Origin of the sequence: Maribacter aquivivus (genome assembly GCF_900142175.1) — a bacterium.
Classification (GTDB): domain Bacteria; phylum Bacteroidota; class Bacteroidia; order Flavobacteriales; family Flavobacteriaceae; genus Maribacter; species Maribacter aquivivus.
On record NZ_FQZX01000001.1, the window covers coordinates 1441784 to 1557126 of the forward strand.

Consider the following 115343-nt stretch of genomic DNA (forward strand, 5'->3'; position numbering starts at 1 on the left):
GGCTTTTTTAGCGAATTACTAGGGATTCTTCTAGCAGTTTTGAAACGATTTGATCTGTAGTATCTGGATAATCTACTGGTACAACAGTATCAGTATTCAACCAATCTTTCAGTTTGGCTAAGTGCTTTTTTTTAAGTGATTTAATTACAGGAACTCCCATTTCTGATAATGCTGCGGCATTGCATTGCTGTTCGTATTGTCCTTTCATGGGTATTACTAGTAATTTCTTTTGCATGAAAAGACTTTCTGCTGGGGTTTCAAAACCCGCTCCGCAAAATACACCTTTGCTAGAAGCCATGCTCTTTACAAAGGCTTCATTTGTAATGGGTTTTATATGAATGTTATTGCTGAAATATTCATAGTTATTGTGCTTTGAAAATACCTCCCATTTTGTGTTTTTCATCTTGCTTAAAAAGCGCAACAATTTTTCATCACTATATGACGGTAAATACACCGTATAATGTTCACCATTTGAAACTGCAGCAGAACGAACATCGTTTCTTATTATAGGTGTGTAGATATTTGCTTCGTAAGGTTTGAAATGAAGTCCGAATTGATGGCTTGTAGGGGCGTAATTATTCAAAATCCAATTGCCCATTCTGTCTTTCTTCTTAGGCTTTGGAGCTAAATTAGATAGTACTGCAGCTTGGTGACTAAAACTATAACAAGGTTTGTTTTTTAACTTACATGCCCATGCCGTTACGGGTTCAAAATCATTTATGATGAGGTCATATTCTTCTACAGGTATGCTTTTGATTTCTTTCTGTAACCGAAGGGAGTTTGCCCTGTAATAGGTCTTCCAAACATCTATGCCTCCTTTTTTTCCAAAGATGAAACTTAGCCCTTTTAATTGATATTTAATAGGGTAGGGCAGCTTAATATCTGCTTGTATACCGCTCACCAAAATGTCTAAAGAAATGTTGTGTTTTAAAAGAGCGGGTATAACGTCTCGTGCTCTGCTTAAATGTCCGTTGCCGGTACCTTGTATTGCGTATAATACTTTCATTTGGTCTGTTGGGTCATTCCACTAATTCTAAACTCTTCTAATAGACTTTCAAAAAGCTCTGCCTTTTCTAAGACAAAAGTTTCCTCTTTGCTATCTTCTTTGTGGTCAATTACAAGTTGGTCTTCTAGGTAAGAGTATAGCTTCCATTTTCCTTTATGGTATTCAAGGGCTGTTAAATTCTCGATCCAATCTCCCGAATTTAAATAGGTGACCTCACCTTTGTCCGTCTTTATTTTACGAATTTCTGGTTGGTGAATATGTCCGCATATCACATAGTCATAACCATTCTCTATAGCTATATCTGCAGCAATCTCTTCAAAGTCGTTAATAAACTTAACGGCAGATTTTACACTGTTCTTTATTTTTTTAGACATAGAGATCGGACCTCTACCCATTTTCTTGCTAACGAAGTTTATGCCTCTATTTAATAGAATTAAGGAGTCGTACCCTTTAGCGCCAAGTTTGGCAACCCATTTACTATGTTGCATGGTAACATCAAAGACATCACCATGAAAAATCCATGCTTTTTTATCTGCAAGCGGAATCACCATTTTATTAACGATGCTTAAAGACCCCATGTTATTACCAGAGAATTTACGCAACAGTTCATCGTGGTTACCGGTAATATAATGTACAGGTACGCCTTTGGCAACCCACTCTAGTAAAAGCTTAATTACCTTCATGTGAGATTTTGGAAAATAGCGTTTACTAAATTGCCAAATGTCAACAATATCACCATTAAGAATTACTTCTTTTGGCTTTATGGATTTCATGTATTTTAAAAGCTCTTTAGCGTGGCACCCGTATGTTCCTAAATGAACATCAGAAATGACTACAATGTCAACTGGTCTTTTTTTCATAAAATAAGTGGAGGTTTACCTGAAGATTTTGAAATATTAAAAAGGAGTAGATTGACCTCCAACTTGGCATTATATGCAAGAAGGACATTTGAGAAAACGGTCAATTCAATAGATTTCATGTACTGAAACATATGACCGTAAAGATTCGAATAATAAGAGGATAGATGAGTTACTACTAACTTATTTTTGAGTTACTAGATTGTTAAATAATTGAATTTCAATGTGAGATTGGTTAACTATTTCTTTACCAATCTCACTTTAACAGACTTGCTAATAGGTGTTTTGCTTCGGTCGGCAAAATGATTGTAGGGTACCAATACATTAGTTTCTGGAAAATAAGATGCCAAATTACCTGAAGGTATATTGTACGGTACTACTTTAAAGTTGTGAGCAGTTCTAATTTGGTCATCATAAGTACTGGTAATATCGACCACATCTAATTTTTTGAGTCCGACCGCTTTCATGTCATCAATATTCATGAAAATTACCCGTCTTGCATTATATACTCCTCTATAACGATCATCAAGACCATAAATAGTGGTATTGAATTGATCGTGAGAACGAATGGTCATTAACATGTACTCATCTTTAGCCAATTTGTGCTCGGGTAATTTATTGACCGAAAATTGTGCTTTTCCATTTGGTAGCATGCTAAAATCTAACTCACGTACATTGTTTGGTAAGTAGTAACCTGCACCTACAGAACGTTCTTCTGTTTTGCTGAATCCTTTGGCAACTTGATCTATCTGCGTTCTGATTAATTCATAATCATTACCAAGAGCCTTCCAATTCATAGAATGACCTTCACCGAAATATGCATGTCCCATATTCGCGATAATCTCTGGCTCGCTCATTATGGTGTCCGCGGCAGGTTTTAGAATCCCTTTAGAACGTTTTACACGTCCCATACTGTTTTCTACCGTAAAATGACGTGGTTTGCCATCTTTCATGTCTTTCTCTGATCTACCTATAGTAGGGAGAATTAGGGCTGTTTTGCCGGTAATTAAGTGTGTTCTGTTCAATTTGGTACTTACCTGTATTGTAAGGTCGCAATTTTGAATACCCTTGGCAGTATATTCAGTATCAGAAGCCGCCATTAAAAAGTTTCCTCCCAAACACATAAATACTTTAGCATTGCCTTCATACATAGCTTTTAGCGTACCTACAACATCTAAACCTTCGTGATCTGGCGGGGTAAAACCTAAATGTTCTTTAATACGTTTATTCATTGCCGTGTCAACAAAATGCTGAATTCCAACACTACGATCACCTTGTACATTACTATGACCACGTACTGGGCATGTGCCCGTATTTGGTTTGCCTATGGCCCCTTTTAATAATAGAAGATTTATATATTCTCTTATATTTTCTACTCCATTTTTATGCTGTGTAAGACCCATAGCCCAACATACAATAATTTTAGATTTGCTAGCTAATAACGCTACAGTTTCATTGATTTTTTCTTCGGATACGCCTGTTTTTGCTAATAGTTCTTCTGATGTATAATTCTTAAGGTCAGCAATTAATGACTCATAACCATCTGTATATTTTTCAATAAAGGCGTGGTCAAATACATCATTTGATTGTTCTTCTAAAGCAACTAATTTCTTTAGGATCAATTTCACCAAAGGGATGTCTTGATTGATGTTGACCGGTAAATGAATATCTGCCATGTCTTCGCCGCCGCCTATCCAACCGCCAAGATGTTGCGGATTTTTAAAATTCACTAATCCAGATTCCTCAAGCGGATTTATACTAATCACCTTGCCGCCATTTTTCTTGCATTTTTCTAGGGCAGATAACATTCTTGGGTGATTGGTGCCTGGGTTCTGACCGGCTATTAAAATGACCTCAGCTTCGTAAAGATCTTCTAAAGTTGTTGATCCTTTACCAATACCTAAAGTTTCACCTAAAGCAACACCGCTACTTTCATGGCACATGTTAGAGCAGTCTGGTAAGTTATTGGTGCCTAAAGCACGGGCAAACATACCATATATGAAAGCGGCTTCGTTACTTGATCTTCCTGAGGTGTAAAAAATAGCCTCGTTTGGGTTATTTAGTTTTTTTAATTCTGATGCGATTAAATCAAAAGCAGCTTGCCAAGAGATAGGTTCGTAGTAAACACTACCAGGTTTTAAAATCAATGGTTCTACTAAACGCCCAAATTTGTTTAGTTCATAGTCAGTTAATTGAGACAATTCTTCAACCGAGTTCTTTTGAAAGAAACTTGCGCCAATTTTTTCAGTAGTAGCTTCATCGCCTAAGGCTTTAGCCCCATTTTCGCAATATTCAGCTACAGGAGATGGATGTTCTGGGTCTGGCCATGCGCAACTTGGGCAATCGAAACCGTCTTTCTGATTCATGCTCAGTAAAGTACGCATGGATCGTAAAACGCCCATTTCTTTAAAAGTATGTTTTAAAGCTTCACGAACACCGAGATAGCCTGCGGCATGTGTAATGGGGTCTTTTAATTCAATATCAAAAAAATCTTCTGACCCTCTAAATGAGACGTTGCGTTCGGTTTTTGCATCCATACACTAAACTTAGTAAATGTATAAGAAACCACAGCAATCAAATGCATTAAAACTACCTTAAAAATGATAAGATTTACTAGATTTTAACTCAACTTAGGGTTTGGGTAGTTATCAGATTGATCTTCTATTGTGTTATCTAAACAAGTAAAATCTTTTTCTAAAAGTAAGTAGAGTTCGTTGCCAGATGTTGTTTTTATAGTATGGTCATAGGTGATAATATCATTTTCAAACCAAACCTTACCGGTAGTTTCTGGCATTTCTAAAGTAACCCGATTGTTTTCAAAGCTAATTCGTAATTGATTGGCATCACGCGTAAGAATAACTCCGTAACTGAATACCTGACTTCCAAAATTAGTGCTGTCGTAAATCTCGCCATTTGTAGAGAGCGATTTAACTTCTGATTGGGTTAGTCGAAACCTAACAGAATCACCTTTTATTCTAATTTTCATAGCTATAAATTGAGTTCACAACAAAAATAGACCATCTGACAACAAAAAATAAGCAGTTGACATCAATTTGTTTCTAATATTTAACCTTACCTGTACATTTACAATGTAATAAAAAACGAATTAAAATTTTTTCATTTTCATATAGTGTTCTCGTAAAAGAGTCCGGTCTGTTAAGATCGGACTCTTTTTAGTTTAGGTCATTTTTGAGCATAAAAAAACCCATTAAATGTATATCTAATGGGTCTTATTTTATAATAATGAATTTCTTATTTCCAAATAGGAGCAGGGTATTTACCTGAATCAGATTTTTCTTTTAAGCTACTCATTGCTTTTTCTTTATCACTTGCATACGTAACACCAAACCAGTCTCCGCCAGAAGGTATACATTTTACTTCAATCTCTTTTGCTTGAAGCATTTCTTGTATCATTAAAGGAATGTACAATTCGCTGTTAGCAATACGGTCATCGTCTTTCAAGAAAGTTCTGAATTCAGATTCTATTTTATCAAAGATAGAAGGTCTACATACCCAAAAATTCATACTAGCTTGTTCATCACCAGTAAACTCTAGGTTAGTATCCTCATCAAGAATATTATTCTCTTTTTGAACCAATTTTAAACGCTCTTGAACAGAAACTAAATTATCTCCGTTTACTTCACAAACGCCTCTAGAAACTGAACCGTGTTCAGATAAAGTATCTTTTAAAGTGTATCCTAAAAGTGCATATGCTTCATCATTAGATTTCATGAAATCAGCAGCTTTTTTGTAAGCAGATTGTCCGTAAAAATCATCGGCATTGATAACTACAAATGGTCCGTCGATTACTTTTCTTGCGGTCCAAACTGCATGTGCCGTACCCCATGGTTTCTTACGCTCACCAGTGAAGGTAACTCCATCAGGTAAATCTGTAAGTTCTTGGGCAAGAACATTTAATTTTATAGTACTTGGTATTCTTTTAGAAAGATGCTCTTCTAAAAAAGAAACGTTCTCTTTTTTGGTAATAACTACAATTTGCTCAAAATTATTCTGGATGGCGTCATAAATGGCAAACTCCATTAAAAACTCACCATTAGGACCTAAATCATCAAATTGTTTTAGCTTTCCATATCTACTACCGCTACCGGCAGCCATTAAAAGTAATGTCATAATTTTCTGTATTTACAGCGCAAAAGTAGCGAATGTGATTAAAATTCGTACAAATTATCGGGTGTAACCTCATTATAATTGATGATAAGTTAATATGGGTCGGTAACTTTTTATAAATTCAGAGTTCATAAAATTTACATCGTATGGCATCAAGAAGAAATTTTATTAAGAATACATCAATAGCTGGTATGGGACTATTTGCAGTACCTGGTTTTGCTCATAATAGTTTTAGTGCTGCAGATAAATTAAATGTCGGTTTAATAGGTGTAGGCTTAAGAGGAACTAATCATTTACAGAATCTGTTGCTTAGAAAAGATGTAAATGTTACCGCTATTTGTGATGTTGATGCCGATAGAATAACTATTGCTAAAAAGTACATTTCTGATGCTAAGGGTAAAACCCCAAAAGTTTTTGGAGCGAATGAGTTAGATTATAAGAATCTTTTAGCATTAGCAGATGTTGATGCCGTTATTATTGCCACTCCTTGGTTATGGCATACACGTATGACGGTAGACGCTATGGAAGCCGGTAAATATGCAGGGGTAGAAGTATCTGCTTCTAATACTTTAGAAGAATGTTGGGATTTGGTGAATACCCATGAGCGTACAGGGACACATATGATGATTTTAGAAAACGTGAATTATCGTAGAGATGTTTTGGCGGTTTTGAATATGGTAAAGCAAAATGTATTTGGCGAAATGGTGCATTATAGATGTGGCTATCAGCATGATTTACGACATGTAAAATTCAATGATGGTAAAACGGCTTATGGAAAAGGGGTGGAATTTGGTAAGAAAGGAATATCGGAGTCTAAATGGCGTACCGAGCATTCGGTTAAACGTAATGCAGATGTATACCCAACCCATGGATTGGGACCTATTGCAGTGATGGCAGATGTTAACCGTGGTAATCGTTTTATGTCAATGACATCACATGCATCAAAAGGTATTGGCTTACATAATTATATTGTGAAGGAAGGCGGGGAACAGCACCCTAATGCAAAAGTGAAATTTAAGCAGGGCGATGTTATTACCTCTACTATTGATACTGCTAACGGAGAAACTATTATTATTACCCATGATTGTAATTTGCCAAGACCTTATTCCTTAGGATTTCGTGCGCAAGGTGCTAACGGACTCTGGGAGGTAGACGGTAGTCGAATTTATGTGGAAGGAAAATCTGAGCCACATCAATGGGATGAAGCTCAGCCTTGGTTAGATACCTATGATCACCCACTATGGAAAAAATATGGTGAATATGCCTTAAATGCCGGTCATGGCGGAATGGACTTTTTTGTGCTGAATTCTTTCGTAGAATCTGCAAAGCAAAACATTGCTCCGCCATTAGATGCTTATGATGCTGCGGCTTGGAGTGCGGTTACACCTCTTTCAGAGTTTTCAATTGCCAATAACGGTGAGCCCCAAGATTTCCCTGATTTTACTCGAGGCCTTTGGATGAAAAGAACACCTTATCAATGGATGAAAGAAACCTATTAATTATTACGCCTAACTAGCTTTTGCTTCATTTAAGTTTTTTTTGTCTTCGCGGTTGAAAGTGTTATTTGCAATAGTCATTTGAGCATCGTCATCAATTACTTTTCGACTACTATTTGAACTAAGAGATTTTAGAAGGTCTGGAGCAAAAGTAATAGCTAGAATGACTACGCCAAGACCAATTAAAGTCAGTGGATTGATAAAGTAATCGCTAAACGAGAAAATACCAATAATCAACAATGTAGAAAAGGGTAGCGAACATGCTAGTATGTTCAAACCAAAGTTTACATCAAAAGTTGGATTTGGGTGCTCGTCTTTATCTTCCATAGATTGTATGGCGCTCATATGAGCAAATGGCCAAAAACTACAGGCACTTTGTGGAAATACGACCAATAGTAAAATCATTGCAGGTGTTAAAGCTGGTAGAATGAAAGCAAAAACGCCACTAATTAAAAATGCTATACCACTTCTACGTAATAACATGGATAATATTAGTTTAAATTCTCCCGAATTTATTCTAACGGCCATGCCTATAAATAACAGAACTAATGGGGTCATCAAGCCTTTTATACTCAACGCAGTGTTTTGAAAAAAGGTAGGAAGAGAAGAAAGGTTCAATCCAAAACTTAGCATTACTAAACCTACTACTATAACTATATTTATAGGTTCGTTGATTAATGAAATAAAGAGTCCTTTTAATTTAGCTGAAGATGACTCTTGTTTTTCTATGACCGCGTTTTTTCTATACCAATGCATGGCTAACATGTATAATAATATTAACACAAATATTTTATTTCCAATATCTGCAAGTGCAGCTAGTGCTAAGGTGTCGTCACCTAAGTAAGCTACAATAAATGGAAAACATGAAAGACCAGGTGCAGTAGATGGTAATAACATCATCAAGGTCCGTTTTTTACTATTCTCTTCGTTAGGTAAAGATGCTGCTAAAAAATATTTACTAGCAAGCAACATTAATAGGTTGAAGGTCAGGGCCATTAAAGGGTAGGCCAGTAAGGTACCATTAAGCTCTATTTTGAGAAGGGCCACAAAGATTGTAGCGGGTAGAGCGACACTTAATATTAAGACTTTAACTCCTTTCAAATCTTGCTTGGCTACCTTCTTTTGTAGAAGTACACCAAGACCTATAATAAGTATTAATTCGAGGGTTTTTTGTAGTGCAAAATTCATTTTTCGAGTGTTTTGGTTTGAGTAGATAGATGAATTATGAATAGTCCGAAGGAGTTGAATTCAGGATTTTTGTGTCAAGGCAATTATCCAATCTTCCAACTCCTGGACTAATTCAAACTTAAACTAGCACTTTTTCAAGGGCAGCTGTAAACAACTTCATTTCATCCATAGTACCCATGCTCACACGGCACCAGTTTTTTCCGTAGATTTCAAAAGCTCTTACACCAACACCTTCGGCGGTCATTTTTTCTAAGAAAGGTTTACCGTCCATTTCTATTGGGAATATGATAAAACTTGTAGATGAAGGCACATACTCGAAGCCTAATTTATCAAGATTTTCATACACATATTCTCTACATTCTTTATTCAGTTTTCTAGATTTATTTTTAAAAGCAACATCTTCCATACTTGCCATAGCAGCATAAACAGACGGTAATGAAATACCCATACCGCCACGTGTTATTTTCTGAATAATATCCAATGTTTCTGGTTGTGCAACTACATAACCTACACGTAAACCTGCCATACCTTGAATTTTGGAAAAAGTACGAGCTATGATTACATTTTTACCTTCATTAATTAAGGATACCATACTTTTTTCTGCAGCATCATCTAAGAAACCTAAGTAAGCTTCGTCAATAAAAATCGGAGTTTTTTCAGATACGCGAGAACAGAAATCTATCAGTTCTGCATGGTCTGTCATACTACCCGTTGGGTTATTTGGGTTACAGATGTATACCAATTTTGTATCATTATCTACGGCAGCTTCCATTGCCGCTAAATCGTGAGACCAATCTTTTTTAAGCGGAATTGGTTTCCATGTTGCACCTGTAGCTTCCGCTACTTTAATAAGTGACATGTAAGCAGGATCTGCAGAAACAATATTTCCTCCGTTTTGGAAGAATACCATCGCCGTTTTTTCCAATAAATCAGATGATCCCGGACCCATCATAATATTCTCTTGCTTGACACCTTCTTCTGCAGCAAGTTTATCCATTAACTGATATAGCTCTTTCCAAGCATATCGGTTTCCTTTTGGTGCATATTCCTGCATTGCAGAAACAGCCATTGGTGATGGACCATAAGGATTTTCGTTTGCATTCAATTTTGCTGCAAGCGCTAAAGGTTCTGTTGGTGCATATGGTAAATACTCTTTGAAAAACGGAGTGTACGGTATGTTTCCTTTTGCATCTAATGCAATAGGTTGTGATGGGAAAGCCCCATAGGTCAAATAAGGTGCTGCCATTACACCTGCTGCTGTGAGAACGCCTTTTTTAAGCCAATCTCTTCTGTTTACATTTGTTTTCATACTGTGCTATATTTAAGTTAAAAAATTTCTAGTTTGAATCTACCGGCGTAGCATTGGCACCTATATTTCCTTCGGCAACAACAGTGTCATCGTCTGTGCTCAATGCAATGCTTACATGTGCGTCTAGTGTTTCTAAACTATCGTAGAACGATGTGTCCGTAATGAGAAAGAACTTGTTTTCAGTAAGTTCTCCAGTAGTTCCGTCTACATCATCTAACGTTGTTAAAACCGAAGTACCAACGCCAACTGCTCCATCAATAATCACTGCTGGGTGAAAGGTGTCCTCTATGGTATTGTACATTGATATCTGTACCAATGTTTGCTCTAAATCGGTCTTCCAGAATACGATTCTTCCAAAAACATTGGATCCCATTGGGTCTGTAGAATCTATGGTATAGGCTGTAAAAGTATCTAAGGTGCCACCACCTTCGGCTGCCTCTTGAGCTGAATCTAGCCGCTCTAAATCGCACGACCCGAATGTTATTAAGATTACAGTTAATACACTTAACTTTTTTATATATGTCTTTATCATTTTCTTAATTTTTAATATTAAACATCAATTAGAAGCTTAGTGTAGCCCTTACTGAATAAAAAGCCCCTAGAGATCCTTGTTGTGCATTACCATATAGGTAAAAACCTCTTTCTTCTGATCGATATAAATCGGGATAATTATTGAAAATATTTTGTCCGGTTAGGGTAAAGGCCAAGTTCTCAGAAGCCTTATATGTAATCCCTAAATCAGAGGTAACCTGAGCCGAAAATGTTTGATCAGAATAACCTTGTTCTCCAACATTTGGAAAGTTAGCATCGGTCAAGGTGCCAATACCATCATCTATTCTGGCGATTTCCCCAAAATAGTTACCTCTTAGCATTCCAGACCATTTTCCTATGCTATATGTTGCGGAAGCAATGAATTGTGTATTTGGAACACCTTGCTCATAGGCACCTATTACGGCGCGGTCAATATAAAGGTCTTCAAGTTCTTGATCGGTCAAAACCGTATTCAAGTCAGGAACGTTTGCACCTTCAAAAGTTCTGTCTGATAGTAATCCGGATACGTTTAGATTCAACATTCCTTCACCAACTCTTTCACTATAGTTAGCTACTATTTCTATACCTTTTGTGCTGATATCACCACCGTTAATTCTAAAACTTGCCAAACCAGCACCTATAAGTGGTTCTAAAGCTGGGGCGTCATCTGCGCTAAAGTTACCAGTACTGAACAAGCGGTCTTTAATATCGATTTGAAATGCATCAATACTAAGGTCTAATTTATTAAAAAGTTTTGCGGTAATTCCTAAACCAATGTTGGTAGATCTTTCTTCCTGTAACTGTTGAATACCAATAGTTTTTGCGACTTGACTGCTATTTGGATACAGTGTTCCGTCAAACGGTTCTAGATCAACGAAAAAGGTAAACGTATGTGAGTAATTCAATTCTTGTAATGATGGTGCTCTAAAGCCATTACTGATCGATCCTCTAACTGATAAATTATCTGTAATAGAATAACGAGTAGCAAATTTTCCGGTAAAAACTCCGCCAAAATCCGAGTATTGTTCTGTACGTAACGCACCACTTACAAACCATTTGTCTGTAACATCTAATTCAAGGTCTAGATAAAGTCCAGTAACAGAGCGAAACTCATTTGCCTCGTTCTCAGGGGCAAAACCTCTAAAACATTGACAATTTGGACTGTATTGTAGTACAGGGTAGGAGCTTACACCGGCATAAGGTAGTACAAGAGCATCTCCATTAGCATCAACAATTGGACTCCCGTCCAAACCTTCTAAAGGAAAACCATCTGGTCCAATAAGTTGTTGATTGTCTTCTGTTGCGGTAATAACACCTGCATCACCTGCGGCGTAACTTTCTTCTTGTCCTCTTTCTATAATATAGTTCTCAATTCTAAATTCTCCTCCAATAGCTATGTTAAGGCCAGATAAGAAATCTGGATAGTATCTAGAAAGGTCAAAATTGGTTGTGTTCTGTGTAAATTTGTGCGTACCTAAATCTATTTCTGTTGGTGAAGCGGATTGTAAACTGGCGTTAAACGTATTAAATTGTCCAAGTCTTTGGGTATTAGTGCCAAAGGTGTTGCTAAAATCAAAATCCCATTCACCAACTTTTCCTTTAATACCACCTGTAAAAGCCAAATTGGTTTGATCATTGGTCATTTGTGGTCTAAAACCGTTAGGATATAGGTCATAATTGAAACGATCGGTTTGTGCTGATCTTCTAAAAAAACATCCAAATAGTTGACCGGATTTATACCCAAAATCACCAAAGGAATAAAAGCTGCTTTCAGATGTTTCAGAAAGCGGTATTTCTAGATCATAAGAAACTACACCCAATATACTTGGTGATAAACCTGCAAAGGTGGATATGTCTCTCGCGGTAAGGCCACGAGCGGCAAGTAGACCCGCATCTGTCTGTAATTCTGCGGCAAGTGCAGCATCTCCGGCTGTTTGTGCGGCCAATAATTCAGGATTGGTTATTATAGGGTTACCCTGTGCATCTGTTCGTTCGTTATTTAAATAAGAGTCACCATAAGGTGTAGCGCCGCTAATGTTTGGGCGTATAGCTGCTTCATTTTGACGATAGGTTCCAGCAACGTTAAGATATCCTCCGTTTTCGAAAGAGGTTCCATAATTGATTCCAAGTTGATGTGTTATACCGTCTACTCCGTCCGTATCGTTAAGCAAATCTTGGTCAGATTCACTGATATTGGAATCACTGATATCTGGATTGGAATTGGTATAAAAACCGGCAGTGTAGTTTGCTGTAAATTTGTCTGTACCTTTTCTAGTAACTATATTGATTACCCCTGCAATAGCGTCAGAACCATATTGTGCTGAGGCACCGTCCCTTAAAACTTCCACGCGGTCTATAGCATCCAAGGAAATGAAATCCATATCAACTGAATTTGCAGACCCACCTGTTGCGGAACTAATTAATTGTGCTCCACTATGGCGTCTTTTGCCATTCACTAGAACCAATAATTGATTGGGACCCAAACCTCTTAAAGAAGGCGGTGTAACCGAAGCACTAAGGTCACCCCCTTGCGATCTAACAGCCGTAAATGATGGTGCGGAAGCAACAAGTAATTGACCAACATCCAATTGTGGCATGTTAATGGCCTGTTTACTTACGCTTATAACATCTACAGGACTTGCCGTCTGTAATTTTGTTCTTGCTTGTCCTCTTGAACCTACTACTATGGTCTCTGTCAATTGTTGAGCAGATTCTACCAGTGTAGCGTTTACTGTTGTTTTACTATTAACTGGAATTTCTAATTTGGCATATCCTATAAAGGAGTACACTAAAATGGCGTCACTATCTGCAGTAATGGAATAAAGACCGTCAAAATCTGTAATGACACCTTTTGTGGTTCCTTTGACCAAAACGTTAACACCGGGCAATGGGCCTTGAGCATCTGATACTTTACCGTTAATTGTAATTTCCTGTGCTTGTGCTACGAATAGTGAACATAGTAACAAGAAGGATAATGTTAGAATTTTCTTCATAATCATGTGAGTTTAGTTGTTGCTCAATAGTATGCCTACCTAAAAAGCCCTTCTGTGGTTAGCAGAAATACTAATGGGGGAATACCTTATGCGTAAAAGAAAAGTTCCGGATACTTTACAAGTCAAAAAATCATGTTATTAGGTGATTAAATGACATCTACAATATTATAAATTGTTATAGAAATATAAAAATGACAGTATGTAGTAAGTATTTGTTTTATAGTGTGTTATAATGTGATAATTAGAAAAATAATTAGTATTAATTAAAAAAACTATCAATTATGCAGTTTTGTAAATCAGAATTATAATAAATGTGCTTTAGTGATAATATTGCCCAAAAAGGTGCTTTTTATACAATTATCAATTTGAATAGAGGAAAATAAATAATACCTCATTTATTGGTTCTTTTATTGCCGTATTAATACTAAAAATTACATAACTATAAATTAAATTTGTTAAAAAGGGTTAAAAGCGTATAATAGTTCAATGAAAATTCAGATTTATTGATAATAGTTATTTAAACGATTAGGACAGATGAGGAATAAATTAGACCAAGTAGATTTTAGCATTTTAAACATTTTGGCTGAAAATGCACAGACACCATATACAGATGTTGCCAAGAAATTAATTGTATCTCCAGGTACGGTACATATGCGAATGCGAAAGATGCGAGAAATGGGTTTAATTACAGGAGCGACCTTAAGTTTAGATTATGCTAAAATGGGTTGGAAAATGACCATATTCTTAGGAATCTTTTTGAGTGAAATAAGTCTGTTCAAAAAAGTGATGAAGCGGTTAAATGAAATTGAAGAGGTGGTTAAAATACACCACGTTACCGGTAAGTATGACATCTTTATAAAAATGCATGCTAGAGATAGCTTTCACTACAAGCAAGTGTATCAAGATGAAATTCTGAGTATTTCAGGTATACGTGGTATAGAATCTTTTATATCAATTGAAGAGAATTTAGAACGTCATATTCAATTCGTAGAAGTAGAAGAAGATTAATTATAGTAATTTCATTTCGGTCGGATTCCAGCTTACGGGTTGTTTTCTTAAATAACTCTCATTTGCCAAAAGTGCAGCACCTGCTGCTCTTAACCCAAATTTAGGATCTTGAATTACCTTTCCGTTAGTTCTAATACTTGTAAAGAAATTAAAAAAATGATCATAATGAGCTCCTTTATAATCTCTGGGTGCTTGCCAAGTAGTTGTACCTGTAGCTAAGCTACTTGCTCTAGTATCTAATTTTTTAGCAGCATATTCATCTCTTATTTTAGCTTGCATATCTTCTGTAAATGATATCATTGAATATCCGCTAGGCTCCATACCCAATTTAGAGCGATTTACGGTAACTGAATTCTGACCTATTTCCATTTCGCCTTCGGTACCAATTAATTTGAATCCGCCACCACCGCCACTGCCTGCGATGAAATTAATGCGAAATGCAGCATTAAAAGGAGCATGGGTTTCCGTTTTTGGGTAATCATAAAGTGTAATGGAAACATCAGGTACATCTCTACCATCTTTCCAATAGCGGAGTCCGCCTGTTGCCAAAGCCCTGTTTGGTCCGTCTGAACTTATGACATAGTTTAATGTAGAGAATGCATGTACAAATAAATCACCGGCAACACCGGTTCCGTAATCTTGATAGTTTCTCCATCTAAAAAATCGATTGTTATCAAAAGGTACTTTTGGTGCGCTACCCAAAAAGGTGTCAAAATCAACGGTTTTCAAACTGGCATCTGTAGGAATTGGATATTGCCAGGCTCCTTCCGCAGAATATCGATCATTATACATATCTAACATTACAATATCACCAATGGCGCCATCTTCATATAATTCTTTTGCCTTTTCATTACCTAAAGAAGACATTCCTTGACTTCCTATTTGACAAATTTTGCCAGAATCTTTTTGGGCTTTAATAATCTCTTGACCTTCATTGAAATTTTGAACCATTGGCTTTTCGCAATACACATGCTTGCCTGCTTTTAATGCGGCTACGGTTATTGTTTGGTGCCAATGATCGGGTGTAGCAATTAATACGGCATCTATATCTTTTCTATTTAAAATTTCACGGTAATCTCTTGTTACAAAAATATCTTGCCCCCAAAGTTCTTTAGCTCGATCAAGTCTGCCTGTATATAAATCACATGCCGCTACTATTTTTATGCCATCAACCTGTAAAGCTGCCTGTGTGTCATAAATACCTTGAATACCTGTGCCTATAAGAGCAATGTTAATTTGGTCATTTATACCAAAGTCTTTAAAAGAATAATTTCTATGTAAGAGCTGAGGATCATTTTTTGATGCTGCAAGAAGAAATGGAGTTGTACTTAAAGCAGCAGAGGTTATTGAAGCTCGTTTTATAAACGACCTTCTAGAATTATTTTTTGTCATGATGGGTAAGCGTTGAAATTAGTTGTTGTTGTAAGCTATTAAAAATACCAAATAATTATGGTCTTAGGTATATGCTGTTGAAGCATAATCTTGGAATCTTTTAATTCTTAAAGCCGATGCTACTTAGTTTATGGTCATTCACCTGTATAATTGACCAATTGGCAACATTTATGATTTAAATGGCATAGAATTTTTCGAGAACAACGTAATTTTGCATTCGCTTAAAAAAAACAAATTTGTTGAAAGATATACTTATAGCAGCACTTTGGAGTATCTCCCCATTAGGAGAGGCAAAAGTTGGTATACCCTACGGTCTTCTACAGGGTGGTAATATTTATGTGATTTTTATAGTTTGTTTTTTAGCAAATGTTATGGTATTTCCTATTATGATGTTTTTCTTAAATACCGTAAATAGGTACTTATTGAGGTGGCATTTTTATAAAAAGAATGCATTGTTCGTTGCAAGAAGAGCAAAAACAGGTTCTGGAAATCAGATTAAAAAATACGGATTTTATGGACTTATATTTTTCGTAATGTTACCCGTTCCAGGCACTGGTGTTTATGCAGGTAGTATTGCCAGTTATCTTTTTAAAATTGAAAGAAAAAAAGCCTTTTTGGCAAATACCATTGGTATATTTTTATCTTCTTTAATTGTTTGGGCAACTACTTTATTGACCATGAAGGGTATGGCGTAATATCTGAACGCAATTTTTTTTATCCTTTTATTTTGTGAATAACTATCCCCGTTAAAAATTTCATTAACAAGCTTTGCCTTTTAAATTTGCAGCTTTTTCAAGCTATGGATACTCTTAATATTGGTGATAAATTATATAATGTTGAGCAGAATGGTTTTAACGATTTTGCCAGATATTCTTTCTCTGAAGTTGTTCGACTTACCGAAACCCTAGCGGTTTTGAAAAACGGAGTACGACTTATTAATAGACCAAAACAATCATACATTATAGAAGATGTAGGCTATTCGGTTTCACGAAACAAAGGATCGCATTGGCATATCGTTTCTTTAAAAGCGATTAGAAATGCCCAGATAGAAAATGAAAAAATAAGAATTCATGACTGGTTTGAAGAGAAACAATTTACGCTGAAAGAAAAGCAACATATCTATAAGATGTTCAAAACTGAAGAAGGTCAGTAATATTCAGAAAGACTATAGTTGTTACAAGAAATGAACAGACCGTTTTTTTATTTAAAAAGCTTTATTACCTTTACAGTGTTGTGTTGTGTCTCAAAGAGATTTGAGGCAATTGTGTTTATCGAATTTAATCGATAGAACCCAATGAAAGGCTTTCCATTAAGGGAGGCTTTTTTTGTTTTACCCTATAGCTTATGAATAACGTAATGAACCAACGAGGCCGCTAGTTTTGCAGTTTGGTCATCTATATCGTAAGTAGGGTTCAACTCTACTACATCTAAACCAAGTAGTTTACCCGACTCAACTATCAATTTCAAACTTTCTAAAACAACATCTGGATAGAATCCCATTGGCGATGCAGCACTTACACCAGGTGCAAAAGCGGATGAAAATCCATCTAAGTCTATTGTTGTGTATATATAATCTACATCTTCCATGAATTGAATAAGCCGTAGTTGCACATGCTCTAAATAATTTATACTAAAATGTTCTTGAAGTAGGTAGTTTACTTTTTTTGATTCGGCAAAGTCAAACAATTCTGTGGTATTCGCATCTTTGCGAATACCTAAAGCCATATATTTTATTTCCTCATTTTGGGCTTCTTGTTCTACTGCAATTTGGTAAAAAGGTGTGCCTGAATTATTCCCATTGGTATTTGCTCTTAGATCGAAATGGGCATCGAAATTTATGATGCCTAATTTTTCTCCGCTTTTTAAATGGGTAACTAGTCCGTTATAATGGCCGTAGGCAAGATCATGACTTCCGCCCAAGATAATAGGGATGATTTTATTTTGTATTAAAGTGGTTACGCTGGAAGATACATCTGCTTGTAATTTTTCTAGATTTTCGTCTAGACATTCTAGATTTCCGAAATCTACTAATTGGGTGTTAGGTATAAGGTGGTTGGCCATTTTGGCCAATTGCTTACGAATAGCATTAGGTCCCATAGCTGCACCAACCCTGCCTAAATTTCTCTTTACACCTTCATCACTGCTATAGCCTAATAAAGCAATGGTCTTCGTATTTGTAGCAGTAAAAGGCTCTTTAATGCTTGAAAATTCTACTTTCTCGTGCAGATAGAGTTGCTGATTAGAAGAACGTCCTTTCCAATTTTCTTTATTCGCTAACTTATAGTTTGACATATAATCCTTAAAATTTAATGGAATTATAAAATCTTGAATTTCTTAAAATTCGGGGGAACCTTAAGATTTTATATTTTTTTTGATAACAGAACGGAAAAGTAATACTAATCTTACATTTTTAAAATGTTAAAAATTGATTAAGCTAATTTTTAAATCTATAAAGCAATCACAACCACCTTAAAATAAATTATCTAAAAGCTTATTCTCAACTAATGTTGGTATGGTAACTTTTAGTGTTTTTGTTCTGTCCATTTCGCGTTGTAAAGCAAACATTGCTTCTTTATTCCTCGCCCAGCTACGTCTTGCAATTCCGTTGTTTACGTCATAAAAGAGCATGTTTTTTAGCTTTCGTTCCGCATCTTTCGATCCATCCAATACCATTCCGAAACCTCCATTGGTGACTTCTCCCCAGCCAACTCCGCCGCCGTTGTGTATAGAAACCCACGTTGCGCCTCTAAAACTATCACCAATAACATTGTGTATTGCCATATCTGCCGTGAATTTGCTGCCATCGTAAATGTTACTTGTTTCTCTATAGGGAGAATCTGTACCACTAACATCATGGTGATCTCTCCCCAAAATTATTGGAGCACTTAATTCTCCATTATCGATAGCTTCGTTAAATGCCAATGCTATTTTAGCCCTTCCTTCGGCATCGGCATATAAAATTCTGGCTTTTGAGCCAACGACCAATTTATTTTGTTCGGCTTCAGCTATCCATTTGATATTATCAGATAATTGTTGCTGAATTTCTGTCGGAGCATTTTTCTTAATTTCCTTTAGTACGCGCAGTGCAATCGCATCTGTCTTTTGTAAATCTTCTATTTTTCCTGAAGAGCATACCCAGCGAAATGGTCCAAAGCCATAATCAAAACACATAGGACCTAAAATGTCTTGTACGTAAGACGGATATTTAAAATCAATATTATTTTCTGCCATAACATCTGCACCTGCTCTTGATGCTTCTAATAAAAAGGCATTTCCGTAATCGAAGAAATAGGTACCTTTTTTGGTATGTTGGTTAACAGCATCCATATGTCTTTGTAAAGATTCTTGGACTTTATCTTTAAACTCTTTAGGATTTTTATTCATCATCACGTTGGACTCTTCAAATGAGAGTCCGGCAGGATAATAGCCGCCTGCCCATGGGTTATGTAACGATGTTTGATCAGAACCGAGATGTATGAAGATGTCCTCCTTAAAAAAACGCTCCCAAACATCTACCACGTTGCCAATAAATGCTAATGAAACTATTTCATTTTTAGATTTGGCAATTTTGGTTCTAGTAACTAAAGTGTCTAAATCTTCAATTAACTCATCTACCCAACCTTGCTCATGTCTTTTCTTTGCCGCAAGCGGATTCACTTCTGCGCAGATTGTGATGCATCCGGCTATGTTGCCAGCTTTTGGTTGTGCACCGCTCATTCCGCCTAAACCAGCGGTTAAGAATATTTTTCCATTAGGATTTTCATCCGCCTTCAACACCTTTCTAAAAGCATTCATAACCGTAATTGCAGTGCCATGAACAATGCCTTGCGGACCTATATACATATAGGAACCCGCAGTCATTTGACCGTATTGGGTTACGCCAAGTGCATTATATTTTTCCCAATCATCTTGTTTGGAGTAATTCGGAATCATCATTCCGTTGGTGACCACAACTCTTGGAGCTTCTTTTGATGAGGGAAATAAACCCATTGGGTGACCAGAGTAGATATGTAAAGTCTGCTCATTCGTCATTTCAGACAAATACTGCATCGTCAAAAGATATTGTGCCCAATTTTGAAAAACGGCACCGTTACCACCATAAGTAATCAATTCTTGTGGATGTTGTGCTACCGCTGGATCTAGATTATTCTGTATCATGAGCATGATAGATGCAGCATGACTTGTTTTTGCCGGATAATCTGAAATAGCTCGGGCATGCATATCATATGATGGTTGAAAGCGATACATATAAATTCTGCCATACGTCTGTAACTCTTCAGCAAATTCAGGAGCCAAAACAGCATGCCAGTCCGCCGGAAAATAGCGTAGCGCATTTCTAATTGCCAATTGCTTTTCTTCTTTAGAAAGTATTTGCTTTCGGTTAGGCGCGTGACTTACCGCTGAAGAACGCTCCTTTTTTGAAGGTAATTCAGTAGGTATACCAATCTGTATTTGTGCTTTAAAATCCATCTTTAATATTTAAATAAATTAATTTGGTTTTGGATTTAGAGGTTTATTTTCCAACAACCAACAACTACTTATGTCTGTCAAAAACCAACGCTCCATTTTTCCAAACCATACATGGTTTTAGATTTCCTTGATTGTATAGAATATCTTGGTAATTATCTGAGTGGAATACGGCTAGATCAGCTAAAAGTCCCGCTTCCAGTTTACCACGGTCCTCTAATTTCAAAGCGGCGGCAGCTCTAAAAGTGATTCCTGCCAAGACCTCGGCATTTGTTAATTTTTGAAATGTTCCAAGAATACTGGCTTGGGTCAGTAAATCGCCCATTGGTGCTGAACCGGGGTTGTGGTCACTTGCAATGGCAAGGGCTGCACCAGCATCTAATAATTTACGAGCTGGCGTAAAATCACACCCTAAGCCTATTGAAGCGCCTGGTAGTGCAACAGAAATAGTATCGCTTTGTGCTAACAATCCTATTTCTGTATCTCCGCTTGCTTCTAAATGATCTGCACTTACGGCATTAAACTCAATCGCCACTTTACTGCCACCTGCAGAAAATTGGTCTGCATGCACGGTAATGTCAAAATTCATTTCACTGGCTTTTGAAAAATATGCCTGTATATCATCTTCAGAAAAAGCACTTTGTTCTATAAAAGCATCAATACGGTGTGTTAGATTTTCTTCTTTAAGAATGGGAAATAACTCCTCTGAAATCATTTTTAAATATTCGGTCTCTGAGCCATCAAAATCTTTGGGTAGCATATGTGCTGCAAGGCAAGTAGAAATTAATTCTGGCAATGCTTGCTCATTGGCTCCTTTAATAGCACGTAGCATTTTCAGCTCTTCTGCAACTGTTAGTCCGTAGCCGCTTTTGACCTCAATGGTAGTCGTTCCATTTTTAAGATGACGATTGGCTCTTTTTATAGTTTTTTTCGTTAATTCTTCTATACTTGCTTTTCTGGTTTGGGTAACGGTATCCCAAATTCCGCCACCCGCATGTGCAATTTCTAAATATGATTTTCCGGCATTTCGCATGGCATAGTCTTTAGCACGAGATCCGCCAAAACAAATATGGGTATGCGCATCAACAAAACCAGGTACACAGACGTGGTTACCATTTAAAACCGTAGTGCTTACTTCTGGATACTCAGCCGCTAATGCTTTATAATTGCCAATTGCCATAATTAAATGGTCTTCAATTAAAATTCCACCATCTTCAATAATCTCAAGTTCATGGTCAGAAATGGCTCCTTTGAGATTTATACCTGTCATGGGTAAGATCTGTTTAAACGGACCTATTAGTGTTCTCTTTTTCATACAACTAGTAGTTTTCGAACTCTTCTGAGTGTTTTGTTTTTAAAGATATGTTATGTTCTGCTTGAACACGATCTATAACTTTAAGTATTGTTTGGTCTTTGATCATAGCTATACCCTTCTCAATATCATCTGCAAAAACACGGTCTTTATCTGCAAAAGCAACATGTTCACGTACCGCATTATGTACTTCGTCTAGGTAAATACCCGATTTTAAAGGTTTTCTAAATTCAAATGCTTGTGCTGCCGTTAATAATTCAATTGCTAAAATTTTCTCTACATTACCAATAACCTGCAATGCTTTTCTGCCACCAATAGACCCCATACTTACATGGTCTTCTTGACCTAAAGATGTAGGAATACTATCTGCGCTTGAAGGGAAACAAAGGCCTTTGTTTTCACTTGCCAATGCTGCGGTGGTATATTGTAAAATCATGTATCCGGAATTGATGCCGGTATCGTTCATCAATAATTTTGGCACTCCAGGACTGTTTCCTTCTAAAGATAAATAAATACGTCTGTCCGAAATGTTCCCAATTTCTGATGCGGCTAAACAGGCATAATCCAGTGCCATAGCTAACGGTTGTCCATGAAAATTACCACCGCTAATGGTCAGTTCTTCATCAATGATTACTGGATTGTCTGTCACTGAGTTTAATTCAACTTCTAATAATTCTTTAAGGTGTAGCCACGCGGTACGCGAAGCACCATGAACTTGTGGAATACAACGAATGGAGTAGGGGTCTTGTACTTTTTCGCAATCTACATGCGCTTCCATAATTTCAGAACCCTTCAATAATTTCTTAACACGTTTGGCTACATGTACGTTGCCTTTAAATGGACGAAGGGCATGCAGTTCATTGTAAAAGGGTTTTACAGAACCTTGCAAACCTTCTATCATCATAGCACCAATAACATCTGCCTGTGCCAAAATTGAATGAAGTTGGGTAACTACTTTTACAGCATGTGCAGCTATAAATTGAGTTCCGTTAATAAGTGCTAGACCTTCTTTTGGACCAAGTGCAATTGGTTCTAGTCCTGTCCGTTCAAAAAGTGTTTTCGTTGTTATGGTTTCATTTTTATATTCCACTTTACCTAAACCAATAAGCGGTAGGAATAAATGGGAAAGCGGAGCTAAATCTCCCGATGCACCAACTGATCCTTGCGATGGAACAACAGGTATAGCATCATTATCGATATGCCAAATAATTCTATTTAAGGTTTTTAATGCGATACCCGAATAACCTTTTGCCAATGATTGCGCTTTAAGAATCAGCATCAATTTTGCAATGTCTTTTGCTATTGGGTCACCAACACCTACACTATGACTTTGAAGTATGTTGGTCTGTAGAATATTGGTTTCCGATTTTGAAATCTTAGTCGTACATAATGGTCCAAAGCCAGTATTTATGCCGTAAACAGGGTGCCCCTTGTCTACTATGTTCTGCACAATTTTCCAGCTTTTGGTTATTTTTTGTTCTGTAGTTTCAGACAGTACAGTAGATAAATTACCATTAACAATCTGCATGGCCTTACCTGCGGTTAGCCAATCTTCACCTAATTTAAAAGACTGTACGTTCATAGCTTTCTGCTTTCATTATTTAAATTAAAATTAATGACTATTTTTAATACCTGGTAATATCAATTTTGTCATCAATCCATAACTATGAGTAATCAAATAGAATTACGTCATCTTACTTATTTTCTAGCGGTAGCGCAAGAATTACACTTTAGAAAGGCTGCAGAAAAGTTGTTTATATCACAACCCGGACTAAGTAGACAGATTAAGCAAATGGAAGATATTCTCGAAACCCAATTGTTTGAACGAAATAAGAAAAAAGTGGCGTTAACACCCGCCGGACATTATTTAAAAACTGAGGTGGAATATATATTCAACCATCTTGAAAAGGTAGAACGGCAATTGAAATTGGTGGGTGATGGTAATAGTGGAGAATTACGAATCGGATTTTTAGGCTCGGCTATGCAACAAGTAATACCTAAACTATTATTGGGGATAAAAGAAAAATACCCGAAGGTGAAAACGTCTTTAGAGGAGCTATCTAATTTTGCCCAAGTGGATGGGGTTTTAAATGATCAGTTAGATATGGGTTTTGTACGGGTATCAAGAGTGCCTAGTACTTTAGAAATGAAAACGGTATTTACCGATACCTTTTCATTGGTTTTACCAGAAAGATATCCAATACTTACTAGGGAATTTGAAGGAATGCATCAATTCGCAAATGATGATTTTATATTGTTCAGTCAGGCATATAGTCCGTTGTACTATGAAACCATTATGAGTATTTGTAAGGATGCAGGTTTTGCTCCTAAAATATCACATAAATCTGTTCATGCCCATACTATCTTTAAATTGGTTGAGAACCATATGGGAATAGCCATTGTACCTACATCTTTGCAAAACGGATTTCAAATGCGGGTGAAATTTATTGAGCTTAAGAATATACCTCAGCGCGCAGAATTATCTGTTATTTGGAAAAAAGAACATACAAATCCTGTTCTAAAGAACTGCATGGAGCTACTTTTAGATGAAAAGAACAGTTATTTATAATAGATTATTTTAATAATTACCTAACACCATTTTAGATGGTTAAGGTTTAATTTTACATTAATCGAGAAAAAGAAAACAAATGATATTTGATATAATAAAGAAGAGACGTTCCGTGTTTCCGGTACAATATAATGATAGCCCTATTGCAAAAGAGGATATTGAAAAAGTATTGGAAGCAGGTAATTGGGCACCCAACCATAAGTGTACAGAACCATGGCGTTTTAAGGTAATACAAGGTGATGCTAAAAAAAGATTAGGTATTTTCCTATCTAAGAAGTATGAGGAATTGGACCCAAAGCCAAAGGCTATGAAGGTTAAAAAACTTCAAGAGAATCCGCAAATGGCAAGTGCTATAATTGCAATTTGCATGCAAAGAGACCCTAAAGAATCTCTACCAGAATGGGAAGAAGTAGCTGCGGTAGCTATGGCAGTACAGAATATGTGGTTGCAATGTACCGATATGGGTATTGGATCGTATTGGTCTTCACCGGGACTCATAAAATATATGGATGAATTTTTGAGTCTTAACGAAGGCGAAAAATGCCTTGGTTTTTTCTACATGGGCAATTTTGATGGCGAATTAAACGAGGGTAAACGAGAGCCAATTGCATCTAAAACAGAATGGATAACCGAGTAAGTTTAATTAAAGTAAGGAAATAAGGCATTACTATGCTCCCAAGCTTTTGAAATGAATAAGCCTAGAAAAACTATGGCTACCATAAATTTCAAAAATGTACCCGTTAAGAATCCTAAAAAAGAACCAAAAGCCGCTTTCGTAGCGGTTTTTTTGTCCGCCTTATTTAGTAATTCTCCCACTAAAGCACCCACAAAAGGCCATATAATAATTCCGAATGGTCCTAGTACAGGAAATATTAAGGCAACCAACAATCCTACGGTGGTGCCAATAACTCCCGCCTTTGTACCTCCAAATTTCTTGGTTCCTATAGCGGGTATTACGTAATCTAGTCCAAAGACTATTAAAGCAATGGCAAGGGTAATGCCTAAGAATGTCCAATTCATGGTAATTGCACTGGTAGAGTACAACAAAAGTAAACCAACCCAACTAATTGGTGGCCCAGGTAACACTGGTAAGAAGCTTCCTAAAATGCCTACGAGCATTAAAATGAATCCTAGAACTAATAAAAATATATCCATTGTAAAATTTAACTATTGCCTATAAGACTAATATAGGTTGCATTTGTTACATAGACATCAATCAAACATAACTTTTTCAACTATAAAATTAGTTTAAACTAAATATTTAGTTATATTTGAACATCAAACTAAAAGATTAGTTGAATGAAACAGTTGACAAAAGCAGAGGAAGAAGTGATGATTGTGTTATGGGAATTACAGAAATGTAATGTAGCATCGATCATTGAAAAATTACCGGAGCCAAAACCCGCCTATAATACAGTATCTACTATTGTTCGGATTTTGGAGAGCAAGGGTTTTGTGGATCATGAACAGATAGGGAAAGGGTATTTGTATTTCCCCTTAGTAATGAAATCAGATTACAGTAATCAGTCTATAAATAAACTGGTAGATGGCTATTTTCAAGGCTCTTTTAAGAGTATGGTTTCTTTTTTTATGAAGAAAAATGATATGAGCCTTTCTGAATTGGAGTCGGTATTGAATGAAATTAAAAAGGAAAAACCATGATACAATACATTTTGGAGTGCATCGCCTTTCAGCTTCTTTTCTTAGTTATTTATGACTTTTTTCTAAAGAAGGAAACCTTTTTTCAATGGAACAGAGTGTATTTGATTGGAACCTTTGTGTTGTCTTTAATTTTACCATGGGTAAAAATAGAAGCTTTTAAGCAGCAAGTACCTCAGAGGTTTTCCGCATATCCTGAGTATTTATGGGGATTACAAAACGAAGCAGTTGTGGTTCAAGTTGAAGAATCAATGGGATTCAATTTAACCTGGCAAGAAGGAATTCTTTATGGGGGAATGTTAGTGGCATTATTGTTATTTGGTTTAAAAATTAGACAATTATATCTCTTGAGAAAAAGTGGGGAGAAAGTTACATATCCATTATTTACCCAAATAGTAATAACAAACAGTAACATTGCTTTTTCATTTTTTAAATCCATTTTCATTGGAGATAAAGTATTGAAGATGAAACATGATACCATAATCGCCCATGAATTGGTACATATAAAACAAAGGCATACGTACGACTTGTTATTCTTTGAGTTGATGCGAATTATCGGTTGGTTTAATCCGTTAGTGTACGTTTATCAAAATCGTATTTCAGAATTACATGAGTTCATAGCTGATGCTCAGGTATCAAAAGAGCATAAAACGAATCATTATGAGCAGTTATTGGCTCAGGTTTTTCAGACCGAACATATATCATTCATCAATCAATTTTTTACACAATCATTAATCAAAAAACGAATAATCATGTTACAAAAATCAAAATCAAAAAAAGTATGGCAGTTGAAGTATTTACTGCTAGTGCCAATGGTGTTAGGGATGTTGTTGTATACTAGTTGTAAAATGAATAAGACTACAACTGATGGTCAAGAATTAACGAAAAGCGATGAGCTTTTGATTGCAGAAATAAAGACTAAAATTAAAGATAATAATTTAGATATTGGATATTTATATAATTCTGGTTTGTCAGAAAAACGAAAGGGTATAAATCAATTACTTACCAAAGATGAGTTTTTTCTATATGAAATTCTGCAACGTGAAGTAATGGAGGAAGCAATGGTAGATTTTATTAAAGAAAATCCAGAAGAAGAACCTTTCAGTTTAACATTTAGTCAACCTTCTACAGAACGATATAATAGTTTTGTAAATCAAAAAGAAGCGTATAGATTAATTGATAATAAATTGAAATCGTCTGTAATAACCTTCGGAAATCAATTTGCTTATTATGATTTTAGTTTGGGAGCTTATCCATCGGATTTTATAGAGTATAAAGTCGATAATACTGAAGAGTTAAGTTCAATTGAATTACAAAAATTTAATGAGTTGTTGGTCAGTTTGGAAAATGAACCATATCATAAAACCAATATTGTACTTGTTGATGACACCAATTCATTTTTAATAAAGACCAATATAAAAGACCTAGTAGGTAGCAAAGAAACTTATGATGTTCAGTTTGTAACAGAAAAAGGGTATAGCGAACTAGATAATGTTGATGTTCCTTTTGCCTTAGTTGATGAAGTTCCGGTTTTTCCTGGTTGTGAAGATGCAGAAGATAAACGAGCTTGCTTTAATGAGAAAATGCAACAACATATTGGCAAACATTTTAATTACCCACAGGCAGCTCAAAATGCGGATATAGAGGGTAGAGTTAGTGCTATGTTTTTAATTACTTCAGAAGGCACTATTGAAAATATTAAAATGCGTGGACCGGATAAATTGTTAGAAGATGAGGTAGAACGCATAATAAAAAGGTTGCCAAAGATGATTCCTGGTAAACAATCTGGTAAAGCAGTAAATGTTCCTTTTTCCATTCCTGTTAATTTTAAGTTGAAAAGTGAAAGTACTAATGAAAAGGCTATTGATTTAAATAGTAATGATAGTAAGGGACCTATTTATTTAATTAACGGAGAAGTGGTGGAAAAGCATGAATATGACAAAATGGATGCTGATAAAAATTCAATTGAAAGGATTTTACATTTGGGACCCGAAGCTTCCATTAAAAAATATGGTAAAGGTGCCGAAAATGGATCTCATGAAATTATAACTAAAAACAATAATAGTACAGCCAACATGGTTTCTGAAATTTCGAAAGAAAGTGAGTTAGAACCTATGTATTATGTTGATGATATAAAAATAACTAAACTAGAAATGGAAGCTATTGATCCAAATACAATAGAAAGTATTTTTATTTTAAAAGATGAAAAAGCTATTGAAAAGTATGGTGAAGAGGGTGAAAATGGAGTAGTTGAAATTAGAATTAAAAAAGAATAATTGAAACTATTTTTTATTTCAATACTACTATTAGTACTGTTCAAAGCCGAAGCGCAATCTTCGGCTTTGGCTGTTGCAGATAGTTTGTATGTTGTCGGTAATTATTCAAAAGCGATTAATGCCTATTCAGAAGTTGGCGGACTTTCTGCTGCGCTTCAGATTGCAAGAAGTTACAATGCCGTTGGCAATTATGAGAAGGCAATTACTCAATATCAATACGTTGTCGATGAAGATGTTGAAAATCAACTCGCGCAATTTGAACTTGGGAAATTATTACTGAAAGTAAAAAGGTTTGAAGAGGCAAAATCTGTGTTTAAAAATTTGTCTAATCTGAATACGACTAATCCTGAGTTTCAGTTTTATTTGGGGGAAGTCAATCGTCATCTAGATATAACAGATGAAAGTATAAAGCAATACAAAAAAGTAATTAAATTAGATAGTACCCATCTTAGAAGTCTGTTTCAACTTGCAAAACATTACACTATTAAACGAGAGCGAGACAAGGCCTTAAAGTACATAATGCAGGGTTTAGATTATTATGAGAATGATGTATCCCTCATAAATTTGCATGCATTGGTGCTATTTAACGATGCTCAATATGAGAAGGCGATTCCACTATTTGAACGGGTTTTAGCGCTAGGGGAAGATAAAAGTTACGTATTTGAAAAATTAGGAATTTCTTATAACAAGAATTGGGAGTTTAAAAAAGCTAAAGAAGCTTATGCTATTTTATTGAAAAGAGATGATACTAATTCACAAACCTATTTTGACCTAGCAAGCGTTTATCAAAAAGAAAGTAAATTAGATAGCGCCAAGATTTTCATTAACAAAGCAATGGCAGTTCAAAAACCCATTTTCGCGAATGGTTATAATCAATTGGCATATATCGCCCGTGAGCAAAAAGATTTTAAAACAGCATTCAAATTCTTCGAAATGGCACATCAAGAAGATAAATCTGACGCGCGTATTTATTACAATATAGCCACTACATATGATCAGTTTGGTTCTAATCTGCAGAAGAAATTAGGCTATTATGAGAATTTCTTAAAGCACTACCCGAACGAGCATCCATTCTATTACGAAACTGCTAGAAAACGAATCTCAGAGTTAAAGGAGGAAATCCATTTTGCTAAAGAATAAACTCCTTAAAAAAATCGTAATTTCACCTGTAGAATAGGTGTAATGAAACGAGTTGTATTTTTTCTTTTAATCATACTGATAAGTTCATGTTCGTTCTTTGACTCAAAACAAAAAAGAACGCAAGAGCTTATAGATGAGGAATTGCGCCATATGGATTGGAACAGTGTAGATTCTTATCCTTTTTTCTATACTTGTGATGAAGCGGTTACCAAAGAACAGCAGCGAATTTGCTTTGAAGAAACCTTAATCTCCCATTTTCAAGAAACCTTAAATGATTTTGAATTCACCTTGACCGATAAGGAAAGTGAAACCGTTGAGGTTATTTTTGTTATTGATACCCTAGGTAAAATAAGAGTTGCCGATATTTATAAAAATGAGCTAGTATTAAATCAGATGCCAGAATTTGATGGTGTTATTACGCAAAGCTTAAAGAATCTTCCTAAACTTGCACCCGCTTTAAAAAGAGGAATTCCGGTGAATACTAAATATCGAATTCCAGTTCAATTAAATACAAACTAAGCATTTTGGCGAACGAGAAAATAATATTGGGTATTGACCCAGGTACTACTATTATGGGTTTCGGACTCATAAAAGTGGTCGGTAAAAAGATGGAGTTTATTCAAATGAACGAACTACTACTTCAAAAATATAGCGATCCATATACCAAACTAAAGCTCATATTTGAGCGTACCATAGAGTTAATTGACACCTATCACCCAGATGAGATTGCAATAGAAGCACCTTTCTTTGGTAAGAACGTACAATCGATGCTCAAACTAGGTAGAGCACAAGGCGTAGCCATGGCAGCGGGGCTATCGCGTCAAATACCTATTACTGAATACTTGCCCAAAAAAATTAAAATGGCAGTTACCGGAAATGGTAATGCCAGTAAAGAACAAGTAGCGAAAATGCTACAAAGCGTATTGGGACTAAAAACACTTCCAAAAAACCTTGATAGCACCGATGGTTTGGCTGCTGCTGTATGCCATTTTTATAATCAAGGTAGAATTGATGTGGTCGGTAAAAGCTACTCTGGTTGGGATGCTTTTGTAAAACAAAATGAGAAAAGAGTTAAAAAATAGTTTTCAGTGGGCAGTAACAGTATTCAGTAAACAGTTGACAGTATGAGTTATCAGCAATAGCGTTAAGTAATTGATATACATATTTAGAAGTAGTACGCGGTAACCATTAAAAACAATTTATGCAGTTTCAAGATTTATTGGCTTATAAAAAGTCTTTTGCATTAGCAATGAAGATTTTTAATATTTCAAAATCCTTTCCTAAAGAAGAGAAATATTCCTTGACTGACCAAATTAGACGTTCCTCTAGAAGTGTAAGTGCTAATATTGCAGAAGCATATCGTAAAAGAAGTTATCCTAAGCATTTTGTAAGTAAGTTGACAGATAGTGACGCGGAAAATTCAGAAACTCAAACCTGGCTAGAGTTTGCATTTAAATGTGACTATATTGACCAAATAACATTTAATGATTTTATAAAAGATAGTGAAGAAGTTGGTAAGCTGTTAAACTATATGATTAATAACCCAAGTAAATTTGGTTCAAACTAATAACTGTAAACTGTTTACTGAATACTGGTACTGCCTACTGAATACTGGTACTGCCCACTGAAAACTGAAAATATGTCCGGTATCTACATCCACATTCCATTTTGCAAACAAGCATGTCACTATTGTGATTTTCATTTTTCTACCACTATGGGGAAGAAAGAGGCGATGGTGAGTGCATTATGCAGAGAATTGGAACTACGAAAAGAGGAGTTCTCTAATGTCGTTGTAGAGACAATCTATTTTGGTGGAGGAACGCCGTCTGTTTTAGAGACTGAGGAAATTGAGCAGTTGATATATGCGGTTCGTGAGCATTATGATATTGTAGACAATCCGGAAATTACGTTAGAGGCGAATCCTGATGATTTATCCGAAGAGAAAATACTGCAGCTGGCAGCTAGCCCTATAAACAGGTTGAGTATCGGAATTCAATCATTTTTTGAGGAAGATTTAAAGCTGATGAACAGGGCGCATAATGCCTTAGAGGCAGAAAAAAGTCTTCAACTGGCTAGTGAGCATTTTGATAACATTTCCATTGACCTTATTTACGGAATGCCCAATATGACTTTAGATCGTTGGAAACAGAATATTGATAAAGCACTCGTTTTCGGGATTCCGCATATCTCAAGTTATGCCCTTACGGTAGAGCCCAAAACCGCACTGGCGAAGTTTGTGGAGGATGGATTGATTACCCCCACCACCGATGAAGAAACCCAAGAGCATTTTAACTTATTGAACGATACTTTATTGGCAGCAGGATTTGATTGTTATGAGATTTCCAATTTTGGAAAACCTGGGTATTACTCTAAAAATAATTCCGCCTATTGGCAGCAAAAAAAGTATATAGGTATTGGTCCGTCTGCACATTCTTTTGACGGTGTACGTAGAGGGTGGAATATTAATAATAATCCAAAATACATAAAATCGATAGGACAAGGTATAGTACCTATGGAGGTTGAGGTGCTTTCTGCTACCGATAAATATAATGAATATGTAATGACAGGTTTACGTACTATTTGGGGAGTATCTTTAAGTAGAATTTCCGCCGAATTCGGACCTAAATTTAAAGAGTACGCCTTAATGCAAGCAGATAAATATATAGAAGAGCATTTACTTTTTGTTGATGGCGACGACATCCTCAAAACTACCAAAAAAGGTATGTTTTTAGCTGATGGTATTGCCGCAGATTTATTTATGGTGAATTTGAAATAACATATAACGCACTGTCAGTTCGAGTGGTTTTTTATTGGAGTGAAACGGAAATAATAAATAGTATCGAGAACAGGGCTAGGAACATACGAGTTCTCGATACAAATTTTCTCGTTCCTCGTAAATTCACTCGAAGTGACATGAGTACTAGAAACAATCATTTTGCTAGGGTTAATGTTAAACGTTTTGTCAGTTCGAGTGTTTTCTGCAAGAAAATGTATCGAGAACAGGTTCGGAACACGAATACCCCTCGTTCTTACTAAAACTTCTTTTTTGCGAGGTTTGGTAAATCATCATACTCCCCATTAATAAGTGCTTGTTTCTTCACTTTTGACCATTTTTTTATCCGTTTTTCTGTTTCTATAGCCATATTTGGGTCAGTTAATTCACAATAATAAACAAGATTTACAGGTCTTCTTTTGCTTGTGTAACTATCCTTATACTTTCCAGATTGATGAGATTCTAACCTTTGAGTTAGGTTAGAAGTTATTCCAGTATAAAAGCTGTTGTCAGCACATTCCAATATATAAACATAGTAAGTAATCACCTTTTCAATTTACGATTTAGATTGTTCATACGAGTTCTCGATACAAATTTTATCGTACCTCAAAAATTCACTCGAAGTGACATGAGTGCTAGAAACAATCATTTTGTTAGGGTTAATATTATACGTTTTGTCTTTTCGAGTGATTTTTTATTGAAGTGGAACGGAAATATAAAATTGTATCGCGAACAGGTTTGGTGTACGCGAGCTTCTCGATACAAATTTACTCGTACCTCGAAAATTCACTCGAAGTGACATTGGAGCAATAGATTAAAAAATAAATGTTTTGTCAGTTCGAGTGTTTTCTGCAAGAAAATGTATCGAGAACAGGTATGGAACACGAATACTTATCTCTTCTATATTCTTTAATTATAACCGCGCAAAAAGTTGTAATTTTCTTATCTCAAAGCTATCATGTAAATTGAGGTTAAATACAATGAAAACTACCATAACCCATAATGCTAAAGAGTACGAAATAGACTTGTCTAAACCCTTGGACATTTCCATATCTATTACTAATAAAGACAATAATGTAAACGCTTGGTATGTTGATGCTCCAACAATAGAGCCTCATAGAGAAGCTAATTTTACGGGCAGTATTGTGGCAGGATCTAGTACTAATTTTTATGACATTTCTTTCAATCCGCATTCTCATGGTACACATACGGAGTGTGTAGGGCATATATCTGCTGAGCATCAATCTGTAAATCAAAATTTACAGCAGTTCTTCTTTTTGGCTGAGGTGATTACTGTACATCCATCCGAAGAAAATGGAGATTTAGTAATTACGAAAAAACAACTTAAAAATGCATTGGGTAATCATACTCCAACAGCATTAGTTATACGAACGTTACCTAATACCGTATCAAAACGAAATAGGCAGTATTCGCATACTAACCCGCCTTACATATTAGAAGATGCGATGGTGTTTATAAGAGAATTGGGTGTGGAGCATTTGTTGATAGACCTACCATCTGTCGATAAAGAAAAAGATGATGGCAAGCTTTTGGCCCATAAAGCCTTTTGGGACTTCAACGGTGAGGTAAGGCTAGAGGCTACTATAACCGAATTTATTTTTGTGCCAGATAAAATTGTTGATGGTCCGTACTTTTTAAACTTGCAGGTAGCACCCTTTGAAAATGATGCTAGCCCAAGTAGACCGGTACTTTATAAAGTAGAATAATCATGAAAAACGTATTGAAATTAGAAGAGTTTGCCTTATTGATTCTGGGTATTTTTATGTTCGGCTTATTAGGGTATCAATGGTGGTGGTTGCCAGTTTTAATATTGACCCCAGATATATCTATGTTGGGTTATTTACTAGGTTCAAAAATGGGCGCAGTTTGCTATAACGTTTTTCATCACAGAGGTGTAGCCATACTTTTATACTTTGTAGGTATCTATTTTATGTTGCCCATAATGCAATTAATAGGTACAATTCTTTTTATACATATAGCCATGGACCGTATCTTTGGCTACGGACTCAAATATGATAAAGGGTTCAAGTTTACTCATTTAGGAGAAATAGGAAGTAAAAATGGATAATATTTTTGATACCATTCTTGGTTTAGTTTTAGGTGCAATTGGCATGTATTGGCTTTTTAATTTTTTTAAAGGCAAGAAAAGTAAAGAGATAACAACGCACCAGTCTACAGTGTTATTAGAGAAAATGAAAAGTGTTTGCAAGTTGATATCTGTAGAAGGTGAGTTTGCCGAAATATACAAATATGAAAATGTAAAAGATTTTTTAAGTCTAGTAAGTAGCAAAAAGAAAGCATTGGTGGTTATAAAGGCGAAAGCGCATATAGGTTATGATTTAAGCAAGCTTTTAATGCATACCGATGAAAGTAAGAAAATAATTATACTAGATAATTTTCCGCAGCCAGAAGTATTGAGTATTGAACCTGAGCTAGAGTTTTACGATGTAAAAAGCGGATTTTTCAATTTTTTTGCCCCAGATGATCTTACTAAACTTAATGCAGAGGCGAAAGCACATATACGCGAAAAAATTCCGGAAAGTGGCTTGATGGATACTGCTAGAAAAGAGGCTTTGCAGACAGTTTTGATTATGGAAAAAATAGTAGAAACTATTGGGTGGACATTAGATTATTCTGCGCTTGAAATTCCGCAAAAGCAAATTGACTTACTCGCAAAATAACAATAAACAACTAAAATTGATAATGAAAAACGTAATTTGTATCCTTGTATTAACACTAATGACTACAGTAACTTTTGGTCAAAATGATAAAGAAATGACAGAATTCGATTCTAATTTTTCCCATACCGTATTTTTCTGGTTGAAAAACCCTGATAATCAGGCAGACCGTACCGCTTTTGAGACTTCATTACGTAAGTTTTTAGATAATTCCGGTTATGCTAAAACAAAATTTATTGGTACACCTCCAAGAGCTAGTAGAGATGTAGTAGATGGTTCATTTACCTATTCTTTAATTGTAAGTTTTGATTCTGCAGAGTCTCAACAAGCTTACCAAGATGAAGCTCCGCATAAACTGTTTATTGCAGAGTCGGAAAAGCTGTGGTCTAAAGTAATCGTTTACGATTCAACAGGAATCTAAAATCAAACTATGACTTTTAGAAAGGCTGCCGAAGTAGATGTTGAGAAAATAGCAACCTTACATTCGGTAAGCTGGCAGCAAAATTATAGAGAATCTTTTAGTGACCATTTTTTAGATAATCTGGCATTCGAGAATAGATTGATTGAATGGAAAAAGCGCTTTGAGCATCCGTCAGATAATCAGTTTGTTTTTATAGCAGAGGAAGATGGCGAGTTCTTGGGTTTTATGTGTGCCTATTTCAATCATGATATTCAATATGGAACATTGCTAGATAATTTACACGTAAGTCTTAATACTCAAGGAAAAGGTATAGGTACAAAGTTAATAGCAGCTTTAGCGGAAGAAATTGTACAACGAAATGGAGAGAATGGCTTCTATTTATGGGTGTTAAATACCAACATTGCTGCAATTAAATATTATCAAAAGATAGGCGGCGTCGCAATTGAAACTGTTGAATCTAACGATATAGGTGATAAGACATTTTTAAAGATTAGATACTATTGGCAGAATGCCTCAGAGTTTTTAGAAAACGTAAGAGTCAAAAGATCATAAAATGAATGTTGAAGAATACCGAGAATACTGCATTTCTAAAAAAGGAGTAACAGAATCTTTTCCTTTTGATGAGACAACGTTGGTATTTAAGGTAATGGGCAAAATGTTCGCCTTATGTGGATTAGAGCATGTGCCCTTACGTGTAAACCTAAAATGTGACCCAGAAAGAGCCATAGAACTTCGCGAACAACATGAAGGCATTATTGAAGGTTGGCATATGAGTAAAAAACATTGGAATACTGTTTACCTAAATCAAATATCTAAAGAACTTACGCTAGACCTTATTGATCACTCGTATGATTTGGTGGTTTCTAAGTTGACCAAGAAGTTAAAAGCAGAACTAGAAGCACTATAGTATTTAGTGTACAAAACTTTGTACAATTAGTAAAGCGGTCTGTTCCCTCACTCAAAAGCATCATTCACTCATTCTAACTTTTCTTTAGCACTCAATTTTCAGTACTTAATAGTGTATAAAACCACTATTCATGAAAAACCACAGATCTCCTCAAGAAGTAAATGCCGGTTCTATGGCAGATATCGCTTTTCTATTATTGATTTTTTTCTTGGTCACTACATCTATAGAAAATGATGCTGGACTTAACCGTCTAATGCCTCCGAATGATAATGAAGCTATTGTTGATATCAGAGAGCGAAACCTTTTTGAAATTAGTATTAATAATAGTGATCAAATAATGGCAGAAGAGGAAATCATAAATTCAAAAATCCTTAGAAAGAAAGTAATCGCCTTTATAGATAACGGTGGTTATACATTGGGTATGGATGGATATTGTGATTATTGTAAAGGCGACCGTTTACTAGATTTATCTGAAAATCCTGATAAGGCTATTATTTCTATAAAAACACAACGCAATACGAGCTATCCGGTTTATGTAGCTGTACAAAATGAAGTGATTGCAGCTTATAACGCCTTGCGTAATAGAGAAAGTTTACGATTGTTCAATACCCCTTATGAAACCATTTATTCTGATTATTACAATGAAGAGATTAATGATGACCAAAAGGGACAATTAAAAGAACGCCTTGAAATTATAAGAGCACTTTATCCGCAGAAAATTCTAGAACCAGAAACCGTAAATAACTAATACCATGATAAAATTCAACAAGTATAGATCTAGTAAAAGCTTGCCGCCTATATCAACAGCATCATTACCTGATATTGTTTTTATACTTCTCTTTTTCTTTATGACGGTTACCGTTATGAAGAATCAGAATTTATTGGTGGAGAATACCTTGCCAACTGCAACTGAAACTGAAAAATTGGACAAGAAAGACCGAGTTATAGAAATTTATGTGGGTAAGCCTACTGCAGAAGCCAAGGCCAATTTAGGAGATGAGCCTAGAATTCAAATGGACAATAAGTTTATAACTGTAGGTGAAGTTGGCGATTATGCATTACAAGCTTTGTCGTCAATGCCAGAGCATTTAAAAAGTGTAGCAACAGTATCTATTAAAGCAGATATTGGAGTGAAAATGGGTATTATAGAAGACCTTAAAAGTGAACTTCGTATGGTGAATTTGTTGAAAATAAACTATACCACTTATGAAGGTACCGCTGTAGATAATTTATAAAATGAAATGAGTGTTTTTAAAACTGCTTTCCATTTATAGAAACCAGTTTCGAAGGTTATCTTTGCCTTTTCTATAATAGGTTGATATTCATGAATAATTTAGAGGAATTTTACACCCAACGCGTACAAAAGTTTGATGAGCTTATAGAAGCCTTAAATAAGAAACTATTTTTATTTAGCACGTTGCGGTTACTGATCTTTTTGGGTACTATCGCTGCACTTTATTTCGCTTCGGTAAATGCAAAATATGTAGTTGCCGTGTTATTTGTAGGTATACCATTGTTCTTATTTTTAGTAAGTAAGTACACAAATCTAAAACTTCAAAAAGCTAAAATTGAAGAGTTGCGAAATATCAACTTGGTAGAATTGCAAGTGCTAAAAAGAGACTTTTCTAAATTACCTAACGGAAAAGAATTTGCCGATGACATTCATTTTTTCAGTCAAGATATAGACTTGTTTGGTGAAGGTTCTTTTTATCAAATTTCTAATAGAACAAAACTTGCTGAGGGTAGCCTTTTATTAGCAGATATTTATAAAGAGAATTCTATTGCCGACATTACTGAAAAGCAAGAAGCTATTGCTGAAATTGGCGAAAAAGTAGATTGGCGACAAGAGTTTTCTGCAATGGCAGCATTGACGAAAACAGAGACTTCTACACATACCATTGCCAAATGGTTAAAGAATTATGAGCCTTTTGTGCCAAAGGCAATGAATTTTATTCCTCTTATATTTTCAATTATTTCAGCAGCTATTTTTGTCGCTTACTTTTTAGATTACTTGCCTGAATCTGTTTTAATAACATGGTTGGTTTTAGGTATGATTATCGTCGGACTTTTTACTAAAAAAGTGACTAATTTAGGGCAGAGCGCTACCAAAATGAAATCTACTTTTGACCAGTACAATCAGTTATTGGCAATGATAGAAACGACAGATTTTACATCAGATTTATTAAAAAAACAAAAGGCAAACATTTTAAGTAATGGCGAACATAATTCTAAAGTTCTAAAGAAATTCGCATCACTTTTAAGCAACTTGGATCGTAATAATAATCTACTCTATTTAATTTTTGCGAACGGATTTTTCCTTCGCTCATTAACTGATTGCTTAGCCATTGAAAAATGGATTGAGGCACATGGTAAAAGTGTAGAAATATGGTTCAATACCATTGCATTTTTTGATGCCTATAGTAGTTTAGGGAATTTTGCTTTTAATCATCCGAATTTTACATATCCGACGATTACTAATGACGGAGTGGTATTGAAATCTAAAAATGCAGGTCACCCGTTATTAGACCCAGCAAAAAGTATATTGAATGATATTACTATTGATGGCGGACAGTTTTTTATCATTACCGGTGCAAATATGGCTGGTAAAAGTACGTTCTTGAGAACAGTATCACTGCAGATTATGATGGCAAATGTAGGTTTGCCAGTTTGTGCGGAGTCAGTAACCTACTCACCTATAAAATTAATTACCAGTATGCGTACTACAGATTCATTGACTGATGATGAATCGTACTTCTTTTCAGAATTAAAACGACTTAGGTATATCGTAGATGAAATTCAGACCGATCGCTATTTCATTGTTTTAGATGAAATCTTGAAAGGAACAAATAGTACCGATAAGGCTTTAGGTTCAAGAAAATTTGTAGAACGCCTAGTGAAAAGTAAATCCACCGGAATAATTGCTACCCACGATCTTAGTCTTTGTGAAGTTGCCGATGAATACGAAGCCGTAAAAAATCATTATTTTGATGCTGAGATAATAGATAACGAATTACATTTTGATTATACGTTCAAAGATGGTATTTGTCAGAATATGAATGCTTCTTTTCTCTTAAAAAAAATGGGGATTATTGAATAGAAGGTTTTTATTCTTAGATTTAATGTTGTAATCATTTTCCGTCTTTTTTCATGCATAGAATTTCGTTTTTATTCCTCATACTATTTTCAAACATTCTTCTGTCTCAAAACGATATTGGCAATAATTTGGTCAAGGAAAAATTCTTGAAATATTTTGAGTTACCTAGAGAGTCTGTATTTCTACATACTAACAAAACAACCTATATAGCCAATGAAGAGGTATGGTTAAAAGGTTATGTCTTTGATAGGCATAATAGTAAACCTTTCAGTCAAACTTCAACAGTTCACGTTGGGTTGTATAATGTTGATGGTAAGAAATTTAACGACTATCATTTTAAAGCTGAAAATGGTTATTTTAAAGGTAATATCGCAGTTGATTCAATGCTTGCTAGTGGTGAATACTATCTTCGTACAAGTACAAATTGGATGAAGAATTTTAAAGAGGATGATTCATTTGTTCAGAAGATCACCATCTTAAATGAGAAGCCAATTGAAAAGGCTAAATCTGTTAAAGAATATGATATTCAGTTTCTGCCAGAAGGCGGTAATTTAATAGGAGATACACCTGGGGTAATGGGGGTGAAAGTAACAGATATTAACGGCTATGGCGTAAGAATAGTAGAAGGCTCTGTATTTGATTCTGATAATACTCAGGTAGCTAGATTCTATACTTCAATTTTTGGCTTAGGGAAATTCAACTTTAATCCGAAAGCGGGTACTACCTATGTTGCAAAAATAGAATTTAGCGATGGTAGTGTGCAAACGACCACCATACAAAAACCTTCAGCAATAGGTATTTCTTTTAGCGTAAAAAATGTCGATGATGATCGGTTAATTATTAGTTTAACTACCAATGCCGCAACAAAAGAGGCGATTAAAGAACAACAGTTCTATTTATTGATACATAAAGACGGTCATGCAAATAGAATACCGATCACTTTTTCAAAGAACAAACTATTTGTATCGAGGGTTTTAAATAAAGAAGTGCTTAACAAAGGGATGAATATTTTAACCCTGTTTAATCCAGATGGTAAGCCTATAGCAGAGCGATTAATATTTAATTATTCTAACCTTTTAGATTCACAATTAGAAGTAAGCAAATTGTCTACTGAAGAAGATTCGTTGAGTATTCAATTGAAACTTCTTGATACTAGTAAAGGGATACAAAACTTGAGTGTATCTGTTTTGCCAGAAAAAACAATATCGAACAATAATCAAAACTCTATTTATAGTGCATTCTATTTAAAACCTTATATAAGAGGATTCATTGAAAACCCTAGATATTATTTTATAGATGTTACCGAAAAAAAAGAGAATGACTTAGACTTATTGTTAATGACCCAAGGTTGGTCTAAATATGACTGGAACGATATTTTTAAAGGACCTCCTGGTCAATTTTATGAATTTGAAAACGGAATAGATTTAGAAGGAACCATTTATAGTAAAGGGGTTACATCTGAAGATAAGCTCTTAGTTAGTTTTCCAGATGGTCGAAGTAGGTATTTAGACATTTTAGACAATAGATTTTTAATTCAGAAAAATTTTCCTGTAAAGGGTGAAACCTTAGATTTTACGCTCATTGTTAAGAATGGAAAATTGGCTAAACCGAATATTGGTTTGAATATGAAGTTAGGGGCAATACCTGATGAAATTGATACTATTTGGAAAGAAAAAGTAGAATTTGAAGATGAAAATAGTTCTAGCGAAATAAAAGTACCAGATTTAATTTCTTCTAATAATACTATCAGTTTAAATGAGGTTACTGTAGTTGAAGATAAGATAATGGCAACGGTAGAAAGCAATGTGTTTATCCCTAAGTATTTAAAAGGAAAAATGACCGAAGTTACTGAAGATATTGAGTTTAGTTTTCCGCTAATAACTGAGATAATAGCTTCAAGAGGGTATTACGTAAGAGAAGAGTTAAGTTTTGGTAGTACAGATCGCCTTATCATTAGAGCAAGAACAGTACAATCTTTCCTCTCAGGTAACGCGCTGCCAGTTCCTGTAATTTATTTAGATAATGTAAGATTGACCACACTCGATATTTTATATCGAATGCCTACAAAAGAGGTAGAAAGTTTTTTAATAGATAAAACAGGAGCAGGCGAAGGAGCAAGAGGTGCTGGTGGCGTAATTCGTATTTACACCAGAAGGTTGCCTAGAGATTATAATGAAAATTACAGTAAAGATGAGAATGTTTTTAAGTACCAACTTAAAGAAGGATTTGAGCCTGTTAAGAAATTCTATACCCCTAAATACACCTCATACCTTTCTAATGAATTTGAGAATTTTGGCACTATTCATTGGGTTCCTGAATTAAAGACTGATGAAAATGGAATAGGCACATTTAAAATTTTAAATACACTGCAGAACAATGTGACCTTTTTCGTTGAAGGCATGAGTGCAGAGGGCGATTTAATTTCAGCAGAGCAAAGTCTTATAATTGAATGATATTTTAAATGGATTCATTAACACAAATAGTTCTCGGAGCAGCAGTTGGCGAAGCTGTACTGGGTAAGAAAGTTGGGAACAAGGCAATGCTTTATGGTGCCATTGCAGGTACTATACCCGATTTAGATGTTATAACCCGTTTCTTCTTAGATACCGTTACTGCTACTGAATGGCATAGAGGTTTTAGTCACTCCATTTTCTTTTCTGTATTATTTGCACCTGTTTTTGGATGGCTTGTTTGGAAAATAAACAAGAAAGAATCGGCTACTTGGAAAGAGTGGTCATGGTTGATGTTTTGGGGATTATTTACTCACCCATTATTAGATGCTTTTACTACGTGGGGCACACAATTGTTTTGGCCCTTTGAAACCAGATTGGCGTTTCAGAGTGTTTTTGTGATTGACCCGTTATACACGGTTCCGTTTATTATTTTCTTGATATTAGTTTTGTTTCAAAAGCGAACTTCTATGAAACGTAGAAAATATGTGAAGCTCGGACTTATAATTAGTTCTGCTTATTTGGTGTTGACCTTGGTTTTAAAAGGCATCGCTTTTTATAAATTTGAGAAAGCCCTTAATGAGCAAGGTATTTCGTATACTGAAATGAATACAAGGCCTGCACCTTTGAATACAGTTTTATGGATGGCAAATGTGGATACTAAAGATGCTTATTTAATGGCAGATTATTCTTTTTTTGATAGCCAACCAATTTCATTTATATCATATCCTAAAAATCATGAATTGCTGGGTAAATGGGAAGGTAATGATAAAATAATGCGACTTATAAAAATAACCGAAGGCTGGTATACGATTACTGAAAAGGATGGACAATTGTATTTTAATGACCTAAGATTCGGACTCATTAGTTTAAACGAAAATGAAAGTCAATTTGCATTCAGTTATAAATTAATACCTGAGGGAGATGATTTAATTGTAGAAGAAAGACCGAAGTTTAAAAGAGATGCTAAACGGTTAATGGCTGCACTGTGGCAACGAATGTGGGGGAATTAATAAAAGAAGGTTTCGACTGCGCTCAACCAGACATTCAAACTTTATTAAAGTGTAAATTAAGTAGCTACTCAACTCAAGCGGAGTTTCTTAAAATGGATAACCGATAGCAAAGTTTAAAGTCATATTATTATCTGCATTTCCAAAGAAAGGCGCATTCCAACGTTTGTTTTTTTCCAAGTACGGTATACGTAGTGGGGAAGCTAGATCTAAACGAATTACGAAGCTTTGAATATCTAACCGCACACCAAAACCTACACCTGCCGCGACTTCACTTAACCAATCTTTTTCAAATTTACCATCTGTAAAAAGTGCTTCAGACGAAGTACTAATAGATTCGTCATCTAAAAGGTCAGAGTAATCTCCCGTTAGCCAAACATTACCGGCATCAACAAAGAAGGCGCCTTTTAAATAAGAGAATAACGGAAAGCGATACTCCACATTGGCTTCTAGTTTTAAATTACCGGATTGGTCGTAGTAATCTGTAGTGTCATCATCTGAATCCGGATAAAAATTACCAGGTCCTAAAGATCGAATATCAAAAGCACGAATACTATAAGGACCTCCAGAATAAAATTGCTTAACAAAAGGTAAAGTAGAACTGTTACCATAAGGTACACCCCAACCTGCATATAAACGAGATACTAAAGTGCGTTCTTTTTCCCACCTTAGGTATAATCGTAAATCGGCGTCTACTTTTGCATATTGTGCATATTCAGAACCAAAAATAGTATTTGAACCTCCACTTGCAAGACTTAACATATTACCAGCTAGATCAAAATTTGTAGTAAAATAGATAGGGGTTTCTTTATCAAGGTCAGATACCTCGTCATACGTAAAGCTATATAGCAAACCGGCGATAAAACGCTGTTCGAAACTTTGAGTTAAATATTCATTATCATCAAGAATAGTCTGAAACTCATCTGTAACATTAGATAATTTTGAATAGTTGATACTAATAGGGTCTAATGTGTGGTATACATATTTGTTCTCTTTCCAGGTGTACCCAAATGTGCCATTCACAGAACTTAATGTAAACAGATCACTACGTTGTAGAAAATCTACCCCAAGAGATATTTTGGTTTTTGGCACTGCATATTTAAATCTGCTTGGTGAAAAAGGGATGGATCTAGGTATAATTAAGTCTGTACTTATTCCACCTGCTATACTGGTTAAGTTGGTGTTGCTGCTATTAGACAATTGTAACTCGTAAGAGAAATCAGCAGAAACGCTGAATGTTTCACCACCATTAAATACATTTCTATTGGTATGACTTAATAAAATGCCCGGGCCGGTGTATCCATTAGATTTTGAAACAGCTTGTAACTCGGCTCTTATCGAGCGTTTGGTCAAAGGTGCCAAATAGATGCTTGCAGCCAAAGAACCACCGTTACCGTCAATTGCAGTAGTATCTAGTTCGGTGTATTGTATGTTTACATACTTATAGCTACCTAAAGCAGATAATCTACTACTTGTTTGTTTTGATGTGTTGGCATCATACAAATCACCTTCATTGAATAATAAGTACGACTCTAACAACTCGGGTTTAAAATACAATTCATTCTGAATAAAATCGATACTGTCAATTTGTGTGACGTTTTCTTCGGTCAAGGGCAATGTATCGCCTTCAATCGAGTAATTCGGGTACACTGTAATAGAATCGATAGAGTAGGGGATAGAGGCACGTGTTGGCACATCTTTCTTCAGCCTAAGAAAAAGATCGAATTTTCTATTGTTATATTGATTGGTATCAGCCTCAAAAATTAATAAATCTTCTTGACTGTTATAAAACCCTTTTTGTTTAAGTCTGTTATTTAAACGTGCTCTTTCTGCCTTCAATAAATCTAAATCAAATCGGTCACCTTTTACTAGAGCTGTTTCCGGCAGCATTTTTTCAATTTCTTTATAAATAGGTAAGGAGTCAGATTCTAACGTATAGTTTTCTAACACATAGGGTTCTGGTAATGTAGCCGTGTAATTTACAGATGCAAAGTTGCCGTCAACAACTGTTTCAGATGCTGACCTACTGTAGAAAAAACCGTTGTTGTCTAACCTGTTCAGTATTAATTCTTCTACCCGTTCAGGATTTACATCAGAGAAATAAACCGGTTCTTCACCAAAAGATTTGTTCAAGAATTTATAAAGAAATCCAGGTTTTTCTCGCTGCGCCTTGTAATGAAAAAATAGGGCAGGTTTCATTCCTAAAAACTTGGTATTAGGGTTTGGCTCAATAAGGCTAAGTAATTTTGTTTTTACCTCTTTACTGTCTTTCAGCTCACTTTCTGTTTTTAATTTTAATTCAGCACCAGTATATAATTGCTCCCCTTCAGGTATATATTTTTCTATACCGCATGAATAGACAAGCAGAAACGCCAAGCAGAATAATGTTCGATATGTAAAATTCTTATTTTTCAATGCTCTCCTGTTCTTCTTTATTCTTTTTTAAAGGCTTCTTTTCTGTTTTCTCTTTTTCTAGCGGACTGAACAATTGACTGAATTTGTTGAACTCGCGGTTAAAAATAAAGGCTACTCCCGTTATTATCAACTGCCCGTCTATTATATTTTGATATTCTTGCCTTCTAAAGCCTTTAAGTCTGTAAGTACCTTCTTCACTTAGTAAATACTCTAAAGTTACATTGCCGATCAAAGGGGTTTCAGTCTCACTTGAAGAGGCGCTACCTTCTACATCTACGGCACTACCAGCGGTGACAATTAACCGATCATTAAAGAGCTTTTTGCTCGCGTTGATATTTAATTGCGTTCTACTTTGGGCACTTCCACTTTCATAATCATCAAAGCTATCTAGGTCAAAACCAAGCTCAAAACCCGTCTTGCCTAATAGCTTATTAGAAATTGAGGTAAGCTCATTTGAAAGTACTTTATTTACGTTATTTCTAGCTATAGAAACTACTCCGCCACTACTACCATCACTTCCCGTAGTTGGGTAAAAACGATTTAAAGCCAATAATGAAAATACTTGTTTATTCAATTCAGATTCTTGTTCGTTCAATTGTTGAATGCGACTATAAACCGCACCGCCAAAATTACCCTGTTCACTCTCTGGCATATCTAACGCAAATGATATTTCAGGTAGCATAAGTTGCCCGTCAATATTTAGGTACACAAGAAAGTCTGTTGCTTGTTGGTATGTTCCAGAAACGCTACTATCTGTACCGTAACTTATAGATGACATTAATGATGATGCTGAGGTTTCTATTTCATAAATAGCAGTCACATCCATCTTTGCATCGAACGGGTCACCGCTCCAAACAATACTACTGCCTTTTTGTATTTTAAATTCTCGACTTACCAAATTGTACAAGCTTGTTCTGTAAAAACCAGAATCTAACTCTAACCTACCCGATAATCTAATATCTTGATTTGGGTCTATGTTTAAATTCAGCGTTGCAGCACCAGATGCTTGTAGTTTGTCATCAGTCTTTTCGTCAAGAACAATAGTGAATTTTGCATCATTTCCTATTTCTAATGTGGTATTGATATCCATTCCTGCAAAAAAAGAATTAGACTTTTCGCCATCGGTTCGGGTAAGTATGGCATCGGAACTTTCTCTATTTACAAAAATAACCACACCGTCTCGCTCTTGAATATCTAGCTCGTTTTGAGGTACAATGTACGTTAGGTCGGTAACATCTCGTACGCGTAATTTACCATCTATAACAGGTAGCTCTAAATTTCCTTTTACTGTTAAATCAGCTTTAATACTGGCAATACCATAAACAAGCTCGTCATCACCTTTTTTAGAATCTAGTACCCTGAATTGGTCAGTTTTAACAGAAAGGTCAAAATCAGGATTTGCAAAACTCTTTGTAGTAATAGTGCCATCTACAGTTAATGTACCTTGATTGATATCATTAATGGCAAAGGAGTTGAACGTTATTTCATCTTGATCAATATCTATATGTTCGTTATCTATAGCAAAAGTAGATTTGTACGCTGCTAACGTTAAACTAAAATCATTGAAATTTATTCTTCCAGAATATTTTGGTTCGGCAAGTGTTCCATTTACTAGAAGACTACCATCTAAATATCCCTTAGCATCAGATAATTGCTCATTTGACAGCCCTTGAATAACGCTGGCTTCTAATTTTTGAATATCGAGCTCCATGTTTAGATCGGCAGTGTTTTCTTTCGCTGCATAGTCTCCGGTTAAGGTTAGATTTGCTCCACCATCTTTTAATGCCAAATCAAAATCATATTCAGATAATGATTTGGAAGATGCATCTAAGGTTAATGTACCTAGCGGATTTTCCATGACCTGAAAATCTTTAATATCAATATCTGCCACTAACCCAGAAGCGGCATACGGATTAATTATTACGAAATTCCCCTCGACTTTACCTTTTGCTAGTGCTTCATCAGGATTGAAAAAGCTTAGGAATGTTTGTAATTGAAAATTCTGGAACAGAATACCGATATGGTCCGATTCCATTTCCGGAATCTTATTAGAAATTTCCATCTTTTGAGAATTTCTATTTAAGATTACGTTTTTAAAGTCTGAAAATGACTCGGCTATGACTATGTTGTTGTCCTCAGGAATATCCCATTGTTTTTTGTTTAATATGAGGTCTTTCGGACTAATATGAAGCTTTAAAGTATCTTTTTGAAATACCAAACCGGACGCTATATGCATTACGGGTACAGAGTCATTTTTAGAATTGAAGTCAAGTAACAGTTCTTTGTTTTTAAGGCTCCCTTCTAAATACGTTTGTTTTAGATGAATGGGCTCATAAATTAAATCTGCCAGACCTGCAGAGAATTTTAGGTTTACAGAATCTCCTTTTATAAAAGCATTTAAGCTGTCTACAGAACTACCTGCGTATGAAATGTGTGGCACTTTGATCTCTGCCGAAATTTTTCGTTTTTTTGAGTTGAAGCTAGCGTCTATGTTTAAAGAATCTAAATCTTCTACTCCGTTGAAAAATACCTTAGATAAAACGGGAGTAGGTATTATGGCAAGTGCCAAATTCGCATCAATATCATCTTCAACTTCAATCGTAGTATCGTCTGTAGAGAAATACTGTTCTAACTGTTTTTTAAGAGAATCTGTAATTCGATTTGGTGATGCGTTAGAAGTCAATTGCCCATTTAGAAAATTACTTTTAACTGAAACATCGGTGATAGAATCTTCAATATGTGCTTTTAAGGAGATTGTAGCTACTTGATACTGCTCATTATCTGCAATGGTAATACCGTCTTCAATAGTTGTATTTATCGTAAAATTAGAGGGCAAACCGGTGTAATTTCCTTTAATGTTTGCTGCTATCTTAATATTGTTTTTTGTGAGACCTAGTTCTTGTAAATCTGCCCCAATAATATTTGAAGTAAAAACAATGTCGTTTTCTTGAGATGAAAGTGTCATAGTTGAATTGACTTCCATATTCAGATTTGGGTCATCGATATTGGCGGTAACTGTACCGTTTCCGTCCTTTAAATTTCCGGTAATTGTTATGTCATTATAATCGTATCCGTCAAATTGAAATTGGGTGATTATACCATCAATTGTACTATCAAAATTATTAAGTTCAGAACCCACACCTTTGCCTTCAATTTTAAGTGATAATTTACCCAGTTGGTCGTTTTGTAATAGCTTTCCTAATTGCAGACTGTCAACAGAAATTTGACCATTAAATTTCATGATGTCATCAAAATTTACAAGCGCATTTATAGTAGCTGCTCCTTCTGGTATTTTGATGTTCATATCAGGATTCACCCATGTGGTCCCTCCAGATAAACTTCCTTTTGCGAGTATAGATTCTGGTATGGAAATACCCAATTCTTTAGACGATATTATTTTATTGATTGCCAATTTGGTGCTTTTAAAGCTAATATTGTTCAAGTCATATGTAAGTGAATCTATTGTAGTGAGATTGCTGATACTACCCTTAGCAGTCAGTTTGGTCTCTTTTCCCCATTGTAGTTCCGTATTAAAATCATTCACTTTTTCTAGACTACCGATAGCTTTTAGATTGCCTGTAATAGGTTGCGATGACAAAGAATCTAAATATTGATTTTTAGCAAGTTCGGGGACCAACTTTAGTACATCTTCTAACACTAGATTAAGGTTAGATATATCTACCGATAAAGTACTTTTTTTAGGATTTTTTATTGCCCCTTGTAAGGAGTTAAATTGAATAGCTAAGTTGGCATTGGCTGAGCTTTGGTTCATATCAAAAATAAGATCTGAAATTGAAGCTTCGGTATCTGATATACTTGTCTTAAAAGCCAATTGATTTAATCGAATACCACTTGGTTCTGAAAAAGAAAATTTAGAAACATCGGCATTGAAATTCTCTGGTTGGTATGCCAGGTTTTTAGCTAACAGTTGAAAATTTTGAATTTTAAATGCATTGGGGTTGAAAGCATCTACATTACTAACATTGCCATTTAAAGAGTAACTAAACGTGTTTTTTGCAATGTTAATATTGTTTGCTGCAATAATGAATTTTGGCCATTGAAACTCTATGTTATTGGATGTATTGTTTTGTTCAGATTCATCACTTGTTATTTGTATAGCGATTTGCGAATCTTGAAAGATGAAGTCGTTGGTCTCGTATCTGTTTTTAGAAACATCTGCGAGTATATCTGTGAGTTTAATTGAGCCTAATTTGAGTTGAGTTTGTAGACCATCTGGCTTGCTATTGTAGTTAACAGATACATTTTCTATTTCTAAATCTTCTAATTTTATAAATGGTAGTGTAGTACTGGTGGTATCTTCTGTAATAGGAAATGGGTGTGTTTGGTTATAAGTGAATTGGGTATTGGTTAGATTTAATTCATCCAAAGAAAACTTCATTCTTTCTAAATCAAACTCAGTAACGTCTACATTTAGGTTGCCAAGTATGAGGTTTATGTTTGTTCCTAAATAGGTATCGGTATAGTTCAACTTCCAATCGGTTAAATCTAAACTTCCAATAGAGATATCCATTGGTTCTGAAGTAGCTGCTGTTGTGTCTGTGGGGGTTGTTAATGCATCAATTAGAAAAGTAAAATTAAATTCATCAGGATTATCAGCTCTATTAATATATGCAACTACACCATCAGAAATGACGCTATCTATAGATAAAGAATTTTTAAAAATAATGGTGTAAATAGGAATATCTGCTTGCAGTGATTTTGTGTAGAATAAAGTATCACCCTTTTTATCTTCTAGAAATACATTTTCTACTTGAATGTCTCCTGAGAATGTAAGATACAATTTGTCTACTTCTACCTTAGTATTGGTTTTGTCTGATATGTAATTAGTGACTTTAGATACAATGAAGTTTTGTGCCCAAGAGGTTCGTACTACTAAAACCAAAATAAAAAATAGCAATAACACACCAAGGATAATTTTCCCCAGGAGCTTTAAATACTTTTTGAATTTTGAATTTGTGTTGGTCATATGGTAAACACTATAGGATTGAATACTAACATTCAATTTTCAACTGTAATGTTACCATTCTAGTTGTGCCATAAAACCTGTAGCAATTATAATTAACAATACTATTATGATAACGAGGTTGTAAAACCTTCTTTTCTTTTTCTTGGATTCTTTAAGTGATGCCATTAGTATGCAAAGTTAAGACTACCAATATATAAAATTAGCTTATTTGCAACGAAGATTATCGATATAGCGCATATTGTCAATGTATTATTTGACTCTACCATCTAAAGCTTAAAGTATTTAAACATCTCGTCTATACATATTGTCAATTGGTCTATACATATTCTCCCTTAGTCAATTGTGCGAGATTAGAGCGGTCATAACAATATACCTTTGAAGTGTAATTAATAATTAGCAAACAATATCATTTAAACTGAATCTTATGAAAACTGTTTCAAATTGTAAAAAGTGTTTAGGTTATTTTGAATCAGCGAACCAAGAAGAAATTTTTGAAATAAACAATTTTAATATTACAAATTCAGAATTGATATTAGAAGCTATGGCAAAATAATAGTTGTTCAGGTAGTTCCCCCAAATCACCAAAGACCAATAGTAATATTGGTCTTTTTCTATTTTAAACCTTTGGTCTGAATATTATGAAAACTATCTGCCTGTAAGCGCAGCAGTTCTTCTGCCTTTTTCTTTTTATAGCCATAAAGCTCTTCTTCTCCCTTTAGGTCTTCATATATTTTCTGATTGATTTCACTATCAGTTGAAGCAATGAGTTTTCGTTGCGCCAATTTTTGTTCTACCCAAGTAGAAAGTACGCTTTCTTCCTCTTCTAGTTTAATATCATACTCCCCTTTGGGAGCTAATAATTTGGCAATTATAGGTGATGTTTCTATGGCTAAGAATAAAAGGAATATGAAAAATGAAGGAAGCCACGGTAATTCGTCTAAAGCGGTAATTCTTGCCATTAATCCGTCAAAACCGTCTATTACGGGTTGTGAATTTTTAACTACCTCTGCATATTCCGTATCTAGCGTTGCAATTTGAGATTCTATCGCCAATACTTTTTCAGCATTAGTAGTCTTTAGTGCCTGTAGTTCTGCAAGAGCTGCATCGTGCTTATCTCGTTTTTCAGCATAAACAGGACCTTTGCCTAATAACTTTGTGCCGGCTGTACCTTCAGCTTCGTTAATGTAAATATCATAAAGCGCATTCGTCTCCGCTTCCTTTATTAAAACTTCATTTTTTAAAGCAGCTATATCTTGATTCAATTGCTCAACCTTAGGGGTGTATTGCAGCGCAAGTTGGTCTTTATTGGCAAGTGTAAGTCCATTCTTTTGCTCTAGTAATACCTGATTGATTTCTTTCTCGAAAATTTTCATTTCCAAGGGTTTTGAAATTACAATGGCAATTATGACTGCAAGAATAATACGAGGGGTAGCTTGTAAAAATTCTTGACCAATGTTGTTTCTCTTTTTAATGGTAGCAACAATAAAACGGTCTAAATTGAATATGAGTAACCCCCAAATGAAACCGAAGAATACTGCGGCATACAGATTGTCAAAAACAGTGAATAGAGCATAACTACTAGCAATAAAAGCCATTACAGCTGTGAAAAATACGGTAGCACCAATACCGGCATATTTGTTTTGTTCGCCTTTAGAGCAAGTTTTTAAAAGATCGGCATCTGCCCCGGAGCAGAGAATAAAGAAGTCTTGTATCATGATTAATGATTTGTTTTTGATTGATGATGATGTATACTGGGTGAACGTAACTATTACACTTTTGGTACGCAAAAAGCCCTCGAAAAGAGGGCTTTAACATATGTTTGACGTTCTTGTTATTCGATTGTTACAGGTTCTTTGGTGATTCTTACTTCTGCTTTGCCGTTTTTTTCTCTAGATTCTATATTTAAATCTTTGTTTTTCTTTAGTAAATCAATGGCTTTATCAGACGAGACTTTTTTGCCTTCGTAGAAGAATGTTGCTCCTTTTTTTGCCATGCTAATAGCATAGTCTAACGGGGAAGGCGGCGTAGGAGGTGAGGGTGGGGGAGGAATTAGGTTGGTGTTAGTTTTCTTGTAAATTTTAATCTCTGGTTGTCTGTTGGTATAAGGCAGAGTTTCAATTTTAATGCTTTTTTCGTTCTTTATAATTTCAAAACCTTCTTCTGAGGATATTTTTTCACCTTCAAAATAGAATTGAGCATTTTGTTTTTCAAGTGAACGTAAATCTTCCATTAGATTAGGGTTGTTTTTAGTTTTGGAGCTATCAGAATTAAAAATGTATACTCTAGTGTTTTCAGTTTTCTTATCATCATATTTTAGCTCTCCATCAATGTTAATGTAGGTAGTGTTATTATGTGGTAAATTATTCGCTTTATGTAGCATTAATGCACCGTCGTATGTGTCTTGAGTTGCTATAATTCTTTCAATTTCAGCATCTGCATAATCAGCGGTATTCGGAGCTTTTGGCGCTTTTGGTACAGCTGGTGGTTTTGGGAAATTAGGAAATGGCTCTACATTCTCTTTTTGTTTAGAAGACATTAATCTGTAGATATATGTTAGTTCATCAACATCAGATTTTAGGATTCGAATATTGCCTCCCTCAGCTATCATGGAGTTATACTTTTTGGCTAAACCATTGTATTTTATCATTTGTTCTTCTGATGCTCCATCTTGATTTTCTTTAGGAAGACATTCAGGGAAAGGTTGGGCAGCTTTTCTTTCTTTAGATGTCATATTTTTATAAGTAGATTCTAATATTTTTAAATCACTTTTTGGAATGCTTCTTTTTTCAATGGGAATAGCGTTGTATTGTCTGGCAAGGTTATTATAAGTAGTAAAAGCTCTCTTGTTGAGGTTAGCATTGATGTCGCCTGAAGTTGTATATACAGCGAACTGAGCGGTGTCGTAATTTTCTAATGGAGACATTGCTTTTATATTATTTCTATTAATATAACCATTCAATTTAGAGGCAGGTATATTCTCTTTGTCATTTACAGCAATTATATCGTTTGTAGAATTTAATTTAATCCATGATGTAGCATCTACTAAATAAGGTGCTTCATTAACCTCTACAATACAATTAGTATTACCATTTTTTGCAACCTCTAACTTTGAATTGAAAAGCCGTTCGCTTTCAATTATAGATTTGTTTTTTACAACTGATGCATAATCTAAGTTGTCGTTCCTCGTAAAAAGTTTAGAGAACTCAGTTGTAGCTCCATTATTTTTTTGAAGACCGAAGAAGTATGAACTAGTAATCTCACTTTGAACATTTCCCCAATGCTCTTTTTGTAATAATGATTTGTAACCTTCTTTTATGACTGTTAGATCAAAGTAAATTTCACCTCGTTGTGTATTAATTAACTCAAGTGAATAATAACCTTTGTTGTCTGTTGTGGCAAGTATGGTTCCACTATTGTCTATGATTTCTACATTTACTATAGGTTCTAAAGATTCGGAATCTATTACTAAACCTGCAAGCCTTATTATTCTGTTTGAGTTTTTGATTGATTGCTGTTTCTCTAGTTTGGTATAGTAATTACCTTTAGAGTCAACTAACTGATTATTTTCAATTCTAAACGACCAATCTTTATAACCATAGGTGAAATAATAACTGTTGCCGCGTTTTTTAGGATAATAACGAACATCTTTTTTGTTTCCTTCTAAAAGATCAAAAACCATATAAATATCGTATTCGGAAACAGTTATTCTAATATTGTTTTCATTGTTGACCCAAGTACCATTTAATTTATTTCGTAGGCTGTTTTCTTTACGGATATACTTTTTGTTATCAAAGATGATAGTGCCTTTTTGTGAGCTTAACTCAACTATTATTTTTTCGTCATTGACATTAGAGAAGTAGTAATATTGGTCTCCTATCTTTTCAAAATTAACAGCTTTATTCTGCGCTAGCCCCCAATACAGATTGTCTTTTTCCCTTCGGATGTTTAGTATTTCTACCTCGTTATCTGCATTGAGCCATTCTCCTTGTAAAGTAAAAGCTTTGTCAATATTTGTTGGTTTATCCATGAAAACGGTAATACTTTTGGTTTTAAGTTTTCTTAATTCTTGAGTTATAGCATCAGTTATATCTGAATTGATACTCCATGGTGTATAAATTTGAGCTGATAGTTTGTTGCTTTTAATCGCCAAAGGAAATTCTGCCTTTACCTTCTCATTTAGTAGTGACAATTGAACTTGTTGGTCATTGAACCAAATTTCGTTTTCATTCTTTACTTCTATCCACGCTATTTCTAATAGTGGTTCATGATTGGCATCGGTTTTAAGTTCATTATACACATATTCTTTACGTATTTCTTTTGCCTCATCTACAGTTTTTCCATGATACTCACTTGGCTTAAATTCGTTTTTGCCAAGAATATTGGTAGTTCTTTTACTAAAATGTTCAATGTTAGAAATACCTATAGCTCCTAGTTTTGTCTTAACCTGGTCAATTAATTTATATTGACTTTCGTCATAAAGAATATGAGCCGTGGTGTAGTTTTTAATAATATACGGACCAAAATTTTGATTCACTCTTTCTATTTCTGAAGAAAGGTTTTCTAAAGTTGTTGGCTCATCGTTTATAAGTAAATCTCCTGTTTTTGTGATTTCAATATTAATGTCTTTGATAGTGTTTTTAGTTACTACATTCTTTTGACTAAAGCCGTAAAGCATTAAAGCTAGTACTGGGAGCAAGAATAGACTTCGAATTAAAATCCCTTTTTTTGATGTTTGTTTTTTCATGATGATGAATCGTTTTTTGACCTGCCCGTATGGATTACCAATATTGAAGGATTTTCCAAATACGGTCAGGCGAGTTGATGAATAATTTATGGCATTTGCGATACCAACTGATTGATGGGTGTAAAAGCTGTCGTTTGATAAGTACGACAGTAATGTGTTTTGATAGGTTAAGTAGTCTTCTTGACCATTAAGTACGGCGCTATCTGCTAAAAATTCGTGGTTGAGTTTAATTGTTTTTTTGTAGACATAAATCAATGGATTGAACCAGAATAGTATCTGTAATAATTCTATAAAAATTACATCTAAACTATGCCATTGTAGCGCATGAGTTTCTTCATGTTTTATAACGGAATCGGGTATGTTTTTAGATTCAAATCTTTGTTTGTTCAGAAAAATATACCGTAAAAAAGTATGAGGAGGTAATTGTTCTTTTAGTAAAACCCTTACTATAAAGTTATTATTTATTAGGGTATTCCGCTTAACTCGTTGCCAAATTTTGGTAAGATTTAATAGAAAACGAAACCCGAAAACTGCAACTCCTAATCCGTAGATAGTCCATAGTATTAAAGACCAATTCATAGGCGATTTTTCAATCACATGAACTACAGGTGTAATTTCTTGCGGTTCATTTAGGGTTAAAACTTGAGTAACTGCTGCGGTAGGTATTGTTTCTACATATTCGGTAAAGACAACCTGAGGAATGATAAAAGAAGCTACGAGAGCCGTCAATAGAAAGAATCTTTTAAAATGGTGCATGCTTTCTTTCTCTAAAAGGAGTTTGTAGAAGAGCAAAAATATGCCCATGCATGCGGCGGATTTTAAAAGATAGATAACCATAATTACTTCTTTTCGATTTCTACGTCTATTAACTTTTTCAATTCTTCTAATTCAGCTTTACTTAAATTCGTTTCTTGAGTAAAAAATGATGCGAACTGACTAGCGCTATCATTAAAAAAGTTTTTAATGAGTCCGTTAACGTGTTTAGAGAAATAGTCTTTCTTTTTTACCAACGGAAAGTATTCTCTACTTCTACCAAAGCTTTTATAATCAATAAATTTTTTGTCAGCCATTCTTTTCAATAAAGTGGCAACAGTGGTTGTTGCGGGTTTTGGTTCTGGGTAAGCATCGAGCAAATCTTTCATGAAAGCCTTTTTTTGCTTCCATAGAATATTCATTAATTCTTCTTCTGATTTGGATAATTGCATTTTCTACAAGTTTAGAGTATGTTCTACAAACATAGAACATATATTTTAATTCTACAAGTGTAGAGTAAAATGCAATTAGAATGGTATTATGATTTTTTAATTCCGAATATAATAGAAATGGTTGCGGTTACGAGTCCCACAGAAAGTAGTATGTTTCCGTTTATCCATCCGAATTCCCAATGTAGTATTTTGAATTGAGCACCTATAATTATGCAGAGAACCGTAATAGTGTTTAAAATGATGGAGTAAATTTTCTTTTTTGAGGTTGGTTGTTTTTCTTCCAATTCAGAAGAAACGTCTTCAGAGAAGAATATGTCTTTTACATATACAATTATGAATACAACCAGTGATATTCTGAACAGGTAAGAGAATATAAAGCCGTATTTTAAATGGAGTACCTTAAATAAATATTGAAATATAAAGCTAGATAACAAAAAGAACTTGGCATAGTCTAGCCCAATTTTAGTTGATTTTTTATAGAACCATATACTATAGAACAGGGTTATACCAACAACAGCAACAATTAGTAAAATATCTGAATATTGCCAATGCATTACTTTAAAGAGCGCTGCAATTATTGCTAATGCAATGCTGAGTCGAAGAAAAATATGGGTATTTTGCTTTGTAATCAATTGCTTAGGTTACTGTAATACTAAGATAGAACGAAAGATTAAAGGTTTAAGTGTTTTTCAAGAAAGTAAATGAGTGGTGTCTTCTTTTATAAAAGTTTAAATTTGTATTCTAAAAACAACCTAGAATGAGTGTAAAAGATGATTTGGAAGCACGTAGTGGCTCCACTTGTGAGTTATGTACGGGAACCAATAATTTAGAAGTTTTTGAAGTTGAGCCAGTTTCTATTAGCGGAGTCGATTCTAGTATTTTAGCATGCGAAACATGCCGAACTCAAATTGAAGATCCAGAACAAATGGATGCAAACCACTGGCGTTGTCTTAATGACAGTATGTGGAGTGAGTATGATTCTGTGAAAGTTGTTGCTTGGAGGATGTTATCTAGATTAAAATCTGAAGGTTGGCCTAAAGATTTATTAGATATGATCTATTTAGAGCCTGAGGCTTTAGTTTGGGCAAAAGCAACAGGAGAAGGTTTGGCCGAGGCTGACAAGATTATTCACCGCGACGTAAACGGAGTGATATTAGAAAATGGCGATAGCGTTGTTTTAGTAAAAGATTTGAAAATAAAAGGATCTAGCCAAGTTGCTAAACAAGGTACTGCTGTACGAAGAATTTCTTTAGATCGTGAAAATGCAGAATATATTGAAGGTAAAGTAGGACCAACAATGACGGTTATAATTACCAAGTACGTTAAGAAAATATAGTTTTTGGTTCGTGGAACTTTAATAATATCTGATTTGTTTAAAAAAATAAAACGTCTTTGCTCGCAAAGACGTTTATTTTTTTAATTTATTTTCAACTTTCAACTTTCAACTTTCAACTTTCAACTTTCAACTACTTCTTAGTCATTTCTGTAAAATACTCATAGAAATAAGGAATAGTTTCAATTCCTTTAAAGTAATTCCACACTCCGAAATGTTCGTTAGGGGAGTGTATGGCATCACTATCTAGACCAAAGCCCATAAGTATAGTCTTGCTTTTTAGCTCTTGTTCAAATAAAGAAACAATAGGAATACTACCACCACTACGTTGTGGAATTGGTTTTTTGCCAAATGTAGTTTCATAAGCTTTTGAAGCTGCTTGGTAAGCAATGGTATCTATAGGAGTTACATACCCTTGTCCGCCATGATGTGGTTTCACAACCACTTTTACACCTTTAGGTGCTATAGCTTCAAAATGAGTCTTGAATAAATCGGTAATTTCTTTCCAATCTTGATTAGGAACCAATCGCATAGATATTTTTGCGAATGCCTTACTTGCAATAACAGTTTTTGCACCTTCGCCAGTATATCCGCCCCAAATACCATTAACATCTAATGTTGGTCTAATGGAATTACGTTCGTTGGTAGAATATCCTTTTTCACCGTAAACAGATTCAATATCTAAAGCTTCTTGGTATTTTTCAATACTAAAAGGTGCTTTTGCCATTTCTGCACGTTCTTCAGCAGATAGCTCTTCTACCTTATCATAAAAACCAGGTATAGTAATATGATTGTTTTCGTCATGTAGACTGGCAATCATTTTGGTTAAAATATTTATCGGGTTAGCAACCGCACCACCATATAATCCGGAATGTAAATCACGATTAGGACCTGTAACCTCTACTTCAACATAACTTAGACCGCGTAAACCTGTAGTTATTGACGGCACATCATTGGCAATCATACCTGTATCTGATATTAAAATAACATCATTTGCCAGCTTCTCTCTATTCTCGGCTACGTAAATGGCGAGATTATTACTGCCAACTTCTTCTTCACCTTCAATCATGAATTTTACATTACATGGCAGTTGATTAGTTTTTACCATCAACTCCAATGCTTTTACATGCATATACATTTGACCCTTGTCATCACATGCTCCACGAGCAAATATGGCACCTTCTGGGTGTTTCTCTGTTTTTTTAATAACAGGTTCAAATGGTGGTGAATGCCAAAGATTAATAGGATCTGCCGGTTGAACGTCATAATGGCCATAAACAAGAACTGTAGGTAGATCAGTATTTATGATTTTTTCACCATATACGATTGGGTAACCTGCAGTTTCATGAATTTCAACAACATCGCAACCTGCTTCTTCTAATCGAGTTTTAACCGTTTCAGCTGTATCTAAAACGTCTTGAGAAAAGGCAGAGTCTGCGCTAACAGACGGAATCTTAAGTAGTTCGATAAGCTCATTTAAAAATCGGTCCTTATTTTCCGATAGATAATTCTTTACGTTTTTCATGTACTATTTTATATGACTTTCGATAAAAGTACAAAAAGCGTAATTTTTAAATAGCTAAAATTTAGAGAATTGATTTTTTGCGTTATATTTGCACCCCGATAATCACTATTTAGTGATTTAGGAAAGTATGCAGGCGTGGTGGAATTGGTAGACACGCTAGACTTAGGATCTAGTGCCTTGCGGTGTGAGAGTTCGAGTCTCTCCGCCTGTACAACGAGAAGCCTCTTGAGAAATCAAGAGGCTTTTTTTATGCGGTAGATTTTAATCAACCTTTAACTTTTTTAAATAACAACGTCGTTATTTGTTACTCTTGTAAGTTTTCAATAGTATTTACTTCTAATACAATGATATTGCTAATAGTATAGAAATAACATAATATGGGCTTTGAAAAAGTAACATTTACAAATTCAGAAGGAAAACAACTTGATGCAAGGTTGGAAATACCCAATAATCAAGAGGCACACAGTTATGCGATTTTTGCGCATTGCTTTACTTGTAATAAAAACTTTTCTGCTGTTCGTAATATCTCAAGGGCATTAGTAAATAAAGGTATCGCCGTACTTCGGTTTGATTTTACGGGTTTAGGTGATAGTGAAGGTGACTTTGAAGAAACCAATTTTTCATCTAATGTTTCTGATCTAATACAGGCAGCTAAATTTTTAGAAGATAATTTTAAGGCTCCTTCTTTGTTGGTTGGGCATTCATTAGGTGGCGCAGCGGTTATTTTTGCCGCTTCGCAATTAGAATCTGTATTGGCTGTTGCAACTGTTGGGGCACCATCTTCTCCTTCGCATGTGCAGCATTTGTTCAAATCAAGTGTAGCGGAGATTAATTCGACAGGTAAAGCAAAGGTGAATATCGGTGGTAGGGATTTTACCATTAATAAAGATTTTATAGATGATATTGAGTCAAAACCTATGGAGTCTGTGCTTAAGAACATGAGAAAACCTTTTTTGGTTATTCATTCGCCACAAGATACCATAGTAGGTATTGAAAATGCGAAAGAATTATACAGCTATGCGCATCATCCAAAAAGCTTTGTGTCTATTGATAGGGCAGACCATTTATTAATGAATAGTGCAGATTCTACTTATGTTGGTAATGTAATATCTGGTTGGGCAGAACGTTATTTAGATGTTCCGAAGAAAGAGGTTTTAAAAACTTCTCATCAAGTGGCAGTAAGCATAGGTAATGAAGGTTTTACCTCTGAAATTGTTTCTGGTAATCATTTGTTAATAGCTGATGAGCCGATAGATTTTGGCGGGAATGATTTTGGACCATCACCTTATGACTATTTGGCTTCTGGTTTAGGTGCTTGTACCGCAATGACCTTAAGAATGTATGCGACCCGTAAAAAATGGGATTTACAGAAAGTAGTTGTGCATGTAGATCATGGCAAAGACCATGCTCCAGATTCAGAAAATGTTTCTTCTGACGGAAAAAAAATTGATACTTTTAAAAGAGAAATAGAAATATCCGGAAATTTAGATGATAAGCAACGGCAAAGATTGTTAGAAATAGCAGATAAATGTCCTGTACATAAAACGCTTTCTAAAGGAGCTTTGATTATGACGGAATTAAAATAATATGATTTAAGAATTAAAACTATGATACAAGCAATTTGGAATAATAAGGTAATTGCAGAAAGTGATGCAACTGTTGTAATAGAAGGAAATCATTATTTTCCGCCTAACGATATTAAGAAAGAATTTTTTAAAAGTACAGAAACTCATAGTATGTGCCCCTGGAAAGGAATTGCTTCTTATTACGATGTAGAAGTAGACGGTGAAGTAAATAAAGATGCGGCATGGTACTACCCAGAAGTTTCAGAATTAGCAAAAGGTATTAAGGGTTACGTTGCCTTTTGGAAAGGTGTTGAAGTGAAATAGAATATTTATTGTAAATTAGAAAAAGGTCAGCCAAAAGCTGACCTTTTTTTTGTTGATAAATTATACGACAGCATTTATAATGTTTTTTAAATGCTTAGTTTATTTTGTTTCAAGCATAGTAAAACTTGAAACAAAATAATTACTCCGTATTAAATACCTTATATTTAAAACTATTAAATTTTGATGTTCGCTTAAATGATATTGAAATCTTTGTATAGTTTAATTTTTCTTTTTGCCTTGTGTGTCTTTGGTCAAGAGCTTCCACCAATTCAAAATTACACTCCTATTGAATACAATGCTGGTAACCAAAATTGGTCTATTGCCCAATCTAATGACCATACAATGTATGTTGCAAACAATAGTGGATTGTTGGAGTTTAACGGAAATGCTTGGACCTTGTACCAAATACCTTATGGCACTCCCGTAAAATCTGTTATGGTTTTAAATGGAAGAGTGTTTACAGGCAGTTATATGCAATTTGGGTATTGGACACGCAATGAGTTTGGAGTTTTGATTTATACATCCATTTCTGACCAGTTGAAAACACCGCTCATAGAAGATGAGGATTTTTGGAATATATCGCATTTCAAAGACTGGGTTTTGTTTCAATCATTAGATAGAATTTATATCTACAATATTAAAAAGTCAACATTTGAAATTTTAGATGCTAAAAATAATAGTCCTAAAATATTTGAAATAGGTAATAAAATATATTTTCAAAAGCTCGGAAAGGGCTTGTTTACATTAGAAAATGGAGAGCCTATTCTAGTATCTGATGACTTAATTCTTAAGCAAACTAATGTTGTTGGTGCATTTCTGGTAGATAATAGAATACTGATCATTACAGAACAGGCAGATTTTTTTTATCTAGAAAATAATATTCTAGTTGAATGGAAATTGCCTGTAGAGACAGATTTTTATCTGAGCAAGATTTATAGTGCTTTACGTTTAAATGATGGGTCTTATGTATTGGGTACAATCTCAAAAGGTATATTTCAATTAGATGTAAACGGTAATATCATAAGAAATATTAATCAAGAAAAAGGTCTTAACAACAATACAGTATTATCGTTATTTCAAGATATAGATAATAATCTGTGGCTTGGGTTGGATAATGGAGTTAGCGTCATCAATTTAGCCTCACCTTTTAAAGAATATATTGACCATATAGGGGCTTTAGGTGTTGTTTATACTGCTAAGAAAAAAGGCGATTTTTTATATTTAGGTACAAATCAAGGACTATTTTATAAAAAATATCAAGAGGGAAATTCTTTTAAACTCATTGAGGGTACCCAAGGTCAAGTTTGGTTGCTAAAAGAAATTAATGGTACATTATTCTGTGGTCATCACAATGGAACTTTTGTTATAACGGATGATATTGCTACGAAAATTTCAGAAGTTTCAGGTGCGTGGGATATTCAAAGTATAGAATATAAGCAAAACTTGCTTATTCAAGGTAATTATAAAGGTCTAAGTGTACTTGAGCAAGTAGATGATAAATGGCAGTACCGCAATAGTATTGATGGTTTTGATAGCTCGAGTAGATTTTTTGAGTTCGTCGGAGAAAATCATTTACTAGTAAATCATGATTATAAGGGAATTTTTGACTTGCAAATTAACCACGAATATAAGAAGGTTGTAAAACTAGACAGTAAGGAATCTAAAGGCAATGGTTCTAGCTTGGTTAGATATAAGGGCGATATTCTTTATAGGACTATTAACGGTGTTTTTAAATACAATGTAAATCAACATGAATTTTTAATAGATTCAGTTCTAACAAGCAAATTTTTTAATGCAGATGAGCGTATTATCGGCATACTTCAGTCGACTAACAATTACGAAAGGTTATGGGGCTTTACGAATTATAATATAATTACTGTTTCTAATGGGTATTTAAGTAAAGAACCACAAACGGTTAAAATTTCAATTCCAAATTTCTTTAGGCGTAGTATGGGAATCTTAGGTTTTGAATCTATCGTGCATTTAGAAAAAAATCTTTATTTGATAGGTATTTCTAACGGTTATATCACTTTGGATTTAAGTGAAGCTAAACAGCGTGATTGTCAAATAAAGATAAATTCTGTTTTTGGAAAGTCTCATGAAACTCCAAAAATTGATCTTTCTCTTCAAGACAATCAAGAATTAGAGTATTCAGAAAATAACGTAAGTTTTAATTATAATGTTACAGAGTATGATAGATATACAGAAGTGTATTATCAAAATAAATTAAACGGTTTAAATGAAGAATGGAGTACTTGGTCGCTTATGCCCAATACTTCATTTGATAATCTACCATATGGTTCTTATGAGTTTAAGGTGAGAGCTAAGGTGGGTAATAGTTTATCAATTAATACGGCTGCATATAGCTTTAAAATTCTAAGGCCTTGGTATGTGTCATACTGGGCTATTTTGTGTTATGTTATACTAGCGGTTTTATTCTCTTTGCTAATTCACAGAAATTATAAGAATTATTATAAAAAACAGCAAAGTCAACTTATAAAAGCTAATAACAAACGGTTAAAACGTAAGAAATTAAAAAACCAGAAGAAGATAGTTCAAATAAAAAATAATCAATTACAAGAACTTGTTGATAGTAAGAATAGAGAATTGGCAATCTCTACAATGAGTATTATTAAAAAGAATGAGTTTTTAAGTGCTATTAAAGATCAATTAAAAAGTAGCACAGATAACCCAAAGGTGAAAGCTGTAATCAGAACTATTGACAGGAATATTAATAATGAAGACGATTGGAAATTTTTTGAAAGTGCATTTAATAATGCAGATAAAGATTTCTTGAAAAAGGTGAAAGAAAAGCATTCTGAGTTATCTGCAAATGATTTAAGGTTGTGTGCATACTTAAGACTAAACCTGTCTTCTAAAGAAATTGCACCTCTTTTAAATATATCGGTAAGAAGTGTTGAGGTGAAACGATACCGTCTGCGTAAAAAAATGAATCTTCCGCGCGAAACTGGCTTAACTGACTATATCATCAATTTATAATCTCCACTACAAAACTTAATATTACCACAACATTACCACAACATATACTTTTTTCTAGTAGTTATCGCGTGTATTTTGTTTTGGCTTCTAATAAGGCGACTCTCTGTCTTTAGTTATTATAATCTCTATTTTTAGTAGTTTTTTTTGTGTTGTATGTTTTTTGTATGGGCAAAAATTTAGAATTTGATAATTATGTAATTTAAATTGCAGAAACGATTATTCGTATCTCAACACAACATAAGTGGTTAGAGATATGGGTAAGTTGAATTTTAAATCAAATAATTAACTCAAAAAAATTAACTATGAAAAAATTAAAGTACATCATGGTATCCTTGTTTGCAGTAATGATGAGCTGCGATGGAGATGACATTGATATTCCAGAATCGGTTACGCCTTCTAATCTTACAGTTAGTGCTCAAAATATGGGTGAAGGTGTCTTTGACTTTACTGCATCTGCAGCCAATGCCAATTATTATCATTATGATTTTGGTGATGGTACCACTGCTTTGGAAACTTCAGGTGTAACTTCTAAAACGTACGAAGAAATAGGTGAGAATATATATACGGTAACTATAACTGCGGGTTCTACAGAGGGTAAAAAGATTTCTGAGACTATAGATGTTTCTGTTTCATTAGCGTTTACCGACACTGAAACGGTGACTTTTTTAACGAATGACAGCTCAAAAACATGGTTTTTGGCAGCATCTCAACAGGGTCACTTAGGACTAGGACCTGCAAGGGAAGGAATAGATGGAGATTGGTGGTACCCTAAATGGTTTTCTGCTTCTGCATTTGAAAAATGTGGAACGGAAGATTCTGATTGTCTGTGTGATGATGAGCTTACTTTTTCAGTAAATGAAAATGGAGGTTTAGTTTACACTTTAGATAATAAGGGTCAAACTTATTTTAACGTTGGTCATAAAGCTGTTGTAGGTGGTGGAGAAGATATTGACTTTTGTTATGATTTTGATACTTCGGGTGAAAAGATTGTTCAGCTTTCTGAGGTAGAAGGAAACGTTCCAGATGCTGAGACTACAGGAATTCAAATGACTTTCTCTGATGGCGGTTTTATGGGTTATTATGTTGGGTCTTCGGTTTATGAAATACTTTCTATTAGTGATGATTTCTTATATGTAAGAACGTACGATACTGAGAATGCAGATTTAGCTTGGTACCATAAATTTACTTCAGATGTTGCTGTTGATGGTGGTGAAGAAAGTCTTGAGACCATTTATACCAATTTAGTTTGGTCAGATGAGTTTGATGTTGATGGTGCACCAAATGCTGCTAATTGGGGTTATGACCTTGGCGCAGGTGGCTGGGGTAATGGTGAGGCTCAAACTTATACAGATGCAGCTGAAAACGTAAAAGTTGAAGACGGTGTTTTAAAAATCACTGCTATAGCTGGTGAGGGCGAAGCAGCTGTTCACTATTTTGACGAAATTACTTTGAGTGATGGAAGTGGCGGTACGCAAACTTTAGAAGATTTTGAAGGTGCAGCTCCTGTTTTTACTGGATTTGGCGGTGTTGGAACTGCGGTAATTGCAAATCCGGATCCTACGGGAGAGAATACTAGTGCTAATGTGGCAGAATCTACTAAAACTTTAGGTGCTGAAACATGGGCAGGTTCTTTCTTTGATTTATCTGCACCGGTTGATCTTGTTGCTTACCCTAGTATTAGTTTAAAAACATGGTCGCCTGCTACTGGAGCCAATATAATTTTGAAACTTGAAAATCAAGCTAATGCTGATGAGAATGTTGAGGTAAGTGTTAATTCAACTGTTGCTAATGCTTGGGAAACACTAAACTTTGATTTCACTGGTGTTCCAGTTGGTACTTATGACCGAGTTGTGTTGTTTTTTGATTTTGGTGTTTCTCCTTCTGGCGGAATTACTTCAGGTCGTATTAAATCTGAAAACTTATACGAGTTTACTTATGGTAGAGTTGAGATAAGAGCTAAGCTTCCATCTGCCGGTGGTACTTGGCCAGCGTTATGGGCTTTAGGTGCTAATTTTGATGAAGTTGGTTGGCCTACAGCTGGAGAGATAGATATTATGGAACATGTTGGCAATAATAACAATACCATTAGTAGTGCATTACATTATCCTGGTAATTCTGCAGGTAATGCTATAGTAGGATCTACACCAGTTGAAAATGCAACTTCTGAGTTTCATAATTATACTGTAGAGTGGACACCTGATAGCATTAAGTTTGTTGTAGATGATCAGTTGGTTCATAATAGTTTTGTGAACAATGCTACAACACCTTTTAATGCTGATTTCTTTTTAATTATGAATGTTGCTATGGGCGGTACACTTGGTGGTACTATCGATGCAGAATTTATAGAAGATACAATGGAGGTTGATTATGTGAGAGTGTATCAATAATAGAAGATTACTTTAAACTTTTAAAGGCTGTTGAAAATATTTTTGACAGCCTTTTTTATTTAATGTTTTAAATGTAATGTATGTTATTCCTTCATCTTAAATTACTCTGACACAAATGAAGTGGTCATTTATTAATGAAATACTAAAATGAAAAATGCCCCTTTTTAAAGGGGCATTTTTTTAAAGTAATTTTTTTTCAATAAGGGTTTTGGTGTTAAAAGATTAGACAATCCCCAAAAGGGCTAAAAAAGCTCCAACAACAACAACTGCTAAAAATGCATGCATTGCAATTACGAGCACGGATAGATAAGTTTCTACTCCGGTTTTAAATGATAAATTGTTCATAACATTACCTACTTTAAAGTTACGTTACTAAAGTTAGTTGAATTAAGCAACAATTCCATATAAAATGTTGTAAAACTCTCAGAATTAGCTGTATAATCCTACTTTTTAGTGGTTTGGGGTTTTTGAAATGTGCATTTCAACCTTGAAAAAGGTATCTTGTCGATATCCGAAATACAACACGCTATAAACTTTCACTACTATTGTAAATATGTCGGTAATGTTATAGTAGCATCTATTTAATTAGATTCAACCAATCTGCAATACCTGCCAAGGGTACTGATAAAAGTATTATCACCAAGCAGGTAACCATTAATTTAAGAATTCCATTGAGTATTTTAACTCCTGAAGTTAGTTCTTGTTCCATAATCATTGTTCTATTGTTCTGTAGTCAATATGGTAGATCTAACCTAAAGTGCTGTTAAATAGGATGGTAAAATCGATTAACGTATAGAAAGTATCTGTGTAAAGTATGTTTTCTATACAATAACTAGTAGTTATGAAAATGGTTTATTAAATAATATAGGGGTAGTTAATTGATAATTATTCAATTATTTAAGGTTAAAATTGCATTTAATTCAGAAATAATACGCTTGGTTGCACCTGCTTTTTCATTGATGTAGTCTGTGTTGATTCGCCCGATTTTTGAACTGTAGTCTTCACTATCAAAGTACTTGTCTACAAGTTCTTGAAAATCAATGTTGTTTTTAATAGAAATGACTCCGCCTAATTGTACCAATTCTTCTGCCTCGGCAAATCCATCATACTGTGGACCTATAATAACCGGTATACCGAATACGGCTGGTTCTAATGTATTGTGTAATCCTGTAACAAAACCGCCACCTACATATGCGATATCTGCATAGCTGTAAATTTTGGTTAAAAGACCAATGGTGTCAATGATTAAGACTTCACAATCTTCTAGACTGCTATGTTCTAAATCTGTATAACGAACTACCTTTTTATTTATAGATTGAATTATTTCTTGAATATGATGTTCTTTAATAGTGTGTGGTGCTATAACAAACTTAATAGGGTGTATGTTGTTATTTATGTAGTCTATGATAATTTTTTCGTCTTCTGTCCACGTGCTTCCAGCAACAAAGCAAAATTGATCTTTCTTAAAACGTTTCATGAAATCTAATTCGTTGTCTCGTTCTACTATTTCACTTACTCTATCAAAACGAGTATCTCCGGCAATGGTTACATTAGTATATCCAACGGAATTTAATAATGATTTTGATTTTTCGTTTTGTACAAAAAAGTGAGAGAAGTTATTTAATGCGCTATGCATAAAACCACCATACCACTTAAAATAAATCTGATTTTCTTTAAATAATGCTGAAATTAAAAATGTTGGCGTATCAGCTTTTTTTAAAGCATTTAAGTAGTTGGGCCATATTTCATATTTAATAAAAATGGCTTTATCGGGATGTGTAGCCGTCAAAAAGGAATTTACTTTGCTCTTTGTATCCATAGGAAGGTAGCAAATCACATCAGCTATTTTGCTATTCTTTTTTACTTCGTATCCTGAAGGGGAAAAAAAAGTAAGTACTATTTTATGTGTAGGATGATGAATTTTTAATTGTTCAATAACAGGCAATCCTTGCTCGTATTCTCCTAAAGATGCTGCATGAATCCAAATAACTTTGTCTTCTTCTGAGATAGATTCATTAATTAAAGAAATTGTTTCTTTTCTCCCATTTACAAACAACGATAGTTTAGGATTCATCAACGCCAATACCTTTAAAATGGCAGATGCACTTATGATAAGAAGATTATAGAGAAAGTTCAAACAGATGCTTTTGGGCTAAATTACGTTTCTTCCATAAATTTAGTGTCGTCTGTTTCGTATTTTTGTATCACTTCATGTAATTACAACAGATGAAAAAGATACAAATGGTAGACCTAGGTGGTCAATACCAAGAAATTAAAGATCAAGTAAATACTTCTATAACTCAAATTTTAGAAACTTCGGCATTTATAAACGGACCAGAGGTTCATGCATTTCAGAAGGAGCTAGAAGATTACCTTCAGGTTAAGCATGTTATACCATGTGCCAATGGTACTGACGCTTTGCAGATTGCAATGATGGGGTTAGGTTTGAAACCTGGCGATGAGGTTATTACAGCAGATTTTACTTTTGCAGCCACAGTTGAGGTCATTGCATTGTTACAGCTGACTCCGGTTTTGGTAGATGTTTATCCAGATACGTTCAATATTGATATAGAAGCTATAGAAAAAGCAATAACACCAAAAACGAAAGCTATAGTTCCCGTTCATCTTTTTGGTCAATGTGCTAATATGGATGCTATACTTGAATTGGCTAAGAAACACGATTTGTTTGTCATTGAAGATAATGCTCAGGCTATTGGAGCAAAATACCTTTCAAAAGATGGTACAAAGCATATGGCTGGTAGTATGGGGCATGTAGGTGCTACTTCATTCTTTCCTTCTAAAAACTTAGGTTGTTATGGTGATGGTGGTGCAATTTTTACTAATGATGATGAATTAGCGCATACTTTGCGTGGTATTGTTAACCATGGTATGTACGAACGTTACCACCATGATGTAGTTGGTGTAAATTCAAGATTAGATTCTATACAGGCTGCCGTTTTAAGAGCAAAACTGCCTAAGTTAGATGGGTATTGCGATGCAAGAAGAAATGCAGCTCGTGCATATTCAAAAGCATTTGAAGGTCAAGAGCATATTATTACTCCGGTAACGGTAAATAATTGCGAGGGCATTTGCGATGTGTGCGATTGTCACGTTTTTCATCAATACACTTTGAGAATTACAAATGGTAAAAGAGATGAACTAGGACAATTTTTAGCAAAAAATGAAGTTCCATTTGGTGTCTATTACCCAATTCCGTTACATAAGCAGAAAGCTTATCTAGATAATCGTTATAAAGAAGAAGATTTTCCTGTAACGAATCAATTGGTGACAGAAGTATTGTCTTTACCGATGCACACAGAATTAGATGAAGAACAGATTAACTATATAACGGAGTTAATTATCGGGTTTGTTAACGGGTAGTGGTGTATTTTTTTAAATTTGAGAACGTTCAAATAGCATTATAAATGAAAGTATTAGTAACAGGTGGATTAGGTTTTATAGGGTCTCATACAGTAGTGGAGCTTCAAAACAAAGGTTTTGAAGTGGTCATAATAGATGATTGCTCTAACTCTGATGAAAATGTACTTGATGGTATTAAAGCTATCACAGGTAAAAAGCCGCTTTATGAAAAGTTAGATTTAAAAGAAAAACATAAGGTTGAAGACTTTTTTCAACGCTATCAAGATGTTGCTGGTGTTATACATTTCGCAGCATCTAAAGCTGTAGGTGAAAGTGTTGAGAAGCCGTTGCTTTATTATGAGAACAATATTGGTACGCTAGTTTATATATTAAAGGAACTATGTAAAAAGAATAAGGCTAGTTTTATATTTAGCTCGTCTTGTACGGTTTATGGACAGGCAGATAAAATGCCTATTACAGAAGATGCACCTGTTAAAGTTGCAGAATCGCCATATGGCAATACCAAGCAAATGGGTGAAGAGATAATTGCAGATACTTGTAAAGTAACGCCTGGTTTAAATGCAATTGCATTACGTTATTTCAACCCGATGGGAGCACACCCAAGTGGAGAGATTGGTGAGTTGCCAATAGGTGTTCCGCAAAACTTGGTGCCATTTATTACGCAAACTGGTATTGGATTAAGGGATCAGTTATCTGTTTTTGGTGATGATTATCCTACGCCAGATGGTACATGTATAAGAGATTATATTTATGTAGTAGATTTGGCTAAAGCCCATGTGGTTGCCTTAGAGCGTTTGCTGAACGGGAAAAATGAATCTAATTTTGAGGTTTTTAATGTAGGTACCGGTACTGGTAGCTCTGTACTAGAGGCTATAAAAAGTTTTGAAAAAGTATCTGGTCGAAAATTGAATTATAAAATAGTTGATAGAAGACCTGGTGATATCACTAGTGCTTACGCAGATACAACAAAGGCAAATAAAGTATTAGGCTGGAAAGCTGAATATACTTTAGAAGAAGCCATGAATTACGCGTGGATCTGGGAACAGAAAATACGTGACTGATTTTTTCGGGTTTTACAATATAAATAAGGGGAAATATGGCTATATTTCCCCTTATTTAATTTAAAGACCACCTCTTATGAAAAAATCATTATTCCTTTTAGTTTTACTGGTATTTACAGGCGCAACTGCCCAAGACACTTATCTTCAGTGCGGTAAAATTGTAGATGTTGAATCGGGTAAAATAATGTCGGAGAAAACGATTGTTATTTCAGAAAATAAGATTAAGGAAATTAAGAATGGCTTTATAGTAGGTAGTGATACTGATCAAGTAATAGATTTAAAATCTAAGACTGTATTGCCTGGTTTTATAGATATGCATGTTCATATTGAAAGCGAATCTAGTCCGTCAAGATATTTAGAGGCTTTTACCATGAATGAAGCTGATGTTGCTTTTGAATCTACAGTTTATGCTAAAAGAACATTAATGGCTGGCTTTACAACGGTACGTGATTTAGGAGGATCAGGAGTGAATATAGCCTTAAAGAAAGCTATTAATAAAGGAACGGTTGTTGGTCCTAGAATTTTTACTGCCGGTAAGGCACTTGCTTCTACTGGTGGTCATGCCGATCCTACTAATGGAAGAAGCAATGAGTTAATGGGTGATCCAGGACCAAAAGAAGGTGTTGTTAATTCTCCTGAGGATGGTAGAAAGGCCGTTCGTCAACGTTATAAAGATGGAGCGGATGTTATTAAGATAACAGCTACTGGCGGAGTGTTAAGTGTAGCTAAAAGTGGTCAAAACCCTCAGTTTACTATTGAAGAAATAAAGGCGATTACAGAAACGGCTAATGATTATGGTATGCTAACCGCAGCTCATGCACATGGTGATGAAGGTATGCAAAGAGCAATTTTAGGAGGAATAAAGACTATTGAACATGGTACATTAATGTCTGAAGAAACAATGGACTTAATGATAAAACACAAAACGTTTATGGTACCCACTATATCTGCAGGTCAAGAAGCAGCTAGATTGGCGAAAATACCTAACTACTTACCACCAGTCGTAGCTAAAAAAGCTTTGGAGATCGGACCTAAATTAAATGCAACTTTTGCAAAGGCGTACAAAAAAGGTGTGAGTATTGCTTTTGGTACAGACTCTGGGGTATCTCCTCATGGAGATAATGCGAAGGAGTTTGTATATATGCACAAAGCAGGTATGCCTATTATAGAGGCTTTGCGTTCGGCTACAATTACCAATGCGATGCTTTTAGGTGAAAAGGAATTAGGTCAAATTAAAGAAGGCTACATAGCTGATATTGTTGCTGTAAATGAAAATCCTTTAGATAATGTAGAAACATTAACAGATGTAATTTTTGTTATGAAAGAGGGTATAGTGTATAAGCAATAGTATCTCAAATTACTTTCTGTTTGATGGAGTAAAGAATGTAAATGTTACATGAAGTTAAATGTTGATAATAGTGAGCAGTTAATGCAGGTTGCTATTGGTGATTCTCTTTTTGATAAATTGAAGCATCAGGTGGACAAGGATTTTGTTCTTGCCAATATTCCCATGCAAATACCTGAAACAATAGGTCATTCTGAATTTATAACGCTTATTCGTGAGAAGGTATACTATTTAATGATGGAGCATTTTGCTGAATATCTTAACTTAATGTATATTATAGATATTCCAGAAAGTGCATTTCATAATATTAAAATCACCGATACTGTTGATGTAGCAGATCAGGTTACATTATTGATTTTAAAGCGGGAGTATAAAAAGGTGTGGTATCGCAATCGATATTAATAATGTTCTTTTATACTTTTATGTATACTCCTCTTTTATCCATAATATAACCAACAAGCCAGCAGGTAAACATAATCCATAAGGCAAACAACAGTGATCCAAAATAATCACCAGCTGTTGCAATGAAAATGTTGTCTGCAATCCAATTATAAGCGTTTGTGCCTTTCATAGATAACTCTGCTAAACTGATAATGAATAGTTCTGATAATAAGTAAATGAATAGCGTGTTTCTGCCAAATACTTCAAAGAAATAAGTCCATTTACCCGGTTTAGACATATCTAATAGATAAACTAATACAGCTATAACAAATATGTCAATTCCACTAGTTAATAAAACAAACGAACTAGACCATAGTTTTTTGTTAAATGGGAAGATTAAATCCCAAGCAAATCCTGCTATAACAAGAATACCTGCAGCCATAATAAGTTTTGCAATGGTTTCAAAATTCTGCCCATTCTTTTGAATGAATTTACCTGTAAAATAGCCTGCAATTACATTTACAATTGAAGGTAATGTACTTAGTAGTCCTTCAGGATCAAAAGCAACGCCACCATTACCATGGTACATATGGTTTGCGCCAATAAGAAATTTGTCAAGTTTTAATACAGCATTGCCTGTTAAGGTTAAGTCGCCGAATACCAATAATATAATATGATACCCTATTAAAGCCAAAGCGCTAAAAATTAGAACAGATTTTGTTTTAAAATAATGAAGTAGAATAGACGCAAATAAATAGCATAATGCAATTCGCTGTAATACTCCGAAAATTCGGGTTTCGGCAATAGGTTTTAAGCCACCATCTTCAAAAAATGGAAACCAATACATTAAAAAACCTAGTAAAAAAATGATAGAAAAGCGTTTAAATATCTTTTTTAAAAACGCACCACTACCTTCAGCTTCGTATTTTTTCATACTAAAACTCATGGCATTACCAACAACGAACAAAAAAGTGGGGAAGACTAAATCGGTAAGTGTAAATCCGTTCCAGACGGCATGTTTCAGAATTCCAAAACTGGTATCTCCATTTCCGGGGGAGTTAACAATAATCATCAGGGCAACATCCATTCCCCTAAAGACATCTAGAGAAAGATATCGATTTTTAAGTTTACTCATTGTGGTTGGTTTGGTATAATGAAAGGTAGTGAATTTTAGAAATAAACACGTACAAACGGCATTAGTGCATTGCCATAAATACTTTTGTTATCATCGTATAGTAAATCGTACCGAAGACCAACTGTTACATTTCTTGTACTATAACCGGCACCTATAAAGAATGCAGGTAACCAATAATTGTCTTCTACTTCAATTGTTTGGGTGGCAATTGTTCTATTAATTCTTAATTGTTCAAATTCGGCTGACATTTGAATTTGTGGTATGGGGTTGAAAAGAGAAAGAATACTACCGCCATAAGCCAAAAATTTGTCGTCATCAAACTTCGCATAATTGAAGCTTAAACTTGCACCAGATGCAAATTGTTCATTGAATTGATAAATAGCACTTGGCGAAATTGAACCATTGAAGCCATTATTTGTGAATCCTAAGCCAATACTTCCACCAAATCTTACGTTATCCAAAAAAGCAGAAGTATTATTTGAAGATTGAGCAAGTGAGAAAGTGATATTAAATGTTGCTAACCCTATTAAAAATATTTTTTTTAAGCTCATATGGTAATTTTGTTTTAAAGTTTCATTTTTTTCAATAATACATGGCATTCTATCGTTAGATATTGTAAATGTTGTATTTTTGTTAGAAATTTATTCTAAAGATACAGAAAGTAATTCATGGATAAATATTCCTTTTTGAATACCGCTCATACCTCTTTTTTTTCAGAGATATACGATAAGTATTTAGTGAATCCGGATAGTGTAGAGCCAAGTTGGAGAGCCTTTTTTCAAGGGTTTGACTTTGGTGTAGAAAGTTCATTAGATGAACTTGAATTTGATGAAAATCGAACTACAGTTTTAGTAAATGGCAATAAAAGTGAAATGCCAGAATCTCTTCAAAAAGAGTTTCAGGTAATTCGTTTAATTGACGGTTATAGAAGCAGAGGTCACTTATTTACGAAAACTAACCCGGTACGTGAGCGAAGACATTATGAGCCTACATTAGAGATTGAAAATTTCGGACTTTCAACGTCTGATCTTGAAACAGTGTTTAATGCTGGTGATATAATTGGTATAGGTCCAAATTCTTTAAAAGAGATTGTTAGACATTTACAAAGTATTTATTGCGATGCTATTGGTGTTGAGTATATGTATATACGAAAGCCAGAGCGTGTAAAATGGATACAAGATTGGATTAATGTCAATGATAATCATCCGAATTTTGAGGCTGATAGAAAAAAACACATTCTTAAGAAGTTAAATCATGCTATTTCTTTTGAAACCTTTCTACATACTAAATATGTAGGGCAAAAAAGGTTTTCATTAGAGGGTAACGAATCTTTGATACCTGCCTTAGATGTAATTGTTGAGCGCGCTGCAGAAATGGGTGTTAAGCAATTTGTTATGGGTATGGCTCACCGTGGTAGATTAAATGTGCTGACCAATATTTTTGGTAAGTCTGCAAAAGATATCTTCAGTGAGTTCGATGGTAAAGATTATGAGCAAGAGATTTTTGACGGTGACGTTAAATATCACTTAGGCTGGACTTCTGACAGAAAGTCTGATAATGGTAATAAAATCAAAATGAACATTGCCCCAAACCCTTCTCACTTAGAGACCGTTGGTGCAGTGGTGGAAGGTATAGCTAGGGCTAAACAAGATGCTCATTACCAAGACGATTTTTCTAAAGTTTTGCCTATTGTAGTGCATGGTGATGCTGCTATCGCTGGTCAAGGTCTTATATATGAGCTTGTTCAAATGGCTGGTTTAGACGGTTATAAAACTGGTGGTACTATTCATATAGTGGTAAACAACCAAATAGGTTTTACAACTAATTACTTAGATGCTAGAACATCTACCTATTGTACAGATGTTGCTAAGGTAACATTGAGTCCAGTGCTACATGTTAATGCTGATGATGCAGAAGCGGTAGTTCATGCATCTCTTTTTGCATTGGAATATAGAATGCGATTTGAAAGTGATGTATTTATAGATTTACTTGGGTATAGAAAGTATGGGCATAATGAAGGTGATGAGCCACGTTTTACGCAACCAAAATTATATAAAGCGATTTCAAAGCATAAGAATCCTAGAGATATTTATGCAGAGAAGTTGATGCAAGAGGGTGTTATTGATAATACCTATGTTGCTCAATTAGAAAAACAATACAAGGACTCTTTAGAGGAGAAATTGGAAGACTCGCGAAAAGAAGACAAAACTGTAATTACACCGTTCATGGCAGATGAATGGAAAGGTTTTGAGAATGTTCGTGAATGGGAAATGATGGATCCTATAAAGACCACATTTGCTAAAACAAAACTTGATAAAATTGCCAAAGTAATTACAGCTTTACCAACAAATAAGAAGTTTTTACGTAAGGTTGAGAAACTGGTTAAGGACCGCTACAATATGTATTTTGAAGCGGATAAACTTGACTGGGCAATGGGAGAACTTTTGGCTTATGGTAGTTTATTAGAAGAAGGTTTCGCGGTTCGTATGTCTGGACAAGATGTAGAGCGTGGTACTTTTTCTCACCGTCATGCGGTTATGAAAGTGGAAGCAAGTGAGGAAGAGGTTATTTTGCTAAATCAGTTATCTGAAAAGCAGGCTAAATTTCAGATTTATAATTCACTTTTATCAGAATATGGTGTGGTAGGTTTTGATTATGGTTATGCCATGGCAAGCCCTAATACATTAACTATTTGGGAAGCGCAATTTGGAGATTTCAGTAATGGAGCCCAAATTATGATCGACCAATATATTTCTGCTGCTGAGGATAAGTGGAAACTTCAAAACGGACTGGTAATGTTATTGCCACACGGCTATGAAGGTCAGGGTGCTGAGCACTCTTCTGCTAGAATGGAGCGTTACTTGCAATTGTGTGCGAAAGATAATATGTATATAGCAGATGTAACTACACCTGCACAAATGTTCCATATTCTTCGTAGACAAATGAAAGCTAATTTTAGAAAACCGCTTATCATTTTTACTCCTAAGAGTTTATTGAGGCATCCTAAAGCTGTATCTAAAATATCAGATTTAACTAATGGAGGTTTTCAAGAGGTAATAGATGATGAAGCTGCAGATCCTAAAAAAGTTAAGAGCTTAGTATTCTGTACAGGTAAATTCTATTATGATCTTTTGGCAGTGAAAGAAGAAAATAAAAGGGAAGATGTAGCTTTGGTAAGAGTGGAGCAATTGTTTCCTGTGCCAGAGAAGAAAATGAAGGACGCAATTGCGAAATATAAAAATGCAGATGATATTGTATGGGCACAAGAAGAACCAAGAAATATGGGTGCTTGGAGTCATATGTTGATGCATTTTAGTGAGATTCAGAAATTCAGGATTGCATCTAGGCGTTTTTATGCCGCACCTGCAGCTGGTAGTTCTGTTCGTTCTAAAGCACGTCATCAGCAAGTTATAGATTACGTTTTTGACAAGACAAAGGACAATATGTCCAAACCTAAAAAATAATATAACATATCAAATTATAGAAAGAATGATTCTAGAAATGAAAGTCCCTTCGCCGGGAGAGTCTATCACAGAGGTGGAAATTGCGGAATGGTTAGTTGAAGATGGGGATTATGTAGAAAAAGATCAGGCAATTGCCGAAGTAGATTCAGATAAAGCTACTTTAGAATTGCCAGCAGAAGTTAGTGGTGTAATTACATTAAAAGCAGAAGAAGGTGATGCCGTAGCGGTAGGTGCTGTTGTTTGTTTAATTGATACTAGTGCTGCAAAACCAGATGGTGCTACAGAAGCATCTAGTGCTCCAAAAGAAGAGAAAAAAGAAGCGCCTAAGACAGAGAAAGCTCCTCAGCCTGCTAAAGCAAAAGAAACTTATGCATCTGGTGTTCCTTCGCCAGCGGCAAAGAAAATACTTAATGAAAAAGGAGTAGATAGTAAATCTGTTTCTGGTTCTGGTCGTGATGGTAGAATTACTAAAGAAGATGCAGTTAGTGCTGTGCCTTCTATGGGGTCACCAACTGGTGGTAACCGTGGTGAGTCTCGTTCTAAATTATCAATGTTACGTAGAAAGGTAGCTGAAAGATTGGTTGCTGCAAAGAACGAAACTGCAATGTTGACTACTTTTAATGAAGTAGATATGAGTGCTGTTTTTGAACTTAGAAATAAGTACAAAGAGGACTTTAAAAGTAAGCACGGTGTTGGACTTGGATTTATGTCCTTTTTTACAAAGGCTGTTGTTAGAGCATTAGAAATGTACCCTGCTGTTAATTCTATGATTGACGGTAAAGAAATGGTTTCTTATGATTTTTGTGATATTAGTATCGCGGTTTCTGGACCAAAAGGATTAATGGTGCCAGTTATTCGTAACGCTGAAAACTTAACATTTAGAGGTGTTGAAGCTGAGGTAAAAAGATTAGCTATAAGAGCACGTGAAGGTGAAATTACTGTTGATGAAATGACAGGTGGTACATTTACTATTACTAATGGTGGTGTATTCGGATCTATGTTGTCTACACCAATTATCAATCCACCACAGAGTGCAATTCTAGGAATGCATAATATTGTTGAAAGACCAATTGCTCGTGATGGAGCTATTGCAATTGCACCTATAATGTATGTTGCAGTTTCTTATGATCACAGAATTATTGATGGTAAAGAATCTGTAGGTTTCCTAGTAGCTATAAAAGAAGCTTTAGAAAATCCTGAAGAGTTGTTGATGGACAATAATGTAAAGAAAGCTTTAGAAATGTAAATTTTCTAATTTTTGATATATGTAAAAAGCGTTGGGTAATCTCAGCGCTTTTTCTTTTTTAAATAGATACACTTTTTATTGTAATCTATAATTGCCTTCGATTTTTTAAGAATATCAGCTCCTAATATTCCGTCTACCGGTTCTGCATGGTGGGCAGTTAAAGCTTCATTAACATGTTTTAAGTCGAATAATACAATCTCTAATTTTTTATACCGCCAAGAGTTTAATGTAATCGTGTTCTTTTTAGAGACCAAGGTCTCCATATTGGTAGCACCTGCACCCGCAGCTTTAATTATAGATTCTTCAGAAATTAGTTTAAAATGGTCAATGCGGTCCATACCAATACAGGTGTTAGAGGCTCCGGTGTCCAGAATAAATCTTCCAGGTACAGAATTTATCTCTGCATATATTTCAAAATGGTCGGTAGCAGTCAAAACTAAAGGTATGCGCACGTAATCTTTATCCTTCAAAAATTTTTTGAGGGTACTCATAATTCATTTTTTTCAAAGATAAGCCTATTTTTGCGGCATGATAATAACCGATACGCATACACATTTATATAGCGAAGCTTTCGATGATGATAGAAAAGAAGCAATACAAAAAGCCATTGATTTAGGAGTAGAACGTTTTTTTATTCCTGCTATAGATTCTACCTATACAGAAGGTATGTTAGCTTTGGAAAAAGAATTTCCGGGTCATATGTTCTTAATGACAGGCTTACATCCCACGCATGTGAAAGAAAATTTTGAGGACGAGCTGGCTCATGTTGAAGAAATGTTGGATAAGCATACCTATTATGCTATTGGGGAAATAGGAATTGATCTGTATTGGGAAAAGAAGTATTTAAAAGAACAGCAAATTGCTTTTAGAAAGCAAATACAAATAGCTAAGAAGCATAAATTGCCTATCGTTATTCATTGTCGGGAAGCTTTTGATGAGGTTTTTGAAATACTAGAGGAGGAGAAAGGTGATGATTTAAGAGGAATTTTTCATTGCTTTACTGGTACATATGAGCAGGCAGAAAAAGCAATTTCATATAATATGAAGTTAGGTATTGGTGGTGTAGTGACTTTTAAAAATGGTAAAATAGATACTTTTTTAAAAAATATTGATCTTAAGCATATTGTATTAGAAACCGATTCGCCATATTTGGCGCCTACACCTTATAGAGGTAAAAGAAATGAGAGTGCTTATATAGTAAATGTGCTTGAGAAGCTGGCAGACATTCATGGTGTACCCAATGAACAAATAGCTTTAGAGACTACGAAGAACTCTAAAGAAGTTTTCGGAATTTAATAATCAACTAAAATTTAGAGGTTTGGGTATAGAGAAAAGAAATATTTTATTGATTTACACGGGTGGTACTATAGGTATGATGAAAGATTATACATCAGGAGCACTTAAGGCCTTTGATTTTTCACAATTATTGAAGAATATACCAGAGCTAAATCAATTAGATTGTACTATATCTAGTTTTTCTTTTGAGCACCCTATAGATTCATCTAATATGAATCCGACGCATTGGGTGGCGATATCTGATATTATCACAGAGAAATATAATGAGTATGATGGTTTTGTAGTGTTGCATGGCAGTGATACTATGAGTTATACCGCTTCTGCATTAAGTTTTTTACTAGAAAACCTTACAAAACCGGTAATTTTGACTGGTTCTCAATTGCCAATTGGTGACTTGAGAACAGATGCCAAAGAAAATTTAATAACTGCTATACAAATTGCTGCTTTGTATAAAAAAGGTAAGCCGGTTGTACAAGAAGTGGGGCTCTATTTTGAATATAAATTGTATCGTGGTAATAGAACTACAAAGATAAATGCAGAGCAATTTCAGGCTTTTGCTTCATTAAATTACCCTCATTTAATAGAATCAGGAGTGCATTTGACCGTTTTTAATGAATATTTATTGCCTCAAAAAAGAAAATTAACGTTAAAATCTCATAGAAGTATGGATGATAATGTGGCTATTTTGAAAATATTTCCAGGAATTAACAAAAATGTTATAGATGCAATTTTGCAAGCTGAAAATTTAAAAGCCTTGGTTTTGGAGACGTATGGTTCTGGAAATGCGCCGATGGAAGAATGGTTTTTAGAGAAATTAAATAATGCAATAAATAAAGGTATACATATTATTAATGTTACACAGTGTTCTGGTGGCGCCGTTATGATGGGGCACTATGAAACAAGTTCTAGGCTTAAAAAAATGCAAGTAATTAATGGTAAGGATATTACAACTGAGGCTGCTATTACAAAGGCAATGTACTTGTTAGGTAGTGGTGTCTCTCATGAGTTGTTTAAAACCGTTTTTGAGACTTCTTTACGAGGAGAGATGGTTTAAATTTAACAGTGGTTTAATTTTTTAAACTAATATTTTTTTTGTTATTTGCCCACCCTTAAAAAAGGTATCTTAGAGAGGTGGCCGAGTGGTCGAAGGCGCACGCCTGGAAAGTGTGTATACCCCAAAAGGGTATCGAGGGTTCGAATCCCTTCCTCTCTGCAAGTAAGTTTTACTTTTTTTATATTGTTTTTTTTTTATCTTTAACCCTATTAACTAACTAATTTAAGTTCAGAAAAATGAAAAAATTATTCCCAAGCCTAGCAGTCGCTGGGGCATTTGTAGCAGGTACAAATATTGTAAGTGCAAAAGTAGCAGCAGTAGCTTTGCTAGTTCAAGAAGGAGCTCCGGAAGCGGAAAGAGGATTTACTCAACTATTAAAAGAGATGTTCATTACTGGTGGTGCCGGTTTCATGGGTATCGTACTTTTATGTTTGATCCTTGGTTTGGCAGTTGCTATTGAAAGAATTATTTATTTGAACATGGCTAGTACAAATTCTGCCAAGTTGAAACAACAAGTTGAAGACGCATTGGCATCTGGTGGTGTTGAAGCTGCTAAAGAGGTTTGTAGAAATACAAAAGGACCTGTTGCTTCTATCTACTATCAAGGTTTAGATAGAGCTGGTGAGAGCATCGAGTCTGCTGAAAAAGCTGTTGTTGCTTATGGTGGTGTTCAAATGGGTCAATTAGAGAAAAACGTTTCTTGGTTGTCTTTATTTATCGCTATTGCTCCAATGCTTGGTTTCATGGGTACGGTAATCGGTATGATTGCAGCCTTCCAAAAGATTGCTGCTGTTGGTAACTTAAGTGCATCTCTTATTGCAGGTGATATCCAGGTTGCATTATTAACAACGGTATTTGGTCTTATTACGGCTATTATCCTTCAAATTTTCTATAATTACATTATCGCTAAAATTGATAGCATCGTTAATGATATGGAAGACTCTTCGATTACTTTAATCGATATGTTGGTAGATCACAAAAAATAAGTATCACTTTTAATACCTAAAAATTATGCAAAAAATTATTAAAATAGCATTAATTGCTATAGGTGTATTAAGTGCTATACTATGGTATTTATTACCAAGTTCAGATATGCCGGCAGCTGAGGCTGCTTCAAGTGGAGCTTTGAACACAATGTTTATTATTACTTATCTTTTATTAGGGATAGCTGTTGTAGTAAGTTTAGTGTTTACTCTAAAAAACTTATTTGCAAACCCACAAGGTCTTAAAAAGACATTGTTCGTAGTAGGTGGTTTTTTATTAGTAGTTGGGATTTCTTATGTTTTAGCAAGTGGAACGGATGTTGATCCAGAATTCGCAGCTATGACAGATGAAAGTACAGTGAAGAATATTGGAATGGGATTGAATGTATTTTTTATCCTTACAATAATCGCAATACTTTCTTTAGTAGTACCAGCTGTTAAAAATATGTTTAGTAAATAATAAAATAAAAAACTATGGCTAGAAGAGCAGGAGCACCAGAAGTTAGTGCGGGTTCAATGGCGGACATAGCTTTCCTTTTACTTATCTTTTTCTTAGTAACTACTACTATTGAAACTGATGCTGGATTGGATCGTATGTTACCACCAATGGAGCCACCTACGGAAGCACCACCAATTATTAAGCAAAAGAACATTTTTACGGTTAATATTAACCGAAATGGTCAATTGTTGGTGGAAGATGAGATTCTTTCAATAGATAAATTGCGTGAAAGAGCAATGGCGTTTTTAGATAACGGTGGAGCACCATCAGGAAGTCCTGATTATTGTAGCTACTGTAAAGGAAAGCGTAATGCTGAATCTTCGGATAATCCGATGAAAGCAATTATCTCTTTAAAGAATGATCGTGAAACAAAGTATAGTACATACATAACAGTTCAAAACGAATTGGTAGGTGCATACAACGATCTTAGAAATAGAGAAGCTAAGCGTTTATTTGGTAAAGATTATGTTGCTATGGAGGCTGAGTATTTGAATCCTGAAACTGAAGATTCTGTTAAAGAAGAATTGAAAGAAAAGGTACAAAGAATACAAGGTTTGTTTCCACAGAAATTATCTGAAGCTGAAACTTCAAGCGAATAATTAATAAATTAAAAGTAACACTATGTCAAAATTTGCAAAGAAAAAAGATGGAGAGGTACCAGCGGTATCAACAGCTTCCCTTCCTGACATTGTATTTATGCTTTTGTTTTTCTTTATGACGGTAACCGTTATGAAGGATAGTTCCTTGAAAGTTGAAAACGTACTTCCGAATGCTAGTGAAGTAAAGAAATTGGAGAAGAAAGATCGTGTAATCTATATTTATGTTGGTAAGCCAACTAGAGAATATGAGAAGACTTTTGGTACAGAACCAAAAATTCAATTAAACGACAAATTCGCTAGTCCTTCTGAAGTTGGTGATTATATTTTGATGGAAAGAGCTAAAAAACCTCAAGAAATTCAAAATGTATTGACCACGGCACTTAAGGTTGATAAGAACGCTAGTATGGGATTGATATCCGATATTAAACAAGAGTTAAGAAAAGTAAACGCTTTAAAGGTAAATTATACTACCTATGAAGGTGATGCTTTCAATAATCTACAATAGTTAGTTAAGTAGAATATTACATTTTCAAAACGCTTCAAATTTATTTGAAGCGTTTTTTATTTCATTAACTTTACTTCATGCGTTTTGCCATTTTATTTTTATTAGTAGTTCTGCAATCTAATGCTCAAGTAGTATCAGATAGTATAGAAAGTTCACATTATTTCGAGGATCAGTTTTATGTTGGTCTATCGTATAACTTTATATTGAACCATCCAGAGGGTTCTAATCAACGTAACCTCTCTTATGGTCTACAAGCAGGTGTAATAAAAGATATTCCTTTAAATAGGGTAGGAACAAAGGCTATAGGCGTTGGGGCGGGCTTAGCTTTGAATAGTTATTATTCAAACCTAGTTGCCGATATTTCTGGAGATGATATTTCTTATAGTATAAATGATGATATTACTAGAAGTAAGTTAGAGACACATTTAGTAGAGTTTCCTTTAGAGTTTAGATGGCGAAATTCTACTGCAGAAGATTATAAATTCTGGCGTGTATATGGAGGTATTAAGGCTGCTTATGTTTTAGGAGCAAGGTCAAAATATGATTTAGGTGACATTAGTGAGGGGTTCAATAATACAGACTTAACTAAATTTCAGTACGGGCTTACCTTAAGTTTTGGCTATAATACCTTTAATCTACATGCTTATTATGCATTAACTGAGCTTTTTGATGGTAATGCATCTGTCAATGGTGAGGTATTACAATATAGACCATTACGTATAGGTCTTATTTTCTACATACTATAACCAGAATCTTACGGTCAGTAACTGAGATAATAGTCCTATAAAAAGACCGATTACAACTTCTATATCGGTATGTGCTTTTAAATATAGTCTTGCGGTAATAATGCTTCCAGTACATATGATGAGTAAACTGATTGCAATTATAAGATTGATTTCAAAATGAATGCTTAAATTAATGAGATACATTAATAGACCACTTATGCCAACGGTATGTAGGCTGGTTTTAAAATTAAATAGTAATAATAGTATACAGGCTATAGTAGCGCCTAATAGCCCAGTAAAGTAAAAATAAAGCTCACTTACGTAATTGTTTGGAATAACCTTATAAAGGATTAAAAGGAGTATTGACGCGTGAATATAAAGAGGGTATTTTCTTTCTTGAATAGAGTCTAAGGTAATGGAATGTACTAAACCCAAATTCTTCAATATTAAAAAGGTTATTATCGGGATAATAACGGTTAATATAAAAATGGGTAATATGCTAGCACTTTGGATTTCTAATGGGGTAAATTTAGGGGTGATTAGAAAATAAGCAACAGTACCACCTATAGGAATAAATAGTGGGTGAAATAAGTAGGAGATAAGATTGGAAAAAATCTTCATTAAATTTCTTTTCTCATACGTGCAACAGGTATACTTAACTGCTCTCTGTATTTGGCTACTGTTCTTCTGGCAATAGGATATCCTTTTTCCTTTAAAATGGCAGCGAGTTTGTCATCTGTTAATGGCTTTTTCTTGGTTTCGTTCTGAATAACTGTTTCTAGAATTTTCTTTATTTCTTTTGTAGAAACATCTTCTCCTTGTTCATTCTTCATTGACTCAGAGAAATATTCTTTTATCAACTTGGTGCCATAAGGGGTGTCAACATATTTGCTATTTGCAACCCTAGACACTGTTGAAACATCCATTCCTATTTCATCTGCAATATCTTTTAGAATCATAGGTCTCAAATTACGCTCATCTCCTGTTAGGAAATATTCTTTTTGATATTGCATAATTGAGTTCATCGTAATAAACAGCGTTTGTTGGCGCTGTCTAATAGCATCTATAAACCATTTAGCGGCATCTAACTTCTGCTTAATGAACATTACTGTATCTTTTTGAGACTTAGACTTATCTTTAGCTTCTTTATAGCCCTTTAGCATATTACTATACTCTCTAGATACGTGTAGCTCTGGTGCATTTCTACCATTTAGTGTCAGCTCCAATTCACCTTCGGTAATTCTAATGGCAAAATCAGGTACTACATGCTCTACAATTCTATTGTTTCCAGAATACGAACCGCCTGGTTTTGGGTTTAGTTTTTCAATTTCTCCAATAGCAGCTTTTAACTCGTCTTCGGTAATGTTATGTTTCTGAATTAACTTTTGATAGTGCTTCTTAGTAAAGTGTTCAAAAGACTTCTTCAGAATCGCTGTTGCAAGCTCAATTCTCGGTGTTATTTCTTTGCGCTCTAGTTGTATTATTAAACATTCTTCTAAAGATCTAGCGCCAACTCCAGGTGGATCCAACTCTTGAACTATAGAAAGTATTTTTGTAATGGTTTTTTCATCTGTATAGATGTTTTGGGTAAAAGCCAAATCATCCATAATATCGGCGATGGGTCTACGTATGTATCCACTTTCATCTACACTGCCAACTAGAAACTCGGCAATATTCCACTCGTCATCTGTAAGATAAACGGTGTTTAGTTGATTTAATAAATGCTGATTGAATGAAATACCGGCAGCATAAGGCACACTTTTTTCTTCATCATCAGAGCTATAATTATTCGCTTTGGTACGATAATCAGGAATTTCATCATCACTTAAGTAATCATCGATATTGATGTCTTCAGTGTTAATAGTTTCATTATCTACTGCATCATCGTAAACTTCATCATACTCATCATTAGTGTTTTCTAAGTCTTCTTTACCGGTTTCTAAGGCCGGATTCTCCTCTAATTCTTGATTGAGACGTTGTTCAAATGCCTGCGTAGGCAATTGAATCAGCTTCATCAATTGAATTTGCTGTGGAGATAACTTTTGAGATAATTTAAATGATAGATGTTGTTTTAGCATTACTTTATTCTAGTACTGGTAAAAGTAACTAAATCCGCTTAGAATTCGGCATTCTGTGGTGTTCTTGGAAAAGGAATTACATCTCTAATATTACCCATGCCAGTTGCGAAAAGAACTAATCGTTCAAAACCAAGACCAAAACCACTATGTTCTGCAGTTCCGAATTTTCTTAAATCTAGGTACCACCATAATTCTTTCTCGTCGATACCCAATTCTTTGATTTTTTCTTTCAAGACATCTAAGCGCTCTTCTCTTTGCGAACCACCAACGATTTCACCAATGCCTGGAAATAAAATATCCATAGCTCTAACGGTTTTTCCGTCCTCATTCAATCGCATGTAAAAAGCTTTAATTTTTGCTGGGTAATCAAATAATATTACAGGACATTTAAAATGCTTTTCAACTAAGTAGCGCTCATGCTCACTTTGTAGATCGGTACCCCATTCCTCAATAGGGTAAGTGAATTGTTTCTTTTTATTAGGCTTACAGTTTTTAAGAATATCTATAGCTTCAGTATAGCTTACTCTTTTAAAGTTGTTATCTGCTACGAACTTTAATTTTTCAATTAAAGGCATATCGCTGCGTTGCGCTTGCGGCTTGCTTTTTTCTTCGTCTATTAACCTCTTCTCTAAAAACTCTAAATCTTCTTGACAATGTGTCAATGTATAAGAAATAACGTTTTTAATAAAGTCCTCTGCAAGGTCCATATTGGCATCTAAATCGAAGAATGCCATTTCTGGTTCAATCATCCAAAATTCAGCTAAATGTCTAGATGTATTTGAGTTTTCGGCTCTAAATGTAGGTCCGAATGTATAAACTTTACCTAGTGCCATGGCATATGCCTCAGCTTCTAATTGACCAGATACTGTTAAATTGGTTTCTTTTCCGAAGAAGTCTTCTTTATAATTTACATCTCCATCTTCTGTAAGTGGAGGATTTTTTTCATCTAATGTTGTTACACGAAACATTTCTCCTGCACCTTCGGCATCTGATCCTGTAATAATAGGAGCGTGGAAGTAGTTGAAACCGTTTTCTCTAAAATAGTTGTGAATGGCAAAAGATAAGGTAGACCTAACACGCATAATTGCTGCAAAAGTGTTAGTTCTAATTCTTAAATGTGCCTTTTCTCTCAAGAATTCTAAAGAGTGTTTTTTTGGTTGAATAGGATATTCTTCTGGATCCGCAATACCTAACACTTCCAAAGCGCTTACTTGAATTTCTACAGATTGACCGCGACCCTGACTTTCAACAAGTGTACCTGTAATTTTTAATGCAGCACCAGTATTTACTTTCTTTAATAATTCTTCGTCAAAATTCTCAAAATCAACTACACATTGAATAGTACCTAATGTAGATCCATCGTTCAATGCTATGAATCTATTACTTCTAAAGGTTCGTACCCATCCTTTTATTGTTACTTCTTGTAGTAAGTTTTTACTTGCTAGTAATTCTTTTATTGTAGCTAAACGCATGATATTGAATTGAAAATTAAAGTCCCAAAGATAGGATTTTGTTAAAAAATAGAGGGTTTAAAAAGCGATATAAACAGTAGTTAAATAATATTATTGGTTATTATTTTCATCTTGTGGTAAAATATCTATTTGCGGTTCTTTAAGTGTTTGCTTGTTCGCGATACTTTTTTCTAATGATAATAGTAAAGAAGGCAACAGAATTAAATTAGCCAACATTGCAAGTAATAGTGTTGCAGAAACTAGTGAACCTAGTGCTACCGTGCCACCGAAATTAGATATTACAAAGACGGAGAAGCCAAAGAATAATACTATAGAGGTGTAGAACATACTTACGCCGGTTTCTCTTAATGCATTATATACAGATTTTTCTATTCGCCAGTTATTTGCGGTGAGTTCTTGCCTATATTTTGCGAGAAAGTGTATGGTGTCATCGACCGAAATACCAAATGCAATACTGAATACTAATATGGTAGATGGTTTTATTGGTACACCCACAAAGCCCATAATGCCGGCAGTTATGACTAATGGCAATAAGTTAGGTATCAATGAAATGACAATCATTCTGAACGACCTAAATAAATAGGCCATGAAAAGTGCAATAAGCCCAATTGCCAAGGCAAGAGACATAATTAGGTTTTTAACAAGATACTTTGTTCCTTTTAAGAAAAGTAATGCGCTACCGGTCATGTAAACGTTATAACGCTCTGCAGGGAATATTTTCGTGATATTCTCCTGTAACCGCTGTTCAATTTCTTCCATACGGCTGGTGTTGACATCTCGCATGAAGGTGGTCATTCTGGCTGTTTGACCAGTACTATCAACAAAAGATTTTAATAAATCTCCGTTATCATCAGATTTGCGGGCAACATCCATAATGAATGTATTTTCTTGACTGGTTGGTAATTGATAATATTTGGGAATACCATTATAAAAAGCCTGTTTAGAATACTTTACCAGATTTACTACAGATACGGGAGTTGAAAGTTCCGGTATTTCTTCTATAACTTCGCCAAGCTGATTCATACGCTTTAAAGTCACAGGTTTTAAAACACCTTTTGGAGTTTTTGTGTCTACAACGATTTCAACAGGCATAATACCTTTGAACTCTTTTTCAAAAAATCTAATGTCATGAAAGAATTCAGCATTCTTCGGCATATCCTCTATAGGGCTTCCTGATATTCTTATCTGATAAATACCAATAATACTTATTACAAGTAAAGAGATAGAAACAATATAAACAGTAATTCTTCTATGCCTAACAATACGTTCCATCCACTGTACAAAGGCATCAATCCATTTTTTGTTCAAATGTTTTAAATGCTTTGTTTTTGGAAGCGGCATGAAGCTATAAACAATAGGAATGATAAGTAGTGATAAAACAAATATGCCTAAGATATTAATGGAAGCAACAATACCAAATTCTTTCAATAATGTACTGTCTGTTACAATGAAAGTTGCAAAACCAGATGCCGTGGTAATATTTGTCATCAACGTTGCATTTCCAATTTTAGAAATAACGCGTTGTAATGAAAGTGCCTGATTACCGTGTTTTTTTACTTCTTGTTGATATTTGTTTATTAAGAAGATACAGTTGGGAATACCAATAACAATGATTAGTGGTGGTATAAGTGCTGTAAGAACTGTAATTTCATATTGTAATAACCCAAGTAAACCAAAAGCCCACATTACGCCAATTATCACTACGCACATAGAAATTATCGTAGCTCGAATGCTTCTAAAGAAAAAGAAGAAAATTAATGAAGTAACACCAAGAGCTGCTAGAATAAATTTACCAATTTCATCAATAATATTCTGAGAATTCATTGTCCTCACATAGGGCATTCCAGATATGTGAACATCTAAATTAGTCTCTTCTTCAAACTTTTTAACCAGTTTATTTACATCTTGTAAAATAAAATCTTTTCTAACCGAGGTATTGACAATGTCCTTATCTAGATTAACAATAGTTCTTATTGTTTTACTTTCTTTGTTGTATAGAAGGTTGTCATAGAAAGGGAGGTCATTAAACAAATGATTGGTAATACTGTCTATTTCCTTCTTAGTCTTAAGTTCGCCGTTTATTAAGGGGCGCATTACAAACTCTTGCTTTTCGTTATCCTTAATTAATTCTTTTAAATTGTCTGTTGAGATAACAAATTCCACCTCTGGAAAAGCAGCAAGTTGTTTGCTTAATTTATTCCAACGGTTAAAATTTTCAGGTGTAAATAGAGCGCTGTCACGCACGGCAAAAACGACTGCATTACCTTCTTCGCCAAATTTGCTAAGAAAATCTTGGTATTGAATATTTACCGGGTGGTCATCTGGTAGTAGGTTTGTCTGCGAGCTTGAAAAACGCATATATTGCCATTGCCATCCCATAAAAATGGTAAAAGCGGCAATCAAGAGTAAAATTAGGATTCTATTTCGTAGAATTATATTTGCCGTTTTAGGCCAAAATCCCTTCGTTAGTTTAGCTACCATAACTGTTTTTGCAGGTCGCAAAGGTAACTATTAGCTACATCTGTTCCTAAATTGAAAAGTCTAAATTTTTTACAAAAAAATAAAGCTACCTAATGTAGGTAGCTTTAAGTAATAATCATAAATTTCTTGCTTATACTTTCATGATTTCTGCCTCTTTTTTAACCAAGAAATCTTCAATTTTCTTTGTGAAAACATCAGTTAAGTCTTGTACATCGGCAGTAGCATTTTTTTGAAGGTCTTCAGAAATATCTAAATCTTTAATTTCTTTGTTCGCATCTTGTCTAGCACTTCGTACACCAACTTTTGCATGTTCTGCTTCTGCTTTAGCTTGTTTAGTAAGCTGTATTCTACGCTCTTCGGTCAGCGGTGGTACGTTGATGATGATCATATCGCCATTGTTCATAGGATTAAAACCTAGGTTGGCGTTCATTATCGCTTTTTCAATTTCTTGGAGCATGTTTTTTTCCCAAGGTTGAACAGAAATTGTTCTACCGTCTGGGGTGTTCACATTTGCTACCTGAGATAACGGAGTTTGTGATCCGTAATAATCAACCATTACAGCTGATAGCATTGCAGGGCTGGCTTTACCAGCTCTAATTTTTAAAAATGCGCGTTCTAAGTGAGCTATAGCGGCGTTCATGCCTTCTTTTGTAGCGTCTAAAACAAATTCTACTTCTTCGTTCATATAATAGGTATATTACTATCGCAATAACAAAATCTATACCGATATTTATAGGTTGACCGTTGTTCCAATAGTTTGGCCGTCAACAATTTTCAGTAAATTTCCTTTTTTGTTCATATCAAAAACTACGATAGGTAGTTCATTTTCTTGGCTAAGGGTAAAAGCTGTGGTATCCATAACCTTCAGTCCTTTTTTAAGTACTTCTGAAAAAGATATATTATCAAATTTCGTAGCACTTTTATCTTTTTCTGGATCAGCAGTGTAAATACCATCTACACGTGTACCTTTAAGTATTACATCAGCTTCTATTTCAATAGCGCGTAATACAGCTGCAGAATCTGTTGTGAAATATGGGTTACCGGTTCCTCCACCAAAGATAACAACTCTTCCTTTTTCCAAATGCCTCATGGCTCTTCTTCTAATGAAGGGTTCTGCAACCTCGTTGATTTTTATGGCAGATTGTAATCTGGTTTGTACACCGTTCATTTCTAAAGCACTTTGTAATGCTAAGCCATTAATAACGGTTGCTAGCATACCCATATGGTCGCCTTGAACTCTGTCCATGCCAGTTGCGGCACCTGCTAAACCACGAAAGATATTTCCCCCACCAATAACAATAGCTACTTCTATGCCTTTTTCAACTACTTCTTTAATTTCTTCTGCATACTCGTTTAGACGATTAGAGTCTATTCCGTATTGCTTTTCGCCCATTAGGGCTTCGCCGCTTAGTTTTAGAAGAATTCTTTTGTAGTGCATCTTAATTTTTTATTTGCCATCAAAAATAATGAAAATATTTGATGGGTACGTTCTATATTTAATTGAAGCAATACTTAATTCGCTAAGTTAGGGTCGTAACATATTATCTATCTTTGATATCGTTGATTTTTAAATATTCACTTATGAAGTTTTATATGAAGAAAAATGTTTTAATTATTGCTTTTGCCTTAATCCTAAATGCCTGCGGTGCAGGTAAGGTGCTTATGTCCGCCGAAAATAGTCCTATTTTGACTTCTATAGATTTGGTCAATATTGTAGACGATAAAGTTCAGGTGGGTGTAAACCCTGGTGCATTCACTACTTCTACCGTAATATTTAGAATACCTAAAACTGTGCCGGGTACATATAGTTCAGATAATTACGGACAGTATATTGAAGATTTTGAGGCTCTTGATTATAAGGGTAATTTATTAAATAGCAAGAAACTTGATGATAACACTTGGAGTATTTCTGGAGCTGTTCAATTAGATAAAGTACAATATTGGGTTAATGACACCTATGATACCGAGAATGATGTTGAAGATGCTGTATTCTCACCAGCGGGAACAAATATTTCTAAGGGAAGTAATTTTATGCTTAACCTTCATGGATTTGTTGGTTATTTTGATGGATTTAAAGAAGTTCCATATGCTATACAAATTAAAAAACCTGCCGATTTAATTGCTACTACGACACTGTCAGGTGAGGTGGGAGGAAAGATTGATCCGCTTTTGGATGCTTTTACTGCTAAGCGTTATTTTGAAGTGATAGACAACCCGATTATGTATGCTAAACCGAATACAGAAACTTTTGAGATTAATGGTATTACGGTAACACTTAGTCTGTATTCTCCAAATGATGTTTACAAGGCGTCTGATTTAAAAGATAGAATGGTAGCTATGATGGGTGCTCAAAAGAAGTTTTTGGGTAATGTTGATAGTACTAAAGAATATAATATTTTATTATATATGTCTGATGTTAATATACCAGATGCTCATGGTTATGGAGCCTTAGAACATCATACTTCGACTGTTGTTGTATTGCCGGAGGCAATGGATATTGGTCGTTTAGAGCAGGCTATGGTAGATGTGGTCTCTCATGAGTTTTTCCATATTGTAACTCCACTATCGGTTCATTCTAAAGAGATTCAGTATTTCGATTTTAATGATCCAAAAATGTCAGAACATTTATGGATGTATGAAGGAACTACAGAGTATTTTGCCAACCTATTTCAGATTCAGCAGGGTCTAATCTCGGAAGAAGATTTTTATGAACGTATGCTAGGTAAAATCACTAATTCTAAATTTTATGATGATAGCATGTCTTTTACGATGATGAGTAAAAATATATTAGAGCAACCTTATGAACCTAATTATGCTAATGTATATGAGAAAGGGGCTTTAATTAATATGTGTCTTGATATCATTTTAAGAGAAAAAAGTAATGGAGAAAAAGGGATGCTTTGGTTAATGAAAGAATTATCTAAAAAATATGGTACCGATATTCCTTTTGAAGATGAAGCTTTATTTTCAGAAATCGTTTCTATGACCTATCCAGAAGTTGATTCATTTTTTAAAGCGCACGTTATTGGTACTACACCTATTGACTATAATACTTTTTTTGCTAAGGTTGGTTTGGCTACTAAGGATGTCGAAAAGCCTACTGGTTACTTTTTTGATGGTCAAGTACCTTATATGGATGTAGATGTTCAAAATGATAGTGTGGTTTTTATTCGTGAGAATATTGAATTGAATTCTTTTTTCAATGATTTAAAATTACAAGGAGGTGATATTTTTAGAACTATAAATGAGCAAGAGATCAACTTGGAAACACTTCGTCCTATAATAGGGGAGAGTTTTGGTTGGACTCCAGAAACTGTTGTTAGTGTGACTGTTGAGAGAGATGGTGAAATGGTATCTGTTACTGGACCTGTTGGTCAACCGGTAAAGAAGGTTAAGAAAATAGTAGCTCTAGAAGGTATTGCTGAAGAAACAGTTACGTTGCGTAATGCCTGGTTGAAAAATTAGAGAATTACTTAAATATTTTAAATAAAAAAACCGTCTACTTTTTACAGTAAGACGGTTTTTTATTGAGTTAGTTGTATTGTAATTAACCTAATGCAACTCTTTTAAATGCTACTACTTCTAAGTTAGAATCAATAGATTTTACATATTGAGCAACACTTTGTTTGCTGTCTTTGATGAAATCTTGGTTTACCAAGGTGTTGTCTTTAAAGAAACGCTTTAATTTACCTTTAGAGATATTTTCAAGCATTGCTTCTGGCTTACCTTCTTGACGAAGTTGATCCTTTGCAATTTCAATTTCTTTATCAATAACAGATTGGTCAACACCATCTTCATTTAAAGCTACTGGGTTCATTGCAGCAGCCTGCATAGAAACATCTTTAGCAACTTCTGCAGCACCTGCTACAGCAGCTGAAAGACCTGTTAAAACAGCTATTTTGTTTCCTGCGTGAATATAATAACCAACGAAAGGAGCGCTTAATGTTTCAAAACCACCTATTTCGATTTTCTCACCAATAACACCAGTTTGCTCAGTAAGTTTTTCTTGTACAGTCATTCCTTTGTAATCAGCAGCTAAAAATGCTTCTTTAGAATCAAAGTTGATTGCTAAATCTGCTAATTCAGTAGCTAGTGTTACAAAAGTTTCGTTTATAGCAACGAAATCTGTTTCACAGTTCAAAGAAATAATAACACCTTTTGTGTTATCGCTATTTACTTTTGCGATTGCTGCACCTTCAGAAGAATCTCTGTCAGCTCTTTTTGCTGCAACTTTTTGACCTTTTTTACGAAGAACTTCGATTGCAGTTTCAAAATCGCCATCAGCTTCAACTAATGCTTTTTTGCAATCCATCATTCCTGCACCAGTAGTTTTTCTTAATCTGTTAACTTCTGCAGCTGTAATTTTTGCCATTTTATTTACTTTTAATGTACCCGTTTTACCGGGTTGTTCTTAGATTTTTTTATATCAAAAATAGAGTAACTTATTCTACACCACCTTTAGTGTTGTCTTGCCACTCTTTAAGTTCGTCCCATTTACCATCAGCAGCCATTTTAGCTTGCTTTGGCCAAGAGGTAGGATCTAAATGAGCCATTCTTGAACTTGCTTCGGTTAAGATTTCTTTGATTTTTTCAGCTTCTCCTTTAGAAAGATCTGCGAAAGTAGTAATACCTGCAGCAACTAATGCTTCAGCAGCTTTAGGGCCAATACCTTCAACTTTAGTTAAATCGTCAGCTTCAGCTTTAGTAGCCTTGGCAACTACTGGTTCAGCCTTTACTTCTGGCTCAGCTATCACTTCTGGTTCAGCTTTTGCTGGAGTTGGTTCTGGCTTTTCAGCAGTAACTTTCTTCTTTGGAGCTTTATCTTTTTTCTCAGATTTACCTTCAGATGCATCACCTTTTTCAGCCTTACGTTCAGCAAGACCTTCAGCAACTGCATTTGTAACTTCTGTCATAATGATGTCAATTGACTTAGAAGCATCATCGTTAGAAGGTATAAGGTAATCTACATCTCTAGGATCACAGTTAGTGTCGACCATTGCGAAAATAGGAATGTTTAATTTTTGAGCTTCTTTTACTGCAATGTGCTCTCTCATTGTATCAACGATGAACAATGCACCTGGTAAACGAGTCATTTCAGAAATTGAACCTAAGTTCTTTTCTAATTTTGCACGTAAACGGTCAACTTGCAATCTTTCTTTTTTAGATAGTGTAAGGAAAGTACCATCTTTCTTCATACGATCGATAGAAGCCATTTTCTTAACAGCTTTACGTATTGTAACGAAGTTTGTTAACATACCACCTGGCCATCTTTCTGTGATGTAAGGCATGTTTACTGCTGCTGCTTTTTCAGCAACGATGTCTTTTGCTTGTTTTTTGGTAGCTACGAAAAGTATTTTTCTACCTGATGCTGCAATCTTGCTAAGAGCCTCATTGGTCTCGTCTAATTTTGCAACTGTTTTGTAAAGGTTGATTACGTGAATACCATTACGCTCCATGTAGATGTAAGGAGCCATGTTCGGATTCCACTTTCTTGTTAGGTGACCAAAATGTACACCTGCTTCTAATAATTGTTTTACTTCGACTCTCGCCATTTTAATTTAGTTTACGTTCTTATGAATTAGCAATGATAAAGTGGTATTTGCATGAGCAAAAGCCTTCACCATTTAGATGCTAAACTAATCTTACCTTTAATTTTAAAGTGATTAAAGGATTTTTAATTGCCCCCAAAAGGACTTTCAATGAACTTGTTAATACTCTGGATTTTCCAGTATGATAAAATATAAAAATAGGCACCCAAAAAGGGTGCCTGGTAATCTTGTAACTCGAATTAACGTTTCGAGAATTGGAATTTTTTACGTGCTTTCTTCTGACCGAATTTCTTACGTTCAACCATTCTTGGATCTCTAGTTAATAGACCTTCTGGTTTCAAGACAATTCTGTTTTCAGCATCAATCTCACACATTGCTCTAGATAAAGCAAGACGAATAGCTTCTGCTTGACCAGTAATACCACCACCGTAAACATTTACCTTTACGTCGTAAGTATCTAAGCTTTCAGTTAAAGTGAAAGGTTGTTTTACTTTGTATTGAAGTGTTGCAGTTGGAAAGTATACACTTAAATCTTTATTGTTAATAGTGATGTCACCATTACCATCAGAAAGATAAACTCTCGCTACAGCGGTCTTTCTACGACCAATTTTATGAATTACTTCCATCTTATTTAATGTCTTTTAAATTAACAACAGTAGGCTTTTGAGCTTCCTGACCGTGCTCTGTACCTGCGTAAACTTTTAGGTTTCTAAAAAGCTCAGCACCTAGTCTGTTCTTAGGTAACATACCTTTGATCGCTTTTTCAAGAATACCTTCTGGATTTTTATCCAATAATTGTTTTACGGTAGTAGAACGTTGACCACCTGGGTAGCCAGTATATCTCAAGTAGGTTTTATCAGACCACTTGTTTCCAGAAAGAACAATTTTCTCTGCGTTGATAATAACAACATTATCACCACAATCTACGTGAGGGGTGAAACTTGGCTTGTGCTTTCCTCTTAACAAATAGGCGACTTTAGAAGCCATGCGTCCTAATGTTTCTCCTTCGGCATCTACCAATAACCACTCTTTGTTGACAGTTGTTCTGTTGGCCGAAACGGTCTTATAACTTAATGTATCCACTACTGCTATTTTTAACTATTATTTTAATCAATCCCTAGAAAGGGGCTGCAAATCTACAATTATTAAGTTGAATTGCAAATACTTGTTTCTTATTTTTTCACATTTTTTCAATAAATGCGAAATCTTACTACTTTGCTATTAACGAGATACTGTTAAACTTATTGATTTTATTACTATTTCTGTAACATTTACAATTGTTTAATGTCTCTTCTAATATTAAAACAATCAACCAAAAGAACTTGCAATTATGAGTAAACGCTTATTCAGGAGTATCATATTTATTTTATTAACGTCTACAGTAGTTGCTCAAAACGATTCTGTAAAGGTACAAAGGGAATATAATACCGTGCAACTTCCTATAGGTGAAGAAATCATTATTGATGGCGAATTGTCTGATAAAGCATGGGGGAATGTTATTTGGGATGATGATTTTACTGTTTTTGAGCCGGATAACGGTAAAAAAGCAAGTCAACGAACAAAATTTAAGATTGCATACGATGCTAAATTTATTTATGTAGGTATTCGCTGTTTTGATAGTATACCTGATAAAATAGAAAAACGTCTTGCGCGAAGAGATAACTTTTCTGGAGATTGGATAGAGGTGAATATTGATAGTTATAATGATAAAAGGACAGCTTTTTCTTTTAATGTTTCTGCAGCAGGGGTAAAGGGTGATGAGTTTATTTCTCAGAACGGTGATTTTTGGGATGCCAGTTGGAACCCAATTTGGTACACGGCCGCAAATATTGATGAAGAAGGATGGACCGCAGAAATGAAAATTCCGTTTAGTCAATTGAAGTTTGGTGCTGCTGAAGAACAGGTATGGGGACTTCAAATACATAGAAGATATTTTAGGGGAGAAGAACGTTCTATTTGGCAACCAATTTCTTTAGAGGCACCGGGTTGGGTAAGTGAATTTGGTAGGTTGAATGGTTTAAAGAATATTGAACCGCAAAAACAATTGGAGATTCAGCCGTTTTTAGTGAATCAGTTCGATAGCTATCCATCTGAAACCGGCAACCCTTTTAGAGATGGTAAAGATTATATTCTTAATGCGGGTTTAGATGCTAAAATAGGATTGACCAATGACTTAACTTTAGATTTAACGGTTAATCCAGATTTCGGACAGGTAGATGCTGATCCAGGTGCAATTGCATTAGACGGATTTCAAATATTTTTTGAAGAACGAAGACCTTTCTTTATTGAAAACAAAAATATATTCGACTATGAGTTTGCTGATGGTAACGACAATGTCTTTTATAGTAGAAGAATAGGTAGAAGTCCGCAAGGCTATGCAGATGTAACAGAAAATGAATTCGTCGATCAACCTACGAACTCAACAATATTGGGGGCTGCTAAGTTTTCTGGGAAAACTAAAAACGGATGGTCTTTAGGATTGTTAGAAAGTGTTACCGGTAAAATGTACGCAGATATCGAAGATGTTGCTGGTAATAAAAGATCAGAACTGGTTGAGCCGTTAACTAATTATATGGTGGGTAGGGTGCAAAAAGATTTTAATGAAAGAAATTCTTATTTGGGCGGAATATTTACCGCTACGAATAGAAATTTGCCCAATCATCTTGAGTTTTTAAGAAGTGGTGCTTATACCGGTGGTTTAGATTTTAAACATAATTGGAAGAATAGAAATTATTATGTTGAGGGCAATATAGTGGGTAGTCATGTTGTAGGTAGTGAAGAAGCAATTGCACGAACACAAAACAGTATTACTCACTTATTTCAAAGAATAGATGCTGGTCATGTTTCTGTTGATGACACTAGAACATCACTTACGGGTACGGGCGGTAAGATAGAAATAGGTAAAGCTGGTGGTGGAAATTGGAGGTATGATGGCGGAATCATTTGGCGATCACCGGAATTGGAACTGAACGACATCGGATTTTTAAGACAGGCAGATGAAATAAAACAAACGGCTTCAGTAAGTAGATTGTTTATAAAACCTACTAATTTTTATAGAAGGGCTAACATGGAGTTAAGTCAATATTCAACCTACGACTTTGATGGTAATTATAATCGAATTCAATATCAATTTGAAGGTTTTATCAATTATAAAAATAATTGGTGGACAGAAGTAGGTGCTGCACATAAGCCTCGTATATTCTCAAATACCGTACTTCGTGGCGGACCACGTTGGCGCTGGTCAGATGAGAATTTTGCATATCTATTCTTCGGTTCTGATAGTAGAAAGAAATTGAGTTTTACCTTGGGTTATGTAAATAGCCAAGCAGCCGAAAATAACTTCTCATTAGCGCGTTATGTGTTTAGATTATACTATCAGCCTTTTGATGCTTTTAACCTGTCTATTTCTTCTGAGTTTGAGGAGAATCCGAATAAGACGCAGTATGTTACCGAAACCAATTTTAATGGCGATGCAAGATATATTACCGGTAATATTGATCAAAAAACGTTTAGTACTTCCATTCGTTTTAATTATAGTATAAACCCAAATTTATCTATTCAGTATTATGGAGAGCCATTTATATCTAGAGGTACATATACCGATTTTAATTACGTGAATAACCCTATTGCTGAAAAGTTGAATGAGCGAGTAACCTTATTTTCAGATAATCAAATTTCGAAATCTACTAGTACTGATGATTATTTGATTGATGAAGATTTTGATGGAGCTATAGATTATCAGATTGAAAATCCAGATTTTTCATATGTTCAATTTAGATCCAACTTAGTGTTAAGGTGGGAATATGTGCCTGGTTCAGAAATCTTTTTGGTATGGTCTCAAGGAGTTGTGGGGGCAGGGAACCCAAGTGAAACATTAGGTAGAAATTTAGATCAACAAATTTTGGGTCAGAAGAAAGATAACACGTTTTTGCTGAAAGCAACATATCGGTTTATACTGTAAGTACTTGGTTTTTGTTAGGTAGCTGTTTGTGCAGGTATGAAATAATAAGTTGATTTTTTCGTTTTTATGCTTATACAACCAAAAAATCTAAACAATGTATAAACGTATTTTACTTAGTGCAGCTATGGTATTAGCCATAGTTTCTTGCAGCTCTGACAAAGATGAGACTGAGTCAGAAGCAGAAATTAATAAGACTGCAATAGTTGGCACATGGGATGCTACTGAACTTACAATTGATAATGAAACAGCAAGTGATGATGTTAAGTTTGGGAAACAAATTTTAGATTTCCTATCTAATAAAGATTGCTATATTATTACATTACAATTTAATGAGGATCTAAGTGCTATAGCGTCTAATTCTGCTAATTATGTAGAAGTTAATGCTACGGCAGATGGTTTAGATATACCTTGTCCAACAGAATCTGATACAAACGCAAGTACGTATACTTTTGATGGTGAGACTGTAACGACCATAGATGAAGATGGTGAAGAGTTAGCTATTGGTGTAACTATAGATGGCAATGTAATGACAGTTGATGCAAGTGATCTTGATATTCCTAATTTCTCAGAAGACGGACAATTGATTTTTGTGAAGCGATAAACTAGATTCAATTATATTAAAAAAAATGACCCTTGCATTTATTGTAAGGGTTTTTTATTGCTTGATAAATTTAGCTTTTACATTTTGATGTTCAGATTGTATGGAGATCATATACAATCCTTTTTCAAGATTGAAAACGGGAATGTTCAGAGAATTTCTTTTAATGTCCCATTGGTGGTAGATAATTTGGGTCCCGTAGCTATCTCTGATGCTTATAGCCGCCTTCGAATCATTTTTGAGTCCTAAGACATTAATGACATTCGTTGCAGGGTTAGGAAACACTTTTATAGTACTTTCCGCATCTTGGGCAAACAACTGTGTTGCGCTAAAGATGATAAAAAGTGATATGAGAAAAAGACGTTTCATAAAATATAGCGTACCTCATAGTAGAAGTACACTATATGCTAACGTTTGTAAAATACCTTTTCGTCTTTCTTTAAATAAACTTTAACTTTCTAAAAAGAAAAAGATGTTTCGCTGGTAGATGAATTGTTATTACTGTCTTTTGAAATAACTTTAATTGCATACTGTTGACCAGCTGTAATGTTATACGTGGTGTTTAGCAATGTTGTATTTTCTAATATCAATTCTAAAGTTTCGCCCGATCCAATATATACATCATAATTTTCTAAGTCGTCATCTAAATCTTCACCTACCCAAGAAACGCTTACGGTACCGTTACCATTATCTGAAACGCTAATTTCTGCAGGAAAAGGAGCAAAATTCTCTGTACTTGTGCCTTCTGAATAGAAGTTCCATGAATCACTATCCAATGTTTTGGAACCCAAAATGGCAGTTACTGCCCATGAAAATTGGGTACCTTTAGGCAAACCTACAGCAAGTGATGTTGTAGTTACAGTTCTTGTGTCTGTAGAATTTGTTTCTTGATTGGTGATTTTTATTTCATACGATGTAGCATTGGTAGATCCCGACCATTGAAATTCTATGCTTACCCCATCTGTACCATTGTCTTCCCCTTCAGTGCATATTAAATTGTTCTCGGGAAATTCAAGATTAAAAGCGCCCAGTTCTTTTTCTGTGTCCTCTGGGGGATCATTCTTATTGTCATCTTTACCGCCGCAAGCGGTAAAAAGTAACCCCACTAAAATTAATTTTATAGCTAATCTCATTTTTTTACAAATTTTAAGTTGATTTCTTTATCTCCATCTACAATTGTTAACATATAGATGCCAGGAGAAAGGTTAGAAATATTCATTTCTAATGTGCCGTTACTTATCTGCCTGCTTTCTTGTAATGCTGTTACTCCGCTTACATTAGATACTATAATTTGTGCTTCGGTCATGATGTCCAGACCTATAACTCGTAATATATCCGCAACAGGATTCGGAGACAAAATAGCATTACTAATTACAACACTATCATTAAAAACACCTTGGCAAATCTTATCAGTTATTATAGAAATAACATTAGCTCCTTTATCAAGCGGAAATGATAATTGTTGATTTTCAATATTGTCAACTTCATAGGTGTAGACTTTATCATTTACCAAAACCTCATAATTTTTGCTTCCGGAAACAACAATACTTGCTTTTTTAGCGGTGTAGTCTATAACGGTTTTACCAGAAATAAATTCTTCGGGCGTTTCTATTGTTACTGTGTAGCATTGCTCATAACTTGGATACTCAGGTATCGTTACACAAACCGTATACGAACCAGAAGAAAGATCAGTTCTTACTAGACCATTTGTAGCGTTAATATTATCAAAAGTATTGTCCAATAAGAGTCCTGTAATTTGAACTTTGTAGTTGTAATCTTCATTAAAGGTCACAGAGATTTCTCCGTTTGCAGTATCTGGACAACTGGTGCTAGTTACTTTTACTTGAATACCTTCATTTGAAATATCTGGGAGCGTATTTTCAAAAATCGTACATCCGTTAGTGTCTACCGTGTCACCTTCAGGTGTATTAGGGCAGTCATCTTCTGTATCTGCCACACCGTCGTTATCTGAGTCTGTAACAGTTGTAATTGTGCAGCCATTCTCATCAACCGTATCTCCGGTAGGAGTATTTGGGCAATCATCATTTGCATCTGCTACACCGTCATTGTCTGAATCTGTTATTGTGGTTACTGTACATCCATTTTCATCAACCGTATCTCCGCTTGGAGTATTCGGACAATCGTCATCAGTATCTGTTACACCATCATTGTCAGAATCTGTTACAGTGGTTACTGTACAGCCATTAGCGTCAACTGTATCTCCTGTAGGAGTGTTAGGACAGTCATCTTCTGCATCTGCCACGCCGTCGTTGTCGGAATCTGTTATTGTGGTTATTGTACATCCATTTTCATCAACCGTATCTCCGCTTGGAGTATTCGGACAATCGTCATCAGTATCTGCTACACCATCATTGTCAGAATCTGTTACTGCGGTTACTGTACAGCCATTCTCATCAACCGTATCTCCTGCTGGAGTATTTGGGCAGTTGTCATTAGTGTTGATTATTCCGTCATTATCATCATCTCCAACGGCAGTAACATTTGCTTTAATTATGGTATTGTCTAGTAAAATTCTGTCTCCGGTTTGACCAGACTCAACTCTAATACCTAAATCTAACATTTCGTTTGATGTTGGTGTAAATGTTGTGGAAAACGTTTGCCAACCTGATTGACTTGGTGTAGTAGTAAATTCTGCAACAATCTCACCAAAAACACCGCTATCTGTCAACTCAAGTTGCAAAGAGGTGAAAGTCCCTTCTAGTACTTGATAATCTATTGAAATTATATACTCTACACCTTTGTAGAATTGCAACTCATTTTGGAATATTGAATTTGAAGAAGCACCACCAGTAATTAACTCCACACTATATTGTAGATTATCACTAATATCCGTGTTTTTAACCCAGCTCCCTAATTGGATATAAATACCCCATTTTGCCAAATTAGCACCACCTCCATAAGACCAATCTTCAAAACTAGGGTCTTCTAATAGATTTGAACCATCTATTGTAACTTCACACCCAGTTTCATCAACTACTAGTGCATTTGGTGAGGTGTTAGGGCATTGATCATTACTATCTAGTACACCATCATTGTCATCATCAGGTAATGCATCTCCTAAAACCCTAAGATTGTCAAGAATGATTATACCTGTTTCAGTGGTGTTAGCTCTAAAAATAAGTCTAAAAATATGCGATTCATCGGTAGCGTTTGTGTCAAAATCAAAAGAGAAAGTATGCCAGTTGCCATCCGTATTAAAAGTTGTATACTCTCTTAATAAAGGTATTCCATATGGGTTTCCGTCTTTTGAGATATGAATTTCAGCACTTACGTCCGTGCCTCTTTTTATTTTGTAATCAAAAGCATAGGTATAAGTTGTATTGGTTGCTAATTGTATAGCAGTAGTATTTATGAGTTCAGTTTTAAATTGTAGGGAATTATCTAAATCTAGCTCTAAAGATGAAGATCCGTCTGTGGTATCAGCACTTTGAATAATGCTATTTTCATTTTCAATAGTCCAATCTTCAGGCGTGGCCGGGTTTGTTGACCAATTTTCAAAACTAAAATTCTGTGCGTAATTAACTTGATTGTTGTTGCTTACTATACAACCTTGGCTGTCTACGGTATTACCAGATGGTGTATTTGGGCATTGGTCATTGCTATTTATTACACCATCGTTATCATCGTCTAATTGGCTTTGTGAACAACCATTTGTATCAACGTTTTCTCCGTTTGGCGTGTTTTGGCAATTGTCATTAGCGTTGTTTACTCCGTCATTGTCATCATCTAATTGATTTTGAGAGCAGCCATTTATGTCTACTGTTTCTCCTGTAGGAGTGTTGGGGCAATTGTCATTGTTATTGGTTACACCGTCGTTGTCATCATCGGCTTGAGATGAAGAACATCCGTTTGTATCAACGTTTTCTCCGTTTGGCGTGTTTGCGCAATTGTCATTAGCGTTATTTACTCCGTCATTGTCATCATCTAATTGATCTTGAGAGCAGCCATTTTCGTCTACAGTTTGACCTGTAGGGGTATTTGGGCAATTGTCGTTTTCATTTATTATTCCGTCATCATCCGAATCATTATTTAGGGATGGGGAAACTGTCAGTGAAACAACATTTCTTTTTAATGTTAAATTATGGACATTTGTATTTTCTATTAAACAATCATAGTACCCGCCATCTTCAGTTGTTATATTTGATATTGTAAGGGTTGAGTTGGTTTCGTTAATAATATTGTTTCCATTCTTACGCCATTGATACGTATTGTTTGAGCTATTTGTGGCTTGAATACTAGCTGTGAAAGTAGTGTTTTCATTAAGTGTTACATTTTCACTTACTTCAATATCTTGTTGAGGATAATAGCGGAATTGTCCGATGTTTAAAACTAGATTCTCTAAATCCTCAAAAACAAAATTATTTTCTTGAATGTTAAAAGAAGACAATGTGGTTGAATTTTCTAAACTTTCTGGTAAAATCCCTGTAAGGTTATTTTTTTGTAATTCTAATCTTTGTATAGAGCTGAAATAGCCGTAACATTCAGGAATGCTCCCACTGAAATCATTGTCGTTCAATAACAACATGCTTAAGTTAGCTAAGTTGCATACCGAAGTTGGTAACGGTCCAGAAAATTGATTTGAATATAGTTGTAATTGTAAAAGGTTTTCGAGATTTTCTATTTGGCTAGGTAATGTTCCTGTGAATTGATTTGAGCTTAAATTTAACCTCTCAAGTAATTGTAATGTCGTTATTTCAACAGGGATAGTTCCTGTGAAATTGTTTTTACTTAGGTATAAGTTTTTTAGTTCGGTTAAGTTGCTAATATTCTGTGGAATAGGCCCTGAAAAAAAATTCGTTGACAAAGAGACAGTCTCGAGCGTCGTAAGCTGAGTAATAAAAGATGGGAAAGTCCCAGTAAATCCATTTGCGCTAATGTTTAAACTCTTTAGTAAAGGCAAATTAACCACCGTTGGATTTATCAATCCTGTTAAATCATTATTAAATATCTCAAGTTCAATTAAATCTGAAAGATTTTCAAAAATTTCATTTGGTACACTTCCTGTTAGGTTATTACCGCCCAGATTTAATCTTTCGAGATTTGTTAGTGTCGTTAGTGAAATAGGAATCTCACCTGAAAATTCATTGTAGTCCAGGAAAAGATTTTTTAAAGAAGTAAGGTTTGATATGCTTTCCGGTATTGTTCCTTCTAAATTGTTAAAAGCAAAATCCAAATAACTTAGTTTAGTTAGACCTGTAACCTTATCTAATACTGTTCCTGTAAGATTTTGTGCTCTCAGCGATAGTCCTGTTAGTTCTGTTAGATTGCTTATTTCTGGTGGTACAGTGCCTGTGAGATTATTTTGATACATGTTAATCGATATAACCCTTCCACTTCCGTTTACTGTAACACCGTACCATGTATCCATATCAGCGCTAAGGTCCCATGAATTAGTCCAATTATCTCCGTCGGTGGAATTATATAATGCAATCAGTGCTTCACGATCGGAAGCTGCGCTTCCCTGAGAAAAAAGTTGTGTAGTAAACAAAAAGAAAACTGCCAATAGCAGCTTAGTGTAGTTTTTAATCATAGTAAAATGTGGTTAGCAAAACACTAATATAAATATTAGCGTTTTGTTAACAGAATATTTTCGTCAAAATACTACAATTCTTTCTTACAAGGTATGGTCGTTCTATTACAAATAAATGTTAATGCGCAACCAACCAATTCTCACCCAAGCCAACCTCAACATCTAAAGGAACTGCAATTTTATATGCATTTTCCATTTCAGATTTAATGAGTGATTGCAATTCTTCTAATTCTGGCTTGTAGATATCGAACACCAATTCATCATGTACTTGCAATAACATTTTAGATTTGTAATTACCTTCTTCTAGTTTATTATGAATGTTAATCATGGCGATTTTTATGATATCTGCCGCACTACCTTGAATAGGTGCGTTTACGGCATTTCGCTCTGCAGCTCCACGAACTATAGCATTGCTACCATTGATATCTTTTAAGTAACGTCTTCTTCCTAAAACGGTTGAAACATAACCATTTTCACGAGCAAAATCTACTTGCTCGCTCATGTAATTTCTTAGCTTTGGGTAGGTCTTGTAGTAGGTATCTATTAATTCTTTTGCCTCTTTTCTAGAAAGGTCCGTTTGGTTACTTAAGCCAAATGCAGAAACACCGTATATAATACCGAAGTTTACAGTTTTGGCATTACTACGTTGTTCTCTAGTTACTTCTTCTAATGGAACATTAAATACTTTTGATGCCGTAGAAGCGTGAATATCTTCACCATTTTTGAAAGCTTCTATCATGGTGGTTTCTTCACTTAGTGCTGCAATAATACGTAGCTCTATTTGAGAATAATCCGCTGCTAATAAGGTGTAATTCTCATCACGTGGAATAAACGCCTTTCTAACTTGTCTACCACGCTCAGTTCTAATTGGTATGTTCTGTAAGTTCGGGTTATTACTACTCAAACGACCTGTTGCAGCAACGGTTTGCATATAATCTGTATGTACTCTGCCTGTAGATGGTTCTACCTGTTCAGGCAATGCATCTACGTAAGTGCTCTTTAATTTGGCAAGACCTCTATAATCTAAAACATTCTGAATAATTTCGTGATCTTTAGCTAAGTAAGAGAGCACATCTTCTGCAGTGGAATATTGTCCTGTTTTTGTCTTTTTAGGCTTGGCTACTAATTTTAATTTATCAAAAAGTATTTCTCCTAATTGCTTTGGTGAACCAATGTTAAATTCCTCACCGGCAACTTCATATATTTTCTTTTCTAGATTGGCAATGTCATTGTTTAAATCTTCTGAAAGTGAATTCAAGAATTCTTTGTCTAAATTAATGCCTTCCAATTCCATATCTGCCAATACACGTAATAACGGAATTTCAATATCTTGAAATAACTTTTCTGTATTCGCTTCTTTTAATTCTGGTCTAAAATGTTGCGCAAGTTGGTAGGTGATATCGGCATCTTCAACTGCATATTCCGTTTGTTTTTCTAACGGAACATCGCGCATGCTCAATTGATTCTTGCCTTTTTTACCGATAAGTTCTGTAATGGAAACGGGAGTGTAGTTCAAATACGTCTCAGCCAGCACATCCATATTATGACGCATATCTGGATTAATTAGATAGTGTGCCAACATGGTATCGAACAAAGGTCCTTTGACATCAATATTGTATTTGTCCAATACTTTGATATCATACTTTAAATTTTGACCTATTTTTTCAATTTCTTCAGATTCAAAGAATGGGCGTAATTCTTCTAAAAGCGCCTGTACTTCTTCTTTATTATCCGTGAAGGGAATGTAGTACCCTTTTGTAGCTTCCCAAGAAAAAGCAATACCAACTAATTCTGCTGTCAAAGGATCTAGACCTGTTGTTTCGGTATCAAAGCAAACCGAAGTTTGCTGCATTAAACTTTTTAAGAATAATTTCATAGCCATACCTGGGGCAACACTTTGGTATGAGTGTGCTACATCTGCAATGGTCTTTCTGCTTGAAAAATCTTTTACGGTTGCTCCAGAATCAGCAGGACTTCCAAATAATGAAAACTGCCCGGATCCAGCATCTTGAATTTCTTTTTTGGTTACTGGTTTATTTGTTGACTCTGTGGAGGCTTCTTCAACTTCAGCAGAAAATAATTTTATAAACTGATCTTTTAATCTTCTAAATTCAAGTTCCTCAAATATTTTCTGAACCTCTTCTGCATTTGGTTCAGACATTTCATAATCACTAGCATTAAAGAGAACATCAACATCTAAACAAATAGTGGCTAATTTTTTAGAAAGTAAACCAAGTTCTCCATTAGCTTCTACTTTTTCTTTCATTTTACCTTTAAGCTTGTCTGTATTAGCCAAAAGCCCTTCCATAGAATCAAACTGCTCTATAAATTTCTTGGCAGTTTTATCACCTACACCTGGTAAGCCGGGTATGTTGTCACTGGCATCACCCATCATACCTAGGTAATCAATAACCTGTTCTGGTCTTTCTACTCCAAAACGTTTTTGAATTTCAGGAATACCCCAAATTTCAATGCCGTTGCCCATTCTCGCTGGGCGATACATAAATATGTTTTCAGAAACCAATTGTCCAAAATCCTTATCTGGCGTAACCATAAAAACTTTGTATTCTTCTTTCTCGGCTTGTTTAGCCAAAGTACCTATAATGTCATCTGCTTCCCATCCTTCTTTAACGACTACAGGTATATGCATTGCCTTTAATATATCTTGAATATATGGTACCGCTATACGTATGGCATCAGGTGTTTCTGATCTGTTTGCTTTATACTCGGGGAATAATTCTGTGCGTTCAGCACTTCCTCCTTTATCAAAACAAACGGCTAAATGATCAGGTTTTTCACGACGAATAACATCGAATAAAGAATTCATGAATCCCATAATCGCTGAGGTATCCATGCCTTGAGAATTTATTCTTGGGTTTTTTATAAGTGCGTAGTAACCACGAAAAATTAGTGCGTATGCATCTAGCAAAAAGAGTCTTTTTTGATCTGCCATTTTTGAGTATTGATTGTAAAACGTTAAAAGTACAAATTGATACGGAAACATTAAGGGAGATTGCCCTATTGCTTCCGTATTAAATCAAGTTAAAGAAGTGTATTAACTTTTTAAATAACTATTTGAAGGATTGTTTACATGACCTTCTTTTGTGTAAGTTCTATATGTAAACCCTGGGTGAATACAATAGCCACCTGTTTCTCCTTTTTTATTAATGGCGATAAACCCAATTTGAAAATCTTGTTTGTCCTTATTTTTAGCGATGATGCGTTTTACACCTTCTTCACATGCTTCTTGTGGCGATTTACCTTGTCGCATTAATTCTACGATTAAGAAACTACCAACGGTTCTAACCACTTCTTCGCCAACACCTGTTGCTGTAGCGCCACCAACTTCATTATCAACGAAAAGTCCGGCACCAATAATAGGGGAGTCACCAACTCTACCAGCCATTTTATATGCCATACCGCTAGTGGTACAAGCGCCAGCAATGTCGCCATCGGCATCAATTGCTAGCATACCAATAGTATCGTGATTTTCAATGTTTATGATAGGCTTATACTGCGATGTTTTTTTCCACTCTTCCCAAGCTTGTTTAGATTCTTCAGTTAAAAGATCTGTCTTCTCAAAACCCTGCTCATATGCAAATTGTTCTGCTCCTTTACCGGCAAGCATTACATGGGGAGTCTCTTCCATCACTTTTCTAGCAACCGAAATTGGGTTGGCTATATTTTGCATGGCAAGTACAGCACCACAATTACCATCTTTATCCATAATACATGCGTCTAAAGTAACATTGCCATCTCTATCCGGTCTGCCGCCATTACCAACTGTACTATTGTTTAAATCATTTTCTTCGACCATAACGCCTTGGTGAACGGCATCAAGAGCATTGCCACCTTTTTCTAAAACTTCCCATGCTTTGGCGGTTGCATTTCCAAAATCCCATGTGCAAATTGCTATCGGTATAATACCAGCTTTGCTGCTTACTTTTTTTGCAGTTTCATCTTTGAATGAAGCTAATAATGGTGCCGAAACTATTCCTGCAGCCGCAGTAGTAGAATTTCTTAGAAACTTTCTTCTTTTCATGGGTTTGGTTCTTTACTTTTAGTAACCTTAAATATAAGAATATGATAGTAGAAGTTTGTGCTAATTCTTTAGAATCTGCCATGGTTGCCGAACGTGCTGGCGCAGACCGTGTTGAGTTATGCTCAGAATTAGCAGTTGGGGGATTAACACCTTCTTACGGATTGTTGAAGGCAGTGAAAGAACAGGTAACTATTCCAGTTCATGTGTTGATTAGACCGCGTAGTGGGGATTTTACCTATACAACTGATGAATTAGATATTATGCTTTCTGATATTGAATTATGTGTCGAATTAGGTTTTGACGGAGTTGTATCGGGAGCTCTTTTGAATGATTTTTCTTTGGATGTTGTACAGACCCAAAAGTTGAAGGTAGCGGCAGGTAATTTGAAGTTTACATTTCATAGGGCATTCGATTGGATCAAGAATCCGTCGGAAGCACTAGATCAACTTGAAGCAATGCAGGTAGATTATATACTATCATCTGGTCAACAAAAGTCTGCTCCTCTAGGTATTGATTTCTTATCTGAATTAAAAAGTAAAACCAAGTCTATTCAAATTATGCCGGGTTCAGGTGTTAATGCTGGTAATGTTGCCAGTTTTAAGGGAAAGGGTTTTAGTGCTGTTCATCTTTCTGGTACAGCTATGATTCAAACATTGGCTAAAAAACCTGTTATATCTATGAATTCAGAGAGCTTTTTAAGTAATGATCATATTGCTGTTACGCAATTAGAAAATATTAAAGCGGTAGTTGCCAAGGTTAAATAAAATGCAAATGGGCACGCATACCGCTGTTATACAGATATCTTTGTAAAAAATTTAATAATGATACGTTGGGTCCTTTTTGTTATAGGTTATGTTGCTTTAAGTTTTTATGTGCTTCAGGCATTGAAAACTATTACTAAACAACCGTGGTGGTCTTGGATCTATATAGCAATCTCTATGGTTGTCATGATCAATTTTATATATCAATTCTCTATTGGTGAAGAAACTGGTCGTGTTTTAAGTATACCTAAGAGTTATGCTTTCGGGTTTTTGTTGACCATGTTAACTTTTAATATCATTACTATTCTGTTTTTGTTCTCTGAAGATATGTATCGCCTTATTTCTGGTTTGTATCAAAAGTTATTTGGTGAAGAAAAACAATTTGGATTACCAGCTAGAAGACGATTTTTAAGTTTAATAGCTTTAGGTATAGCTGCCGTTCCTTTTGGGGCACTATTATACGGTATGTACAAAGGGAAATATAACTTCAAGGTCTTGAAATATGATTTAGAGTTCGATGATTTGCCAGACAGTTTTGATGGCTATCAGATTACTCAGATTTCAGATATTCATAGTGGTAGTTTTGATGATAGAAAGATGATTGAATACGGTGTAAATTTAATTAATAAGCAAAAAAGTGATGTCTTATTGTTTACTGGTGATATGGTCAATAATATGACCTCTGAAATGTTGCCTTGGGCAGATTTGTTTAGTACCCTAGAGGCTAAAGACGGTAAGTTTTCGGTGTTAGGAAATCATGATTACGGAGATTACATCCCTTGGGATACAGAAGAATTAAAACATCAGAATTTAGAAGACTTAAAGACACTACAAAAAGAAATGGGTTTTGATCTTCTGCTTAATGAGCATAGGTACTTACAAAAAGGAGATGATAAAATTGCTTTGGTAGGAGTAGAGAATTGGGGTAAAGGCGGATTTAAAAAAGCGGGTGATCTTAAAAAAGCTGCTTCAAAGATTAATGCAGATGATTTTAAAATATTGATGAGTCATGATCCATCGCATTGGGAAATGGAAGTGATACAAGATGCTTATCATTATCATTTAACATTAAGTGGACATACCCACGGAATGCAGTTTGGTATCGAAATACCAGGTTGGATTAAGTGGAGCCCTGTTAAATGGAGGTATCCTTATTGGGCAGGTATCTATAAAGAAATGGGTCAATTTATTAATGTAAACAGAGGTTTTGGCTTTTTAGGATACCCAGGTAGGGTAGGAATTTGGCCAGAAATCACTGTAATAACCTTAAAGAAAAAGGCGTTAACATGATTTTAACCCTTTTGCAGCGTTACAATTGGGATGCTAAGACTAGTATTTTAACAATTTTTATTACATTTGGATAACTAAGAAAAGCATTTTTTATGTCCAAATTTGGTGAGCTAATAGATTTAAAGGTACCCGTTCTACTTGATTTTTATGCAGAGTGGAATGAACAGTCGACTGCAATGCATTCTGTATTAAGAGATGTGGCTGCTGCATTAGGTAATAGAGGTAAGGTAATAAAGATAGACGTAGATAAGAATAAAGAGCTTTCTCAAGCGCTACGTGTTAAAGGTTTACCTACACTAATGATTTATAAAAAAGGTGAAATGGTATGGCGACAAAGTGGTGAGCAAGATGCTACCACGCTAATGGGTATTCTTAAGGAGTACGTTTAAAATCGTAAATTATTTAAAACAAAAAAGCTTTGAGTGCAAACTCAAAGCTTTTTTTGTGACCTATTATAATAATAAATTGTCTATTCTATAATTTCGGTCTTAGTATTGTCAGGTAAAATGGTGTCAGAAACCGGTACGGTATCCATCATATCTGGATTGGCCTGTTGCATTTCTTCACGCATGTCCATATCATCCTCATCTTTATAGAAATGTTGGAATTTATCAATGTACTCATTAAAGATCAAGGTTTCTTTCTCAGCAATATCTTCACTATCATTAGTTATAATGATATCTATATTACGTCTGTATGCTTCCATATCTGCAATGATATCATCAATATTGCTGTATTGTTCGTCTAAACTTGTAGAAGCATAATACTCCAATCTTTCTTGGTACTTCTTTTTTAGTTTTTCGAATAGCGCACGTGCTTTGTCGCCTTCACCAACTTTATAGTATCCATCTATAAAAGGTTCTATTAAAGTGTAATACCCAAATTTATCAACTGGCATATTGGTCAAAGATATTTCGATAATATCTTTAGCCTTGTCCATTTTGTTTTCTTTGATTAACGCCTCTGTCAAACGAGCCAAGTTTCCTCTAAAAGAAACGCTTTGAATACGTGTTTGAGTGTCATGGTAAATATCACCACCTGCATTACCCCAATCCCATCCGGTAACAATATCATACATTAAATCAGTATCGATACGACCAAGTTCAAATGCGTTAGGTCTTTCTGTGCGAATAGGTACTAGTTTATATGCTAAGCCATCTAGTTGAAGGTAATCTTTCATCCAAAGGTATTCAGCATCGTCAAAACTACCTCCAGAGAAGTATAAAGGACGTTTCCAGTCATTGTTCGCTAAGATATCAAGCATCATCATGCTCTTCTTCGTTATTGCACCCGGTAGGTCAATATCAATATAGTCTACAATAAGGTCGGCATCTTTTTCTTTAACCAAGCCACTGCTTAATACATTTTGTTTGTTTACGGGAACCCTAATTTTATTAGTAGGGTAGTAGACCATGTTTTGAGTATCTTCAGGATACTGACTTAGGTCTGTTCCGTTTTGTTCAAATAAATACTTAAGCTTAGTTCTAGGTTTATCGCTGTCGATCCAATTGATGAAATCTTTAATTGGCCATCTGTTTTCTGTGATACCTTGGTGGTATAACACATCTCGTGAGCCCCATCTATATTTCTCATGTGTAATTTGAGAAGGAATTGGTGCACTTTCGTATGCTGCAACCTTCATTTGGTCTACATACCAATCTGTTTCAAAAAGACTGGTACAGACAATACGTACGTCTGTTCTGTAGTTTTCAATTTCTTGTGCATACCAAATTGGGAAGGTGTCGTTATCTCCTATTGTAAATAATATAGCGCCAACATCTTCTTGACATGAGTCTAAATATGCTTTTGCAGATGAATTTGCAGTGAATCTACCAGATCTATCATGGTCATCCCAATTCTGTACAGCCATTACTGTTGGTACGGCAAGTAAGGTGACGACAACTACTACTGGTGCTAATATTTTAGGTGTAATCCAATCTTTAAAGCTGTCATAAAGCCCGTATACTCCTAAACCTATCCAAAGGGCAAAAACATAGAATGATCCAACTAATGAATAATCACGTTCACGAGGTTGAAAAATACCTGGGTTGGTGTAAAATTGAATAGCCAAACCTGTAAACAGGAAGAATATCAGCAATACCCAAAATTGCTTTTTGTCTTTTGAGACCTGAAAAACAATACCAATAATCCCTAAAATTAAGGGCAAAAAGAAATATGTATTTCTGCCTGGGTTGTTTTGTATATCGCTTGGTAAGTTGTCTTGACTGCCTAATCTCATGCTGTCAATTGCATTTATACCACTTAGCCAGTTCCCATTTTCATTGTATCTACCTTGAACATCATTCTGCTTTCCAACAAAATTCCACATGAAGTAACGTAAGTACATATAGTTGAACTGAAACTCAAACATGTATTTTACATTGTCCCACACGGTTGGTGGTTGTACTTCTATGTACTCATCAAAACGCTTTAAAAAGCTAATATATTGGTCAGCACCAATCTCGCCATTTGCAAAACCTATTTTAACTTGTTCTGCGGCTTGTCTTAATTCTTGATTTGGTTTCGTAATTCTGAAATCTAATGCTCCAAAATAACGCATGTAGTTTTCTGCATTTTGTGAGCTCCACATTCTAGGTAGTAAACCTTGATGTTTTGGATTAGGACCTTGAACTGCATCTACATATTTGTTTACAATAATATATTTGCCAAGCGCATAATCTTTTTCATATTTAGGTTTGCCGTCTTGGTCTTCACCTGCAGGCGCAAACATGTCGGAATAATAGGTACCGTAAACTGGACTATCAACACCTGGGTATTGCTCTCTATTGTAATACGCTAAAAGTGCTCGCGCATCTTCTGGATTGTTCTCGTTGATAACAACCTTGGCATTTGCTCTAATTGGTAACATTAACCAAGATGAAAAGCCTAAGAATAAAAACATCATACAAAGAACAATGGTGTTTCCTGTTCTGTAATTGTTTTTTCTTGTATAGCTTAATGCGAAGTAAAAAGCGGCTATGAATAGTAGCCCTATAATAATAGATCCAGAGTTAAATGGTAACCCTATGCTATTAATAAAGAACACTTCTCCCCAACCAAAAAGTTGAAGAATATAGGTAAGTGAAAATTTATATACCAACATTAAAATGGCAATAACAATAATGTTTGCCAGTAAAAAGTTTTTTACAGTAGTCTCTTTGTAAGTTTTAAAATAATAAAGTAGCCCAATTGATGGTATTGCCAAAAAGCCCATAAATTGTATACCGAAAGTAAGACCTACAACGAAAGAGATTAATACGATCCATTTGTTACCTCGCGGATCATCTAAATTATCAACCCATTTTAAGCCCATCCACAGTAATAAAGCCATTATAAAACTTGCCATGGCGTATACTTCAGTTTCTACGGCATTAAACCAAAAACTATCAGAGTAAGTAAATGCTAGGGATCCAACTAAAGCGCTGCCAAATACTGCAATTGCTTTACTATTGGTAAACGGACCATCTTTATCAATCAGTTTTCTGGTGATATTCGTAATTGTCCAGAACATGAATAAAATGGTGAAAGCACTTGAAACACCAGATACGAGGTTGACCATCATAGCAACTTGGCTAGGTTCTAAAGCGAACATAGCAAAGAATGCGCCTATCATTTGTAGTAATGGTGCGCCTGGTGGGTGACCCACTTGAAGCTTGGCGGCTGTTGCAATATACTCTCCCGCATCCCAAAAACTATTGGTGGGTTCTACGGTAATG

General features: G+C 34.9%; 93 protein-coding genes and 2 tRNA genes (1 of these 95 cut by a window edge). 51 read left to right on the forward strand and 44 right to left on the reverse strand.

The annotated features are described in order from the left end of the window. Positions 1–7: 7 nt before the first annotated feature. The 5 genes from BUC31_RS06060 to BUC31_RS06080 form a co-directional block, all read right to left on the reverse strand. Positions 8–1006 carry a glycosyltransferase family protein gene (locus BUC31_RS06060; protein WP_073242181.1) on the reverse strand — a complete coding sequence of 333 codons (999 nt, stop codon included), beginning with the start codon at positions 1004–1006 and terminating at the stop codon, positions 8–10. Next, positions 1003–1866, reverse strand: a complete 864-nt coding sequence (locus BUC31_RS06065; protein WP_073242183.1) for a UDP-2,3-diacylglucosamine diphosphatase — start codon at positions 1864–1866, stop codon at positions 1003–1005. The genes BUC31_RS06060 and BUC31_RS06065 overlap by 4 nt, the downstream gene beginning before the upstream one ends. Positions 1867–2102: 236 nt before the next feature. Further along, positions 2103–4400, reverse strand: coding sequence for an FdhF/YdeP family oxidoreductase (locus tag BUC31_RS06070; RefSeq protein WP_073242185.1), 2298 nt, complete (start codon positions 4398–4400; stop codon positions 2103–2105). 83 nt (positions 4401–4483) lie between these two features. Then, on the reverse strand, positions 4484–4849 hold the full coding sequence (locus tag BUC31_RS06075; RefSeq protein ID WP_073242187.1) for a DUF7009 family protein: 366 nt from the start codon (positions 4847–4849) through the stop codon (positions 4484–4486). Positions 4850–5115: 266 nt separating this feature from the next. Further along, entirely contained in the window at positions 5116–5994 is an 879-nt protein-coding gene (locus BUC31_RS06080; protein WP_073242189.1) for a nucleotidyltransferase family protein, read from the reverse strand. Positions 5995–6137: 143 nt separating this feature from the next. Here BUC31_RS06080 and BUC31_RS06085 point away from each other — a divergent pair, with 143 nt between their 5' ends. Further along, entirely contained in the window at positions 6138–7490 is a 1353-nt protein-coding gene (locus tag BUC31_RS06085; RefSeq protein ID WP_073242191.1) for a Gfo/Idh/MocA family protein, read from the forward strand. A 9-nt stretch (positions 7491–7499) separates the two neighbouring features. Here the strand turns inward: BUC31_RS06085 and BUC31_RS06090 are convergent, their stop codons facing one another. From BUC31_RS06090 to BUC31_RS06105, 4 genes are all read right to left on the reverse strand, one after another. Next, entirely contained in the window at positions 7500–8675 is a 1176-nt protein-coding gene (locus BUC31_RS06090) for an AEC family transporter (RefSeq protein WP_073242193.1), read from the reverse strand. 118 nt (positions 8676–8793) lie between these two features. Beyond that, complete coding sequence (locus BUC31_RS06095; RefSeq protein WP_073242195.1) at positions 8794–9984, reverse strand: pyridoxal phosphate-dependent aminotransferase; 1191 nt, start codon at positions 9982–9984, stop codon at positions 8794–8796. Between the two features lie 28 nt (positions 9985–10012). Further along, positions 10013–10516 carry a hypothetical protein gene (locus BUC31_RS06100; RefSeq protein ID WP_073242197.1) on the reverse strand — a complete coding sequence of 168 codons (504 nt, stop codon included), beginning with the start codon at positions 10514–10516 and terminating at the stop codon, positions 10013–10015. A gap of 28 nt (positions 10517–10544) precedes the next feature. After that, positions 10545–13508 carry a TonB-dependent receptor gene (locus BUC31_RS06105; RefSeq protein ID WP_170861931.1) on the reverse strand — a complete coding sequence of 988 codons (2964 nt, stop codon included), beginning with the start codon at positions 13506–13508 and terminating at the stop codon, positions 10545–10547. A 534-nt stretch (positions 13509–14042) separates the two neighbouring features. Here BUC31_RS06105 and BUC31_RS06110 point away from each other — a divergent pair. Further along, positions 14043–14516: an Lrp/AsnC family transcriptional regulator gene (locus tag BUC31_RS06110; RefSeq protein ID WP_073242201.1), complete on the forward strand. Its 474-nt coding sequence runs from the start codon at positions 14043–14045 to the stop codon at positions 14514–14516. Here the strand turns inward: BUC31_RS06110 and BUC31_RS06115 are convergent, their stop codons facing one another. Beyond that, entirely contained in the window at positions 14517–15908 is a 1392-nt protein-coding gene (locus tag BUC31_RS06115; RefSeq protein ID WP_073242203.1) for a Gfo/Idh/MocA family protein, read from the reverse strand. It lies immediately after the preceding gene. Between the two features lie 236 nt (positions 15909–16144). On the opposite strand from BUC31_RS06115, the gene BUC31_RS06120 reads away from it, so the two are divergent. Continuing rightward, entirely contained in the window at positions 16145–16603 is a 459-nt protein-coding gene (locus BUC31_RS06120) for a COG2426 family protein (protein WP_073242205.1), read from the forward strand. Positions 16604–16707: 104 nt separating this feature from the next. After that, entirely contained in the window at positions 16708–17061 is a 354-nt protein-coding gene (locus BUC31_RS06125; protein ID WP_073242207.1) for a pyruvate kinase, read from the forward strand. 182 nt (positions 17062–17243) lie between these two features. Here the strand turns inward: BUC31_RS06125 and hutG are convergent, their stop codons facing one another. The 4 genes from hutG to hutH form a co-directional block, all read right to left on the reverse strand. Then, complete coding sequence (gene hutG, locus BUC31_RS06130) at positions 17244–18200, reverse strand: formimidoylglutamase (RefSeq protein WP_073242208.1); 957 nt, start codon at positions 18198–18200, stop codon at positions 17244–17246. A gap of 177 nt (positions 18201–18377) precedes the next feature. Next, entirely contained in the window at positions 18378–20378 is a 2001-nt protein-coding gene (locus BUC31_RS06135) for a urocanate hydratase (RefSeq protein ID WP_073242209.1), read from the reverse strand. Positions 20379–20442: 64 nt separating this feature from the next. Next, positions 20443–21690: an imidazolonepropionase gene (gene hutI / locus BUC31_RS06140; protein ID WP_073242211.1), complete on the reverse strand. Its 1248-nt coding sequence runs from the start codon at positions 21688–21690 to the stop codon at positions 20443–20445. A 4-nt stretch (positions 21691–21694) separates the two neighbouring features. Further along, positions 21695–23269, reverse strand: a complete 1575-nt coding sequence (hutH, locus tag BUC31_RS06145; RefSeq protein ID WP_073242213.1) for a histidine ammonia-lyase — start codon at positions 23267–23269, stop codon at positions 21695–21697. Between the two features lie 84 nt (positions 23270–23353). Here hutH and BUC31_RS06150 point away from each other — a divergent pair, with 84 nt between their 5' ends. Both BUC31_RS06150 and BUC31_RS06155 read left to right on the forward strand, forming a co-directional pair. Continuing rightward, complete coding sequence (locus BUC31_RS06150; protein WP_073242214.1) at positions 23354–24256, forward strand: LysR family transcriptional regulator; 903 nt, start codon at positions 23354–23356, stop codon at positions 24254–24256. Between the two features lie 79 nt (positions 24257–24335). After that, the gene (locus BUC31_RS06155; protein ID WP_073242215.1) at positions 24336–24893 is read left to right on the forward strand and encodes a nitroreductase family protein; all 558 of its coding nucleotides are present in this window, start codon (positions 24336–24338) and stop codon (positions 24891–24893) included. Positions 24894–24895: 2 nt separating this feature from the next. On the opposite strand, the gene BUC31_RS06160 is transcribed toward BUC31_RS06155, so the two are convergent. Then, a complete protein-coding gene (locus tag BUC31_RS06160; protein ID WP_027065070.1) occupies positions 24896–25411 on the reverse strand; it encodes a DUF456 domain-containing protein in 516 nt (171 codons plus the stop codon). 144 nt (positions 25412–25555) lie between these two features. Here BUC31_RS06160 and BUC31_RS06165 point away from each other — a divergent pair, with 144 nt between their 5' ends. From BUC31_RS06165 to hemW, 7 genes are all read left to right on the forward strand, one after another. After that, the gene (locus tag BUC31_RS06165) at positions 25556–25918 is read left to right on the forward strand and encodes a BlaI/MecI/CopY family transcriptional regulator (RefSeq protein ID WP_073242217.1); all 363 of its coding nucleotides are present in this window, start codon (positions 25556–25558) and stop codon (positions 25916–25918) included. Then, a complete protein-coding gene (locus BUC31_RS20485; protein WP_073242219.1) occupies positions 25915–28191 on the forward strand; it encodes a M56 family metallopeptidase in 2277 nt (758 codons plus the stop codon). The genes BUC31_RS06165 and BUC31_RS20485 overlap by 4 nt, the downstream gene beginning before the upstream one ends. Next, complete coding sequence (locus BUC31_RS06175) at positions 28192–29331, forward strand: tetratricopeptide repeat protein (RefSeq protein WP_073242221.1); 1140 nt, start codon at positions 28192–28194, stop codon at positions 29329–29331. Positions 29332–29373: 42 nt separating this feature from the next. Further along, positions 29374–29850, forward strand: a complete 477-nt coding sequence (locus BUC31_RS06180; RefSeq protein ID WP_073242223.1) for a hypothetical protein — start codon at positions 29374–29376, stop codon at positions 29848–29850. A 5-nt stretch (positions 29851–29855) separates the two neighbouring features. Next, positions 29856–30413 carry a crossover junction endodeoxyribonuclease RuvC gene (gene ruvC, locus BUC31_RS06185; RefSeq protein ID WP_073242225.1) on the forward strand — a complete coding sequence of 186 codons (558 nt, stop codon included), beginning with the start codon at positions 29856–29858 and terminating at the stop codon, positions 30411–30413. A gap of 119 nt (positions 30414–30532) precedes the next feature. Beyond that, positions 30533–30898 carry a four helix bundle protein gene (locus BUC31_RS06190; RefSeq protein ID WP_073242227.1) on the forward strand — a complete coding sequence of 122 codons (366 nt, stop codon included), beginning with the start codon at positions 30533–30535 and terminating at the stop codon, positions 30896–30898. Positions 30899–30970: 72 nt separating this feature from the next. Continuing rightward, a complete protein-coding gene (hemW, locus tag BUC31_RS06195; RefSeq protein ID WP_073242229.1) occupies positions 30971–32107 on the forward strand; it encodes a radical SAM family heme chaperone HemW in 1137 nt (378 codons plus the stop codon). A gap of 256 nt (positions 32108–32363) precedes the next feature. Here hemW and BUC31_RS06200 read toward each other — a convergent pair whose 3' ends face one another. Beyond that, complete coding sequence (locus BUC31_RS06200) at positions 32364–32651, reverse strand: GIY-YIG nuclease family protein (protein WP_073242231.1); 288 nt, start codon at positions 32649–32651, stop codon at positions 32364–32366. A 433-nt stretch (positions 32652–33084) separates the two neighbouring features. On the opposite strand from BUC31_RS06200, the gene BUC31_RS06205 reads away from it, so the two are divergent. From BUC31_RS06205 to BUC31_RS06255, 11 genes are all read left to right on the forward strand, one after another. Further along, positions 33085–33831, forward strand: coding sequence for a cyclase family protein (locus tag BUC31_RS06205; protein ID WP_073242233.1), 747 nt, complete (start codon positions 33085–33087; stop codon positions 33829–33831). Positions 33832–33833: 2 nt separating this feature from the next. After that, positions 33834–34193, forward strand: coding sequence for a DUF4260 domain-containing protein (locus BUC31_RS06210; RefSeq protein ID WP_073242235.1), 360 nt, complete (start codon positions 33834–33836; stop codon positions 34191–34193). Next, positions 34186–34806: a DUF4230 domain-containing protein gene (locus tag BUC31_RS06215; protein ID WP_073242237.1), complete on the forward strand. Its 621-nt coding sequence runs from the start codon at positions 34186–34188 to the stop codon at positions 34804–34806. Before BUC31_RS06210 ends, BUC31_RS06215 begins: the two co-directional genes overlap by 8 nt. A gap of 58 nt (positions 34807–34864) precedes the next feature. Further along, positions 34865–35224: a Dabb family protein gene (locus tag BUC31_RS06220; RefSeq protein ID WP_396627748.1), complete on the forward strand. Its 360-nt coding sequence runs from the start codon at positions 34865–34867 to the stop codon at positions 35222–35224. A gap of 9 nt (positions 35225–35233) precedes the next feature. Further along, complete coding sequence (locus BUC31_RS06225) at positions 35234–35776, forward strand: GNAT family N-acetyltransferase (RefSeq protein WP_073242241.1); 543 nt, start codon at positions 35234–35236, stop codon at positions 35774–35776. 1 nt (position 35777) lies between these two features. Further along, entirely contained in the window at positions 35778–36131 is a 354-nt protein-coding gene (locus tag BUC31_RS06230) for an MmcQ/YjbR family DNA-binding protein (RefSeq protein ID WP_073242243.1), read from the forward strand. Between the two features lie 130 nt (positions 36132–36261). After that, positions 36262–36879 (forward strand): ExbD/TolR family protein, encoded by a 618-nt coding sequence (locus BUC31_RS06235; protein ID WP_073242245.1) that lies wholly within the window; start codon positions 36262–36264, stop codon positions 36877–36879. A gap of 4 nt (positions 36880–36883) precedes the next feature. Next, positions 36884–37366 (forward strand): ExbD/TolR family protein, encoded by a 483-nt coding sequence (locus tag BUC31_RS06240; protein ID WP_073242247.1) that lies wholly within the window; start codon positions 36884–36886, stop codon positions 37364–37366. An 89-nt stretch (positions 37367–37455) separates the two neighbouring features. Continuing rightward, positions 37456–39228 (forward strand): MutS-related protein, encoded by a 1773-nt coding sequence (locus tag BUC31_RS06245; protein ID WP_073242249.1) that lies wholly within the window; start codon positions 37456–37458, stop codon positions 39226–39228. A 143-nt stretch (positions 39229–39371) separates the two neighbouring features. Further along, on the forward strand, positions 39372–41678 hold the full coding sequence (locus BUC31_RS06250) for a hypothetical protein (protein ID WP_139251904.1): 2307 nt from the start codon (positions 39372–39374) through the stop codon (positions 41676–41678). An 8-nt stretch (positions 41679–41686) separates the two neighbouring features. After that, a complete protein-coding gene (locus BUC31_RS06255; RefSeq protein WP_073242253.1) occupies positions 41687–42688 on the forward strand; it encodes a metal-dependent hydrolase in 1002 nt (333 codons plus the stop codon). An 87-nt stretch (positions 42689–42775) separates the two neighbouring features. On the opposite strand, the gene tamL is transcribed toward BUC31_RS06255, so the two are convergent. Both tamL and BUC31_RS06265 read right to left on the reverse strand, forming a co-directional pair. Further along, positions 42776–45061, reverse strand: coding sequence for a translocation and assembly module lipoprotein TamL (gene tamL, locus BUC31_RS06260; protein WP_244534008.1), 2286 nt, complete (start codon positions 45059–45061; stop codon positions 42776–42778). A 28-nt stretch (positions 45062–45089) separates the two neighbouring features. Continuing rightward, entirely contained in the window at positions 45090–50087 is a 4998-nt protein-coding gene (locus tag BUC31_RS06265) for a translocation/assembly module TamB domain-containing protein (RefSeq protein WP_084134958.1), read from the reverse strand. 424 nt (positions 50088–50511) lie between these two features. Here BUC31_RS06265 and BUC31_RS20600 point away from each other — a divergent pair, with 424 nt between their 5' ends. Beyond that, a complete protein-coding gene (locus BUC31_RS20600; RefSeq protein ID WP_262987445.1) occupies positions 50512–50640 on the forward strand; it encodes a hypothetical protein in 129 nt (42 codons plus the stop codon). A 58-nt stretch (positions 50641–50698) separates the two neighbouring features. On the opposite strand, the gene BUC31_RS06270 is transcribed toward BUC31_RS20600, so the two are convergent. The 4 genes from BUC31_RS06270 to BUC31_RS20430 all read right to left on the reverse strand — a co-directional run bounded on the left by BUC31_RS06270 (position 50699) and on the right by BUC31_RS20430 (position 56668). Further along, on the reverse strand, positions 50699–51802 hold the full coding sequence (locus BUC31_RS06270; protein WP_073242256.1) for a DUF4407 domain-containing protein: 1104 nt from the start codon (positions 51800–51802) through the stop codon (positions 50699–50701). A gap of 116 nt (positions 51803–51918) precedes the next feature. Further along, on the reverse strand, positions 51919–55635 hold the full coding sequence (locus BUC31_RS06275) for a M56 family metallopeptidase (protein WP_170861932.1): 3717 nt from the start codon (positions 55633–55635) through the stop codon (positions 51919–51921). Between the two features lie 35 nt (positions 55636–55670). After that, positions 55671–56036 carry a BlaI/MecI/CopY family transcriptional regulator gene (locus tag BUC31_RS06280; RefSeq protein ID WP_073242260.1) on the reverse strand — a complete coding sequence of 122 codons (366 nt, stop codon included), beginning with the start codon at positions 56034–56036 and terminating at the stop codon, positions 55671–55673. An 86-nt stretch (positions 56037–56122) separates the two neighbouring features. Beyond that, a complete protein-coding gene (locus BUC31_RS20430) occupies positions 56123–56668 on the reverse strand; it encodes a GldL-related protein (RefSeq protein ID WP_211573850.1) in 546 nt (181 codons plus the stop codon). A 125-nt stretch (positions 56669–56793) separates the two neighbouring features. Here BUC31_RS20430 and BUC31_RS06290 point away from each other — a divergent pair, with 125 nt between their 5' ends. Further along, a complete protein-coding gene (locus BUC31_RS06290) occupies positions 56794–57372 on the forward strand; it encodes a PhnA domain-containing protein (protein WP_027065050.1) in 579 nt (192 codons plus the stop codon). Positions 57373–57502: 130 nt separating this feature from the next. Here BUC31_RS06290 and BUC31_RS06295 read toward each other — a convergent pair whose 3' ends face one another. Further along, on the reverse strand, positions 57503–58894 hold the full coding sequence (locus BUC31_RS06295) for a dipeptidase (RefSeq protein WP_073242264.1): 1392 nt from the start codon (positions 58892–58894) through the stop codon (positions 57503–57505). Between the two features lie 129 nt (positions 58895–59023). Here BUC31_RS06295 and BUC31_RS06300 point away from each other — a divergent pair. The 5 genes from BUC31_RS06300 to BUC31_RS20490 all read left to right on the forward strand — a co-directional run bounded on the left by BUC31_RS06300 (position 59024) and on the right by BUC31_RS20490 (position 66170). Next, positions 59024–59105: transfer RNA gene (locus tag BUC31_RS06300), tRNA-Leu, on the forward strand. A gap of 166 nt (positions 59106–59271) precedes the next feature. Further along, positions 59272–60480 (forward strand): bifunctional alpha/beta hydrolase/OsmC family protein, encoded by a 1209-nt coding sequence (locus BUC31_RS06305; protein WP_073242266.1) that lies wholly within the window; start codon positions 59272–59274, stop codon positions 60478–60480. A gap of 24 nt (positions 60481–60504) precedes the next feature. Beyond that, on the forward strand, positions 60505–60783 hold the full coding sequence (locus tag BUC31_RS06310; RefSeq protein ID WP_211573857.1) for a DUF427 domain-containing protein: 279 nt from the start codon (positions 60505–60507) through the stop codon (positions 60781–60783). Positions 60784–60978: 195 nt separating this feature from the next. Next, the gene (locus BUC31_RS06315) at positions 60979–63783 is read left to right on the forward strand and encodes a helix-turn-helix and ligand-binding sensor domain-containing protein (protein WP_073242270.1); all 2805 of its coding nucleotides are present in this window, start codon (positions 60979–60981) and stop codon (positions 63781–63783) included. A gap of 302 nt (positions 63784–64085) precedes the next feature. Next, on the forward strand, positions 64086–66170 hold the full coding sequence (locus tag BUC31_RS20490) for a family 16 glycosylhydrolase (RefSeq protein WP_073242272.1): 2085 nt from the start codon (positions 64086–64088) through the stop codon (positions 66168–66170). 577 nt (positions 66171–66747) lie between these two features. Here BUC31_RS20490 and BUC31_RS20605 read toward each other — a convergent pair. Next, positions 66748–66879: a hypothetical protein gene (locus BUC31_RS20605; protein ID WP_262987446.1), complete on the reverse strand. Its 132-nt coding sequence runs from the start codon at positions 66877–66879 to the stop codon at positions 66748–66750. 180 nt (positions 66880–67059) lie between these two features. Continuing rightward, positions 67060–68307 (reverse strand): 3-deoxy-D-manno-octulosonic acid transferase, encoded by a 1248-nt coding sequence (locus tag BUC31_RS06325; protein ID WP_073242274.1) that lies wholly within the window; start codon positions 68305–68307, stop codon positions 67060–67062. A gap of 89 nt (positions 68308–68396) precedes the next feature. Between BUC31_RS06325 and BUC31_RS06330 the strand changes: the two genes are divergently transcribed. The 4 genes from BUC31_RS06330 (at position 68397) to BUC31_RS06345 (ending at position 72359) form a co-directional block, all read left to right on the forward strand. Further along, a complete protein-coding gene (locus BUC31_RS06330; RefSeq protein WP_073242276.1) occupies positions 68397–69551 on the forward strand; it encodes a DegT/DnrJ/EryC1/StrS family aminotransferase in 1155 nt (384 codons plus the stop codon). Positions 69552–69595: 44 nt separating this feature from the next. After that, positions 69596–70612 (forward strand): UDP-glucose 4-epimerase GalE, encoded by a 1017-nt coding sequence (gene galE, locus BUC31_RS06335; RefSeq protein ID WP_073242278.1) that lies wholly within the window; start codon positions 69596–69598, stop codon positions 70610–70612. A 76-nt stretch (positions 70613–70688) separates the two neighbouring features. Then, positions 70689–71960: a metal-dependent hydrolase family protein gene (locus tag BUC31_RS06340; RefSeq protein ID WP_073242280.1), complete on the forward strand. Its 1272-nt coding sequence runs from the start codon at positions 70689–70691 to the stop codon at positions 71958–71960. A 48-nt stretch (positions 71961–72008) separates the two neighbouring features. Next, positions 72009–72359 carry a hypothetical protein gene (locus tag BUC31_RS06345; RefSeq protein ID WP_073242282.1) on the forward strand — a complete coding sequence of 117 codons (351 nt, stop codon included), beginning with the start codon at positions 72009–72011 and terminating at the stop codon, positions 72357–72359. Between the two features lie 10 nt (positions 72360–72369). On the opposite strand, the gene BUC31_RS06350 is transcribed toward BUC31_RS06345, so the two are convergent. Both BUC31_RS06350 and BUC31_RS06355 read right to left on the reverse strand, forming a co-directional pair. After that, a complete protein-coding gene (locus BUC31_RS06350) occupies positions 72370–73473 on the reverse strand; it encodes an acyltransferase family protein (protein WP_073242284.1) in 1104 nt (367 codons plus the stop codon). Positions 73474–73508: 35 nt separating this feature from the next. After that, positions 73509–74024, reverse strand: a complete 516-nt coding sequence (locus BUC31_RS06355; RefSeq protein ID WP_073243794.1) for an alpha-ketoglutarate decarboxylase — start codon at positions 74022–74024, stop codon at positions 73509–73511. A 117-nt stretch (positions 74025–74141) separates the two neighbouring features. Here BUC31_RS06355 and BUC31_RS06360 point away from each other — a divergent pair, with 117 nt between their 5' ends. Continuing rightward, the gene (locus BUC31_RS06360; RefSeq protein ID WP_073242286.1) at positions 74142–76937 is read left to right on the forward strand and encodes a 2-oxoglutarate dehydrogenase E1 component; all 2796 of its coding nucleotides are present in this window, start codon (positions 74142–74144) and stop codon (positions 76935–76937) included. A gap of 25 nt (positions 76938–76962) precedes the next feature. Continuing rightward, positions 76963–78183, forward strand: coding sequence for a 2-oxoglutarate dehydrogenase complex dihydrolipoyllysine-residue succinyltransferase (gene odhB / locus BUC31_RS06365; RefSeq protein WP_073242288.1), 1221 nt, complete (start codon positions 76963–76965; stop codon positions 78181–78183). Between the two features lie 41 nt (positions 78184–78224). Here the strand turns inward: odhB and BUC31_RS06370 are convergent, their stop codons facing one another. Beyond that, on the reverse strand, positions 78225–78674 hold the full coding sequence (locus BUC31_RS06370) for a retropepsin-like aspartic protease (protein WP_073242290.1): 450 nt from the start codon (positions 78672–78674) through the stop codon (positions 78225–78227). A 37-nt stretch (positions 78675–78711) separates the two neighbouring features. On the opposite strand from BUC31_RS06370, the gene BUC31_RS06375 reads away from it, so the two are divergent. The 8 genes from BUC31_RS06375 (at position 78712) to BUC31_RS06410 (ending at position 83865) form a co-directional block, all read left to right on the forward strand. Further along, positions 78712–79479, forward strand: coding sequence for a TatD family hydrolase (locus BUC31_RS06375; protein ID WP_073242292.1), 768 nt, complete (start codon positions 78712–78714; stop codon positions 79477–79479). Positions 79480–79501: 22 nt separating this feature from the next. Then, a complete protein-coding gene (locus tag BUC31_RS06380; RefSeq protein ID WP_073242294.1) occupies positions 79502–80533 on the forward strand; it encodes an asparaginase in 1032 nt (343 codons plus the stop codon). A gap of 71 nt (positions 80534–80604) precedes the next feature. After that, positions 80605–80692: transfer RNA gene (locus BUC31_RS06385), tRNA-Ser, on the forward strand. Positions 80693–80769: 77 nt separating this feature from the next. Next, complete coding sequence (locus tag BUC31_RS06390) at positions 80770–81519, forward strand: MotA/TolQ/ExbB proton channel family protein (protein ID WP_027065007.1); 750 nt, start codon at positions 80770–80772, stop codon at positions 81517–81519. A 25-nt stretch (positions 81520–81544) separates the two neighbouring features. After that, on the forward strand, positions 81545–81976 hold the full coding sequence (locus BUC31_RS06395) for a hypothetical protein (RefSeq protein ID WP_073242296.1): 432 nt from the start codon (positions 81545–81547) through the stop codon (positions 81974–81976). Between the two features lie 14 nt (positions 81977–81990). Continuing rightward, entirely contained in the window at positions 81991–82614 is a 624-nt protein-coding gene (locus BUC31_RS06400; RefSeq protein ID WP_073242298.1) for an ExbD/TolR family protein, read from the forward strand. Positions 82615–82636: 22 nt separating this feature from the next. Beyond that, positions 82637–83119, forward strand: coding sequence for an ExbD/TolR family protein (locus BUC31_RS06405; protein WP_027065004.1), 483 nt, complete (start codon positions 82637–82639; stop codon positions 83117–83119). Positions 83120–83196: 77 nt separating this feature from the next. Next, positions 83197–83865: a porin family protein gene (locus tag BUC31_RS06410; protein ID WP_073242300.1), complete on the forward strand. Its 669-nt coding sequence runs from the start codon at positions 83197–83199 to the stop codon at positions 83863–83865. On the opposite strand, the gene BUC31_RS06415 is transcribed toward BUC31_RS06410, so the two are convergent. The 6 genes from BUC31_RS06415 to pyrH all read right to left on the reverse strand — a co-directional run bounded on the left by BUC31_RS06415 (position 83860) and on the right by pyrH (position 91313). Next, on the reverse strand, positions 83860–84465 hold the full coding sequence (locus BUC31_RS06415) for a hypothetical protein (RefSeq protein WP_073242302.1): 606 nt from the start codon (positions 84463–84465) through the stop codon (positions 83860–83862). The genes BUC31_RS06410 and BUC31_RS06415 overlap by 6 nt on opposite strands. Continuing rightward, entirely contained in the window at positions 84465–85922 is a 1458-nt protein-coding gene (gene rpoN, locus BUC31_RS06420) for an RNA polymerase factor sigma-54 (protein WP_073242304.1), read from the reverse strand. The genes BUC31_RS06415 and rpoN overlap by 1 nt, the downstream gene beginning before the upstream one ends. Before the next feature lie 38 nt (positions 85923–85960). Then, on the reverse strand, positions 85961–87394 hold the full coding sequence (asnS, locus tag BUC31_RS06425; RefSeq protein WP_073242306.1) for an asparagine--tRNA ligase: 1434 nt from the start codon (positions 87392–87394) through the stop codon (positions 85961–85963). Positions 87395–87484: 90 nt separating this feature from the next. Then, a complete protein-coding gene (locus BUC31_RS06430) occupies positions 87485–89875 on the reverse strand; it encodes an efflux RND transporter permease subunit (protein WP_073242308.1) in 2391 nt (796 codons plus the stop codon). Positions 89876–90005: 130 nt separating this feature from the next. After that, positions 90006–90560, reverse strand: coding sequence for a ribosome recycling factor (frr, locus tag BUC31_RS06435; protein ID WP_073242310.1), 555 nt, complete (start codon positions 90558–90560; stop codon positions 90006–90008). A 45-nt stretch (positions 90561–90605) separates the two neighbouring features. Further along, complete coding sequence (gene pyrH / locus BUC31_RS06440; RefSeq protein ID WP_073242312.1) at positions 90606–91313, reverse strand: UMP kinase; 708 nt, start codon at positions 91311–91313, stop codon at positions 90606–90608. A gap of 155 nt (positions 91314–91468) precedes the next feature. Between pyrH and BUC31_RS06445 the strand changes: the two genes are divergently transcribed. After that, on the forward strand, positions 91469–93340 hold the full coding sequence (locus BUC31_RS06445) for a M61 family metallopeptidase (protein ID WP_073242313.1): 1872 nt from the start codon (positions 91469–91471) through the stop codon (positions 93338–93340). A gap of 82 nt (positions 93341–93422) precedes the next feature. On the opposite strand, the gene tsf is transcribed toward BUC31_RS06445, so the two are convergent. The 4 genes from tsf to rplM all read right to left on the reverse strand — a co-directional run bounded on the left by tsf (position 93423) and on the right by rplM (position 96507). Further along, positions 93423–94247, reverse strand: coding sequence for a translation elongation factor Ts (gene tsf / locus BUC31_RS06450; RefSeq protein WP_073242315.1), 825 nt, complete (start codon positions 94245–94247; stop codon positions 93423–93425). A 70-nt stretch (positions 94248–94317) separates the two neighbouring features. Then, positions 94318–95427 (reverse strand): 30S ribosomal protein S2, encoded by a 1110-nt coding sequence (gene rpsB, locus BUC31_RS06455; protein ID WP_073242316.1) that lies wholly within the window; start codon positions 95425–95427, stop codon positions 94318–94320. A gap of 236 nt (positions 95428–95663) precedes the next feature. Next, on the reverse strand, positions 95664–96050 hold the full coding sequence (rpsI, locus tag BUC31_RS06460) for a 30S ribosomal protein S9 (protein ID WP_073242318.1): 387 nt from the start codon (positions 96048–96050) through the stop codon (positions 95664–95666). Between the two features lies 1 nt (position 96051). Beyond that, complete coding sequence (gene rplM, locus BUC31_RS06465; RefSeq protein WP_073242320.1) at positions 96052–96507, reverse strand: 50S ribosomal protein L13; 456 nt, start codon at positions 96505–96507, stop codon at positions 96052–96054. 247 nt (positions 96508–96754) lie between these two features. Between rplM and BUC31_RS06470 the strand changes: the two genes are divergently transcribed. Both BUC31_RS06470 and BUC31_RS06475 read left to right on the forward strand, forming a co-directional pair. Then, positions 96755–99385 (forward strand): DUF5916 domain-containing protein, encoded by a 2631-nt coding sequence (locus tag BUC31_RS06470; protein WP_073242322.1) that lies wholly within the window; start codon positions 96755–96757, stop codon positions 99383–99385. Between the two features lie 94 nt (positions 99386–99479). Then, positions 99480–99986, forward strand: coding sequence for a lipocalin family protein (locus BUC31_RS06475; protein WP_073242324.1), 507 nt, complete (start codon positions 99480–99482; stop codon positions 99984–99986). A gap of 54 nt (positions 99987–100040) precedes the next feature. Here the strand turns inward: BUC31_RS06475 and BUC31_RS06480 are convergent, their stop codons facing one another. The 5 genes from BUC31_RS06480 to BUC31_RS06500 all read right to left on the reverse strand — a co-directional run bounded on the left by BUC31_RS06480 (position 100041) and on the right by BUC31_RS06500 (position 109576). Beyond that, positions 100041–100352, reverse strand: a complete 312-nt coding sequence (locus BUC31_RS06480) for a T9SS type A sorting domain-containing protein (RefSeq protein ID WP_084134960.1) — start codon at positions 100350–100352, stop codon at positions 100041–100043. 89 nt (positions 100353–100441) lie between these two features. Further along, positions 100442–101116 (reverse strand): fibronectin type III domain-containing protein, encoded by a 675-nt coding sequence (locus BUC31_RS06485; RefSeq protein ID WP_073242327.1) that lies wholly within the window; start codon positions 101114–101116, stop codon positions 100442–100444. Continuing rightward, entirely contained in the window at positions 101113–105534 is a 4422-nt protein-coding gene (locus BUC31_RS06490) for a thrombospondin type 3 repeat-containing protein (protein ID WP_073242329.1), read from the reverse strand. Before BUC31_RS06490 ends, BUC31_RS06485 begins: the two co-directional genes overlap by 4 nt. Positions 105535–105652: 118 nt before the next feature. Further along, the gene (polA, locus tag BUC31_RS06495; RefSeq protein ID WP_073242330.1) at positions 105653–108487 is read right to left on the reverse strand and encodes a DNA polymerase I; all 2835 of its coding nucleotides are present in this window, start codon (positions 108485–108487) and stop codon (positions 105653–105655) included. A gap of 102 nt (positions 108488–108589) precedes the next feature. Next, the gene (locus BUC31_RS06500; RefSeq protein WP_073242332.1) at positions 108590–109576 is read right to left on the reverse strand and encodes an isoaspartyl peptidase/L-asparaginase family protein; all 987 of its coding nucleotides are present in this window, start codon (positions 109574–109576) and stop codon (positions 108590–108592) included. A 41-nt stretch (positions 109577–109617) separates the two neighbouring features. Here BUC31_RS06500 and BUC31_RS06505 point away from each other — a divergent pair, with 41 nt between their 5' ends. The 3 genes from BUC31_RS06505 to BUC31_RS06515 all read left to right on the forward strand — a co-directional run bounded on the left by BUC31_RS06505 (position 109618) and on the right by BUC31_RS06515 (position 112016). Beyond that, positions 109618–110340 (forward strand): copper homeostasis protein CutC, encoded by a 723-nt coding sequence (locus BUC31_RS06505; protein WP_073242333.1) that lies wholly within the window; start codon positions 109618–109620, stop codon positions 110338–110340. A 57-nt stretch (positions 110341–110397) separates the two neighbouring features. Next, positions 110398–111627 (forward strand): metallophosphoesterase, encoded by a 1230-nt coding sequence (locus BUC31_RS06510; protein ID WP_073242335.1) that lies wholly within the window; start codon positions 110398–110400, stop codon positions 111625–111627. A gap of 92 nt (positions 111628–111719) precedes the next feature. Next, positions 111720–112016: a thioredoxin family protein gene (locus tag BUC31_RS06515; protein ID WP_073242336.1), complete on the forward strand. Its 297-nt coding sequence runs from the start codon at positions 111720–111722 to the stop codon at positions 112014–112016. Between the two features lie 80 nt (positions 112017–112096). Here BUC31_RS06515 and BUC31_RS06520 read toward each other — a convergent pair whose 3' ends face one another. Beyond that, positions 112097–115343: the 3' portion of a glycosyltransferase family 117 protein gene (locus BUC31_RS06520; protein WP_073242338.1), read on the reverse strand. It continues 77 nt past the right edge of the window; the window shows 3247 of its 3324 coding nt (coding positions 78–3324); its start codon lies beyond the right edge, outside the window — the gene reads right to left on this strand; its stop codon occupies positions 112097–112099.

What these genes read in the sequence shown, in the direction of transcription:
- BUC31_RS06330 (WP_073242276.1), top strand. Translation starts at nt 68,397, where the DNA reads ATGAAAAAGATACAAATGGTAGACCTAGGTGGTCAATACCAAGAAATT.
- galE (WP_073242278.1), top strand. Translation starts at nt 69,596, where the DNA reads ATGAAAGTATTAGTAACAGGTGGATTAGGTTTTATAGGGTCTCATACA.
- BUC31_RS06280 (WP_073242260.1), bottom strand. Translation starts at nt 56,036, where the DNA reads ATGCAATTATCCAAATCAGAAGAAGAATTAATGAATATTCTATGGAAG.
- BUC31_RS06350 (WP_073242284.1), bottom strand. Translation starts at nt 73,473, where the DNA reads ATGAGTAAACTTAAAAATCGATATCTTTCTCTAGATGTCTTTAGGGGA.
- BUC31_RS06060 (WP_073242181.1), bottom strand. Translation starts at nt 1,006, where the DNA reads ATGAAAGTATTATACGCAATACAAGGTACCGGCAACGGACATTTAAGC.
- BUC31_RS06290 (WP_027065050.1), top strand. Translation starts at nt 56,794, where the DNA reads ATGAGTGTAAAAGATGATTTGGAAGCACGTAGTGGCTCCACTTGTGAG.
- BUC31_RS06490 (WP_073242329.1), bottom strand. Translation starts at nt 105,534, where the DNA reads ATGATTAAAAACTACACTAAGCTGCTATTGGCAGTTTTCTTTTTGTTT.
- BUC31_RS20485 (WP_073242219.1), top strand. Translation starts at nt 25,915, where the DNA reads ATGATACAATACATTTTGGAGTGCATCGCCTTTCAGCTTCTTTTCTTA.
- BUC31_RS06215 (WP_073242237.1), top strand. Translation starts at nt 34,186, where the DNA reads ATGGATAATATTTTTGATACCATTCTTGGTTTAGTTTTAGGTGCAATT.
- frr (WP_073242310.1), bottom strand. Translation starts at nt 90,560, where the DNA reads ATGAACGAAGAAGTAGAATTTGTTTTAGACGCTACAAAAGAAGGCATG.
- BUC31_RS06375 (WP_073242292.1), top strand. Translation starts at nt 78,712, where the DNA reads ATGATAATAACCGATACGCATACACATTTATATAGCGAAGCTTTCGAT.
- BUC31_RS06270 (WP_073242256.1), bottom strand. Translation starts at nt 51,802, where the DNA reads ATGATACAAGACTTCTTTATTCTCTGCTCCGGGGCAGATGCCGATCTT.
- BUC31_RS06500 (WP_073242332.1), bottom strand. Translation starts at nt 109,576, where the DNA reads ATGAAAAGAAGAAAGTTTCTAAGAAATTCTACTACTGCGGCTGCAGGA.
- BUC31_RS06115 (WP_073242203.1), bottom strand. Translation starts at nt 15,908, where the DNA reads ATGACAAAAAATAATTCTAGAAGGTCGTTTATAAAACGAGCTTCAATA.
- BUC31_RS06100 (WP_073242197.1), bottom strand. Translation starts at nt 10,516, where the DNA reads ATGATAAAGACATATATAAAAAAGTTAAGTGTATTAACTGTAATCTTA.
- BUC31_RS06080 (WP_073242189.1), bottom strand. Translation starts at nt 5,994, where the DNA reads ATGACATTACTTTTAATGGCTGCCGGTAGCGGTAGTAGATATGGAAAG.
- BUC31_RS06275 (WP_170861932.1), bottom strand. Translation starts at nt 55,635, where the DNA reads ATGGGCATATTTTTGCTCTTCTACAAACTCCTTTTAGAGAAAGAAAGC.
- hutH (WP_073242213.1), bottom strand. Translation starts at nt 23,269, where the DNA reads ATGAACGTACAGTCTTTTAAATTAGGTGAAGATTGGCTAACCGCAGGT.
- BUC31_RS06230 (WP_073242243.1), top strand. Translation starts at nt 35,778, where the DNA reads ATGAATGTTGAAGAATACCGAGAATACTGCATTTCTAAAAAAGGAGTA.
- BUC31_RS06095 (WP_073242195.1), bottom strand. Translation starts at nt 9,984, where the DNA reads ATGAAAACAAATGTAAACAGAAGAGATTGGCTTAAAAAAGGCGTTCTC.
- BUC31_RS06190 (WP_073242227.1), top strand. Translation starts at nt 30,533, where the DNA reads ATGCAGTTTCAAGATTTATTGGCTTATAAAAAGTCTTTTGCATTAGCA.
- BUC31_RS06135 (WP_073242209.1), bottom strand. Translation starts at nt 20,378, where the DNA reads ATGGATTTTAAAGCACAAATACAGATTGGTATACCTACTGAATTACCT.
- BUC31_RS06125 (WP_073242207.1), top strand. Translation starts at nt 16,708, where the DNA reads ATGGATACTCTTAATATTGGTGATAAATTATATAATGTTGAGCAGAAT.
- BUC31_RS06505 (WP_073242333.1), top strand. Translation starts at nt 109,618, where the DNA reads ATGATAGTAGAAGTTTGTGCTAATTCTTTAGAATCTGCCATGGTTGCC.
- hutG (WP_073242208.1), bottom strand. Translation starts at nt 18,200, where the DNA reads ATGTCAAACTATAAGTTAGCGAATAAAGAAAATTGGAAAGGACGTTCT.
- BUC31_RS06430 (WP_073242308.1), bottom strand. Translation starts at nt 89,875, where the DNA reads ATGGTAGCTAAACTAACGAAGGGATTTTGGCCTAAAACGGCAAATATA.
- BUC31_RS06255 (WP_073242253.1), top strand. Translation starts at nt 41,687, where the DNA reads ATGGATTCATTAACACAAATAGTTCTCGGAGCAGCAGTTGGCGAAGCT.
- rpsI (WP_073242318.1), bottom strand. Translation starts at nt 96,050, where the DNA reads ATGGAAGTAATTCATAAAATTGGTCGTAGAAAGACCGCTGTAGCGAGA.
- BUC31_RS06160 (WP_027065070.1), bottom strand. Translation starts at nt 25,411, where the DNA reads ATGGATATATTTTTATTAGTTCTAGGATTCATTTTAATGCTCGTAGGC.
- BUC31_RS06225 (WP_073242241.1), top strand. Translation starts at nt 35,234, where the DNA reads ATGACTTTTAGAAAGGCTGCCGAAGTAGATGTTGAGAAAATAGCAACC.
- BUC31_RS06305 (WP_073242266.1), top strand. Translation starts at nt 59,272, where the DNA reads ATGGGCTTTGAAAAAGTAACATTTACAAATTCAGAAGGAAAACAACTT.
- BUC31_RS06360 (WP_073242286.1), top strand. Translation starts at nt 74,142, where the DNA reads ATGGATAAATATTCCTTTTTGAATACCGCTCATACCTCTTTTTTTTCA.
- BUC31_RS06400 (WP_073242298.1), top strand. Translation starts at nt 81,991, where the DNA reads ATGGCTAGAAGAGCAGGAGCACCAGAAGTTAGTGCGGGTTCAATGGCG.
- BUC31_RS06220 (WP_396627748.1), top strand. Translation starts at nt 34,865, where the DNA reads ATGACTACAGTAACTTTTGGTCAAAATGATAAAGAAATGACAGAATTC.
- rpsB (WP_073242316.1), bottom strand. Translation starts at nt 95,427, where the DNA reads ATGGCGAGAGTCGAAGTAAAACAATTATTAGAAGCAGGTGTACATTTT.
- BUC31_RS06075 (WP_073242187.1), bottom strand. Translation starts at nt 4,849, where the DNA reads ATGAAAATTAGAATAAAAGGTGATTCTGTTAGGTTTCGACTAACCCAA.
- BUC31_RS06410 (WP_073242300.1), top strand. Translation starts at nt 83,197, where the DNA reads ATGCGTTTTGCCATTTTATTTTTATTAGTAGTTCTGCAATCTAATGCT.
- BUC31_RS20600 (WP_262987445.1), top strand. Translation starts at nt 50,512, where the DNA reads ATGAAAACTGTTTCAAATTGTAAAAAGTGTTTAGGTTATTTTGAATCA.
- BUC31_RS06090 (WP_073242193.1), bottom strand. Translation starts at nt 8,675, where the DNA reads ATGAATTTTGCACTACAAAAAACCCTCGAATTAATACTTATTATAGGT.
- BUC31_RS06065 (WP_073242183.1), bottom strand. Translation starts at nt 1,866, where the DNA reads ATGAAAAAAAGACCAGTTGACATTGTAGTCATTTCTGATGTTCATTTA.
- BUC31_RS06085 (WP_073242191.1), top strand. Translation starts at nt 6,138, where the DNA reads ATGGCATCAAGAAGAAATTTTATTAAGAATACATCAATAGCTGGTATG.
- BUC31_RS06445 (WP_073242313.1), top strand. Translation starts at nt 91,469, where the DNA reads ATGAAGAAAAATGTTTTAATTATTGCTTTTGCCTTAATCCTAAATGCC.
- rpoN (WP_073242304.1), bottom strand. Translation starts at nt 85,922, where the DNA reads ATGCTAAAACAACATCTATCATTTAAATTATCTCAAAAGTTATCTCCA.
- BUC31_RS06405 (WP_027065004.1), top strand. Translation starts at nt 82,637, where the DNA reads ATGTCAAAATTTGCAAAGAAAAAAGATGGAGAGGTACCAGCGGTATCA.
- BUC31_RS06390 (WP_027065007.1), top strand. Translation starts at nt 80,770, where the DNA reads ATGAAAAAATTATTCCCAAGCCTAGCAGTCGCTGGGGCATTTGTAGCA.
- BUC31_RS06105 (WP_170861931.1), bottom strand. Translation starts at nt 13,508, where the DNA reads ATGAAGAAAATTCTAACATTATCCTTCTTGTTACTATGTTCACTATTC.
- BUC31_RS06345 (WP_073242282.1), top strand. Translation starts at nt 72,009, where the DNA reads ATGAAGTTAAATGTTGATAATAGTGAGCAGTTAATGCAGGTTGCTATT.
- BUC31_RS06265 (WP_084134958.1), bottom strand. Translation starts at nt 50,087, where the DNA reads ATGACCAACACAAATTCAAAATTCAAAAAGTATTTAAAGCTCCTGGGG.
- BUC31_RS06155 (WP_073242215.1), top strand. Translation starts at nt 24,336, where the DNA reads ATGATATTTGATATAATAAAGAAGAGACGTTCCGTGTTTCCGGTACAA.
- BUC31_RS06240 (WP_073242247.1), top strand. Translation starts at nt 36,884, where the DNA reads ATGATAAAATTCAACAAGTATAGATCTAGTAAAAGCTTGCCGCCTATA.
- BUC31_RS20605 (WP_262987446.1), bottom strand. Translation starts at nt 66,879, where the DNA reads ATGGAACAAGAACTAACTTCAGGAGTTAAAATACTCAATGGAATTCTT.
- odhB (WP_073242288.1), top strand. Translation starts at nt 76,963, where the DNA reads ATGATTCTAGAAATGAAAGTCCCTTCGCCGGGAGAGTCTATCACAGAG.
- tsf (WP_073242315.1), bottom strand. Translation starts at nt 94,247, where the DNA reads ATGGCAAAAATTACAGCTGCAGAAGTTAACAGATTAAGAAAAACTACT.
- BUC31_RS06205 (WP_073242233.1), top strand. Translation starts at nt 33,085, where the DNA reads ATGAAAACTACCATAACCCATAATGCTAAAGAGTACGAAATAGACTTG.
- BUC31_RS06395 (WP_073242296.1), top strand. Translation starts at nt 81,545, where the DNA reads ATGCAAAAAATTATTAAAATAGCATTAATTGCTATAGGTGTATTAAGT.
- BUC31_RS06415 (WP_073242302.1), bottom strand. Translation starts at nt 84,465, where the DNA reads ATGAAGATTTTTTCCAATCTTATCTCCTACTTATTTCACCCACTATTT.
- BUC31_RS06355 (WP_073243794.1), bottom strand. Translation starts at nt 74,024, where the DNA reads ATGAGCTTAAAAAAAATATTTTTAATAGGGTTAGCAACATTTAATATC.
- BUC31_RS06340 (WP_073242280.1), top strand. Translation starts at nt 70,689, where the DNA reads ATGAAAAAATCATTATTCCTTTTAGTTTTACTGGTATTTACAGGCGCA.
- BUC31_RS06510 (WP_073242335.1), top strand. Translation starts at nt 110,398, where the DNA reads ATGATACGTTGGGTCCTTTTTGTTATAGGTTATGTTGCTTTAAGTTTT.
- BUC31_RS06150 (WP_073242214.1), top strand. Translation starts at nt 23,354, where the DNA reads ATGAGTAATCAAATAGAATTACGTCATCTTACTTATTTTCTAGCGGTA.
- BUC31_RS20490 (WP_073242272.1), top strand. Translation starts at nt 64,086, where the DNA reads ATGAAAAAATTAAAGTACATCATGGTATCCTTGTTTGCAGTAATGATG.
- BUC31_RS06245 (WP_073242249.1), top strand. Translation starts at nt 37,456, where the DNA reads ATGAATAATTTAGAGGAATTTTACACCCAACGCGTACAAAAGTTTGAT.
- pyrH (WP_073242312.1), bottom strand. Translation starts at nt 91,313, where the DNA reads ATGCACTACAAAAGAATTCTTCTAAAACTAAGCGGCGAAGCCCTAATG.
- BUC31_RS06470 (WP_073242322.1), top strand. Translation starts at nt 96,755, where the DNA reads ATGAGTAAACGCTTATTCAGGAGTATCATATTTATTTTATTAACGTCT.
- BUC31_RS06370 (WP_073242290.1), bottom strand. Translation starts at nt 78,674, where the DNA reads ATGAGTACCCTCAAAAAATTTTTGAAGGATAAAGATTACGTGCGCATA.
- polA (WP_073242330.1), bottom strand. Translation starts at nt 108,487, where the DNA reads ATGGCAGATCAAAAAAGACTCTTTTTGCTAGATGCATACGCACTAATT.
- hutI (WP_073242211.1), bottom strand. Translation starts at nt 21,690, where the DNA reads ATGAAAAAGAGAACACTAATAGGTCCGTTTAAACAGATCTTACCCATG.
- BUC31_RS06165 (WP_073242217.1), top strand. Translation starts at nt 25,556, where the DNA reads ATGAAACAGTTGACAAAAGCAGAGGAAGAAGTGATGATTGTGTTATGG.
- BUC31_RS06180 (WP_073242223.1), top strand. Translation starts at nt 29,374, where the DNA reads ATGAAACGAGTTGTATTTTTTCTTTTAATCATACTGATAAGTTCATGT.
- hemW (WP_073242229.1), top strand. Translation starts at nt 30,971, where the DNA reads ATGTCCGGTATCTACATCCACATTCCATTTTGCAAACAAGCATGTCAC.
- BUC31_RS06295 (WP_073242264.1), bottom strand. Translation starts at nt 58,894, where the DNA reads ATGAAAAACGTAAAGAATTATCTATCGGAAAATAAGGACCGATTTTTA.
- BUC31_RS06475 (WP_073242324.1), top strand. Translation starts at nt 99,480, where the DNA reads ATGTATAAACGTATTTTACTTAGTGCAGCTATGGTATTAGCCATAGTT.
- BUC31_RS06110 (WP_073242201.1), top strand. Translation starts at nt 14,043, where the DNA reads ATGAGGAATAAATTAGACCAAGTAGATTTTAGCATTTTAAACATTTTG.
- BUC31_RS06070 (WP_073242185.1), bottom strand. Translation starts at nt 4,400, where the DNA reads ATGGATGCAAAAACCGAACGCAACGTCTCATTTAGAGGGTCAGAAGAT.
- BUC31_RS06515 (WP_073242336.1), top strand. Translation starts at nt 111,720, where the DNA reads ATGTCCAAATTTGGTGAGCTAATAGATTTAAAGGTACCCGTTCTACTT.
- BUC31_RS06485 (WP_073242327.1), bottom strand. Translation starts at nt 101,116, where the DNA reads ATGAGATTAGCTATAAAATTAATTTTAGTGGGGTTACTTTTTACCGCT.
- BUC31_RS06210 (WP_073242235.1), top strand. Translation starts at nt 33,834, where the DNA reads ATGAAAAACGTATTGAAATTAGAAGAGTTTGCCTTATTGATTCTGGGT.
- BUC31_RS06315 (WP_073242270.1), top strand. Translation starts at nt 60,979, where the DNA reads ATGATATTGAAATCTTTGTATAGTTTAATTTTTCTTTTTGCCTTGTGT.
- BUC31_RS06235 (WP_073242245.1), top strand. Translation starts at nt 36,262, where the DNA reads ATGAAAAACCACAGATCTCCTCAAGAAGTAAATGCCGGTTCTATGGCA.
- BUC31_RS06480 (WP_084134960.1), bottom strand. Translation starts at nt 100,352, where the DNA reads ATGAAACGTCTTTTTCTCATATCACTTTTTATCATCTTTAGCGCAACA.
- asnS (WP_073242306.1), bottom strand. Translation starts at nt 87,394, where the DNA reads ATGCGTTTAGCTACAATAAAAGAATTACTAGCAAGTAAAAACTTACTA.